The sequence below is a fragment of the Clostridium sp. AF50-3 genome (genome assembly GCF_003477445.1).
Lineage (GTDB): Bacteria > Bacillota > Clostridia > Lachnospirales > Lachnospiraceae > Otoolea > Otoolea fessa.
The window spans coordinates 1-90,202 of record NZ_QUDH01000015.1 but is presented as its reverse complement, the minus strand read 5'-3'; the positions used below and the strand labels follow the sequence as shown (position 1 = coordinate 90,202).

Genomic DNA, 90,202 nt, shown 5'->3' with positions numbered 1-90,202 from the left:
ATGTAAACTTTCCAATACATACCAACAATATATATTGTTCATCTTCAAATACAATTCAGCCAAGTTGTTTTTATAAAAAAATTCCATCCGTTCTCTAAAAGCCCAACATTTATGTAAACTTTCCAATACATACCAACAATATATATTGTTCATCTTCAAATACAATTCAGCCAAGTTGTTTTTATAAAAAAATTCCATCCGTTCTCTAAAAGCCCAACATGCATCTAAATTATCTTCTCTAAATTTTTTTCCTGTAATACTATCTTCTCGTCTTCTATCATAATTATATTTAGAAACATCTACATAAACCAACTTATTTGCATTATAAAAATATTTATATGTTGTATATTCGTCCTCATGTAATTTTCCCTTTGGATAACGTATATCTCCCAAAACGTCTCTTTTATATAATTTATTCCACGCTACAGGCTTAAACCATCTCCAATCAAGCATCGCCTCCAACGCTAGAATTCTATCTCCCTCTACCACTTTAGCTGAACAATTTGTTTCTTCTTCAATTCTGTCAGTGCAAATATTCCTATAACTACACTCTGCAATATCTGCATTATATTTTTTTAACACTCGATATAATAGAGCTATCATATCTAAGTCCAACCAATCATCACTATCAACAAATACAATATAATTACCAGATGCCATTTCGATTCCTACATTCCTTGCATCTGATAATCCTCCGTTATTTTTATGTATCACCTTTATTCTAGGATCTGTTTTAGCCATCTCATCGCACATAGCTCCACATAAATCTGGCGAACCATCATCTACCAATATGATCTCCAAATTTTGAAACGTTTGTTTTTGTACAGATTCAACACATCTTTCCAGATATTTTTCCACTTTATATACAGGAATAATTACACTGACCAGTTCTTCCATCACATTCACCCTATTTTTCCCCCACTACAACTTTTTCCAATTTTTCACAACATTTTAAAAAGAATAATTTTATAGCAAACAACAAATTATCCTTTATATTCATTTCCATCAAAATAACACCATATGATTTTAACAAGAGTTATCTAACCACGTATTATGTATATCCGATGACATATTCAAGCATATTTTAATATTATACATTTGAATTATTTTCTTAATCTCTTCTGCTCTGCTCTCATATTTATCCCAATTAGCCAATCTCGCATCTGGAATTAAAATAAATGATTCAACATTATATAATGAATTTTCATCAGTTAATAAAACGACTTTGTTACCATTCTTTTCTAAAAATTTCCTTTGATTCTCGACCATCTTTCGTTTGATTTTCGAATCAACTCCTCTGCAATAAATTCCTACTGCATCTTTTTTTTCCTCTCCAAACACTCCCACCTTTTCTCGTATAAAATCATTATTTTCAAAGTTAGTTCTAGCTATAGCAGATACAATCTTACTTGGCTCCCAGTATTTTAAAAGAATTCTATAGCCTTCACTCGAATCATCTGATTTTAATTTATTAATCCAACAATCTACGCAGTCCCACAATATTTTATTTGAAAAACTTTGAAATATTGTTTGGTATTCTTCCATCTTCTTTTCTCTTTTTAAAAAGGCTTGAACCTCCTGTACCACTATCGCACCTGTACAACGATTTTCAAACCGCTTCAAATCTAATATATCTCCACCTGTTATTCCAATTCCCAAATTATAATTATAATATTTTTCCTCTTGTATCCCTAAATAGGAATTTGCATAAAATGCCATGATGAAAAAAGCATATTGGTCCTCCGCTGCAATCATTTTTTGATCACTTAGCTGAGAAAATGACTTTTTACACAAAGCCGCATCCCACATTTTATCTGTTATATTAAAATCAAATTTTCCCTCAACATAACACTTTTCCAATATATCTTTTCCACATATATTATGAGGATATGGGGTTAGGAAATTTTCAACCCAATTAACCATTGTTTTTGATGTGTTTCTTGACGGAATAATATTTGTACCAAAATGGAGAATATCCACTTTTTCTTTTTTTATCTTTTTATATAATTCTTCACATGCATTCGATTTTAAACTATCATCACTATCGACAAACAATATATATTCTCCATTTGCAACCTCTACGCCATGTTTCCTAGCTTGCCCTGTTCCAAAATTGTGTTTATGATTAATGATTTTAATTCTTCGATCATTATTCGCCTTTTTTTCTACTACTGTTAATGACGCATCTGTAGATGCATCATTAACACAAATAATTTCTATATCTGTAAGTGTTTGTTTTAGCAAAGAATCCAAACATCTCTCTACATAATTTTCCGTATTATAGATTGGAACAACAATTGACACTTTTACCATATCATCTCTCCATGCTCAACTATAAATTTTTATTCATTTCTTTTTAGCGTATATTCATTCCTTCTCCACCATTGTTAAACACACACAACAAATACATTTTATAAAATATTTAAAACAGGACTTAGGCATTATTATTGCTATAGCTCCATCCGAAACATTTTACCGAAACCAACATCTCTTTTTATAACAAAATCTTACTGCTATTTCTCATTTGCGAAATCAACTATTAGAAACTTACTTTGTTTTTCTATAAATTGATTTAACCCACTCTCTCCTCCGACTCCCAATCGGCAGCACCTTATTGGCAATCTTCCGGATGCCCGCGTTCTGCTCCATCTTTGCAATTCTTGACAGTTCCGCTTCTCTCTCATCCATCAGGCATCGTTTCGTCTTTTGAAGAATCATCGGATAATACGGCGACAGCTTCGCATACTCCCAGAAATATTCCGCAAAATCACAGTCCACCACATCCCAAGGTTTCTGGTATCCAGCGAAATGGATCAGATACGGGCGTTTTCTCGCCTGTGTGTATGCTTCATAGAGCTGTCTCGGCGCCATCTTGAGAATATCCATACGGCTGCGTCCAATCTCCTGCCAGTCCATCAGCGTGTTCCACTGCTGTGGCAGGTAAGTTACTTTGTTTTTGCACACGATGTTCAGGATATCCTGATCGTGACAGCGATAGGAATGGGTCAGTGCCATCTGAATCATATCTTCTGAACTCATCGTCCTGCGGAGTCCGTCCAGATCAAGAATCAGGACACCTGCCTGGAAATAGTCATACGGGCTATCCAGACCCAATATCTCGGTCGCATAGGTCTGCCAGTTGTTCTGGTTCAGATTCAGCTGTCCTGCCACATCGATGTCTTTTGCTGCCCCGATCACAGCTCCGTTCAGGTCGAAATCATACAGTTCTGCTACGTCATGATCGGCTACCATATCACAGTCCAGGTAGAGAATCTTGTGATAATTCGGCATGATTTCCGGGATGATCAGGCGGTAATATGTCTCTACGGACAAGTGCTGATCGACAAATAATTTGCCCGCATCGAAGTATTCACATACTCGGATGAAACGAATCGATATATTCTGTTTGTCCCTGGCTGCCATGGAAATCAGATGCTGATTTTTCTCAGAAATGTCGTTGTACAGAATAATGATGTCATACTCTCTCTCCGGTGAGGCATTCACAATCACCGAGCGGATCATGATGTCAAGATACGGTGAAAATTTATCGTTGGCAGACAGCACGATCGGCACGCCTGCCGGATAAACCGGCTCCAGAACCGCTTTCGGCGCTGTCTCTTTGAACAGGGTTTTCGGCAATTCTCCCGCCCGGATTCCCGGCTGGGTTTTCAGCCACTCATAGTAGATGCCGCAAAGGCGTTCTGCCAGATATCCCATCACCCGGTATTCTTCCACGCTGTACCAGGTACTGTCGATCCGCTTTTCTGTCTCAAAAAGGATGTCAAAGAGCCATGCACAGTAGTCTTTATAGATCTCTTTTTTCATGATGAACATATTGCACTCATGGGCGTTTTCGGACTGCATATACGAATCTGCTGTCTGTGCAAACGCCGGATATTTTTCTTTCAAAATCTGCAGGGTAATGTCGAGATCTTTCCGGTGCTGGAAAGGAACCATGCCATATTCATGGTATACATCCATCGTTTTTCCTTCTGTCTTAATGCGCGGATACCGGCGTCCGCGGACGCTGATCACGTCATATTTTGTGATCAGATCGCGCATAATCTCCGGCTGAAGTTTCATTTCCTCGATCGCTTCTTCTGAGATGCGGTCATAGGCAATATTCCCCCATCCATCGTCTTTGTTCAGAGACGGATCAAATGCCAGATAGCGGCGGTAATGGAAAAATCCATAGTAATCCGCCTCTTCGTTTTTCCATGCCCAATACTGTGCCGTCAGCTCACAGTATGTCTTATTCCGTTCGGAAATATTGTCTCCCTCATCGTCATGCAGCATCCCCGGAAGTTTTGTTCCGGAGAGTGCGGTTCCCACCTGTATCGGATACAGATATGGATTTTCCGGCACATAGGCCGGTTTGTGGCAGACCACATAGATCCGGATATCCGGGATCTGTCCTGCTTGTTTTTCCATGTATATTACATTCCTTTCATCTACAGCATTTTGCGGGATTTTTATGCGTTTTCCGGCAGATTCAGGCTTTCCATATAGCATCGCAGACGCTCTCTGCCTCGCCCTGCATAACCACATTTCCCTTGTTCAGCCAGATTGCATGGTCGCAGAGCTGCCGCACGGTTGCCATCGTATGGGAGACAAAGAGAAGTGTCGTTCCATTTTCCAGCATATGATGCATGCGTTCCTGGCATTTTTCCTGGAATGCCGCATCTCCGACCGCCAGTACCTCATCGACGATCAGGATCTCCGGCTGCACGATCGTGGCGATAGCAAATCCCAGACGGGCTGCCATACCGGAGGAATAGTTTTTGATCGGCATATTCATGAAATCTTTGAGTTCTGCAAACTCGACGATCTCTTCGTAATGTGCATCCATGAATTCTTTGCTGTAACCGAGAACGGCGCCATTCAGATAGATGTTTTCCGTCGCAGTCAGTTCGCCGTCGAATCCGGCGCCCAGCTCGATCAAGGGTGCGATACTTCCCTTTACCTCTACCGTGCCCCGGTACGGCTTCAGGATGCCGCAGATCAGTTTTAACAGGGTTGATTTTCCGGAACCATTGGTTCCGATGAGGCCCCACGCTTCCCCGCGTTTTACTTCAAAATTGATATCTTTCAGAGCCATGAATTCCTGAAACATGAGCTCCCGTTTGATCAGTTTTACAAAATATTCTTTTAAGTTATCGATGCGCTCGGAAGCCATATTGAAACGGACCGCCGCATTGGTTACTTTTATGATTGTATCTTTGTCCGATGCCATTTCTGCCTCCTAGATATATAAGATAAATTTATCCTGCGTCTTTAAGAACGCGCCCACTCCGACCAGAAGTGCGATACCTGCTGCCACGAATCCGGCGATGATCAGATACAAATCTGGCATCCGGCATTCCAAAACGATCTGTCTGAACTGCGTGATATAGAAGTACATCGGATTCAGGGTCATAACCAGTTTCCGCAGTGCCTCCGGAAGCAGGGTGATCGGATAAAATAATGGGGTCAGGTACATCCATGCGGTCAGTACTGCATTGTAAATATGCTGGATATCACGGAAGAATACACATCCCTGTGCTAACAGCATTCCCAGTCCCAGGCAGAACAGATATTCCTGCAAAAGAATCACCGGAATGAACAGGAAGAATACATTCGGGACTACCCGGCACACGATAAATACGATAATAAGTGCCCCCAGAGCAAATATCATATTTACAAAGGAACTTGTGATTTTGGAGACGGTAAATACATATTTCGGTACATACGTTTTTTTTAGCAGGGACGCATTTCCAATGATGGAAAAGATCGCCTGTGTGGTTGATTCACTCATAAAGTTATAAAGAGTCTGTCCGATAATCAGGTATACCGGGAAATTGGTAATATCCGACCGGAACATATTGGAGAATACAATTACCATGATAACCATAACCATCAGCGGATTCAGAATACTCCAAAGATACCCCAGAAAGCTCCGGCGGTATTTCAGCTTGATATCTTTTGTCACCAGCTGCTGCATCAGGAAGCGGTATTTGTAAAATCCGCCCAGTCGTTTTAAGAACAAATTCATATCTTTTTCCTTTCTCTCTTTTTTCTTTTATCTCAGAAAAAGTCCTCGCAGCAGAACCCGTCTTAAACTTCCTGCCGGAAATAAACGGTTTAATCTGCGCATATCTATTTTAATTTTGATCTTTGTCGGTTTTAGCCTGAATTCCCGTATATTGGATGTGCTTTCCTCCTTTCCCGGTTCGGTATGATAGAATTTCAGATAGGGAAGTTCCGCACACTGCGCCCCCCTGTTTCTCTGATATAAGTAAAAGATGCCGAACAGGCGCTCCGCCAGATATCCAATCAGTCTCGGCTCCTGTTTCTGCCTGTCTGCTTCTTTTCTCTCTGCTTCAAAGGCGCTTAAAAGCGTAAAAAGCCATTCCATGTATTTCTGGAACAGCTCTTTTTTCATGATATACATATTCATATAATAGATTTCTTTGGAATGCATATATGCGTCCGCCGCATCTGCATATTCCGGATAAATCCGGTTTAAAAGTGCCAGCATCTGATTCAGATTGTTTCCATCATGATACTGACAGTATTGCCGGTAAACCGTTGTATTGATTCGTTCGCGATACACGGTCAGAAGATCGTATTGTTCGATCTGGCGGCACATCCAGTCTTCCTCGATCCAGTATGGCGTCAGATCTTCCCATACGGAATCTAATTCTATATATGGGATATGACGTTTTCCTATTATTTTCCCTTTCGCAGTCACCGGGCTTAGATTGTGAAAGGTCAGATAACGGCGATAATGGAAAAATCCGTAATAATCGCAATCCAAATGTTTCCACGCCCAGTACTGGGCTGTCAGTTCGCAATAATCTGGATTTTTTTCGGATATATTATCGCCCTCATTGTCATGGTATGTCATTCCTTCCAGCCGCCGGTCTGTCAGAGCCGTTCCCACCTGTATCGGATAAAAAAGGGGATTTTCCGGCACATACGTTGGCTTATGACAGGCAATCAAAATGCGTATATCTGCTTGTTTTTCCATGTTTTATTTTCCGTTTGTCGGCTCCTGTTCTTCTTTAACCCCTTCCGTACTCTCTTTCATCAGCATGATCTTCGGCGTCATGATAATCAGCTTCAGATCTTCCAGAACAGAATAGTTCCGTATGTACGTCAAATCCAGCTTCAGCTTGTCATAAGGGGTTGTGTTGTATTTTCCATATACCTGGGCATAACCGGTCAGTCCGGCTTTGACCTGCAGGCGGAAGGAAAATTCCGGTATTTCTTTTTCCAGCTCTGCTGCCAGCTCCGGGCGCTCCGGCCGCGGACCCACGATGGACATATCGCCTTTCAGAATATTGTAAATCTGCGGCAGCTCGTCCAGGCGGGTTGCACGAAGGAGGCGGCCAATCGGCAGGATTCTCGGATCGTCCTCGCTTGCCAGCCGTGCCTTTCCATCTGCTTCCGCGTTCTGCACCATGGTACGAAATTTATATATCTGGAATTTCTTTCCGTTTTTTGTAAGGCGCGTCTGCTGGTAAATCACCGGTCCGCCGTCTGTCACCTTGATGCTGATTCCTACAATCAAAAAAATCGGAATCGTAATAACGATTCGACGAGCGATCCGATGATATCGATGATCCGCTTCATGATGGCCTGTTCAATCTGCAGTCCCTGGTTATTTCTCGAAAGCAGCAGCGGTGAATCAAACAGATTCAGTTCCACCGAACTCCGAAGCAGAATATCTGAAATTTTTGGTACACTGTAGGTCCGGATATTCTGTCCGAAGCAGTATTTGATGATATAGTTGCGCTCGTGCGCCGGAATATCTCCGACAATCACGCTGTCATATTTGGCGATCTCCGCCTTTACCCGTTCCGGGTCTTCGTGATAGCTGATGATCTGGCTGATGATGTATTTATCTTCGCGGGCGTTCATCTTTTCGATCAGATGATAGTCGGAGTGATCGCCCGATATCAGCAGCAGTTCTCTCGGCGGAAACATCCCCCGGTACAGCCACAGAAATGTCATCGTCCATGCCAGAATGATGATGACTGCGCCGACCAGATTGACTGCCAGCGGCAGAGGTGCCGTGAATTTCTTATCCTGCACACTGATCTGAAAATACGTGATAATATTGGTAAATACCACCGCCAATATCTGTGAATATATCAGATTTCCTCGCTTCAGGAGGGCGATCTTGAATCCCCCGTACAGCTGCATAAAGAAAATAAGCAGGAGTCCATAGATGAATATCATCATCCAGTTACCCCTGCGGAAGAACGGCGCCCAGATAATCTTGTTGTACCAGTTGATCCAGATGACGCCATAGAGTCCTGTCAGAAGCGCAACCAATATCAGGGCAAATCCCAGCTTGATCAGGCGCTTGTATTGCTCAAATTGATTCATGCTTTTGTGTTTTGGTTCCTTTCTTTTACTTATCTTCCGGCAGACAGATTCCCAGTTCTATCCTGCGCTTTTCTCCCAGAAGCTCAACCTCGACCGTCACGATCCGCTTACGGATGCGCTTGCGTACAATCTTGTCCAGGAAGAAGGATAATGGTCCCTGGGCGGTTAGGATGTTGCCGTCTTCGTCAAGGGTGACAAAGGAGCGGCGGACAAGACATTCATCCAACTCCATCATCTGGCAGAGCAGTTTCTTCTCTTCCTCCCGGATCGCCCAGAATTCACAGTCTGTCCGCAGGAGTTTGGAAAGCTTCGGGACCCGCTTTAACGCCAGAAAGAATTCCTCCGGCGTGTCGGTGTCCGCGATAACATAGGATGGAAAGAGCGGTTTCTGGTATTCCAAAAGTTCCCCGGCATTGCGCCAGACGCATTCCTGCTCAATCACAAAACAGGCGCGGTACCCATTTCCTTTCAAAACGCGTTCGATGCATTCTGTCAGCTCCTGTTCCTTGCCTGTCTGTGTCTGGATCACATACCACATCCCTGTACTCTCCTTTGCATTTCTCTGCATTTTGGCGCACAATGGGTATGCTTCGCCATCCCGGAGCCGCCCGCAGGCTGCCCGGATACGATCGTTATCCATCCTATGTTCCATCTTTCGTCTGACCATGACATTGATCACAGGCAGCCTACTCCACGTGCTTTTGCTTCTTATTCTGCGTCTCTTAACGCGCTTTCATACATCCGCATCCGGCACGCCTGATTTTAGAGGATTTGTGCCTATGCGAAGTCTAGTTTATTATACTACGGTTTGTGGGGGGATTCAATAGAAGTTTGTGGGAAGGAATGTTTAGGAAATTCTTAAATTAATTTAATAAGATAAAAGCGGAGTTTTCACCCCGCTTTATCTACAGTCTTTGCACCAGGACTGGTTTCTAATTTGACCATTTCCCATTTTACGGAAACCAAATTCGCTGATTGGTTTTGGCTTATTACAATTCGGACAAATACGAACAGGCTCACTTCCATTGTATCCACTTGATTGAATTATTGGTCTATCAACATTAATATTATTTTTCTTATTAGCCGCCATTACAATACTCCTTTTTAACACATAAACTTCTTTTTATATCTTTATTTATATCATTTGCTCTGCATCCGATAAATAAACAGCAATTGCTTTTTCTACCGCTTTATTTAAAGAATCGCCATCTTCTAACGCTTTAAAAGCCAGTTTTTTATGTAATTCTGGCTTAATCCTGACATTAAAAGTGCCTTTATATTCCTTTTCAGGTTCCTTTCCAACTTCACTGCAAAATATAAGGTAATCGTCAACTGCACAATGAAATTCTTTTTCTACATCCGCAATATTACTTGTTTGAAAATCCACATAATCATTGATTCCTTCAATAACTCCATCAAATCTCCGCTTTTCCCATTTCCCTCCCCTTCCCCCCTATGCTACAATACCCTTATCACACCACCCAAAGGAGGCTCTCACCCATGATCCCACAAACATCCGTCAACTGGACCGCATTTAACTACAAATACTCCACCAATCCCCAACATGCCTTCGAGTCCCTCACCTACTACCTCTTCTGCCATGAGTTCCAGCAGCCCTACGGTATTTTCCGCTACTTCAACCAACCCCATATTGAGACAAATCCCATTCATGTGGGCGATCGCTATATTGGTTTCCAGTCGAAATACTATGCGGACAGTGTTACCATGTCTTCCAAAGAACAGGAACTGATCGGTGCTGTCAAGGGAGCCGTACAGAGATATCCAGGTATTACAACGCTTTATTTTTATATCAGCCGTGAGTTTTCTCCCAGTTCTAAAAAGGACGATATCATGCCCTCCTATCAGAAAAAAGTGGAAGCAGCCGCTGAAGAGCTTGGCATTGAGCTTGTCTGGCGGGTTCCCAGCAACCTGGAAGCGCAGCTGATGCAGGATAAGCAGCTTACCATTTGCCGCAATGTGTTTTTTCAGGTGGACTCTGCCGTACAGACCTGCTGTGAAAATCTTGTAAAACATAAAAGAGAGATATTTGATCACATTCACACCAGCGTAAGATATAGAGAAAACGATATTACTCTGGAACATATCCAACTAGACCTTAACTCGTTTCTAAATTCTGATGCGGTCATTTTGCTCATTGACGGAGCTGCCGGTTCCGGAAAATCGGCTCTGGTAAAACAACTTACGGATGGACTTACAAATGACTGCGCATTCCTCGCTTTTAAAAGTACCGATCTGGATGTGAATGATATCCTAAATTTTTTAACCCCTTACGGCGAATTAAATTTGGATGAAGTGATCGATGTATACAAAATGGCTGACACACGTGTGCTCTATATCGATGCAGCCGAAAAGTTTTTTATTTGTGAATATCAGGAAACGTTTGAGGATATCCTGAACCGCTTTATGGCGGCTGGATGGAAAATCATTCTGACACTCCGAACCGCGTACCGGGATTCTTTTCAAAACTCCCTATTACACGGCAGCAAGGTTCAGACCTATCATGTCGAACCGGTTGACTCTGATAAACTGTCCACTTTATCCCATACCTATGGTTTTCAGCTGCCACAGGACAAGCGGCTGCTGGATCTGCTCTGTGCGCCTTTCTATCTGGGCTTATATCTGGCTCTGGGAAACCTCGAGGATGAATCGATGCGTTCTTTGAACCGTGAGGCATTCGAGGAAAAGATCTGGAATGATATCATCCGTAACAACCGGAAGCGGAAGGACAATCTGCCAACCAGAAGGGAAACGGCTCTTATTTCTTTGACCACGAAAATGCTTCAAAATGAGATTTATTATTATGAGATTCTCGCAGAGGATGATTCCGAGGCACTTTCTGAACTGGAGAAAAGCGGCGTGCTGTTCCAAAGCGACGATGCCAGAAGATATTTGCACAGCCATGATGTATTTGAAGAGTTGGTTGTCGGTCATATTTTTACTGAACGCTACCGGCATGGTACCCTGAATGAGCAGTTTTTTGCCGATTTCCACCCTTCTCTCCGCATCCGAAAGCTATTTCGCGGATGGCTGGCTGATTTTGCCGCTGTTCCAACGCATCAGGAGCTTATTTTCCACCTTCTCGACTGCGAACAGGTAGATCAGATATGGAAAAATGAGATTCTATTAACGGTTATCAGCACGGAATCTTTAAAAGTAGTTTATCAAAAGCTGACACAAAAGATGGCTGCAAACAACTATGAGCTGTTACGAAAACTTGCCATTTTAATCAACACCTGCTGCCGCGCCGCAGAGAACTGGGAACAATACTGGAGTACTGGAAATCTGATTCCGTTTCGCCTTTCCAAGCCGTCCGGCTATGCCTGGCAGGCTTTGTTTGCTTTTTTGTTAGAGCAGAAAGAGACAATCCTCTGGGATGAACGTCTGATTTCCACCATCATTGAGGTACTGGATTCCTGGACCAAACACCTCGCTCATGCCAAATCAGAAAACACCCGTATGGCGGGAGAAATCGGAGTATTTTTGTTTCAAAAAATAGCCAATGACAAGGATCTGCGGTATACCTTTGAAAAAGGGCAGGTAGAAAAGCTGCAGGATGTATTGGTAAATTCTGCATGGATGATTCAGGAACCCTTAAAATCTCTTTTTCAAATGGTAATAGATGAAAAAACAGGCGATGAAAATCATCCTCCTCTTCCCCGTATGTATACGGACCTGGCAAAATGTGCTGTATCGGATATTTATCATTATGGAATGGTTCCAGCTGCAATGCCTGAAATCGCGCTTCATCTGATGGCAAAATTGTGGGTTCACTCCAATATGACTCTTCGTACCCATTACGCACATCCTGACATTGAAGAAGATTTCGGTTTAAATCCTCATCTGGACTTTTGGTACCAAACCGCAAGTGCTTATGCAACACCAATTATTCCGTTGCTGCAAGCCGAGCAAAACCTCGTAACCGATTGGTTAATTAATTTTTGCAATCAAGCTGGTAATTCCTACGCACATTCATCTTTAAATGAGGATTATGGGGAATGTACAAACATTACTATTTATGTAAACAATATACCTGTAGAACAAATTGCATCTGACCGACTCTGGAAGATGTACCGCGGAACTTCGGTTGGTCCAAATCTTCTGATTAGTCTCTTGATGGGGTTTGAAAAATGGCTTCTTATGGTTATCGAGCATTCAGAAACTCATATTGTTGTTAATTATTGCCGCTATATCCTGCAAAAGTCCCGCAATGTTATGTTGACTTCCGTGATCGTCAGCGCCGCAGAAGCTTATCCAGATAAACTATTTGAGATTGTCTGCGAGCTTCTTCGCACAAAAGAGCTGTTTCATCTGGATTCATATCGATTCACCGCCGAATCCTCAGCTTCCTTTTTGTTGTCCGGAAAAGATCTTCTTGAAAAAGAACGGCTGGAGAGTAACCGCCTTCCCTTCAGAAAAAAGCGGCTGGAAGAGGTTATTTTATCGTATCAAACAAACGCCAGCGGTCTATCAAAAGAAGCCTTCGAATTGCGGAAGCAAACGCTGTATCAGGCGATTGACCGAGCGGCTGCCGATATCGATACCTGGTCATCCAATGACAAATTTGCCTATTACCGGATGGATTTACGACATTATCAGGAAATTGTTGATGTTCAGGAAAATGAGCACGGGCAGACACTCTGTACGGTTCTCCCTGATTTTACAGAAGACATGAAAGCATTAAGCCAGAAGAGCGCTGCCGCCTATGAACCTCATCTGAAATATATGGATTTACAGTTATGGAGCGATTATAAATTCCACCATGATGTTAAATTCCGGGAATATAAAAAGTATGAGAATGTCCGCACCATTTGCTCAGAGCTGAACGAAATCTGGGCATATATGGACGCTGAAGTTCGCAATGAGGAACTCTCTTCCGACGATATATTTGTGATCGTGCACCGCTTTACTGCGATCGCATCTTACACCAGTGCTGTTTTACTTCGGGATTTTAAGGAAACATTGTCACATGAAGATCGGACATTATGCGAATGTATCATTTTCTCTATTGCTGATTTATTTGCACACGCTTCTCACTTTGAAATCGTTCAGGCTGGAAATGGAATCGATGCGATTGCCGTTGGACTGGTTCTTTTAAGCAATGAAGATAATATAAAAGCCATAAATGACGAAAATCCTCTGTGCCTGCTTCTTAAATTGGCACTGAATGACTGGAGTTACAACAGCCGTATCGTGAACGGAATCACGTCAACCATCTGGGCGCACAGCCAGAATGCTGCGTGGCATTTCCTATATCCGTTTTCACTCCTCGCCGATTCATATGAAGACGCGCTTTTGAAAAATGAGTCATTTTCCAGCGATGACTTTTTCAAACAGAATGAGGATGTAATTGCCTGTGCGCTTGCGAAAGACTCAGTTGATATAACCGACTTTGATTTTTCCAAGCTCCAGAATATGACGATTTTCACGCTTCTTTCCTTGGTCTCTCCCCAAGCAGCAGAGGCATTTAAATTCGCGGACGCAACGAAAGATCTTGTCATGGAACTTGTTTTTACAGATAACAGGGATTTACGCGCCGAACGCAGGGAGCTTTCTGGCTATACAATAAACTATGTTTCCTGGCTGGCAGATGTTCTGCTCCATTGTGAACAGACAAAGCAGACTAACCTGATCGATGCATTTTTCCAATATGCTGATTTGACTCGAAATGATAACTCAGGATATCTGCTCACCGAGCTCATCCGGATACAGGATATCAACGGGAAAACAGATGCTTTCTGGAATGTACGGGAATTACTGAAACCTTACCTTCTTGCATTAAGCAGCAAACCACAGGGTTCTTTTGATGACCGCCATCCTTATGGACTGGATAAAGTGATCATCAGCTATTTATTTGGCAATTCTCCCTGGAGATCCGGCGTTCACCGATGCGCCTTCCTTCCAGAAGGAAAAGCGGCTTTCTTTGACGATTTTATCGACAAATCGGGAAGTCCCAAAGCTCTCTTCTACGCGATTTCCCGGCTGCTCTATACCGTTGGGCAGGAACCTTACATTGAAAACGGAATCAACTGGATGTATAAACTGGTCTCGCGTGATCCTGACTGCCAGTTACCGCTTTATCAGCAAACCTTGTATTATATGGAAGAGTACGTCGGTCTTTTTGTATCACGCCATCGCATGGATTTCAGGAACGATGTGGAACTGGCTTTGAATACTCAGACGGTGCTGGAGTATATGGTAAATCGGGGATCGCAGATTGCTTTTTTCTTGCGGGAGTTGATTTAAAATAAAGGGTACAAAGGCAAAATTCTACATTTACTTAGAAATACATATCGGACTGATAGCGAACTCAGTTGACATTGCAGAACATAAGTTCTATAATTGGCTTGTTAGCATTTACAAATTACAGATTTATAAATATTACCTCGGAGGCCAATGCCATGAAAAAATAGGTTTAACCATATATGCTTTAAATGTTTTTCATACTGGAAAGTATCACATTGAAAAGAAACATGGACATTTAACTTTTATAGATATGCTTTCAGCTTTCTCTAAACTCTAGAACAGGGCAGTTTTCCCGCCCCCGTTTTGGTCTTCCATGAAACGAAGGATGCGGAAGTTGGTTTTAGAAAAGCGAAAATAGAAAGCCATGCGGCTTTATTACACAACCGCACGGCTTTTCTCTTCCATCACCTATTTTTATTTGCAAACCCGGTTCTCCAACTGCCCACTCTGCACATAATGTGTATAGTAAGCCTTCAAATCGTCTCCAAACACTGCCGCCAAATCCGGGTTATTTGCCTTATATACACTGACATCGAAATTCTCCGATGCCCTGCGTCCTTCTGCCATACCGCACGTATAAAAATGCTCAAATAACTTTTGCGAATCCAAGCCAACGACCGACTGCAAATCTGGATTATTCATATAATAATAATTTGCATCAAACACCGGCTGATACGTGTTCATCTGTTCCGCTACCTGATTCTGATTACCTGCGGAGTGTGCCTGTGTCTGAGTCTGCGTCTGACCGGACGTATTTCCATTCGAAACCGCCCCATTCTTATACGGGCAAACTCCATTTGGATGAAGATGTGCCTCATGGCCGCCACAATGATAATGATAACTTCCCAGACCGCTCTGATTCTTGTAGTCATGATGTCCGCCCTGTGCATCCGTCCGTCCCGGATGCGCCTCGGCTGTAATCATCGTCATGTTTGAGACAGTCGCGAACGATGCCGTCAGCATCATGCAGGATAAAAGCGCAGTTCCAAACTTTTTAAAACGTTTCATAATAACTCCCCCTTGTAACTGTAAAATGAAATGCTCTCCAATTTAATTGTAACATTTCCATACAGAAAACACAAGAAAATTGCCATAATACCGCACTAATTCTGCCTTATAAACCATGCGGTTGCCATTACACAGCTGACACATACTCTTCTTACTCACCTTCTTTCAAGGAAAACTCCTTAAGAAATGGAATTCCTCCATATACCCCCGCCAGATAATCCTTTTCAAATGATGCATCGGAACGCACCTTAAAGTCCGAAAGCGCACATAATTCCGAATGTCCCAGCTCGTCTTTCTGTACAAACCAAATCTGGTCCCTTCGGAAGAATTTTTATCCATTAATGTCGTATCATGTGTAGTATAAATCAGCTGAGCCATTGAATTGTTATCATAAAATAAATCAATAAAAAATTTTAACAACAATGGATGTAATTTTACATTTAGCTCATCCATCACCAGTACATAATCATTGATAATTGCCATATGTGCATGGATAAAAAGCATGATACTCTTGATTGTACCTTCTGACTCATCGTATAAATTCAAAGGATATAATTCCCCATCCGCCCCTTTATGAAATGTAAAAAACAGCGTTTCTTTTTCTTTATAAGTAATATCCTTTATTCCAATATCTATTGCGGTAAGAAACTCTAATAACTTTTCCTTTTTTCCATCAATTACCTTAGGTAAAAGAGCATCTAAAAACCTTGTATCTTCATAGTCATCCGACATAAAAACCAGTACATCTGTAATTCCTGAATAAACCGTTTTAAAAATATCTGTTTTTAACTTGAGCTTATTAAAGAAAGATAACAATAATGTCTCTGGTGGAATTTGATCTTTATAAGCTTCACATTTTTTTCTAACGTACACCCCTAAATTTACTTTTTGCATCGTCCTCTCAAAAATCGTCACTTTACGGTTTGTCTTTAAACTCTTTCTGTACAGCCATTCCATCACGATCTTCTCAGAATTGTACTCAACCCCATACTGATACTCCTCGTCCCGCAGAATCTGTACAATCTCAAATTCTGAATTACCTTTGTTCTCTTCAAAAGAAAATGGTTTACTGCATTTTTTGAGTACGGACTCAGCTCCGTCATCAACATTGTTCAAAGATTGGGAAACAATCCGCCGAAAAAGCTGTAGTGCCCACACGAAATTGGACTTTCCGCTGGCATTGGCGCCATAAATAGCTGCTACCCGCAGGAATTTTTCCTTGGTATCTATATCAATCAGGTTCGACGGTGCTCTTTATAAGCGCTGATTGCTGTCATATCAAAAATCGTTTCTTCTTTAAAGGAAAGAACGTTTTTCATTTTAAATTGCACCAACATGTTTTGTATCTCCTTTTTATATCAACATTTTTGTGATTTTTCCGTTATTTTATTGATTTTATGTTTCATAATTACTCTATCCGTCTCTCTCAATTACAAAAAAAAATCAAGATTCTATGCCGGAATAGAATCTTGATCATCAATTAGCCGCGATACTTTTCGCGAGGGATTCGCAGGCAGAACACCTTGAGGCCATATTGTGAAGCCCAGATGCGCACGCCCTTACGAGTAATATATGGAGTATATACTAAGACATATTCCTTATCCATAAGGCGGTCACCTCCTTTTTTGAAGGTTCCTCTTGAAATCCCCGACAAAGTATGATACATTTAAAAATGTAAATACGTATCCCGGCATACTCGTCGGCAGAATTTGTGCTGCAACACAGATTCAAGAGGCAGAACACCTATGGGTGGTCTGCTTTTATTTTTCCAACTCTTCTTTTAAGTTGGAAATAAAAGTGGGTAACATGTTTTCAATGTAAAGTGTGATGAAATCTAAATCTTTTTCGGTCACATTCTGGGGAATGATAACCTTTGCCACAGAACCAGAAAGTGTTGGTATTGTAAAACAATACGCCGACGGCTCCATCGACGTCAGAACTTCCTCTTTGGATTCAGCGGTACTATTTTCACTAACCTCTTTAGAATCTTTAGAAGAACTTTCATCCTCAAAGGAGTCAATATCATTCTCATCTGATTCCAAAAGAATAATGCCGTTTTTCAGTATTCCTACCTGCTCTGCATTTTCAATGAATTTCGCAGCGGCAATATCCTTAGCGCTTTTCGTTAGATTGTATTCTAAAAGAAGTATATTACTAAGCTTATCTTGACTAGGAAGGGCCTGGTTTTCATATCTTTCCACGATCTTACGATATAGCGGAGCCGATAAAAAGCTTTCTACGATAGCGCGTCTGGTATCTAATTCATTAACCGGATAGACAATCCGCTTGGCAAGTTCTGTCAGTTCAACCGCTCCATTTGAACCTCGAATCAATCCAAACTGCTTTGCAGTACTAATCTTTGCCCGAAAGGAATTTGTCTTCACGCTAAATCCAAGAACACTTGCAATAGTATTGATAGATACACGCTTTCCACCGATTTTTACAATTTCATTAATGAAATCCACAATTTCTTTAATAGAAAACATGGGATACAGTGAACTTCTTTCCTTTATATTTTTTTCAGCCGACTGTGCCATCTGAGAATCTCCCTCCTTAAATCCACGTCTAGTATAGCATCTACCATCCACTTCGTCAAGACTTAAACTTAATTTGATTCTCAATGTGCTCAAAATTTGATTCTTATTTACGTCCATTCTCGTAAAAACTATGTTTTTTACATTGTAAATTTAAAATTGAGTGCACATATCATTAAAAAGGACCATATCATTTTTCTTATATTTTGCGAAACAGCATCTGTTGTCATTTGCTGTTTCACAAATTTCATTTTTTCCTTCTGCACTCCTATTTTTAACCTGATTCTCCAGGCATTCCATACACTTAATATATATAATTTTCGTATAAAAATAGGCTATTGCAAACACCTGCATCCGCAATAGCCCATTCTTACCTTCTACTATATTCGTCACTCTCCAAAAACTTAAAAGAGCTTTCTACCGCATATACTCCTGCTTCACCTTATGATCCACCACATGCCGCTTCGCCAGCTCTTTCGTCACATCCTCTACACTGATGCCCGCGTCTGCCATCAGAACCATGGCATGGTAACACAGATCTGCCAGCTCGTAGATCGTTTCGTCCTTGTCTTTCTTCGCTGCCGCGATGATAACCTCGGTACACTCCTCGCCGACTTTCTTCAGAATCTTGTCCAGACCTTTATCAAACAGGTAAGTCGTATAACTTCCTTCCTTCGGATTCGTCTTACGTCCCATAATGAGGTCGTAAAGTCCCTCATAGGAAAACGGCGTGATCTCCTCGTTCTGGTAAACCGGCTCAAAGAAGCAGCTCTCTGCGCCCGTATGGCACGCCGGACCTTCCTTGACCACCTCGACAATCAAGGTGTCCTTATCGCAGTCCGCATAAATACTGGAAATATGCTGCACATTCCCGCTCGTCTCACCCTTTCTCCAGAGCTCCTGACGGCTGCGGCTGTAAAAACAGGTTTTCTTCTCCCGAGGCTGATCTCCAGACTCTCCCTATTCATCCAAGCCATCATCAGAACCTTCTTGCTATAATGATCCTGCACAATCGCCGGAATCAGACCTTTCTCATTAAACTTTAACTCATCAATCTTAAACGACGGCTCTACGCCTGCAATCTCGTTGATATTCTCACTCATATTTTTATCCTGCCTTACCACATAAAATTTTAATTACATCGTAACTGTTCAGTACCTTCACAGTCACGCGCAAAATCCCATTAAAAATTGCCTGCTGGCTCATGTTTTCGTACGATCAGCGCAGCGCCGACGCTCTCCTTCGCGATCCACAGGAGAACAGGCATCCAAAAACTGTAGAAAACATCGCATACGCCGGTGCGTAGTGAGGTCTTTTCGAACTTAGCACCGCTGCGTAGGCGCAAGAGCGAAAGCGTTTTTCGGAAGTTTCTGGATGCCTGTTTTCCGTCCCTCTCACGAAAAAGCACCGCCCTCTAACTTTTAGGGCATCTATGCGATTTAGATCAACCGCATCTCCACCCCATTCTCCGCCAGATACTGTTTCAATTCCTTAATATTCACTTCTTTCCGGTGGAAAATACTCGCCGCCAGTCCCGCGTCGATCTGCGGATACTGGAAGAGGTCTAAAAAATCTTCTTTCTTTCCCGCGCCTCCCGATGCAATAATCGGCACATCGACACGCTTCGCGATCTCCAAAAGCATCGGAATATCAAATCCCTGCTTCACACCGTCCGTATCGATACTGTTGACCACCAGCTCGCCTGCGCCGCGTCTGACGCCGGATTCTGCCCATTCCAGCGCATCAATGCCTGTATCGACACGCCCGCCCTGCTTAAATACGTGGTATTCGTCTCCAACACGTTTAACATCCATCGAAAGCACCACACACTGATCGCCGTAGCGGTGTGCCGCCTCGGTAATAAGCTCCGGATTTTTGATCGCGCCGCTGTTGACGCTGACCTTGTCCGCGCCGCATTTTAAAACGCGGTCGAAATCATCCAGCGTGCTGATGCCGCCGCCGACCGTCAGCGGGATGAAAACCCGTTTTGCCGCCTCAGTCAGGATGTCGGTAAAGATTTTTCTTCCTTCTACACTTGCCGTAATATCATAAAATACCAGCTCGTCCGCGCCGCTCTGGTTGTAAAATTCTGCCATCTCGACCGGATCCGCCACATCCTGGATTCCCTCGAAGTTGACGCCTTTCACGACACGCCCGTTCTTTACATCCAGACACGGAATAATACGTTTTGAAATCATGCCGTTCCCTCCTGATTTCTTTTTCTGATTATTCATTCGAACGCTTCGAATGATTTTTTTGCCGCTTTTTATACGGCGCTTCTCCTAAACGGAATATTTCAGTGCTTCCTTTAAATCAATCGCACCCAGATACAGCGCTTTTCCTAAAATCGCACCATACACCTCATTTTTCAAGATCTCAATCTCCTTGAGGCTGCTGATTCCACCGGACGCCACGATATCCAGCCCTTCAATCTGCGATAATTCTTTATAAAGCTCCAGGTTCGTTCCCTGCATCTTTCCATCGCGGGAAATATCGGTGTAAATGACCGTTTTCACTCCCGTATCGCGCAGGCGGCGGCAAAAGTCAACGCCTCTTACCTCGCTCGTCTCAAGCCACCCGTGAGTCGCCACAAAACCATCCTTCGCGTCCACACCGACTGCAATTTTATCGCCGTATTTGCGGACCATTTCTTCGACAAATGGATAATTTGTGACCGCCACCGTGCCGAGAATCACGCGTCCGGCTCCGAGCGACAGGTATTTGTCGATGGATGCCTCGTTGCGGATGCCGCCGCCGACTTCTACAAATAATCCCGTTGTCTTAATCAGCTTCTCTATCGTGTCAAAATTTGCCAGCGCCGCGTCTTTCGCGCCGTCCAGATCGACCACGTGCAGGTTTTTCGCGCCCTGCTCCTTGAATCCCAGCGCCACCTTCTCCGGCCGGTCGCTGAATACTGTCATCTGGTTATAATCGCCCTGCACCAGGCGCACCGCCTTGCCGTCCCGCAAATCAATCGCCGGAAATAGCTCCATGTCCGTTTCCTCTCCATAACTGTTTAAATCCAATCTACAAGCCTGAAAAAACAGTTACCTTTCTTGTTTTTCTATTAATTATATCTCCGAAAACGCCTTCAGAATCCGCAGTCCCACTTCCCCGCTCTTCTCCGGATGAAACTGGCAGCCCATGACATTTTCATTTGCCGCGGACGCCGTGACCGGAATGCCGTACTCCGAGGTTGCCAGCAGACTCTCATCACAATCTTTTCCATAGAAGCTGTGGACAAAGTAGACGTAATCGCCCTCTTTGCTGTATTTAAACAGCGGATGCTTCTTTCCTTTTTCCGTCAGATGCAGGCTGTTCCAACCCATGTGCGGCACTTTTAGGTTTGCCGGAATGTCTTCTTTTAAGTCTGCCATCACGCCCGGAATCAGTCCCAGACCCTGATGCTCGCCGTATTCATAGCTTTTATCAAAGAGAAGCTGCATTCCGAGGCAGATTCCCATGATCGGTTTGCCTGCTTTTGCTTCATCCAGCAGCGGCTCTGCCATTCCGGATCCGCGCAGTTTCGCAATCGCATCGCCATACGCGCCGACGCCTGGTAAAATGATGTGATCCGCTTTTCTTAAATCTTCCGGATCGCGGCTGACTTTATTTTCCAGTCCCAGGTAACTGAGGGAGGAACTGAGGGAAAACAGGTTTCCCACGCCGTAGTCAATAATTGTTATCATTTGCAGCCTCCTATATCAATTCATGTATGTTCCCGCAGTCAACGCAGGAACCTGCTGAATCATTATAAACCTATTAAATAGATTTGTTATACTTACTTTTATCTTAGATCATAATACCCCTTTTGTCGATGGAATCTCGTCCCGGTACTTCTCATCGATCGACACCGCCTCGCCGAGCGCGCGTCCCAGTCCCTTGAACATCGCCTCGATGATATGGTGGCTGTTTTCGCCGTGGAACATTTTAAAATGCAGCGTCATCCGGCTGTTGGAGGACAGTGCAATCATAAATTCCTTTACAAGCTCGGTATCAAAATCGCCCACTTTTTCGGTCGGAATCTCCACATCCATGACCAGATAGGAACGTCCGCTTAAATCGAGCGCCGTCATTACCAGTGTTTCATCCATCGGAAGCAGGAAACTGCCATAACGGCGGATGCCCTTTTTATCACCCAGCGCCTCTAAAATTGCCTGTCCCAGGGCGATTCCGATGTCCTCTGTCGTATGATGGTAATCGACCTGCGTATCTCCGTCACATTTCAATGTGAGGTCAAACCGTCCATGTCTGGCAAAGAGCTCCAGCATATGGTTTAAAAATCCGCAGCCCGTATCGACCTGATATTTTCCCGTTCCATCTAAATCAATCGACAGGCTGATTTTCGTCTCTGCCGTGTTTCGTTCTAATGAAATCTTGCGTTCTCTTGACATTTCTGCCAGCCTTCCTTTCTTATTCACAGCTGCCCCATCTACAAAAACCATGCTGCCAGCATTTTCATACGGTTCCCACAGTAAATGCGTGAACCTATTGAATTCCAGCCTATCTTACAACTGCACTTCTCGCCGCTTCCACCAGCTTCTTCGTCTCCTCAACAAACGTTTCCATCTCTTCCTCGGATCCGATGGAAATGCGGACGTAATCTTTGATCCGCTCGCTGTCCCAGCGTCTTACCAGGATTCCTGCCTCGCGCAGTCCGTCAAAATAGACTTTTCCCGGCATATCGCCGCTCTTGGCAAAAATGAAGTTGGTCTTCGAATCCAGCACAGTAAATCCAAGTGCCCGGAGCGCCTCGGTCGTTTTTTCACGCGTTTTGCAGATGCGCCCGGTACATTCTTTCGTGTAGTCCCAGTCGCGCATCGCCGCCGCGCCAGCCAGAATCGACAGGCGGTTGACGTTATACGGGTTAAAACTGTATTTGATCCGGTTCATATCCGCGATGAGTTCCGGGTTTGCGATGGCAAATCCGACGCGCGCGCCGGCTAAGCTGCGGGATTTGGAAAAGGTCTGGATAATCACCAGATTTTCGTATTTCGGAAGCAATGATACACACGATTCGCCGCCGAAATCCACATACGCCTCATCCACCATCACAACGCGGTCCGGGTTGGACGCCGCTACTTCCTCAATCGCAGAAAGCGGCAGGTTCATGCCTGTCGGAGCGTTTGGATTGGCGATGATCACATTATTTCCGCAATTTTTATACGGTTCGATATTTAAGGTAAAATCTTCCTCCAGCGGAACTACCTTGAACGGGATTCCATAGAGCCCGCAGAGTGCCGGATAAAAGCCATACGTCAGATCCGCGAACTGAAGCGGCGCGTTCTGGTCGCAGAATGCCCGGAATGCAAAACCTAAAATCTCGTCGGAACCATTGCCCGCGATGACCTGGTTTGTTCCCACGCCGTAGTGGTCGGCGATCGCTCGATGAGGACGCGCTCTTCCGGATCCGAATAAAGGCGTAAATTTGCAAGTTCCAGCGGCATAATTTTAGAAGAATTTACCTCATACCCCGCCAGAATCGCCTCCGCAACCTTCGGGCTCGGCGGATACGGGCATTCGTTTGTGTTCAGCTTGATAAATTTCCGCCCCTGCGGCTGCTCACCCGGTGTATACGGAAGAAGTGATTCGCTTGCTTTGCTCAAAAAACGGCTCATGTCTGCCTACGCCTCCTTTTTATCTTCTGCTGCGGTTTCTTTCTCCGCTTTCTCTTTTGCTTCTTTTTCTTTCTTTTCCTGTTCCTTTTTCTTCTGGTGTGCTTCCACCGCGCCCTTCAGCTTCTCCGCCATCTCGGTGATCTGCTTGTTTTTAAACTCAAAGCTGCTCTTGTTGGCGATGAAACGGGCGCTGATCGGCAGGAACTCTTCCAGCACTTTCAGGTGATTTTCACGGATCGTGCTGCCCGACTCTACAATATCCACGATGACGTCCGAAAGTCCCAGAATCGGCGCCAGCTCAATGCTTCCGTTTAATTTGATAATATCAATATCGCGTCCCAGCTTCGCGTAATGCTCTTTCGCAATATTCGTAAATTTCGTTGCCACGCGCACCGGTCGGTCTTTGTCCTCGACGTAATCCTCTTTTCCAGCCACGCACATCCGACATTTTCCAAGTCCCAGATCGAGAAGCTCGTATACATCCGGGTTGCTCTCCATCAGAATGTCTTTTCCGACGATTCCGACGTCTGCCGCATGGTGCTCAACGTAGATTGCCACATCACTCGGCTTTACGAGCAGGTAGCGGACACCCGTCTGTGGGTTCTCAAACACCAGTTTTCTATTTTCGTCGTAAATACTCTTGCAGTCATATCCGACCGACGCCAGAAGCTCATACACCTGATCGCCCAGTCTTCCCTTCGGCAGTGCTATGTTTAACATCTCGCGCCCTCCTTTCCATTCTCCTGAAAGGCAGTTTCCCGGTCCTCTTCCAGGGAAAGACGTCCGTCATACCGGTACAGATAGCAGTAACGCAGATCCTCCGGCACAGCTTTCTCCACCCGCACACGCAGTCCCTGACGGCGCAGGCTTTCAACCGCCTGGCACAGGCGCACTACATCGACATCCGGCTCATAGAGCACCAGCGCATCGACATCGTAGCGGATGCTCTTTTCCGGCAGGCGTTCCAGCTCTTTTAAATAGATGGCAAATCCGATCGCATCGGCTTTCTTTCCTAATTTTGCCATCATACCGTCGTACTGGCCGCCGGAAAGAACCTGGCGTGCCAGACCGTCTAAAAATCCCTGGAAAATAATACCGTTATAATATTCAATGTCATTGATCATCGAGAAGTCCAGCCGCACCTTGTCAAGCTGTCCGCCCAGTCCCATCACCTCCAGAACCTCATACAGGCGGGATAAAAGTGCAACCGCCTCCTTCATTTTCGGCGTATCCGCGATCGCACCTGCCTCTGCCAGCACCCGCCCAAACTCTCCGTACAGCCCGGAAACCTTCATCAATTTCTCTGTATCGCCCTCCGGCAGTGCCAGATCCGCGCACAGTTTTTCCAGCCCGCTGCGGTTTTTCGTCCGGATCAGCCCTAAAATGATATCTTTCTGATCGGCATTGACCGGAAGCTCTTCCATCAGTCCCACCACGAAATCCATGTTGGAAATCTTGAGCACATAGTCCGTCTCAAAATCCGCCAGACTCTTTAGCGCCAGCGCCAGCACCTCCGCGATCACGCAGTCATCCACGCCGCCCATGCACTCCAGTCCCATCTGGCTGATCTCTTTGTAAGTGTGGCTTTCCTTGCTCTCACGGTACACACTCTCCAGATAATAGACCTTCTCGCACGTATTTTTATCTGCCTTGGTGTTCTTCGCGATACTCAACGTCACGTCCGGCTTGAGAGCCATCAGGCGTCCGTCCAGATCCGTAAATGTCGGCACATTTTCCCCCAGCAGGAAACTTTTATTCGCTGCATACAAACTATATTCCTCAAACCGCCCCATCCGGTACTTGCGGTATCCATAGCTCTCATAAAGACCTCTCAGGCGAAGCGTCGCCGCCTCCGCCCTCCGAGGCTCTGAATCTCTAAATTCATGCTCTATCTCCTCTCAACTGCCGCCGCAACCGCCCCGCCTCAACAAAATCTGCCGGACAATCACCCGCTCGTCTATATCCTGCCGTTATAGCTCCCATCACTTTTGTTTATCTTGCTATCATGGTAGCGTACTAAAGTGTTTTCTATATACTATCATTCCTTCTTAAAAAAAGCAACTACTTTTTTAGAATACTCACACTTTAATTAAAAGAAAAACTCGGGGCGTGAGAAATGTGCGCCCCGAGTTTTTCCACCTCGACTCTATTCTTTTATAACCTTCTCCAAAATCGGCCCCAGAATCTCCGTCCAAGGCGTATACGCATCCTTTTCCTCCAGATGCGTCAGCGCCATCCAGTTCAGTCCTCCCGGTGTCATTTCTCTGGCAAGGTCTTCCAGATCCCCGTCCCACGTCGCTGCCTTGCGGGACAGCGCCCCAGTAAATTCGGTGATGTATGCCCGTGCGGATGGCTCATCCAGCCCGTTTCTCTCACACCACTGGATAATGACGGTCAGAAGCATATAGTAAGCGCTCATCAGGCCCGTCGTGCTCCTAAGGATCGCGATCTGCTTCGGCGTATCGACCGGAACCGGCTTGCCGACGTGACTCATCAGATCGACTACCTCCGGGATATCCGGGTAAATCACCACCGGTCCGAATCGGTTCGCTGCGAAGGTCAGAGGCACAACATCCGCCAGAATCTCTCTCGGTCCAAACATTTCCTCGATGCGCTTTAAGCTCAGCGTTGCAACCAGATTGATAAACTTCTTCTCCGGTCCGATATGAAGCGGTTTTAAGATATCTTCCGCCGCCTTCGGAAGGAGCGCCGCAAAGACCCAGTCCGACCGATCCACAACTTCCTGGTTATCCGCCGCGACCGACACGATCTCCGGGTATTTCTCATGCAGCATCTGCGCCCGTTCTTTATTTCTCGGCGATACAACGATCTGCAGATTCTCCATTCCGCTCTCGCAGAATCCAGTCACGACGGACGTCGTAATGATTCCCGTTCCAATAAATCCCAGTTTCATAAACTTCTATCCTCTCTTTCTCCTCTCCGTTTACCCGAAATTTTTCCAGACGATTCCGAGCGAACTTACCTGATAGTTACTCCCCGATTTTATTCATATACACAGTATACAACCAGAAACACATATTTTCCAGCATCCTACTCATATCTCGGCGCACTTTTCCGGTTCTTCATCGTAATTCCTCCCTCAACCTTCGCACCCCACTTTGATCAGGCGCCTTATTTTATCGTTCATATCCTCCTTGCCATTTTCTTTGAAATTGTCCACTTCCGCAAATAAAGCGATTGAAATAAGCCATCTCCTCATCTTTATTCAATCTTAATACGTCGTAAATCTCCCTTATCCGCTCTTAAAATCTCCAGCTGTATAATATGACCATCACAGAAATAAGGAGCTGTCTTTATGCCTGAAGAGATTATTCGACGAAAGCGCCGCCTTTCGTCTTTTCAAATTATCACATTAGGGTTTGCCGGGGTCATTCTACTCGGAGCGCTACTGCTGATGCTGCCGATCTCCACGACTGGAGAGAATATTACTCCATTCAATGAAACGCTGTTTACTGCGACCTCTGCCGTCTGCGTGACAGGGCTTGTAGTGCAGGATACAGGCAGCTACTGGTCAACCTTTGGGCAGGTGGTTATTCTGGCACTGATCCAAATTGGTGGTCTTGGTGTCGTAACCGCAGCAGCATTGTTTGCGCTTTTGTCCGGGCGAAAAATCTCTCTGATGCAGCGCAGCACCATGCAGGATGCAATTTCAGCACCAAAGGTCGGCGGAATCGTCCGTCTGACACGCTTCATCCTGCGAGGGACGTTTCTGATTGAGCTGCTGGGAGCGCTTGCCGTGCTGCCGGTATTCTGCCGGGACTATGGATGGCGCGGCATCTGGATGGCGGTATTTCATTCCATATCCGCTTTTTGCAATGCCGGGTTTGACATTCTTGGGACAGAAAGCAACCGCTATCCATCTCTTACCGGCTACGCGGACAGCCCGGTAATCAATATCACGATTATGCTGCTGATCGTGATCGGCGGTATTGGATTTCTGACGTGGGATGACATCTTTGAAAACAAGTGGCGGTTTCATCGCTACCGAATGCAGAGCAAGGTGATTCTGGTCACGACAGGTTTTTTAATTTTTCTGCCTGCTATGTTTTTCTTCTTTTCAGACTTTTCCACGCTTCCCGCCGGAAACCGGCTGCTGGCATCCTTTTTTCAGTCTGTTACGCCGAGGACAGCGGGCTTCAACACGGTAAATCTTTCCACGATGTCCGGTGCATCACAGGGCGTAATAATCCTTTTGATGCTCATCGGCGGTTCTCCAGGTTCTACAGCAGGCGGCATGAAAACAACGACACTGGCGGTTCTGCTTGCCAATGCCACTGCAACCTTCCGCCAGCGCGATAATGTCCAATTTTTCGGACGCAGAGTCGATTGCAGCGCCGTCAAGACCGCCGCGACCATTCTGACGATGTACTTGATGCTGTTCTTTGGCGGTGCTGTCTTTATCAGCGCATATGAGAATCTTCCGCTGTCTGCCTGCCTGTATGAAACGGCATCGGCGGTCGGGACGGTGGGATTGACACTTGGTATTACACCGCAGCTGCACATTCCATCGCAAATGGTGTTGATCACGCTCATGTATCTGGGCAGAGTCGGCGGTCTTACCCTCATTTATGCGACATTTTCCAGCAAAAAAGTGGGGAATGCAAAGCTGCCGCAGGAAAAAATCACGATTGGATAAGGAGTCTTTTCACATGAAAAACATTCTATTGATTGGCACAGGCCGCTTCGGACGGCATATTGCAGTACAGCTTTCTCAGCTGGGGCATCAGGTCATGGCGGTCGATACAAACGAGGAACGAATCAATGATGTGCTGCCATATGTCACCAACGCACAAATTGGCGACAGTACAAACGCGGAGTTTCTTCGCTCTCTTGGCATCGGAAATTTTGATGTCTGCATCGTGACCATCAGCGGGAACTTTCAGAACTCGCTGGAAACCACCTCGCTGCTGAAAGAGCTGGGGGCGAAGTGCGTGGTGTCGCGTGCCGAGCGTGATGTGCAGGCAAAGTTTCTGCTTCGCAACGGTGCCGACCAGGTAGTCTACCCGGAAAAACAGGTGGCAAAATGGGCAGCGATCCGATACACTGCCGACCATATTTTCGACTACATAGAGATCGACGAGCAGCACGCCATTTTTGAAGTAGAAGTTCCGGCCGGGTGGATCGGCAAAAGCGTTGGCGAACTGAATATTCGCAGAAAATATGGCATTAACATTCTCGGCATCAAACACTCTGGAAAAACCGACGTTTCCATTACGCCGGATACGATGCTGTCCGGGGAAATAACGATTTTAGCGTTGGGCGAATACAAAGCGCTGCAAAAGTGCTTCCGAATCTGAATGGACGGTGAGGGTATATGGAAGATAGCGTTTTGATCGCTGGGACGGCGCTAATGTTCCTGTTCGGCTGGTTTTTGATGAAACGGCTGGATCGCTTTCTGGACGAAAATCAGAAGCACATCAAAGAATCATCCGAACAACAGCAGGCTGAACCGTGCGTGCATCTGGTCGGAAATATTTCTCCTGACGAACTTGAGGAAACGTTTTCCCGATTTCGCAATAGTCATGCCCATGTAGAAATCGTGATCTATGATTCAGAGCAAATTTCTTTTCCGGACAACGAATCCGATTGGGCGCAGTAGAAACCTCCACATTTTGGTGCTATAATATTGTTTAAGAGGGGGTGAAAATGTGCAGAATAAAGGAAGCGAAATGCCAAAAGAGCATATTCTTGTGTGCCTGTCCTCGTCTCCATCCAATGAACGCATTGTACGAATGGCAGGGAAAATGGCACAGGCATTTTGCGCCAGTCTTACCGCACTTTACGTGCAGACCCCCGGAGACGCTGATATGAACGCGGAAGATACCGTCCGTTTGCAGGCGAATATGCGTCTGGGGCAGCAGCTTGGCGCAGAAATTGTCACAACGCATGGTGAAGATGTGGCGACACAGATCGCGGAATATGTGCGGCTCTCTGATGTGACCAAAATTGTGATTGGGCGAAGCGGCGTACAGCGGCGGCATTTCTGGAGCGAATCGACGCTGACAGAACAGCTCATTACGCTTGCACCAGAGGTAGATATTTATATTATTCCGGATGTGGAAGCCTATAAGAACTGCCGCAGAAATCAGCCGCTTACTATCCGCCCGGCGTTTCCGACCGCCCGGGAACTACTTCTGACCATCGGAATTCTGGCAGTTACGACGGTCATCGGATGGATCTTTCTGCGGCTCAGCTTTGCAAATGACAATATCATCATGGTTTACCTGCTGGGTGTGCTTCTGACTTCCACTTTTACCAGCGGATATACCTGCGGTGTGCTGTCCGCTTTTTTGAGTGTCCTCCTGTTCAATTATTTTCTGACGGAACCCCGGCTGTCTTTGGCAGCCTATGGCAGCAAATACCCGATAACCTTTGCCGTCATGTTCGCGGCTGCACTTTTGACAAGTACACTTGCGGCCAAGCTCAAAGCCCACGCACAGCTATCCGCACGGGACGCTTATCGCACGAAGCTCCTTTTTGATATGAACAGACAGCTCCAAAAAGCGGAAACGCCGGAGGAGGTCTATCGGATGACCGCGACGCAGATACAAAAGCTCATGCAGCGAGACGTTCTGATTTACCCGGCACAGGGCAACGCTCTGCTGGATGGGAACATTTATCCGGCTGACGGAAGTAGTCCATACAGCATCCCAGATACCGACCGGGAACAGAACGTGGTTCAATGGGTCTGGCAAAACCGCAAGCGCGCCGGAGCAACGACGCAAAACTTTCCAAAAGCAAAACGGCTGTATCTTGCCATCCGTACCGGGCAGCAGATTTACGGTGTTGTCGGGATTCCGATGGAAAAGCAAACGCAGCCTGACGCATTTACATCCAGCGTTCTGTTCTCCATCCTCGGCGAGTGCTCTCTGGCGCTGGATAACCTGCGAAATGCCAGAGAAAAGGAAGAAGCTGCCGTTCTTGCAAAGAACGAACAGCTTCGCGCCAATCTTTTGCGTTCGATTTCTCATGATCTCAGGACACCACTGACCTCGATTTCCGGCAACGCAGATACGCTGCTGCACAGCTATGACGTGTTGGATGAGCAGACACGGAAACAGATTTTTACGGACATTTATGACGATGCACAATGGCTGACGGGGCTGGTTGAGAACTTGCTTTCCATTACGAAAATTGTAGACGGCAGCGTAAAGCTGCACCTTTCTGATCAGGTCGTGGATGACATCATATCGGAAGCACTCAGGCATATTGACCGAAGAGCGGCAGAACATCACATCGCAGTAGATTGCGGAGACGTACTGTTGCTGGCACGGATGGACGCAGGACTCATCATGCAGGTGCTCATCAATCTGGTGAATAACGCAGTCAAATATACTCCAGTTGGCTCGAACATCCGGATCACGGCAATCCCGCGAGAAAATATGGCTGAAATATGTGTCAGCGATAACGGTCCCGGTATTCCGAATGAACTGAAGGAACGTGTTTTTGAAATGTTCTTTACTGGGGGCAATCCAATTGGCGACAGCCGCCGAAGTCTTGGACTTGGACTTACGCTCTGTCAAACTATTGTCCATGCACATCATGGTGAAATGACGTTGAAAGACAATTCGCCGCATGGCTGCATCTTTTCCTTTACAATACCACTTAGTGAGGTGAACTTAAATGAATAAGCCGCTCATCCTCGTTGTAGAAGATGATACCCCGGTGCGAAATTTAATAACGATGACACTAAAAACTCACGAATATAGGTATCTTTCGGCGCAAAACGGCGCAAGTGCCGTGATGGAAGCGCTGTCTCACAACCCGGACATTGTACTGCTTGATCTGGGGCTGCCGGATATGGACGGCGTAGAAGTCATCCAAAAAATCCGGTCGTGGTCGAATATGCCGATCATTGTGATCAGCGCCAGAACAGAGGATTCCGATAAAATCGGGGCACTGGATGCTGGGGCGGATGATTATCTAACCAAGCCTTTTTCCGTGGACGAACTGTTGGCACGACTGCGGGTGACGCAGCGGAGACTGTCGATGATGAAAACAGACTCCGTGCAGGATTCTCCGATTTTTACGAATGGTGCGCTGAAAATCGACTATGCGGCAGGCTGCGCATATCTTGACGGCACAGAGCTGCACCTGACACCCATCGAATACAAGCTGCTGTGCCTGCTCTCCAAAAATGTTGGTAAGGTTCTGACACACACCTATATCACGCAGCAGATTTGGGGCAGCAGTTGGGAAAACGATATCGCTTCTCTGCGGGTGTTCATGGCGACCCTGCGCAAAAAGCTGGAACGCGGAAAAGACGGGCAGCAATACATACAAACACACATCGGAATCGGCTATCGGATGCTCCGCATCGAGTAAGTAATTCCTGAACTGAACATTCATGACTGAATGGAGTAGATTTCTTGTGGTCATTCCATTCTGCCCCAAATAAGCTGACCATCGTTGAAATAGCGAGGACTTGAAAGTCCTCGCTATTAGCATACATCGTCTTATATATTATATCTGTTTTTCCATCTTCGTTTTTGCTGCTTTCCCTACTTTCTAGCACACTCCCCATCAAGCCCCAAAAGGATTTTTAATCCATGATCCAGCTGCGGCAGAATGTACTCCAGACACTCCCGCACTGCCTTCGGACTACCCGGCAGGTTGACGATCAGCGTGCGTTTACGGATCCCACTTGCCGCTCGGCTTAACATCGTCCGCTTTGTAAATTGTAAGCTGTATGCCCGCATCGCCTCCGGGATACCCGGAACCATCCGTTCCGCGACCGCCAGCGTCGCCTCCGGCATAACGTCGCGCGGAGAAAATCCCGTTCCGCCCGTTGTTAAGAGCAGATCGGCCTTTCCCTCATCGCAGATCTCCTTCATCGCCTCTTCCAACATCGCCTGGTCGTCCGGCAGCACCTTCTGCCAGACCACCTCATAACCAGCCTCTCTCACCATTTCTGCGATTACCGGACCACTCACGTCCTCCCGTTTTCCCGCGTACCCGGAGTCACTGGATGTAATAATTGCTGCTCTCATTGTTTTCCCACCTCTCTTTGATCTCTTTCCTACGCTTCTTCCAGAATCTCCAGATTATCTCCCTCTTTGATCACGCCGCCGTGCAGCACCTTCGTAAATACGCCCTCCCGCGGCATGATACAATCGCCCATCGCCTGGAAGATCGCGCATCCATGGTGGCATTCTTTTCCGATCTGTGTCAATTCCAGCACGACGTCGTTGCATTTAAATTTTGTCCCGATCGGGAGCGTCTTGAAATCGATTCCTTCCACGACCAGATTTTCACCGAACGCGCCGTCCTCGACTTTCGCACCACGCGCGCGGAATTCCTGAATCCGGTCATATGAAAGAAGGCTGACCTGACGGTGCCATTTGCCCGCATGGGCGTCACCCTCGATTCCATAGTCCTCGATAAGACAGACCTGATGGACATTTTTCTTCTGAACACCTTTGATTTCACTGGTACACGTTGCGATTACTTTTCCCATGATTGTTTCCCCTTTTCTTTATCCATAAATTTTCCGATTTCATATTTCATATACGATATTTCACTTGTAACATTCCGCCGGCTCACACTTTCACCGCAGAAACCATAATCCTCACAAACACCCTGCTTATCCGCCTATCTGGGACATTCCCCGGTGTTCCCGATCCGTAAATTCCGTCTTTTTCTCAAAATTATGTCCCTTCGGCTTTTCCGCAAGCGCCTGTCCGATCGCCCGGCGCAGGTCTTCATCGGTACCGCCGCCGCGCAGAATGGTCTTTAATTCTACCCCATTGTCATACTGGAGACAGGTCTTTAAGAATCCTTCTGAGGTCAGCCGGATCCGATTGCATTCGGAACAGAATTTATGGCTGACCGCGCTGATAAAACCGATCCGCCCCTGAAAGCCAGGGACTGCGAAATAATGGCACGGGCCATTTCCTGCCACGTCCCCGCACGGGGTAAAGGTTCCAAATGCCTCTTCCAGCGCATGCTTCAACGCATCTTCTTTCACAAAGGCAAACTGCGTTCCCATGCCGATCGGCATCATTTCGATGAAACGCACGTGCACGTTATGGTTTTTCGCCAGTTCCGCCACCTCTAAAAGCTTTTGCTCCTCGATCCCAAGCACCGGCACACAATTTATCTTGATCTGCATCCTGCCTTTCTGGATCGCCGTCCGAAGGCCGCGTCTGACCGCTTCGATCTCATCCCGGCGTGTGAGCTGCCGGTACACCGACGCATCCAGCGTATCCAGGCTGATCGTGACTGAATCAACCCCCGCGTCCGCCAGCGCATCGTACATTTCTTCTAATAAAACACCGTTCGTCGTGATCGTCAGGCTCTTGATTCCCGGAATCTGTTTTAACGCTGCTGCTAACTCCGGCAGTCTCCGGCGCACCAGCGGTTCGCCTCCGGTCAGCTTGATTTTCTGAATGCCGTTCTCTGCCAGAATCTGACAGACCCTCTCGATCTCACCAAACCGCAGGATCTCTTCATGTGAAATGCTGCAGACGCCTTCCTCCGGCATACAGTACACACAGCGCAGGTTGCATCGGTCGGTCACGGAGATCCTGACGTAGTCGATCGTTCTGCCGTATCCGTCTATCATCGCACAAATTCCCCGCTCTTTCCTCCCGATTTTGCATCGAGATGTATCTCTCCGATCTCCATCCGCTTGTCGATCGCCTTGCACATATCATAAATGGTCAGAAGCGCCACGCTGACACCGGTCAGCGCCTCCATCTCGACGCCGGTCTTTCCTTCCAGCTTCGCAGTACAAAGTGCCTTGATCGTCAGCTCTTTTTCATTCACCTCAAAATCCACGCTGCATTTCGTGATGAGAAGTGTGTGGCACATCGGGATCAGGTGTGCGGTCTGCTTCACCGCCATGATTCCCGCCACACGCGCCACCCCCAGCACATCGCCCTTGGCAACCGTTCCCTCCAGAACCGCTTCATGACAGCTTCATTGACGTGAATCTTGCCGGATGCCGTCGCCGTCCGGCTGGTAATCTTCTTTTCCGTTACATCTACCATGATCGCATTTCCCTTTTCATCAAAATGCGTTAATTTCTCTTCCATCTGTATCCTCCTTTTCCTCTTCTTCCGGCTCCAGAAAGATTTTCTCAAACGCTGCTTCTGCTGCCGCCTGCACTGCTGCTTCCATCCGGCGGAATTTTTCTAAAAACACCTTTCCCTCCGGCGTCAGCACAGAAAATCCGCCCTTGCTTCCGCCCGTCTGGCGCTCTAAAAACTGGATTCCCAGCTGCGCCTCCGCGATCTTGAGCATTTTCCAGCCCTTGCTGTAAGAAATATCCCGGATCTGACAGGCACCGAGCATTGAACCACTCTCAGCAACTGCCTCCAGAAAATCCGCCGTCAGCGCGCTGAAGCATTCTTCCTCGCGGCTCAGCGAAATCGACGCCCGAAATGCCAGCTCCCCGCGCTTCTGCCTGTCTTTTTCGTAGGCAAGCAGCGATTCGTAGTCCATTTTCGTGTTGGTGTCCAGTAAAACACCCGGATCTTCAACCTCGATCTCCCGGACACCTTCGCCCCACGCATCCATTGCGCCGCGGAGTCCTTTTCCACCCCGGTACGTTAAGATATGTCCAAACACTTCCTTCGACAGCATGACCGGGTGTCCTTTTTTTCCCTGACAGACCGGTACTGCCATGCTTCCGGGCGCCTGCGCCATCTTCTCGATTGTGTCCGCCGTGATCATCGGCACGTCGGCAGGGAACAACAGCACCCGATCGGCTTTTTTCTGGATATGGCGCAGTCCCATGCAGATTGAGCCGTACATCTGCGATGTCTCATACCGCTTGTTTCGGATACAGACCGCCCCACGGTGTGAAATATGACGTTCCAGCACATCTGCCTGATACCCGGTCACGACGACGATCGGCGAGATCCCCGCCTGCCGGATCGTGTCGATCTCCCTCTGTATCATCGTGGTCTGCCCCATCCGGAGCATCGGCTTTAATTCTTCCATGTGCGCCGACCGCCCTGCCGCCAGGATGATCGCGCCTGTTTTCCCGTCTGCCATACATATCCCCTTTTCTATCATTCTAACCTTCTTTTAAAAGCATGATATCTCCCGGTGCAATTCCCAGCCGGACGCGGTCTCCGCGCTGATACTGGTTTAGTGAATCACTCTGCTTATAGTCTACCTTCCACCAGATCACCTCGCGTTCCAGTGCATTTTCTTTGTCACCCGCTGCCCCTGCATTTTCCACTGGACGCAGCAAAACATCCCACTCAAATGGCTGGCAGAGTGTGTCCCCCCACTCGCACGTAAATTCATTCGCACTGCCGCGCGCCGGATAAAACTGATGCGCCCGGATGCCGATATAGGCATGCTCCGCGGCAACTGCTTCTTCGGTCTGAAACGTGAGTCCCCAGTCTAGCGCCTCCACCTCATATTCGCCGATCCGCCGGATCCGGCTGAAGTTTTTACAGCCTGTCAGGCGTGCCGCAGTGACATTTTCCGGTTTCTGAAAAATCGCCCGCGTCTCTCCCTTCATCGCCACCTGTCCGCGGTTTAAGATGATGCTCTTCTCGCAGAACCGATAGACCTCGTCCCGGCTGTGGCTAACCATCAGCACATCGCCCGTGTACCCGCGGAGTACCTCGCGCACCTGGAACTGCAGTTGTTCCTTCAGATAATAATCAAGCGCCGAAAATGGTTCATCCAGCATGATCACATCCGGCTCATAGACGAGAATGCGCGCCAGCGCCACACGCTGCTGCTGTCCGCCGGAAAGCTGGGACGGATACCTTTTTTCAAGCCCTTCTAATTTAAAGAGACGGATCATGCGGGCAACTGCCTCCTGTTTTTCCTCCTTGCTGCCCGAAAGCCCCGCTGCAATGTTGGTTTCTACGGTCATATTCGGAAACAATGCATAATTTTGGAATAAATAACCGACTTTCCGCTTCTGCGGCGGCAGGTTGATGCGCTTTTCCGAATCAAAGAGCACCCTGCCGTTTAACACGATCCGCCCTTCGTCCGGCGTCTCAATTCCGGCGATACACTTGAGCGTCATGCTCTTGCCGCTTCCGGAGGCGCCGAGAATGCCCATGACGCCGCCATCGGTGTTAAGCGATACGTCCAGCGAAAAGCCGGAAAATCTCTTTTTGATTGCCGCCTGCAGGCTCATCGCGCGCCTCCCTTCTGTGCATCCGCTTCCCTGTCCGCAAACAGTTCCACCGAAACCTTTGCATCCTGACCGCCCGCTTCCACACTGTTATCTTTCTTTTTATGATTGCTGCTTCCGCGCATATCCCGCCGCGACAGCACATTCATCAGCACGACGACCAGGAAGGAAATCACCACGATGATCCACACATACTGGTATGCCATCGACATTTTTCCAGCCGCCACCTGTGAATAGATGGCAAGCGGCAGTGTCTGCGTCTTTCCGGCGATATTGCCCGCCAGCATCGCGGTCGCACCGAACTCGCCCATTCCTCTCGCAAAGGCAAGGATCGCGCCGCTGAGGACGCCCGGCATCGCCGACGGCAGAATCACCCTCCAGAAAATGCGGCTCTCAGAAAATCCCAGCGTCCGAGCCGCATAGATAAACGTCACATCGACCTGTTCAAACGCGCCGCGCGCTGCCCGGTACATAAGCGGAAATGAGATCGCCACCGCCGCGATCACCGTTGCCGCCCATGAAAATACAATCTTGACGCCAAACAATTCCAGAAACAGCTGTCCGAGCGGTCGTTTTACACCGAAAATCATCAGCAGGAAGAAGCCTGCTACCGTCGGCGGCAGGACCATCGGAAGCGTCAGGATGCCGTCCAGCACCATTTTCACTTTCTCAGAGCGTGCCGATACCACCAGCCGCGCCATCCAGACTCCCAGAAAAAACGTAATAATGATCGACAGCGTTGCTGTTTTCATCGATATCCATATCGGAGACCAGTCCATCTTTCTTCCCCTCCTTTCCTATGAATCAAGTCGAACGTCCGTGAGACCCAACTCCCACTGAGACAAATTTGCTATTATTCGCCACCTAAAGAGGTGGGAGTCTTCTCGACTGAGATAAAAACTGCCGCAGAACACCTGGTTTTCAGCGGACCCTGCATTCTGCGGCGGATTTTATTCCATACGTTGTTCACTGTCTGTCCTTCGCCATCCTGTTTTCTGTTCACACAGTCGGCTGCATATCCCAGACAGCCATCGCTCCCGGCTTATTTATTTGCTGTGAAGCCATATTCCGCAAAGAAGGAGAGCGCATCATCGGTTCCCAGATAATCTACAAACTTCTGTGCTGCATCTTTCTTTGTGCTTGCGCTTACAACACCAACCGGATAGATAACCTTCGATACGCTTCCTTCCGGTGCATATCCGATAACCTTTACCTGGTCAAACTGATCGCTGGTGGTTGCATCGGTCAGGTATACGATACCTGCATCTGCGCTTCCGGCTGCTACCCAGCTTAAAACCTCGGTTACGTTGGTACCAAAGCTTGTCTTAGCCTCTACATCATCCCACATACCCAGGTTCTCAAAGGCTTCCTTGGCGTACTGTCCAACCGGAACACTCTCCGGATCGCCGAGTGCAATCTTCTCTGCCTTTGTGATATCCTCAAAACCGGTAATTCCCAGTGTGGAATCCTTTGGAACGATCAGGGCGATCTTATTTTCCAGAAGTTCTACGACAGAATCTGCATCAACCAGTCCCTCGTCCTCCAGCGCGTTCATCTGCTTCATCGCTGCGGAGAAGAATACGTCTGCATCCGCGCCCTCTTCGATCTGGGTCTGCAGCTTTCCTGAACTGTCAAAGGTAAAACTCAGCTTGATGTCCGGATTCTCTTTCTCAAATGCCGGCTGAATCTTGTCTTCCATAACGTACTGAAGGCTGGCTGCTGCCGCTACCAGAATCTCCTGCTGATCGCCGGTTGCCTCTGCTTCTGCTTCGGTCTCTTCTGTCTCAGCTGCCTCTGCCTCCGTTTCCGGTGCTGCTGTCTCAGCCGGTTTGCTGGATGAACATGCGGTCAGGGATGCTGCCGCCATCGCTGCTGCCATTACAAGTGCCCACGTTTTTCTCATATCTTGGTTCCTCCCTCATTTCACGCACATGTTTCCGGCATCCTCCTCGTTTCGATTCCTTACGCCATAGCAATGTGGTTTTTACCCTTCCGTTATTTTTGAAAAATTATAATGATATTTGCTAATCAAATAGTAGCACGTGGCACTTTTTTTGTCAATCTTTACAATGATTCTTATTGAATGCACATGGTCATTATGTGCACCAAAAAATAACGTGGCTTTTTTCTGCATTTTCCCTTTATTCTTATGAATTTTCCAGTTGTTCTTTCCAAACCCTTCCGTCTATTTTCGTGAAATTATTATGATGATTTTTCATATATTTTATTTTTATCTTTTTATTTTTCATTTATTTGAAATTTTGTATCCAAATACACCGGTGCTTCGGTTTCCTTACCGGTCACACGGTTCCCGATCCGTGGCAAAGTCTTCCACCAGCACATCCATAATGCCGCCGCAGACCATTCCTTCATCTTCCGCCGCCTCGCCGGTCAGATCTACATGAACTACTTTGTACCTGCCGCTTCCGATCAGAGAACGTGCCTCGCCCAGCACGGCCGCCTCGCTGCAGCCGCCGCCGATGCTGCCGAGAATCCGTCCGTCCCGGTAGACAATCATCTTCGCGCCTGCCCCGCGCGGGGAGGAACCCTTTGATTCAATCACCGTGACCACTGCTTTCGGCTCATCCGGCTCCTCTGCCAGGCGTTTCAGCACATCAAAATCCAGATCGGAACGGTTTTTCACACGTTTGTCTTCCCGATCCATGCGCTTTACCTGTATGATCTCCGCCAGAATCGAGATCGCGATCTCCTCCGGTGTCACACCGCCGATCTTTAAACCGATCGGGCTCTTTAAACGGCTCATCCGCTCTGGATCGTAACCTTCTTCCAGAAGCTCCTGTTTCACGATACCGACGCGGCGTCTCGAACCAATCATGCCGAGATACGCCGGTTCTTTTCCTTTTCCAATCATCCGCAGGCAGTCCGCATCGTGGCGGTGTCCGCGCGTAACGATACAGATATAGTCGCTCTCCTGAATCTTGAGTTCTTTGATCGCATGCCCAAAGTCATCACAAATCACCTTCTCTGCCATCGGGAATCGTCCCGGATTCGCGAAGGAAAGGCGGTCGTCCACCACAGTTACCAGGAATCCGACGCGCGCGCCAAATTCTGCCACTGGAAGAGCCACATGGCCGCCTCCGAGAATAATCAGGCGCTCTTTCGGGAAAAATGGTTCCGCCACATTCCAACTGCTTCCGGCGCGCCCACAGACCGGCTGCCCCTGTGTCAGGGCTTCTTTTCCAATCTCCGACGCCTCTGCGCCTTCTTTCAGTTCACAGCGCATATCTGTGAGATTTCCCTCTTCTCCCACAAAGCTTCTCTCGAGCGCCAGACACGGCGTCCCTTCCAGTTTTTTCAGAATCTCCCCATACAGATTCATATCACGCACTTCCTCTCTTTTATACTGCATGAGCCATCCATTTCTCATTTCGCAGTTGTGCCATCGCGGTTGCTTCCTCATCGCCTCTCTCTGGCTCGATTATTTACCAAAACCGCAGTTCGGGAAAATACAGGTTGGACAATTTAAGCACAGACCACCTGCGCCCATTTTCGCCAGATCCGCTTTTGTCACTGGCACATCTGCCATCACACGCGGCAGCACCAGATCAAAGATGGTCCTCTTCGCATACATCACGCAGCCCGGAAGTCCCATGATCGGCTTTCCGTCCTTCGTATATGCCAACAAGAACATCGCTCCCGGAAGTACCGGCGCGCCGTAGGAGACAACCTCCGCTCCGGTCTGCTTGATCGCGCTCGGTGTCGTATCATCCGGATCGACGCTCATGCCGCCGGTACAGACAACAAAATCGGCGCCTGATCCAGCCATTCCTGGATTGCCTCCGTGATTTTATCCGGATTGTCCCCTATAATCTTCTGTCCCAGAACTTCCACACCAAATTCCTGAAGCTTTTCCCGGATGACCGGGCCAAATTTATCCTCAATCCGTCCATAGAACACTTCATTTCCGGTCGTCACAATGCCTGCTTTCTTATTTTTATACGGAAGCAGCTTTAACAGCGGCTCTGAACCCGCTACCTTCTTCGCCTCTTTCATTTTTTCTTTTTCAATTACCAGCGGGATCACACGGGTTCCGGCTAACTTATCACCTTTTTTTACCGGGAAATTCGTCCGGCGGGTCGCGATCATCATCTCCGGCAGGCTGTTGACCTTTAAGAGGCGTTCTTCATCGACCTGAAACAGACCGTCCGACTCCGCAATCAGCTCAATCTTGCCTTCCTTCGGATCGGTTGCACGCATATACTCATTCTGGCAGATGCCGCGCAGAATGTCCGCCGCCTCATCCTCATGATATTTTGTATCGTCCTTTTCCCAGACATAAATATGATCTTTTCCAATCGAAAGCAGTACCGGGATGTCCTCCTCACGCACGATATGTCCCTTGCGGAATACGGCGTCCTTCGTCACGTCCGGAATAATCTGCGTCATGTCATGGCAGAGTACCTGTCCGACTGCCTCGGTTGTTTTCATTAATTTCATATGATTTTCCTCTTTTCCTTTTTACAGTAATGCCTCCGCACGCTTTGCCAGCTGATACCGCCGTTCCACACCCGCCAGCGCCTCCGGATTATCCTTAAATTTCTCCCGTTTTGCCGCAAACCGTTCTTCGATCGTTACACGCCGTTCTCCCTGTACCTGCTTGTCCGCCAGGTACACGATCAGGCTTTCGTTCAGATATCCCAGCTTTTCTTCCGGCAGATCCATATGATCCGCAACAATATCCGCGATCCCGGTATGTCCCAGAAGCCGCAGCCATCCCGCCCCTGTCTCTGGATGTTCGGGGTATGCTTTGGCGATGTCATGAAGAAGCGCCGCCGCGTAGATTTTGTGTTTATCGATTGGAGGACTTTTGTATGTCATCTCCACACACGTTTCCGACCTATGCTTTAGAACTCTATCTGCCAATTCCACGGCCAGCTCCGCAACCGCCCGGCTATGGCGCACCGTCGCCTCCGGCGTGTGAAACCATGCAAGCAGACGTTCACACTCCTCTCTGTCCGGGATAGGACGTTTTCTCTCCCAATCACGCAATTTCTGAAACTCTTCCTGTGTATCCGCATCAAACGCACAGCCCGGATCCGGCACATCCAGGGGAATCCGGCGGATTTCCGGCTGTTCACAGGCGCCTTTAAGCCCCATCGTTCCGTCATGCTGCAGCAGTTTTTCGATCACATCTGCACGGATCAGAAGCGGATGCCCCGGTGTTTTCTCATATTCCGGGAGATAGACATCCCCATCGCCCTCCGCGAACCGGTATTTTTCATATTCCAGCGTAAATGGCGTAAACAGTGGCACATCCACCGGGAAAAAGAAAATGCCATCCAGCGTCTCTTTTCCTGCCGTTTTCCGCTTTTCCTTATAATAGGAAAGCCCCAGACAGACGGAATCAAACATTTTCGTCTCCGCATACGCCGGATTGTGGATGAAATGGATTCCCGTTCCCACAGCCGCCGCGCGTATATCTTCCGCCCGGCGTCCGGTAATGATCGTGATTTCATGTACACCGCACGCCCTCAGCGTCTGTATCTCACGTTCCAGGACCGTCTGAGTGCCAAGCTTCATGAGCGGTTTGAAATCCCCCATCCGCGAGGATCGCCCCGCCGCCGAGATCAGAGCATCAAATACAAAATCCTTTTTTTCATACACCTGTCCGTAGCCAAAGGGAATCTGCAGAATTTCTGCCTTTTTCCGCTTCTCCCAGCCGCAGATCAATGTCCGGAACCAGCCCGCGTGCCCGATCACCAGAATATCCCCCCGGCTCTTCATCCGGAGTTCATTCCAGGTTGTCTTTGCGCGCCTTGCACAGTCCGCAAAGCTCTCTCCCTGCGGCGGCCGGAAATCGTACATATCTGCCCCTCGTGCCACATACTCCGCCGGAAACTGTTCCCGGATTTCATCGAAGGAATGACCATCCCATTCCCCCATGTCAATCTCCGCCAGACCATCTACGACCTCAATCGGAATACTTCTGTCAATCACTTCCTGCAGGATCGCGGCTGACTCCCGGCAGCGCTTTAACGGGCTGGTATAAATTTTTTCAATTCTGCGTCCCGCAAATGTCTCCCCCAGCGCCTGGATCTGTGTCCGGCCTTCTTCTGAAAGCAGCAAATCTGTCCGTCCGATGCAGTATTTCTGTTCATCTGGAAATTCCGGCTTTCCATGCCGGATCAAATAAATCGTCCGCATTCTGTCCTTTCCTAGTGCTCATGCTCCTCTTCTTCCCCACACTCGCAGCTGAAATCATGGCTGTGTCCAAATGGCCCCGGTCCGCCGATGTAGTCGCGGATCAGCTCCAGTTTATAACGGTTCATATAGCTATACGCCTTCTGAACCGTATGCCCGCTTCCCAGATAACGGGTCACGCCCGCCTTTACCAGTATCTCAAACGGTTCTTTCTCGATCGGTCCGCAGATGACTGCCTCACAGTCATGTTCTACCACCTTCTTTGCAAATACCAGGTTGTCCGGATCCTGTTTTCCATAGACATGGAAAATCTGGTTCTTGTCCGCGTCAATAATCATCAAAAACGGACTCTCCTTAAAAGTCGCCGGTACCAGTCCGTCGATCTCCTCTGTCTCTGATGCAATTGCTATGTTCATTTTTTCTCCTTGTTCTTGTCAAATTTTGCTGATTTTTTTCAAAATTTCTCAATTATTTTTAATTTTATGATACTGCAATCAAAACTCATCGTCAAGTTTTTCATGATATTGAATTTTGCCGTTCAATTTTTGCCTGCTTTTATTTTTCCTCGATGATTAGCCGCCTCTTTCCCGAACCGATATAGGGGGAAATTTCTTTTTCTATCACAGAAACGGTCAGGCAGTTCCCAAAGTATTCCGTTAATGCTGCTTTGACATTTTTCACTCTGCTTCCTACCGCATCTGCATAACCCGCTTTCTTCATAACAGCCACCGTCAGATGCTTCTGCGCCGCATTGTAAGATGCCTGAAAATCTTCCACCTCATCCAGGGCAAATAAAAGCTCATCTAATATGTGCATGGAAAGCACCTTGCCGCCGGACAGCCGGACACTGTCATCCAGCCGTCCCTCAACCTTATCAAGTCTTGGCTTTAAACATCCGCAGGCACACGGTTCTGCAATCATCCGCCCCAGATCGCCGGTCCGGTAGCGCACAAGCGGCATTCCCCGCCGCCGAAGCGTTGTCAGAACCAGCTCGCCGTATTGCCCTTCCGGCACCGGCTGTCCCGTATCCGGATCCAGAATTTCAATCAAAAGATCCCGATCCCGCAGATGGTAACCCCCGCGCGCCCCGCACTGCACACCGCCGCCGTAACCAGTTTCCGTCATACCCCAGTGCGTAAAGACCCGGCAGTTCCATGTTTTTTCCAAAAAACGCTGCACGCTGACCGGCACATAATCAGCACTTAAAAGTACTGTTTTCGGGCCAAGTCCCGGCGCATGGGCTGCCAGCGCATACATCTGGCTTGGAACACCGATCAGGCAGTCTGCCCCCTCGCCGTCCCGCGCTGCCGCTTCCATATCGTGAATCAGTCCGTGAACCTTTGTCTCCACCTGAATGCGCCCCAATCCTTCTTTTAAAAGTCCTCCAATCGAAAAAAATCCCGGGCCTTCCATATAAACCGTGACCCGATCGCCCGGCTTTATCATGTACTGCATCCCCGTTTCAAAGAAATCCGCCGTCTGCATCAGATCGTCTTCGGTAAAAAACAGGCGCTTCGGCGCCCCTGTACTGCCGGAGGTTTTCAGCGTGATGATCCGCGCGATCTCCTTAGCTGGAACACATAAAAATGTTTCCGGCTCCGCTTTCAGTTCCTCCGGGGTTGTGAGGGGCAGTGTCCGGAAATCCTCCCATGAAAACGAATCCGGCGCAAGCCGTACATCGGAACCTGCCATTTCCCCAAGCTGTCCCCAGACGGATGTAAATTTCTTCTGATAAAATGGGCTTTTCTCCTTTACATACGAAAGTGTCCGCCATAACCCGGACGGCTGCGCCGCTGCAATAAAATAACCGCAGCCCGCTTCTTTTAAAATCTTCCGTTCCGCCCCCAGCGCCGCGCAGACGGATTCCAGATTTCCATCAAAGATCTGCTGCCCAATCCACTCCGCCAGTGTCCCAGACACATCCTGCATATTTGCAAGTGCAAAACCCGCACCCGCTATCCGGTCACGGATTGTTTTAGCGGACTCCAGCCGTCCCAGCATCCCGTCTAAGAAAAGCTCTTTTTTCCGGGCATACATATCGCTCATCAAAAGCCATCCCTCCGGCTTTAACACCCGGTACGCCTCCTGGAGCGCCGCCGCCGGTTCCGCAGCTTTGGAACAACTGCATTCCATCAGAATGATATCTGCCGTCTGATCTGGATATGGCAGTTTCTCCGCACATCCAGTCTCTATCCAGCCAGGTTCATGCACATCCGGATTCTTATCCAATCCGGAAATCTGCCAGCCCGGGAAATGCTCAGAAAGCCATCGCATCGTGCCGCCGGTTCCGCAGCCGATGTCGATGACGCGAAACGGCACTGCAGGATCTGTAGACTCCGTCTCTGCCGCTCCCGCCTCCGGTATCTCAATTCCCGCAAACTGGAACATCTGCCTCGTCAGCGCAAATCCGCCCGGCCGGCAGAGACTGCTCTCATTTGTATCCATTTTTTGCACCTCTCCTTTCTGCGCTTCTATTATCTGCCTCTTTCCATCGGAGACAAGTAGTATGCACAGAACGGAATCTTCTTCCCATCTTTATACACATGCAGGCTGCACTGGCGCAGGCGCTCGATATCGAGATTTCCGGCATCCTGAAACACCATGGATGTGATCGTGAAGCCGTGGCTTTTTGCACGCTTTAAGAAGTCCTCCATATTTGTTATGTCAACCGACTTCTCTCCACAGCAGCAGGATTCTGGTTCGGGCTGAGTTCCGCCACAACCGCAGTTTCCTGGTTCTGGTTGAGTTTCGCCACAGCAGCAGCTTTCTGGTTCGGGCTGAGTTCCGCCACAGCAGCAGCTTTCTGGTTCTGGCTGGGTTCCGCCACAGCAGCAGCTTTCTTTTTCCGGCTGACTTTCTCCACAACAGCACGTCTCTTCCAGATCGCGCCGTTCCCAGCGCCGTCCGACAAATTCACGGTTCTTCTCCGCCGGATCCGGACCGCAGCAGCAGCCTTCGCCCTCCGGTTCTGTCTCGGTTTTTCCACTATAATTTGTCAGCGGCATCAATTTATCCCCAGGCATCACGATGAAATCCCCGTGGAACCCACACATCGGGTGATCGCAGCAGGATGGCGCGATCTGTTCCTCTTTGATAAGCCCGCCGCTCTGGCTGACAACCGCCTCCAGAAGCTCATCCAGCGTATAGCGGTCATCATCCGCCGGAAGCTCCGGGATACGTCCAAAATAGCTGACCGGCTGGAAATGCACGCCGCGCACATACGGCGACCGCTGAATGGCAAACCGGATGATGTCCCCGATCTGCTCCGTATTGACGCCCGGAACAATGACCGGAACAAGCGTCACGCCGATTCCATACCGGCCGCACTGCTCGATCGCCCGTTTTTTCACTTCCAGCATCGGGCGGCGCCGCAGTTTTTCATATACGGCATCGTCCACGCCGTCAAACTGCATAAATACAAACGAAAGTCCCGCATCCGCCAGACGCTTTACAAATGCTTCGTCCTCCGCCAGGCGCAGACCGTTGCTGTTTAACTGCACATATTTACAGCCCGCCTGCTTCGCATACGCCACGATCTCCGGCAGGTCGTCCCGCACTGTCGGTTCCCCGCCGGAAAGCTGCAAAAGTGTCTTTCCCGGATCCGTCAGGTCGTCGATCCAGCGTTTTACCATGTCTAAGGACGGATCCTTGGTCCCGTCCGGCTCCGCAAAACAGAAGGTACAGTTCATATTGCACCGCGCTGTGATCTCCAGCAAGGTACAGCAGGTGGCGCGTCTGTGCTCCGCACACAAACCGCAGCCCGCCGGGCAATTTAGATTTTCATTTTCTCCCACCGCCGGACGTTCCCCGCGCCAGTCGGCAAACTTGCGCTTATTTCTCCAGATTATACTGGAAAATGTCCCGTGATCCGGGCAGGTTTTTACCAGATATATCTGCCCGTCCCGCTCTTCCCGCTTTGCCGGAATGCGTTTTAAACAGACCGGACAGACACTGTATGTATGGCGCATTTCTTCTGGCAGGAGGGCTCTGTCCTGTAAGTTCATTACCATCGTCCTTCATCCCCTTATCTCAATTCATTGCAATTCTCCCATGATGAAGCCAGCCGCAGATGGGCTGTGTTCTCATGTTCACACATGGCAAATCCCCGCAGCCAGCCTGTCTCACCTATCCTTTTCAGATCCAAAAGCATCTCTCATGAATCATACTTATATCTACTTATCTTCCAGCTCTCTCTCCACATCCGCCATACGCCCTTTTACCAGCGCTTCCGGCAGATATACCTCGCCGCACTTCGGGCAGCACAGGATCTCGGTGTGGAAATTGTGCCCCAGATAGTCAAAAAATGTGGATTTCGGCACCATCTCCACCTGACACCGGCGGCAGATGACTTTTTTCTCCAACGCCTCTTTGATCCGCTGATCTCTTCCGCCTCCATCGATCGTCGGCATACTCATCACTCTCCTTCCAGATTCATGCGGTGGCTGTAGCCATTCCAGAGCTTATAACCGCCGTCCGGCAGCACCTCGTACTCTGCCCAGTAGGTCATATGCTGGATCTTCAGATGCCCGATCCGATGTCCCGTCTCCGGGTCGATAATACCGCGGTCTTCCCGCTCACAGTGTTCAATGACCTGCTCCATATCTTCGATCAAAATCTGACCCGCTGACAATTTGCGTTCCAGCTCCTTCTCAACTTCTAATTTCATATGTGTTTCCTCTTCGATCGTCTCATTCCAGTACGTCTTAAGCAGTTCCCGTTTCGCCGCCAGGCGGTTGTGCCAGCGCTCCGTCACCGTCGCCGCCGGGCGCCCCGCGCCATTTAACCCAAACAACAGATCGAGGATATGAACCGCCTCCTTGCCCTGTCCGGCAAAGGACTCCCGGCAGTTGACGCAGTAGGTCACATACGGCAGTTCCTCCTCTTTTGCACGGGAAGTTGTCATATAGCTTGTGTGGCTCGGAGAAGCAATCCCGATATGCCCGCCGTATCCGCAGCAGCGCGCCTTTTTCCCGTCATACGGCAGATTTTCCCACGTAATCCCCGCCGCATCCGCCAGATGGCGTACACTCTCCTGCAATTCCGGGTAATAGCGGCTGGCGCAGGGATCAAACAAGGCATACGGCTGCGCTTGCTGGGTACTTCCTGCTTCCATTTCACCCTTTTCAGCATTGTCCGGTTCCAAAGCAGCATCTTTCTCCACGCCCCACTCTTCCATCACTTCCGCCAGAAAGACAACCGGAAGCTCCGGCAGGTATTCTTCAAACATCTTCCGGCAGTTCGGGCATGCTAAAACCACTGTCGGTTCGCCAAGCTCTCTCCACTGCCGCCGCATTTCCTCCAGATGTGCCGCGTGGATGTCCACTTCGCCTGCCCACTCGGCAGGCGCACCGCAGCAGGTCATCCAGATCGCCGCATCTGGCTTTTTGGAACGCAGCCACTCATACGTCCGCGTCACATAGCGCGGATCCGAACCGGCGAGCTGGCATCCCGGAAAGAATGCATAGGAACTCTGTTTAACATTCTCCGGTTTCCGCGTAAGCCCCGCTTTTCCGGAGGCATACGCCATGTCGCGCAGCCAGAAATCGTGGAATGGCCACGGCATCGCGCCTTTTTTTTGCATTGCCCGCATACTGTCAAGCAGAAACTGGCTGAAATCGATATGCTGCGGACAGACTTCCTTGCAAAGCCCGCAGTGGTCGCAGGTGCTGATCAGTCTGGTCGCCCACGTACCATCGCGCGATAACGTACCGGGATGGATTGTTATGTAAACCTCTTCATACAAACGGCGCGGTGTTTTCTCATGCAGGCGCATCAGATCACAGGCACGCATACAGGCATCACACGAACACTTCTGGCAGCGCGTGATCTCCTGCATCGCCTCTTCCTCCGTATACGATTCCCCGTTTGCCGGAACCACCCGATCGGCACGCTCGATCCCATTCGTTTGAAGCTTTAAAAGTGTCCCTTCCTTTCGAAATGGCTCATTCATACCGCCCGTTTTCAGATACCGTTCGATCGCAAGCGAAACCGCCAGCCCATCTGCCAGCGCCTTCATGCTGTCGCCGCCTGTCAGGGAACCTCCAATGAAAACGCCCGGTGTCCGGGTTGCAAATGCGCCGTCCGGGTCCATTTCCAGACCAAAGTCCGCGCCATCTGCCCCAGTTGCCACATACACGGCATCATAGTCCGCCCGGAGTGCCTCCAGATCCGTTACCGTTTCACTGAGATGGCGTGAAAATTCCTCAAACTGAAACTGTGCCTCGATCTCCGCATCAAATTCCGCCGGATCCATCTGGTTTCTCGCCTGACCGCCCAGAACCATTTCCCGCTCATAAATCGTTACCTCGTACTTTTTATTGCAGAGACGCAGTGCACAGCCAAGCCCCGAAAGACCGCCTCCGACGATCGCGATCTTTTTTCCTTTCGACGGCAGGTTATACGCATTCGGTGCCTTCCGCTTCGCGTACTCGACAGTCGCCCGCTCTAAAAGCCCCATCGCGATCCCCCCGTCCAGCTTCGCACGCAGACATGCCTTCTCGCACGGATGGCTGCACAGCTTCGACACAATATCCGGAAATCCCACCGTATTCTGATAGGTCCGGTACGCCGCGTTGAAACGTCCCTTTTTCCACTTTTCTTCCAGCCCCTTGATATCCAGCCGGAACGGACAGGCTGCCTGGCAGAACGGCGGCTCGTTCTGATGGCATTTCTCCGCCAGCGTCTTCTCAAAATCTTCCAAATAGCTCACAGGGCGGACCTCCCTTCTTTTCTCCTGCATTTATCGTTACTGTTCACGCATACGTGCCCAGTAACGGAATTTGCCGTGGCTTCGCATTTAAATACGGCAAATTCCTGCTGCCACCACGTTTTCTACGGCACTTTCGGTTCCAAAAGTGCCTACCTGTGAACAGTAACTCAATTGTTACTGTTCACGGGCAGGCAGAAAAAGAGCGGCACACATTTCTGCATACCGCCCAAACCAGCGACTGTCCACACACAAGCAGTCACTCTGAATTGATTCATTTTATTTTTTAGTAGAACAATCTGTTTACCGCACTGAAGATACCGCGGATAGATGCTCTCGTAATGTTGGAGCTGATGCCGACACCGTAGGTTGCCCGGCCGCTCTTTACATCCATCAGATGGATGTAGGACGCTGCCTGTGCGCCGGAACCGGAACGAAGTGCATGCTCGTTGTAGTCCAGAACACGGATCTCGATGCCAAGTGCCTCCTCGATCGCTCTCTGTACCGCATCGATCGGTCCGTTACCTACGCCCTCAACGGTGCGCTCGGTGTCATGAGCGGTAAAGGTAAGAGTTGCAACGGTTGCGAATGCGCCGCCCTCGTACTCCTTGTCTGTGATCTGGCATTTTTTGAAGTGCATCGGCTCTTTTCTGTCCAGGTAGTTTGCACGGAACTCGTCCATGATCTGCTCCGGAGCTACCTCGCCCTGCTTCTCTGCAATCTTCTGGATAATGTCAGCAAACTCTTTGTGCATTCCCTTCGGAAGACGGAATCCGTAGAAGGAATCCATAACGAAGGCTACGCCACCCTTGCCGGACTGGCTGTTGATGCGGACAACCGGCTCGTACTCGCGTCCGATATCGCTCGGATCGATCGGCAGGTACGGAACTTCCCAGATGCCATCGGTTCTCTTCTGAAGCGCCTGCATACCCTTGCTGATCGCATCCTGATGGGAACCGGAAAATGCGGTAAATACCAGCTTGCCTGCATACGGATGTCTCGGATCAACGGTCATCTTTGTGCAGCGCTCGCAAACCTCGGTGATCTCCTTTACATTTTCCAGATTCAACTCCGGGTTGATACCCTGCGAGAACATATTGTAAGCGATATTTAATATGTCGATATTACCAGTACGCTCGCCGTTTCCAAGCAGTGTACCCTCGACACGGTCTGCACCTGCCAAGAGAGCCAGCTCGGTCGCTGCAATGCCGGTACCACGGTCATTGTGCGGATGGATACTTAAAATAATGCTGTCACGGTTCTTAAAATGCTTGTTCATCCACTCGATCTGGTCTGCGTATACGTTCGGAGTCGTCATCTCAACCGTTGCCGGAAGGTTGATGATGATCTTATTGTCCGGGGTTGCGCCCCACTCTTCCTGTACAGCGGTGCAGATATCCAGTGCAAAATCAAGCTCAGTTCCGGTAAAGCTCTCCGGAGAGTACTCAAGGATTACTTTTCCGTCGTAATCTTTCATATATTTCTTTACCATGCGGGTACCATCGATCGCGATCTGCTTTACTTCTTCGCGGTCTGCATGGAATACAACCTCACGCTGTAAGGTAGACGTCGAATTGTAAATATGTACGATCGCCTTCGGAATACCCTGGATAGCATCGAAGGTTCTCTTGATCAGGTGCTCGCGGCACTGGGTCAGAACCTGTACAACTACGTCGCCCGGGATAAGCTTGCGTTCTACTAACTGGCGCAGGAAATCGTACTCGATCTGGGAAGCTGCCGGGAAGCCAATCTCGATCTCTTTAAATCCAAGTTTTACCAGGAGGTTGAACATCTCGATCTTCTCCTCTACGACCATCGGCTCAACCAGTGCCTGGTTGCCGTCGCGCAGGTCAACACTGCACCAGATCGGCGCTTTCTCAATCTCTTTGTTCGGCCACTCACGCTCCGGGTAATCTACCACCGGAACTCTCTTATATTTCTTGTAATTTAACATGTCTTTCTCCTCCATCACTCTATAATGTACTCTCGGAGTCTTTTCTGCACCTGCTTTTGTGGCTGATTTTCCGCCAGCCGCACCCGAATTTCAGAGGCGGACGCACCGCGTACGCCTCAGAAATTTGGGCACAACTGACAAAAAAATCATCTCACAAAATCAAGCGCAGAAAGATTCCGAGAGCACATTACCCCTGGTCGCTTTCCAGGTACCTCATCATCAAAAATCGCAGTTCCTATCATCCTAAGCTTTGGAGTCGATAGATCACGCCGTACCTTTTAACAATGAATAAAATTACTGATTCTGGTCTAACCCCATCATAATCATCCCTTTTCTATCATAAAAGAAATTATTTCGATTATAGATTATACCATCGGAAATAAAGGATATCAAGAGAAAAACGGGGCAATTACAGGTATTCTGGCATTACTGTTCACGTATGCGTGAACAGTAACTTCTGGCATCTCTTACATAAAATTATCTATTTTTTCTGTCCTCTGGTTTTTTCATCTTCTGTCTCCAGGACCGTATCAGATGCGCCGCCAGCCGGTTTCCAAAATACCCCGCCGCGCACCCCACAATCATGCCGCCCAAAACATCGGTCGGGTAATGCACATATAAATACATTCTTGAAAACGCCATCAGGATCGCCAGAGGCAACGTGATTTTCCACCATTTTTTCGCCCCGGCAAAGTACAGAGCCGCGACCGCAGCAAACGAAGCTGCCGTATGTCCCGACGGGAAGGAATAGTCCGCCGGGCGGGCAATGATCAGCTGAACTGTCTGATTCACATCGCACGGACGGATCCGGCAAACCATAGGCTTTAGTAAGATATTACAGATGATCGCATCCAGACAGAGCGCTACCGCCAGCGCAGCTCCCCATCTTCTCGTCCGCGGAATCATAAGCAGCAGGCATGTAAACAGAATCCAAATCATTCCTGCATTTCCAAGCCGCGAAATAAACACCATCCAGACATCGCCCACCGGCGTCCGCATCTGCTGAATCCAATCCAGTATTTGTAACTCCATTTTCATTTTGCTCCCTCTGTTTTTTACACAACTTTATGCGCGAGCCATCTCCGGCCCATAAAGCGGAATGTGAATACGATGCCCCGGATCGTCCAGTCTGTAAACATGCCGATCCACACTGCGATCGGTCCGAATCCGTGGACGCGGCAGAGATAAATGCACAGCGTCACCCGGAACGCCCACATACTGATGCAGGAGAGAATCATCGAAAACCTCACATCCCCGGCAGCCCGCATTCCATATGCCGGAATAAATGCGAGCGTCCAGACGATCGGCTTTACCACCGTGATCCATCCGACCATGTAGAGACACATCTTCGCACTCTCCGGCTCCATGCCGCCCAGAATCGTGACCGGTTTCGTCGCCAGAAATACGAGCGCACAGCTTGCGATGATGACGACCTCCGCCACTGCCGTCAATTTTTTGATATAATAGATCGCCTCATCCTTGCGCCCCGCGCCGAGACACTGTCCGACCACCGTCATCATGCCGATTCCGATACCGATCGCCGCGATGCCGTTTAAGTTTTCCAGAATATTCGTCATCGCCTGGGCTGCGATCGCGATCGTCCCGAGGGTCGAGACGGTTGACTGAATCGCAAGCTTTCCAAACTGGAACATCGCATTTTCGATACCGTTTGGGATTCCCAATGAGAGAATCCGCATAATCCGGCGTCCGTCCGGACGGATATGCAGATAGTCACGCACCGCAATTTCCTGACTGGGATTGTGCAAAAAGGCGAACACCACCACTGCCGAGATAACGCGGGAACCGAGCGTGGCAATCGCCGCACCGGCAACTCCAAGATGGAAGCCCCAGATAAGCACCGCATTTCCGGCGATATTTAACCCGTTAGAGACGACCGCGATCGTCATCGGAAGCCTTGTATTTCCCTGCGCCCGGTAGATCGAGGAACCAGCATCATAGAGGGCGATAAATGGGAACGAAAGCGCCGTGTAGAAGAAATAGATCTGCGCTGCCTCCATGACATCCGCCTCGACGCTGCCGAAAATCAGCCGCAGCAGCGGTCCGCGTGTCAGAAGGCAGACTGCCATGACCGCCGACGAGATGCACGCCACCACAAAAGATAACTGTCTCGCGGATTCCTCCGCATTTTTCTTATCTTTCTGCCCGATGTACTGGGAGCAGACGATCGTGCCGCCTGCCGCCAGCGCATAGAATGCCTGTATCACTAAAATATTGATGGAGTCAACCAACGAAACCGCCGAGATCGCCGCCGATCCCACGTTGCTGACCATAATGCTGTCCGCGGTACCCATCAGGGAGTTTAAAATCTGCTCTACGATCAGCGGAACCAGAAGAATCCGCAGATCGCGATTGCTGAAAAGATGATTTGTCTGCTCTTGTCTGCCCATATGCTGTCCTGTAACTTTCTATATTTTATTCTCTGTCCAAATGGTCTGTTTTTCTAACGGTCTGGCATCACATGCACGGACGCCGCCGCATCTGAGACGAAATTACCCCCTTAGCATGATAACGGATAAATATAATAATTCCCATTTCCCTATCCTTCGTTCACCAGCGTCAGAATCCAGTACAGCCATGCTCGCACTGAACTTGACCTTCGCACGATCAGATTCTCCCCGCAGACCTGGTATTCCCGCATTTTCTTTGCGACATACTCCTTGTCCGGAACATCTCCGATCTGAAGGGCAGCTTCAAATAAATCGTGGAAAATCGGGTGTTCCAGAATCAGGCGGACGTATTCGAGCTGGCGCGCCCTATACGGCAGTTTCAAAAGCCGTCTTCCTATCGCCGTGATATGCACTTTCACGCCGTCCTCATCCGTCTGCTTCTCCGCCAGCCCCAGATAGCGGCACGCGTTGAAATAATAGTCCGACTGTCGCTCCTTAAATCCAAAAAGCTGCGCGATCTCCCCGCCCGTCATTGGATTCTCGTTCAGCCGTTCCACCAGTGAAATAACCTTGTAAAAGCTGTCCGCCTGGATAAAGGTAACCGGCGGTTCCGGTTTGACCTTCGTCCGTGTCCAGACATCGTATAAATCATCCAGCGTGATCTCAATTTCCTCTAAGCTGTAATTTCGCTCCTGTACCAGCCGCAGCGAATTGTAATAGCGCAGATCCGTAAATTCATATTCCAGCAAACGGAAAATATTATTCGAATACACCATAAACACCGGACGGATCCGCTTGTGTATCTTCCCCGCCCAGAGTCTCGCCGGATAATAAAGCTGCCGGATCAGAAAATTGCTGTGGACGACGTTTTTTCCCTCGATCAGCGTAAATACATTCTCATTTTCAAATCCACCGTCGATCTCGACCTGCGAATTCTGTACCTGGATAAGCGGCTTTTTCTCAATCGGCTCTGATTTTTGATAGTCGCTGACATAAAACTCAAAATTTCCAGACCCCATCCGCCCCGAAACCGTCTGCACCATGCGATCCTCGCCCAGAAAATCATCCAGAATCCCCGTGATGCTCATAACGTTGATCGCGCTGGCTTCCGAGCGGATGTCATGAAGATCGATCGACTCAAAGTAATCGGGTATCTTCGCGCTCGTCACCCGTTTGATATCGGACGGAATCTCCGGAAAATCCTGATACAAGTCAAACTCGCCCAGCACATAGCCGCCGCGCGACACCGGAAGAATCGAAATCTTCTTTCCAAACACCCGCGGCAGGGATTCCCGCGTGTCAAATTTCGTCATCAGACGCGGTTCCTTGACTTCGCGGATCTGGTCAGCGGTAATGTAAAACCGCCCATGTTTCTCAATTTCCCGCTCAATCCGGTATTTATCAAATAAAATTCTCCATTTATCATCAATCAAGCTCATAATTGCGTACCAGAACTTCCTGAATCTCTCCGCGCTTCTCCGGTTTCACGTTGATCGCGCGCTTGGCATCCACGTGGTCGATGATGTAATCTTTATATAAATCCTCGATAAATTCGCAGGACGAATTGGAAAGCAGGAACTTGATGCCCTTTGCATTCAACATGTCACACTGCTCTTTTAATGCGATCTGCTCTTCCTCCCCGAAGCCGCCCGCGGTGTAGCCCGTGAACGACGCCGATGAGCTGATCGGCATATAAGGCGGGTCAAAATAGACGAACGCGCCCTTCCGGATGCCCTTTAACGCCTCGCGGTAATCGCCGCATTTGATCGTGATGTTTGCTTTATTTAAATACGCATTCAGCGCATGGATAGTCGCCTCGTTCGTGATATTCGGATTCTTATATCTGCCCCACGGAGAATTGAACTCGCCGGAGCTGTTGACGCGGAACAGGCCGTTGTAGCAGGTCTTGTTCAGGTAAATGATCCGCGCTGCCCGCTCGACGTTGGTCCGCGTCTGATACGTCTCCTTGTCGCGATCCCACGCCCGCACCGTATAATAATACTCCTCGCAATTCTGTTCCTTATGGGCGCTCAGCGCCGCAATCAACGCTTCCGGCTCTTCCTTGATCATCCGGTATACATTGATCAGCTCTTCGTTGGAGTCATTGATCACCGCCTTGTTCGGCTGTCTCCCAAAGAGCACCGCACCGCCCCCGATAAACGGCTCATAATAGGTCGAACATTCCGGGATCAGCGGATTGATGCTGTCCAGCAGCTGCCGTTTGCCGCCTACCCATTTGAGGATGGGCATGACGAACGGATTTTTTCTTGACATCGGATAGGGTACCTCCTTCTGTTTGTCTTCCGGATACATTGCAATACAAAAACGGGAAATCAGATGTCCGCTTGTGCTCTGATTACCCGTTTATTATAATCGTACAACTGTTCTAGTTCATTATACTTGACTTTGGGGTGGATGTCCAGCATTAGAACCGGAAATTCCTTATGTATTCTCAAGCTATATCATTGTTTCGGTTTCGTATACTCCACTCCTAAGCCTAAGTAACATTTTTCATGACCTTTATTACAATTATACGCAATTTGATATCCTTTATTCTCAACAAAAGAAACTCCACATATTCCAGCCTTCATCTCAGCCTTATGCCCATCTAAAAAAGTCACCGAATTCCAATCATAATCTTTATCTATACCCGAAATTTTAACTTTCGGATTCTGTTGCTGGGTAGACATATAATCTGCCTGTATTTCCGCATAATATGCCCTGAGATTCGCCCAGTCTGCCGCCACCTCTGCCTTGTGCATCTGTGCCGTAAAAATCGGGATTGAAATTGATACCAGTATTCCAATAATAACAACCACTATCAAGAGTTCAACCAGTGTAAAACCTTTCTGTCTCTTCATCACAAATTTCTCCTTCTGTCAGTTTATGTTATTATATTCGTTTTTTCCTCCTAAAGCAATTACATGATGTTGGGGTCAAAAATTCTCCCGCAAGCAAGCTTGCGTCGAACTTCTGACCTTTTGCCCCTGGTATCATTACATATTTTTAACAAAATCGATATTCATAAATCAAACAAGACAAACGTATGTATTTCGTTTCAGTACATCCAAATTTATCGAGACGGCTCCACTTTCTCAGCCGGCCAGGATTTTCTCAGTGCCGCATAGGAAACCAGAAAGTTGGCAAGCCATCCTGCCGGCACGGCAAGCCAAACAAAATTAATGCCAAAACGCGGTGCACCGATCAACGCCACGGACAGGCGGATCGCAAGATTTACCATGTTGGCAACGAGGAATGGCCGCATGATTCCGAGTCCGCGAAGGACTCCATCGGTCGCCATTTTAATTCCCATAAAAATAAAGAAGTAACCAAGCCATCTCATATAATCCCCAGACACCTGATAAGCCAGGGCGGTTCCGTCTTTTCCAAGGAACAGTGATGAAATCTGCGTGTGCAGCGTTTCAATGACAAGGAAAGCAAGCGCCGCAAAACACACATCCAGCACCAATGCTGCGTGGTAGCCTTTTTTGATGCGCTGGGTTTTGTTTGCGCCAAGATTCTGGGAAACAAATGGGGAAACCGCATTGCCGATGGACACAAAAATCAGGGAAAAAACATTCTCCACACGCATCGTTGCCGCGTATCCGGCGAGTGCCTGTGTGCCAAAAGGATTTACCACCGCCTGTACGATCATCATACCGATGGATACGGTAGACTGCTGAAGAACCGACGGAACAGCAATCCGAAGCATCGAGCGCAGCTCCTGTCCCTCAAACCAGGCAAAGATACTCTTATACCGCCGCATCCGGTAAAAGAAAATCAAAAGTGAAAACACAGCCGAAATGCCCTGTGCGATCAAAGTTGCAAGCGCCGCACCGAACACGCCAAGTCCCAGACCGGCTACCATCCAAAGATCCATTACAATATTCAGGATTGATGAAAAGATCAGCAGTCCCAACGGAATTTTTGATTCACCAATGGAAGTGAACATAGTAGAGAGAATATTGTACATGAACAAAAACGGAAAGCCCACAAAATAGACCCGCAGGTACAGCACTGCTTCCTCCAGAATATCGGCGGGAGTCTGTAATCCGCTCATCATCCCATGGGAAAAACAAAAGCCAAAGACACCAAGATGATGCTCAGAAGTAAAAAGCTGATCAGTGATGTAGACACAATGGTTTTCATTTTTCCATACTCTTTGGCACCGAAATAGCGGCTCACAAGCACACCTGCACCAGCACCGGCCCCCAGTGCCACACAAATGAAAACATTCGTCAGCGCTGCACAGGCGCCAACCGCCGCCAGTGCGGAGGAACCCACAAACTGACCGACGATAATGGAGTCCGCCATATTGTATACCTGCTGAAAAAAACTGCCGAGAATCATCGGCATTGCAAAAACCGTCAACGCTTTCAGCGGCGCATCGGTAATCAAATACTCATCTTTTGACATGATCCTATTCCTCCACAACTTCCTGCTCTTTACCCGAAAGCACAAGCTTAGCAAGTACGATCCGTAACTCGTGTACAAAAATTCCGGCAAAACCAAAACAGGGTCCAGAAATAATTGGCATAACATTGTTAATTCGTTTCATAATTTCACTCATTCACTTTCTGCGCCACAGTTGCAGCTATGGTTATCCGGTGCCTCCATTGCCTTTTACTGTGTTCAGCAGCTGCTGGGAATGTATGTGTACCCAGCATAATATTTATATAAACCGCCAGTTTTTCTGTCTATTTATATTATAATCGATCTTCCATTTAAGATACAATCATTATACACAAAAAAGCTCCGCCTATATTTTAGTATAGACGAAGCTTCCTAATTCTAACTCCTAATCCTCCATATTTTCTCTTCTCAATAGCTCAAACAATGTCAGCAGTCCCTCACACAAAACAGGATCCAGAACCGGAATTCCTACTGTCTTTTCGATGGAGGGAGCAATACGGATACTGGACATTCCTGTACAGCTAAGGGCAATCACATCGGCCCCCATCTCTTTCTGCGCAGCCGCTGCTTTCATGGTGGCTTCATATCCTCTGTCTGTCATCAAATCCAGGACATTTTCTACCCCATCTCCCTTTGCATTGTCTACAATCCGATCACCGAATATCCGCTGATATCCTGACGGTACATCTTCGGTAATCCCCAACACAGCCGGATGACTGCCAAAAAACAGACTCAACGCTGCAGTACTGGATCCCGCTCCTATAACCGGAATCGGTACAGCCTGTCTTGCCTCCGGAACTCCCGGGTCACCGGCACAGCTGATAATAATAGCCTGACAGCCTTCCTTCCACAGTTCCACTGCAAGATTCACCACCTTAGGTACACCTACAGCGAATGTTTCATCGTCATGAATTCCCTCCGGTTGTTCCGGAATACATCGTGACACCACCTGGAACATAGGGAAATACGATTCTATCAGCTTTCCATGCAGCTGCAGCAATTCCTCATCCTCTGTGGTCAGCACCCGAATCAGACCAACTTTATATGTTTTCATATTATACGTTCCTTCTCTCTTGGTTTCCTAAAAATACTTTCATGAGCAAAATACTCAGGCAGCAATTGGAATATCTCCGTGACATACTCCCTCCACTTAGCTAACGCTTGAAGTGGGGGGCTTCTCGTTCGATTGCCCTATTGGGCAAAGCATAGGCGAGCTATCCCCGTGTGTCCCACGGTTCTGTTATTATGAGCGGAACTGTTTCGTATCTACGCAGTCCCAAACAAAATCTATGTTCTTTGGGGAAAATCAGGAGATTTTTCTTTCTGCATCAAGTTCAACTCCCAATATTCTCAAGCCTTCTCTGCAAATATTGATAGCTGCATTCTCATCACGATTCATCTGATTTCCGCAAGTGCAGCTATACATACGGTCTTCCAGTTTCAGCTCTTTTTTGAGTTTTCCGCAGCAGCTGCAGATTTTTGAACTGGGATACCACTTATCGATACGAACCAGTTTCTTACCGGCACGTTCTAATTTGTAGGAAAGAAAATCAGTAAACATTCCCCATCCATTATCATGAACACTCTTTCCAAACCTTGAATCCTGGCTCATTTCTTTCATATTCAAAGATTCTATGCACACAAGATCGTAAAAATTGGTTATCTTTCTGGATTCCTTGTGCAGATAATCTTTCCGCTGACGTGCGATATGAGCATGGAGTCTGGCTATTTTCTTTTTCTGTTTCATGTAGCGGTTGCTTCCCTTTTCGCAATGACTCAGCCTGCGCTGCTCCCTTGCAAGTTTTTCCTGGGATTTTCGGAAAAAATGAGGATAATCTGCATGAGTTCCAGTGGAATCTACATACAATTCACTCATGGAGAAATCAAGCCCGATTGCGATTTTTACTGGCCTGATTTTATGTTCCGGTTTTTCTGCCGCATACAGTAATGATACATAATATTTGTCATCTGCTTCCTGGCTGACGGTGGCGCCCTTCAAAGTATAACTATCATCGATACTCCGATGCTGTTTTATGCGGATCCAACCTGCTTTCGGAAGTTTCAGTTTACCATTCTGCAAAGTAATATTTCCATTTACGCAGTTTGTCGTATAACTTCTTACCGGATTCTTTTTTGACTTGAACTTCGGAAAACCAACCGAAGAATCCCGAAAGAAGTTCTTATAGGCTGTCTGCAGATGCAGCTGTGCATTACACAATGCCAGACTGTCTACCTCCTTCAGCCACGGAAACTCTGCCTTATACTTTGCAGGCGTAACCTTTAATACTTTTCCGGTTTTCTCATAATATTCTATCTTCTCTGCCAGCATCCGGTTATACACGAAACGCACACAACCAAATGTCCTTGCAAATAGTTCTTTTTGAGATTTATTCGGGTAAATCCGAAAACGGTACACGATGTTCACTCTTATTTTCTCCCTGTGTTTCTATGTACTGGCGGATAACCTCAATGGGTGCACCACCAGCACTTAACAGGCAAAAACTCTGGCTCCAGAACATTTCTTTCCAAAGCTTCTGCCGAATCTCCGGATACTCTTTTTTAATCAATCGGCTGCTTGCGCTTTTATACGCATTGATAAATTTGCTGAGTTCCGATTTCGGATGGGCCCGGAACATAATATGAACATGATCCCGATCATGATTCCATTCCTCTAATGTAACATGATACTTCGGAGCGATATATTCAAAAATCTCCCGGGCACGCTCAGAAACAGGATTCGTCAGTATCTTTTTTCGATATTTTATAACCAGAATCAAATGATAATAGAGTAGAAACACTGAATGTGCATTACTGTCCAATTCTCTCATAAAATCAGCCTTTCTTTTTACTTTCGACTGATTATATTATAACACGGGAACACTTGTTTGTCTATGCTTTTCAGAACATTTGTTCTTCTATATCTGTTTTCATTCATGTGCACAGATATGCGCAGTTTTAATATGCCAGATATTGCATGATTTTCCCAAAAGGCAATTCATCTCACCACCTAGAGAGGATGGGAGAATTCTTGCAAAGTGTTGTTAAATCTGGAAAACTCCATTCTCCATAATTCCAAACGATATCCCTTGGTCGAGAGCACAGCCTGACCGGAAAGGTCATACATATTAGAAATCATACCGCACCACCTGGCAGTTTTTTACGCCAAAGGATGCAAATTCTTCATTGGTCATATCCGTAAAATACGACTGAATCATCCTTGAAATTCCATTGTGTGCCACCAGAATGTATGTCTTATGGTCAGACTCCTGTTTTATCTCATCCAGCAGATTATAGATACGCTGCGCAAGCTGCAGCATGGATTCTCCCCCTTCATATCGGCAGGCAAATGACTCTTTCGCCTTCTTAAACTCTTTCCCGTCTCTCGGCGTAGACTCCCATTTTCCAAAATTCTGCTCTATGAGTCTTGGTTCTTCCCTGCAGGGAATCCCGCTCATTTCAGAAATAATTTTTGCTGTATCTGCCGCACGGCTAAGGGGTGAATAGAGAATCTCATCTGCCTTGATTCCGCTTTCTACAATATTTTTCCCGGTTTCAGCCGCCTGCTGCCGTCCATGCTCCGTCAACGGACTGTCTGTTGCTCCGCAAATCTTATTTTCCACATTCCACACAGTCTGTCCATGTCTCACAAAATAAAAATGTCCCATGATGTCATCCCTTCTCATTAGCTTCGCAAGCTTTTTTATACCCAGGAAATTCCCTGCTGCCTATCATCGTCATACATCATTTCCGTCATTGATAATCCTGGGAAAGCAGCTGTCATAATTGTATTATAACTATACTCAGGTTAAGATACAACTCTATCCTTTACTGGGCACGTATGCGCAAACAGTTCCAGTGCTGTTCTCAAAATCCGTTTCTTTGTGACTTCCGCCATAATTATTTTCTTCATTAAAGTAACCATTCGATAACTACGCTATGATTACCGAATGGTTACTTATCAAGAACTAATGAATAATTCAAGTCGAACGTCTTCCATTTGACTTGCCTCCCTCGAAAACCCTTCGTTTTTCCTCGAACGGCAGCCCTAGATCAATGCCGGCTGCTTCCGACGCCCCCAACTTATCAGCAGATACTTTCAGAACCATACCATTTATTATTGTCGTTGCGCCTCAGCACAGCTTTCCAGTCATTCCAGGGATATTCCGGCTCTGCGCCGTAATGGTCATCCATCTCATCGTAAATAATATGCTCGATAATTGCCGTGGTCTTTGTTGAATAGACCACAACTTAAAGGGTGCTTGCTTTCTTCATGAACTCTAGATAAAGGCTGAACAGCACAGCGCAGACGGGAACGCTGAACAGCATCCCTAAGATGCCGAATGCTTCGCCGCCAATCGTAACAGCCATCAGCACAAGCAGTCCAGGAAGTCCGACGGACTTGCCGACCACCTTGGGATAAATCAGATTGCCCTCCACCTGCTGCAAAACGATCAGAAAGAGAATGAACCACAGAGCCTTGCCAGGTTCTGCCAGCAGAATCAAAAACGCACCAAAGCCGCCGCCAATCCATGCGCCAAAAATCGGCATCAGCGCAGTGACGGCCACAAACGCGGAGACAGCACCGGCATACGGAATCCCAAGAATCAGCATTCCAAAGAAGCACAGAACACCGATGATAACCGCTTCGGTAAGCTGCCCGCTGACAAAATTTGTGAAGGTCTGATTGGTCAGCGCGGCAATACTAAGAAGCCGCTGCGCCGTCTTTTGCGGAAGGACTGTCACAATGAGTTTTTTCAAATGTGCCGCGACGACCTCCTTCTTTGCAAGCAGATAAAGTGCAAAAACAATCCCCAAGAGAACGTCTACAAAAACCGACAGGACAGAGGTTGCCGCGCCCCATGTCACGGTGAGAATCCCGCTTTTCTCGTCACTGATCAAGGCGGTGACCTTCTCAATCAACAGGTCAGAGTCTATGACATATTCGGGCAGGACAATGTTATATTTTGCAGCAAACTGGACAACGCCAGCCCACCACCGCCCGATTTCCTCCACATAGACCGGAATGTTTTGGATAAACTCATCGCCGGATTCCCGCAAGCTGGGGAGCATCATAAACACCACAGCAAATAGAATTCCAAGGATAAGCACGGTGCTTGCTGTCAGGCACACGGGGCGAGTCAGCTTTGCAGGAGCTTTGCGGCACGCCTTGTTCCAGCAGCATTCCATTGGTCGAAGAACTACGTTGATCAAAAAAGCAATCGCGCCGCCGATCAGAAACGGAGTGAACAGTGCAAGCACCTTGCCGAGAAAACACAAAACAGCGTCAAGGTTTACCAGCGCCCATGCGAATACAATAAGCAGCAAAAAAGCACGGATGATATAGCGAATGATCGTCTCGTCCGGCCATTTGCCTCCCTGCGGTGCGGGTGTTTCATTTTTGTTAGAGGTTGGATTTTGCAATTTTTTCTCCATGTTTTTCCTTTCTGTCAGTATCGGAATCCCTTTTTTTAAATCCGAAAGCACTTTTGCAGGGCTTTATACTCACTCCTTGTGAATCGCGCGATAGCTTTATTGTGTATTACAACGGTGTCAGGACCCAAATCCAGAGGCGAATAAACGGAGCACTGAACAACGCAAAGCGTTCAGGGGTATCCTTCGCAACACCCTTTGGGGTGATCGCACCAATATCTCCGTAAAGTTCGACAAACAGAAGCGTGACGATGCTTCGCATCCTTGCGGAGCGTTTATGTTGCGACTCAAAAGCGACACAAAAATAGCGGAGTAAAATCAATTTTGTAAACCTGCCAGCGCCAGGAATTTTTTATCTGACTGGATACTCTGTGTCAGAAACTGACCGTCCCGAAACAGTGCATAAGTCGTGACCGGTGCAGGTACATTCTGTGCTGATTCTTTGTCAGTGATGTGGATGGCATTGAACGGGATACCATGTTCCTTTGCCGCCTCCTGCACCTTTGGTACCCAATAATAGGTATATGGGCATTGATCGGTGTAATAAAGAACAAAACCTGCTTCTTCAATCACCGGATGTTTCGCACATTCCTTGAAATACGGCGGTTGTGCCCCCGATTCAATGGAAAGATACATAAGATTGATCCCGCAGTCGGATATGTCTGCCACACGGAAACCCTTATAAGTAAGGAATTTCGGGTCAGCGAGGAATTCCCGCTTTCGGCCCTCCGCGCACAAAATGCAAATACCTTTCTTTCCCTGCACCCTGGCATCACAGATACACGCCTCCAGCAGATCATTTGAGTATCCGTGTCCCTTCATGGAGCCGGATACCCATAGACAGTTAATGTAAAGATAACCATCTGCCGCAATCGGCACCCAGGCGTTTTCAGCCGGAATGTATTCAATAAAGCATTTACCGCGTTCCTCACTGCGATAGAAAACAAGTCCATCATCAAAGCGCTGCCGCAGCCATTCCTTTTTTACAACACTCTGCTTACCGGACATGGCGCAGCAGATATGTTCCTTGTCAATATTGTCTTTGGTGATCCGAATATAGTTCATCCGTTATTCCTCCTGCTTAAAACAGCTGTCCCGGCAGCTTCTGATCTGTAACCAGCCTCAACCTTGGCAATAAAGCGATCAATGTGTGTCGCCAATAAGGAAGAAACCGATTCTTTTTCCTCCGCACCGTCGTAGACACTGTATAGAAGATACATTGGCCCATAGAATTCCAACGCCAGCTGCATAGCCTCCTCATCAGAATCTGCCAATTTGCGGAAGATGGCCGCCATATACTCCAGAGGACCGCCCGCCAGATAGTCGTGGTGAAGCTGTGCAAGCTTGGAATCACGGTATTGCTCCAGCGTCAGCATTTTACGGAAATTGGAGGAAAACGGCTCCTTTGTCCAATGGTCAAACTGGGCAAGGCTGTATGTGCGAATTTTTTGAATTGGTGTATGCAGATATGCTTCCGCAAAGCCGTCTGGTTCCGTTTCCGGCATTTCATACGCCTCAGCGCGCTCATAGTCCATCTTGTTCATTCGCTCCACGATCTTATCTAAGATTTCCTGTTTGCTGGCATAGTGCTTATATAAAGCAGCTTTCGTAATTCCCAACTGCCCTGCAATATCATTCATAGATGTCCCCAGATAGCCGTTCTGCGCAAACAGTTCCAGTGCTGTTCTCAAAATCCGTTCCTTTGTACCCTCTGCCATAATTATCTCCTTTATCAAAGTAACCATTCGGTAACTACATTATAGTTACCGAATGGTTACTTGTCAAGAACGAATGAAAAAATTATGCCCTTTCGTTAAAATGTGCAAACTCCGGCGCAAATTCGCCAAGCGCATTTCTTCCTGCTGTCTGTACCATTTTTTCCATATTCTGTATACTTCCATAACACTGCTGTTTATAAAGAATTTACCCACTCACTGACTTTCTGTTTTGTTCCGCGGTTTAACAGACTGCCTTCTGTGATAACAGCCTCTGGTGCGGATGGCTGCAATTCTTTTACAGTATTACCGAATCCACTTCCACCGGATGTTGCAAAAAGGACGATCTTTTTACCGCTGAAATCATAGGCTTCCAAAAATGTATTGATAATTGTTGGAGCTACATACCACCAGATAGGGAATCCCAGAAGGATTTCATCATAAGAGCTCATATCTATCTCTTTCTTCATGATCTCCGGTCTGTATTTCTTATCACTCATTTCCACACTGCTCCGGGATTTTTTATCCATCCAGTCAAGATCAGCCTTTGTATATGGAACTTTTGGCTCAATCTCAAATAAATCAGCTTTTGCTTCCTCTGCAATCATCTCTGCTACTTTTTTTGTTGTTCCGCTTGCACTGAAAAATGCTACTAATTTTTTACTCATAATAAAAAGCCCCTTTCTTTGCAAATTTCTTGTATAAAAATAGATGTATAAGATTTGAATTTCTCTTATACATCTATTTTATACCCATTATTTTATTATGTCTAATGCTTATATTGAATTCTATTCTATCTACAAGTCCTTTTTTCATCATCTCATAAACCGTATCTGCTGTTGCGGTATGAAGTGCAATCTGAATCAGTGGGTATTTTTCTTTATACGTTTTACATATCCTTACCAAGGTCTCTACTGCCGCAAATTCACCGCATAGCTCAAATTTTATGCTGTAATGCCATTACGATTTCTTACAATACAAATTCCGTCATTTCGGTCATATTCATCCAGCAGTTCCGGATAATGCGTAGTGAAAATAAGCGTTTTAGAACATAGTAAATAGCCTTTCCACTCCTGCGCCAGCGAACCAAACCTTTCATGCGTAAAACACGGATATGGTGAGAAACAGCGGACTCTGACCTATTCAGTTTGTCTGCAACTTCACTGACACATGCTTCTGAGGGACCAATTTAAAATAAAGCCTTCATGCGGGAAGGGTCCCCCCTTTTGTTTTTGTTTATTTCTGAACTTTAAAGATTTTTCACAAACAGTGCCCGGATAGCGTTGAGGACGGCTATAATCATCACGCCCACATCCGCAAACACGGCCAGCCACATATTGGCGAAGCCCAGAGCGACCAGCACGAGGCAGACCAGTTTTACGCCGATGGCCACCACGATGTTCTGATAGACGATGCCAAGGCACTTGCGTGAGATTTTGATTGCTTTGGAAATTTGCATTGGATCGTCATCCATCAGTACTACATCCGCAGCTTCAATGGCAGCGTCAGAACCCATAGCGCCATAGCAATGCCGATGTCTGCCCGGCGAAGCACCGGGGCATCGTTGATGCCATCTCCCACAAAAGCCAGTTTTTCTTTCTCCGGCTTGTTCTGAATCAACTGCTCCACTTTCTCCACCTTGTCGGCAGGAAGCAGTTCACTGTAAACCTCATCCAGCCCCAGTGCGGAGGCTACACTATCAGCCACCTTCTTGGCGTCACCAGTAAGCATCACAGTCTTGCGAACCCCAGCCGACTTTAATGTCTGAATGGCTTCCTTGGAGTGAGGCTTCACGATATCGGAAATAACAATGTGCCCGGCATATTTCCCGTCAATCGCCATGTGAATAATGGTGCCTACGCTGTGGCACGGAATAGCCTGGACCCCCAGACGATTCATGAGCTTGTCGTTTCCAGCCGCGACCTGATGATCATCCACTGTGGCGATGACACCGTTGCCGCTGAGCTCCTGAATATTGGTTACACGGCTGCGGTCAATTTCCATGCCATAGGCTTTCTGTAAGCTCTTGCTGATGGGATGACTGGAAGCGCTCTCTGCCAGGGCCGCGTACTCCACCAGCTTGCATTCGTCCATCTCGTTGTGGTGGATGGCGTTGACCTCGAACACGCCCTGGGTCAGAGTACCGGTCTTGTCAAAGACCACGATCTTAGCCTGTGACAGGGTCTCCAGATAGTTGGACCCCTTCACCAGAACGCCCGCCTTACTGGCTCCGCCAATTCCTGCAAAGAAGGACAAAGGAATGGAAATGACCAAAGCGCAGGGGCAACTGGCAACGAGGAAGGTCAGCGCACGATAGATCCAGGTCTCCCAGCCTGCATCCAGCCCCATGGCAAACATCCGTACCAGCGGCGGCAATACAGCCAGCGCCAGCGCGGCATAGCACACCGCAGGAGTGTAGATCTTGGCAAAGCGGGAAATGAAGTCCTCCGACTTGGACTTCCGGGAGGAGGCGTTCTCCACCAGATCCAGAATCTTGGAGACAGTGGACTCGCCAAATTCCTTGGTTGTCTGAATATGGAGCAAACCTGTCATGTTGATACAACCGGAGATGATCTCATCGCCAGTCTTGACCTCACGGGGCAAACTTTCACCAGTGAGAGCGGCAGTGTTCAAAGTGGATTCTCCCTGCACTACGGTACCGTCAATAGGAACTTTCTCACCGGGCTGTACCACAATAATGGTGCCGATACCCACTTCGTCCGGGTCTACCTGTTCCAGTTTTCCCTCCCGTTCGATATTGGCATAATCAGGACGGATGTCCATCAGATCACTGATGTTCCGGCGGCTCTTGCCCACAGCGTAGGACTGGAACCATTCGCCCACCTGGTAGAACAGCATCACCGCAATGGCCTCCAGATAGTCGCCGTTTTCATATACAGCCAGTGCCAGAGCCCCCAGCGTAGCCACCGCCATCAGAAAGTGCTCATCGAACACCTGACCGTTACGGATACCTTTTCCGGCTTTTTTCAGAATGTCGTAGCCAATAACCAGATAATCCACCAGGAACACAGCCAGACGTACCCAGCGGCCTGCCGAGCCAAACACTTCAAATGCGCCTGCGCCCAGGACCTGCAAAATTAACAGTAGAACCGTAGCAGTCAGAATCCGCCACAACATCACTTTTTGTTTTTTGGTCATACCGGCGGAGGGCCGCATGCCGATGATCTGAAGGATCACGGCCAGCAGAGCCACCACGATCAGCAGACCGTTGATGATATACTCCTGCATTTCGTTTTACCCCTTTCACAATTGCTTATTCGTTTATTTATCTAAGAGAAAAAATGCCCTGCAAGCTGCCGCTCGACAGGGCATTTCGTTTCGCTGGCTTACAGAAATATCTCGCAGTCGGGTTCCACCTTCTTGCAGGCTTTGCGAACCTCCTGCATAACAGCCTTGGGATCCTGATCTTCCTCGAACTCCACGTTCATCTTGAGGGTCATAAAGTTCACCGTAGCACTCTGTACGCCGCTGGTCTTGCGGGCGGCATCTTCCATCAGGTTGGCGCAGTTAGCGCAATCCACATCGATTTTGTAAGTCTTTTTCATTTTGAAAATCTCCTCTCTTAATTTGTTCCTGTTGTCAGAACAATTAAATCATCGTTTAATTGTATCTTCATCATACGCAGGAAAACCGTCCTCGTCAACGCTTTGAACCCATATCCTGCTATTCGGGAAAAGGGTTCTTCTGTTTGGGCAAAATGCAGCTTTTATCGGCACATTCCAGTACCCGGTAAAAAGCCGGGAGGCATTGACAATTTGAGTCAACTTCCCGGCGTTTTATTTTCTGCATTTTCTACTGCTGCAAAGGATTCAGAAAGCAAATTGATTCATGAGAGTTGATAGCTCCCACCGCCTGCAAATAGGCATAGATGATTATGGTCCCCACAAACTTCATGCCTCGCACGCCTCCCGGAGAGCAGGCAGCAGCTCATCCAGCCGCCCGTCCAGTCCGAAGGACTTCTCTTTGATATTGTCCGCAATGTAGATCTCCCCCAGATTGATGGTCACATAAGTGGCGTTTGGCTCGCCGGCCACCAGGCGCATCATCGGAGCTTGATCAGCTGATTGCGCCAGCCAATGCCCAGCTCCAGAACCACCAGTTTCTTTCCGTGGTAGGTTTTCAGAAAGTTTTGGAACCGGGCCTGGGCAGCGGTATCCGGAATCATTCTCTGACCCGCGCCCATGTGGATATCCATGGGACCTCCGCACTTGGGACAACGCGGCACCAACTCTGTAGGCACATGGCCGCCCTGTTCAGCAGCCGATAATTTTTCGGCCACCTCTAAACTTGAATAGAGGGTGTCGTGGCAGGGGCGGGCACACTGCATCGTAAACCAGTTGCCCTCAATCTCATAGATTTTCGTCGGATCGAAACCACACCGTTCAAAGTGACCTTCTCCGTTTGATGTGACGACAAAGTAATCTTTCTCTCCCACAATGGCCCTCAAATCGTTCATCACCGGCGTAGGCCGGTACTGCCCGCAGTAATGATGGATGAGACGGGCCCAGAAAGCCCACCTTTCCTCCTCGCTGGGCCATCCGGCCATCATGCCCTGCAAAATACAATGTAAGCCGTATTTTTGTTTGAAATCTCCAAACAATTCATCAAAGGCTGCATTATCTGCAAACAAATGCAGTCCTTCGGTGATGGACAGGCCGTTACTGGCCCCGATCAGGATAGCGTCCGCTTCTCTGAATTTTTCGGCAATGGGTTTCCAATCAATCATATTCGTTCGCTCCTTTCTATTTTATGGTTGCTGCGATGGATCGCACCTGCCGGAGGGCAGCTAGAGTTTTCGTGCATCCCGTAGCACTTGAGCAATGTCGGCCACAATGGTCATGCCCTTGTCCTCCAACTGTTTGGGCAGGAAGTCATACTTGTTGTTGACAGCAATATACCGGGCATGGGGAAAGCTGAGGGTCAGGTTCCAGAAAGGCTCCTGAATAAACATGGGAGTCATTCGGCCAACGCCCAGTTCCAGAAACAGAATTTTGCTGTCTTTGTGTTCCAGCACATAGCGAGAAATTTTTTCGTACTGTTCTTCGTATTTCTTTCCTTGCAGAAAATTCCCATATCCTCGCACCCAGGGGAATGCCTCACCGCCGCAGTGGGGGCACCGGGGAATGAGATCCGTAGGAATCTTCGTGCCATCCCCCATAGCGGCTACCATATCAGCCACCGGCTTTACCGCATCCCAAGTGTCATCGGTACAACAGGCGGCACACTGGAGGAAGCGGTGATCCCCCTGGACCTCCGCCACCTTCTCCTCCGGGTAGAGTTTGACAAACTGGGTATCCTGGTTAGTGGTGAGGATGAAGAAGTCCTTGCCTTTCAGCAAAGCGTCCAGATCCAGATAGGGATGACGCACAGGTGCGGTCTGGGTGGTGTGAAGGAAGGTGGCGAGATACCCCCAATACTCTTCCCTTGTCTTCCAGGGGTGCATCATCCCTGCAAAAGCACCTTTGAAGTGGTATTTCTCGGCAAAAGGTCGGAAGTATTTGCGATAGGAGTCGTTGTCCTCGTAGTAAAAATCTCCGCCACCGGCAGCGGACAGGCCGGAGGCCCCGCCCACTACCACACAGTCAGCTTCCTTTACCTCCTGTACCAACCGATTAATCTGTTCGCTATACGGCAGCGGCTTTTTGTCAGTCAGCTGATAAGGCGTACTGCCGGAAGCATAGATATGATAGTGTCTGGAATAATTCATCTGGGTCTGCATGACCAGATCATCATAGAAGTTCATTGTCACCATTCCTTTCAAGTGGGTGTTATTTTTATTCTTACTTCAAATTATTTTAGCATCCCCTTGCGTCACTGTCAATATGCTGTTATAATAAAAATAACATCAAAACAAAAAAGGAGATCAGGCCATGAAATATCCAACCCGCCTTAGCGATGCTGTTCATATTCTAGCTTTTATCGCTCTGTACCCAGACTGCGATCTGACCAGTAACAAGCTGGCAGAGAGCATTCAGACAAATCCTGCCTATGTGCGCCAGCTCATGTCCGCCCTGCGGAAAGGTGGACTGCTGATCAGCGTGAAGGGACATCCCCGACCTGCTCTGGCTCGTGAGCCGGAGAAAATCACTCTACTGGATGTCTATCGAGCAGTAGAGGGCAACAAGCCCCTGCTCCATCAGGACATCCACACCAACCCCGCTTGTGGCGTGGGCGTGAACATTCAACTGGTGCTGCGGGATTTTTACTTGGACATTCAAAAAAAAGCGGAACAAAGAATGCAAGAAATTACACTGAAAGATGTACTGGAACAATATCACATGAAGTTAGAAGGGACGCTCTTGCAGCGTTTATGACGGATTGATTTTCAGAAACTCTTCCATTTGGGAGAAAAATTCTTCTGAACGGGAAATACAGAACCTCCTTGCGGAGCTATACTGAGAACCGGAGAGACCTATACCCCGTATTTTGTGAATGATTAAAGAGGATCGCTACTACGAGGACATTTCCATCCAGCTGTTGGAAAATCTGGTTACATAATAATAGACAATGGACCGGCCAAATCTGAATGGCAGGCCCTAAATTAAGGAGGAAACTAATATGAAACTTGGCATTATTCGTTGTATGCAGACAGAGGATTACTGCCCCGGAAGCCGGGATTTTCGGACAATCCGAGAGAGAAAAGGCGCTTTTATGGGAGAGGATGATATTCAGTTAGTGGGCTTCATCAACTGCGGCGGCTGCCCCGGAAAAAAAGCGGTGCTGCGGGCCCGTTCTCTGGTAGAACAGGGCGCTGACACCATTGCTTTTGCTTCTTGCATCAGCAAAGGGACTCCCATTGGTTACCCCTGTCCTTTTGCTAAGCGTATGCGAGAGCTGGTGCAGAAAGAGGTAGGCGATGGTGTCCGTATCTTGGATTACACCCATGACGCTGGCCCTGAACCAGAAACATCTCAAAAGTAAAGTTTCTTTTCTCTCCGGTCTATGATAAGATAGACTTCAAGGAGGAGTGCTAAATGATTCAGAACCACTTACCCCACGACCACGGACAAACTATCGAGCATGAACTGGAATATATGCCCAGCGTAGAAAACTTTCAAACCGTAGCTGATATTTTCAAGCAGCTGGGAGATGGCAGCCGTATTCGCATTTTTTGGTTGCTTTGCCACTGTGAGGAATGTGTTATCAATCTTTCAGCCATGGTAAATATGAGCAGTCCTGCAGTTTCTCACCATCTCAAGCAGTTGAAATCAGCGGGTCTGATCGTTAACCGCCGGGACGGAAAAGAGGTCTATTATAAAGCAGCTGATACCGAGCAGGCCCGAAATTTCCACCACATGATTGAGTGGCTTGTAAAAATCGCCTGTCCGTCGCAAGTAGAAAAACAAAAAGGAACGCCATGAAAAAAGATGAATCCAAAGTTATCGCTCAAAAACTTCAAAAGATCCCAAACGGCACCCTCGCCTTGAAGCATTGCCGGGCTGGTGGAACGGGTACTACACTCTTTGGAGAACAGTTTCGAGCGGTTACCGCTGGAAAAGGGTGTATGGAGGCATATGAAACTTTTCCTGGAATAGAGGTATCCTTCAATGTTTTTCTTGCTTCAGAGGTCAGGTTTCGGCATGATGCTTCGGATTCTGTTTTAGAAATTTACTATTGTCGCAGTGGTCGCGTGGGTTGGAATATGCACGGCGGTACTGCCGTCTATTTAGGTACAGGTGATGTGACAGCACACAGTATGGCCTGCTGCGCGGATTCCGCCATGATGTTTCCCCTAGGATATTCAGAGGGAATTTCCATTTCCGTGGATCTGAAACAGCTCTCTTCCATTTGCCCGGAAGCTTTAAAGAATGCCGGTGTGGAAGCAGACCAGTTACAGAATCGATTTTGCTCCGGAAAGCCATCCGCAATCCCGTCTTGTTCCGATTTAGAGCATATTTTTGCCCCACTCTTTTCTGCTCCTGTGTCCGTTCGAATTTCCCTCTTGAAATTGAAGGTGCTGGAAATTTTGATTTATTTGAGCAACATGAAATCGGAGCATAAAGAATTGACTCAATACTTTTCCCAGCAAACCGAATTGATAAAAGAAATTCATCAACAGTTGACAGAGCACTTGGAGCAACGATTTACGATTGCAGAACTTTCCAAACAGTATTTGATAAATACCTCCACTCTAAAGGAGATATTCAAGGCAGTCTACGGTCAGCCTATCGCCACCTATATGAAGGAATTTCGAGTGCGTCAGGCTATGAAATTATTACGAGAAACAAATGACACTATCGCGGATATTGCTTCCCAGGTAGGCTACCAAACCCAGGGAAAGTTTTCAAGCGCTTTTCAGTCTATCGTCAAAATGTCACCCAGAGAATACAGAAAAATCCAGGGTATAGCTCCATTGGATTCCTTTAGCAAAACACTGTAATGAAAAATCCCGAATTGTCATTCCCAGTATAACATGCCTTCTCCCCGCAGAAAAGCATGGCGAAAAACAAAAATGTCCCCGGAGAGCTTGTGCGTATGTTTTTTCAGCGTTTCCGATCTGAATTTCTCAGAACAGAATATCCTCCGGCTTGAACTTATCTTTTTCGGTAATGGGGCGGATCACCTTGCAGGGCACCCCTGCTGCGATGACACCGGCGGGAATGTCATGGGTGACGACGCTTCCCGCCCCGATAACCGAGCCTGCCCCGATGGTAACGCCGCCGCAGACGGTGGAATTTGCACCGATCCAGACGTTTTCCTCCAGCGTAATAGGTGCTGAGGTTCCAATGCCGTGGCTGCGCTGCTCCGGGTCGATGGCATGACCGGAGCAGGCAAGGCATACGCCGGGGGCAATAAAGGCACCTGCTCCGATGTTTACCGGAGAGGTATCCAGAATGACACAGTTATAGTTGATGACCGCCAAGCCGTGGGTATGGATGTTGAAGCCATAGTCACAGTGGAAATCCGGTTGAATGCCGGTCATGGGAGAGCAGGTGCCCAGCAGGGTCTGCAGGATGCTGCGCCGCTTTTCCTGTTCGTTGGGAGCGGTGCGGTTGTACTCCCAGCACAGTTGCTTTGCACGGTTCTGTTCCTCCGTGGGGGTGTTTTCATAGCCGCTTACGTAGGCGGCAGGGCGTTTCATAATATCCAGAGCGTTCATCGTGTTTGTCCTTTCCATACAATGTTTCCTCAAGGATTATACCACATTCTCTGTCGGTGTGTAATAGGCTGCTTTCCCCTCCCTCATTTGTTTCTCCGCTTGATCTTCTCCATCACTTTGCCCTTAGCCAGCTCATCCACCAGCATGGGATATATTTTTGCAAATGGCATGGCATATACTTTTTCAGTTTCCATTTTCGTTCCTCCCTCAGGTGCGTCTATGTGCAGCGTATACCACGCTTCCGGATAATAAAGAATATGTGCCGCCGCCCGCAGCGCCAAACATCAGCCGGGGAATTTCCAGTCTGACAAACCGTAATGTACATTACTCAAAATTTTACAGATTGATAACCTTCGGTTCTTCTGTGAATGAATAAATAGTTGCGATGCCACTTTCAAAAACGAATACCGTCATCAAATTGTCATCAACCGTATACATAGACTGGAGAGCATTTTTATTTGCTTCCATCATGGCTACACGAGCTTCACGGCGAGTATCTTCTTTTACTGCACCTTTCACACGAATCCAAGTACCTTTGTTCATTCCACACATTTCAACTTTTCCATTTACTTTCATCTGATTGTAAACATCTTTTTTATTATTCGTTACAATATAAAGTTTTCCTTCAAATTCACATACAGCACCAAATGGGCGTACATGTGGCTGGTCTCCTTCTACCGTGGCAAGATAAAAAGTTCCGCATTCCTGCAAATATTTTACTACGTCATTCATTTCAAAATCCTCCTGAAAACAAATTGTATTTTTATTTTTTATGCGTATAATTATATATCATAGGAGCAAACAAACAAGTACGATATTTTACGATACTGGTATCAGAAAGGAACGTATATATGGAAAAGAAAAATCTATTTGGGCTTTGCCCATATGTGACTTCGCAAAAAGTTTTAACAGGTAAATGGTCTATGTATATTATGTATTTGTTAACAGATGGTCCCATCCGGTTTAATGAATTACAAAGAAAAATGCCAGAAGAAATGACACATACAACGCTATCAAGACAGCTGAAAAAGTTGGAAGAAGAAGGCTTGATTGAACGCATAGAATATCAGCAGATTCCACCAAAAGTAGAATACAAATTAAGTGATATTGGAGAAAAATTCAGGAAAGTACTGAAGGAGTTGGAAATATGGGGAAACGAGTATATTCAATATTTAAACGATAAAGAATGATGAAATATTCTCCTACGAATATGGGTAGCATATAAGCTATTCAGTTTTCAAGGAACATCCGTTTTCGCGTTGGCCTCGTAGGCGCGCTTTGGTTGTCCTTGCAGGACTACCTACGGTTCGTTTTGACTTTTTTAGTGTCCTATGCAGTCGGATTGGGGCAAAAAAATACCCCGTTGGTTTCCCAACGAGGCATCGAAGACGATTCTATTCTGTTTTCTGTAAACTGGTACCCGTTTATCTCCTGGTGACCATTTGAGTCACGGCCAATGTATTAAAAAAGCAAAGCTCATCTCAGCAAATCAGGCAAGCTGTATTCTCCTTTGGGGATATTTGCTGTTCTGCGATACTCTTTTATGGCTTTCACCAAGAGCTGTGGGTTACTGAAATACTGCTTCACAAAATCATACGACTTCACATCATGCATCCGAAGATTTGTTTTACAAAATTCGCTTGTTTTTTTCCAGAACGCTTAAACTGATCATATGCTTTACTCAATCGAAATTCCTCTCTGCGAGAATCCAAAATCCGTATCACAGAAATCTGCTCATCGAATCCCTTCCGTAAGTATCGCTCCTCAAATCGTTTAGCACTTCTGCAACGGATAACACATTCTTCCAACATTTCTTCTCTTTTGAAAATCAGAAGATCATTATCAACCAGTATGTCGATAATAGCTTCTTCGGCAGATCCTTCACATATACACGCCTTATATTTTGCTAATTCCATTCTGCTGCCTCCTTAATTGATTGAAGCAGCCAGGCTTTTCTTCAAGCGCATATACGCTTCATATGCTGGCGTTGTTCCCTCAAGGAAACCGCTCTGGTAGGCATCACTCTTTTTAATATCATTACGTTTCAATATATGGCTCAAATTTTCTGCTGTAATGCCATTACGGTTTCTTACAATACAAATTCCGTCATTTCGGTCATATTCATCCAGCAGTTCCGGATAATGCGTAGTGAAAATAAGCGTTCCGCCATTCTTGTTCAGTCGGCTGTCCATAAAGAAGCGTAACCGCCATGTTGAATTCCAAAAGAAAAGATGCCATAAAAACAAGCAATCCAACAATCAAACTGTACTTTTTTTTGTTTAGGAGCACTACTTCTCTTTTCCATTGTACGCAAGGAAAACGTTATCAGTACAATGTAAAAACGTTCTATAACTTTTTGGGCAAAATTTATTCAATTTTTTTACTTCCGTGATATAATGCTTAATTATAAAAACATTAGTCAGAGACCCAACTCCCACTGAGACAAATTTGCTATTACTCACCACCTGAAGAGGTGGGAGTCTTCTCGACTGAGATAAAACGAGGTGAATCAGGTGAAAAAAAAGACACTTGTGCCTCTTCTCGTTTTTTTAATGGGCATATGCCTTGTTAATTTAGTCGTATACAACACAGATACTCATGAAAAAGAGCAGAGCCGCACAACAGCACAATTAAATGCAACAACCTATGGAGAACGTATAGAGAATGAGATTATAAATGGAATAGAGATTACAGATGTTCTGAAACAGCTTTTGATCAGCGGAACTGGAGAAATCAATCAATTTGACACAATTGCAAAAAATATTATGTCGGATTCTGTTGAAAGCGTACAGCTTGCTCCGGCTGGTATTGTAACGGATATTTATCCGGCCGATGGAAATGAGGCAGGTAAGATTGATCTGATTCATGATAAAGAACGTGGTGAAATTTCCATATATGCAAGAGATCATCATACAATCGTTACACAGGGACCTTTTGAATTGAAACAGGGTGGATATGGAATTGCTGTCCGCAATCCTATTTATCTGAAAGATGAAAACGGGCAGGAATATTTTTGGGGATTTACCATTGTTATCCTTCGTGTTCCGGATATTTTTTCAGATGCGACAAGTGCACTTTCGAAATTTGGATATGAATATAGTCTTTCAAAAACGGATAATCCATGGAGTGATAATTATAAAGTTGTTTATCAGTCAGATCGTCAATTAACGAATCCGGTTTCCTATGACTTTACGATAGGAACGGAGAACTGGAAGTTTGAAGTAATGCCTGAAAATGGCTGGGGAAACAATACATTAATAGCAGTAATCAGTGTTTTCTTTATTGCGATTACCATGCTTTTGGTAACTCTTACCCGGATGTGGCTGGTATCAAAAGAAAATAAAAACAAATTTCAAATACTGGCACACACAGATTCTCTTACAGGTATTTACAATCGCTATGGATTCGATGAACTGGCAGAAAAGATGATTAATAAAAATCCGAAAGCGAAATTTGTGGCTGTACTCCTTGATATTGATGATTTTAAATTTATTAATGATATCTATGGACATGTTTACGGAGACAAAGCATTAAGGAGTCTGGCAGACAGTATGAAAGCTTTTTTCCCGTCTGATGCGTTACTAGGAAGAAATGGTGGAGATGAGTTCTGTATTCTTTTAAAAAATTATTCCTACGAGGATGTAAAAGAGAAGCTACAGCAATTCACTATGGCTCCAAAGACATTTTCATATAAGGGAAAAGAATATCCATTTTATATTTCTCTTGGATATTCGGAATATCCGACATTTGCGTCTAACCGTTCACAGCTTATGCGCTGTGCAGATGCAGCCCTTTACGAAATAAAACTTCATGGAAAAAATGGCTGCATGGCTTATAGGGAAGGACTTGAATTAAGGGTTCGTAAACAACTGGGATTTGCATTTAGGGATATCTCCGAGCACCTTCCAGGAGCATTTATCATATACAGAGCAGACAAAGAAGATGATGAACTCTTTTATGCAAATCAGGAGTTTCTTCATATGGCCGGATATAAAGATATGGATGAACTATTCAGACTTACAAAGAAAAGTTTCAGCAACCTGATACGGGAAGATGAGAAGAAGAAGATAGAAGCAAGCATTTGGAAACAGATTGATAATGGCAATGGAAATGACTATATCCACTTTCATTTACGAAGAGCGGATGGATCGTATCTGTCTGTGCTTGACCATGGGAGAATTGTTGAGAGCCAGCAATATGGCAAAGTATTTTATGTATTGTTCATGGACTGGGAGGATATGAAAAGTCATTACAGTGAAAAATTTTCCGGATAATCGAAGGAAATATTGTAAAAAATATCGTTGTAAATAGAAAAATCCTGCTCATATTCATATATTGAACAGGATTTTTTTTAAATCGCATGTGGAGCTTCTATTTTATTTGCCAAGCTATGATCTGTTTTCGCCAGTGAATTAAGCAATGCCCGCATCTTTGGATCCAGATTCTTTTTCCCATAAAATGCTTCTTCAAAACCCATGATAACTTAGAGGATGACACCCATCAAGGTATCCACCAAGTTAGCCACCAAGATTCTACGCCGTCAGCAGTTATACTGCGCCTAATAAAATTGTGTTAATAGGGTTATTTAAATACAGCAGATCAGCATGAGCAAAAAGTGGGATTCCAAGCCCGCGCTGGACGAGCATGGTTGCCGTGGAGCGTGAGGACTTTGACCGACTTTCCACTCTGGCAAAGAAGTACGTTACAGCAGAGAAAAAGGAATCCAAACTGCAAAAGGCGGTGGATGCGGCAAACAAGCTAATTGCAAAGCTCAAGGCTGAGATTGACAGTTTGAAACAGGAAATTTCTGATTATAAGTCTGTCCACAGCAAGCTCCGTGCGGCGGAATTGGAGCGTGAAAATACGGAGAGGGACGCCGCAGGGCGGCAAGCGAAGCAGCGAAAAACGAATAAAAGTGTTTTAGGGCTTCGTTGATTGTTGCGTTGGCAACCCCACCGCAATGGTAGTGCCCTTCTCCGAACTTTTCTCCACCCAAACGGAGCCGCCGTGGAGGTCGGCGATCTCCCATACCAGTGAGAGCCCCAGTCCTGCGCCACCGTATTCCCGGCTGCGAGACTTGTCCACCCGGAAGAAGGGCTGGAAAATACTGCGCTGATACACCTCCGGGATGCCGCAGCCGGTGTCGGAGACGCGGAGCAGGAGCTTTTCCAACTCCTGAGTGACAGAAACCCGTACCGAGCCGCCCGGCCGGTTGTACTTGACAGCATTCTCCGTCAGGTTGAAGATCAGCCGGTAAATCAGTGCATCGCTGCCGGTCATAATGCCGTCGCCCTCCGCCGTCAGCGTGACGCCGAGCTTATCTGAGAGCGGCGCAAGATCTGTGAAGATCTCCTCGATCATGGGAGCGAGCTGGATCCGCTCGTTCCGCGCCACCTGCTGCAGATTGCTCATCTCCAGCAGTGTCCTGGTCATCTGTATCAGCCGTTCCGTCTGCTCACGCAAAAGCGTGAGGAACTCCGCCGTCTCCGGTCGCACATCAGGATGCTCCGCGGAAAACAGCTCCAACTGCGCCTGCATTAGTGCCAGTGGCGTGCGCAGCTCGTGGGCGGCGTTGCCGGTGAACTGCCGCTGAGCGGAAAAGGCGTTGTTCAGCCGCTCCAGCATCTGGTTGAACGAGCGGCTCAGCTGCCGGAACTCCGAAATAGCGTCTTCATCGATCCTCATATCGGCAAGATTGTTCAGCTGCACCTGCTCCACCTGCGAGGTAAAGCTGCGCAGGGGCTTGAGAGCGCGTCCGCTGACGAAATAGGCGAGGATGCCGCTGAGCAGCGTTATCGCCGCCGTGATGTACCAGTTGGTGGTGCGGAAGCGCCCCTGCACCCCATCGACAATGATCGTCAGATCCTCGTCAGGGGCTATGAGCTGTGGGTCAAAGCTCGCCGCTCCGCCATCATTCAGGATCACCGTGCCGCCGCCTTGTAAGTTGTCCGCAATGGTGTCCATATAATACACACCGGAGGAGCACAGCAGCAGATTCATGGCCACGCAGGTGACACCGATGAGCAGGACGGACATCAACGTGATGCGCCACTGCAGGGAAAGCCGCTTCATTCCTCCTCACCTCCCATCAGATAGCCCTCGCCGATGCGGTTGCGGATGGGGTCATAGCCCAGCACGGTGCGGAGCTTTTTGCGCAGGGCGGAGATGTGGACGCGAATGGAATTGCTGAAGCTGTCCACGCTATTGTCCCAAACGTGATCCATCAGCTCCTCCTGACTTACTGGCCTTCCTTGATGCACCATCAGGTATTCCAGGATTCCTGTTTCCTTCCGGGTGAGCGTCAGCGTCTGCCCGTTGACGGTGGCGGTACGGGAACGGGTGTCAAAGGTCAGGTCTCCGCAGCTTAGCAGCACATCCTGCTGGGTAAACTGCCGCAATGTCAGGCTGCGGATGCGGGCCTCCAGCTCCGCCAAGTGGAAGGGCTTCGCCAGATAGTCGTTCGCCCCAGCATCTAGCCCCTGCACCTTGTCCTCCACTTCGCTGCGAGCGGAGAGGATCAGCACCCGCGTCTCCCGGTCGGTCTGCCGCAGGGTGCGCAGCACCGTCATGCCGTCCTTTTTCGGCAGATTCAGATCAAGAAGCACCAAATCGTATCGTTCCACGCCCAGAAGCGCCAGCGCTTTTTCCCCGTCATAGCAGTAGTCCACGCTGTAGGCCAGCCGCCGCAGGCTGCGGACGATGGTCTCGCACAGGGCGCGTTCATCTTCAATTACTAAAAGGTGCATGAGAGCCCTCCTTTTTATTTCTTCGTTTTTGTGTTGCTTTCATTATAGCAAAAACAGATAAGGTTTGTGTTAAGTTTTCGTTCTTAACAGAGACTTTAACTCTCCCGCGCTATGATAGGGACAGAAAATCGGAAAGGGTGATGAAAAATGAGCTGCGAGAAAAAGGCAGCGGCGCAGATCGTGCTGCTGATGGCCGGAGCCGCCATGCTGTGCTTCGGTGTCTGGCGGGGCGAGGCGGCGACAGTGCTGAGCAAAGCAATCAAATTATGTCTGGAGTGTGTGGGCATTGGGTAAAAAGTTTTCAGGCGTTTCACAGACCATGTCCCGCTTCCGGGGCTGGATTCAGGCGGGGGCGACGTTGCTGACCAACCTGCATCTGCCGAACTTTCTCAAGGGCGGACTGTATCAGGGGGCGGGGAAGACCGTCTGCGTGCCGGGGCTGAACTGCTACTCCTGTCCGTCGGCGTCCGGGGCCTGCCCCATTGGGGCGTTTCAGGCGGTGGTGGGGTCTTCCAAGTTCAGCTTCTCCTACTATATCATAGGCTTCCTCATTCTGCTGGGCGTGCTGCTGGGGCGCTTTATCTGCGGCTTTCTATGCCCCTTCGGCTGGTTTCAGGAGCTGCTGCACAAAATCCCCACTAAGAAGCTTTCCACAAAGAGGCTGAAACTGCTGACATACCTGAAATACGCTGTCCTGCTGGTGATGGTTTTCCTGCTACCGGCATTCCTTGTGAACGATGTTGGCATGGGAGACCCGTTCTTCTGCAAATACCTCTGCCCCCAAGGCGTGCTGGAGGGAGCCATCCCGCTGTCCCTTGCCAATTCCGGCATCCGGGCGGCGCTGGGCAAGCTGTTTACATGGAAATTCAGCATCCTGCTGTCGGTGATTGCGCTGAGCGTACTGTTCTACCGACCGTTCTGCAAGTGGCTCTGCCCGCTGGGCGCGTTCTACGCGCTGTTCAACCGGGTGTCCCTCTTCCAGATGAAGGTGGATAAGAATAAGTGCGTTTCCTGCGGGAAATGCGCCAGAGCCTGCAAGATGGATGTGGATGTGACGAAAACGCCCAACCATACCGAGTGCATCCGCTGCGGAATGTGCATCCGCGCCTGTCCGACGAAAGCCGTGTGCTTCCGCTACGGCTTCGGAGACGGTAAAGATAAGGCAAAAGCAGCGGAAACACTACAGACAAACAACACTAACAGGGAGGAATAAAACGAATGAAGATGAATAGGACGAATACTGCCGGCAGAATTCTGGCTCTGCTGCTTACTGCACTGATGGTGCTCTCTCTGGCAGCCTGCGCCACAAAGGGCGGAGACAAAATGGACGGAATGAGTAGCGAACCGAAGAATGCCGAGGAAGCGGTTGCCATGCACAAGGAGCTGATGGCGCAGGAAAATGCCATTCTCTCGGAGAACACAGCGCTTTGGGAAAAAGTTTTCATAGCGGCCGACAAGGGCATGACCATGCAGGAGAACGGCAAAAACTATGGTGAGTTCTTGTTGGACACCATCGAAGGTTCCAAAGATCAGTTTACGGAGGATGAGCTGAAGCTGCTCAAGGAGGCGGCAGAGAAAATCCGCGAGATTGAAAACAAGCTGACCATGATAGAGAAAAAGTACCCCGAGGCGGCACAGCAATCTACGGATGGCGCTATGAGCGTGCCCGCGGGCAGCGACATGACCACGCCGCCTGATGACGGCAGTATGCAGAAATTCCCCGTCTTTGAGGGCAAGGACCTGGATGGCAACACGGTGAAGAGCGACGAGCTGTTCTCCGCCAACGCCGTCACCGTGGTGAATTTCTGGTTCACCACCTGCAATCCCTGCGTAGGCGAGCTTTCCGAGCTGGATGCGCTGAACAAGGAACTGGCGGAGAAGGGCGGCTCCCTCATCGGCGTCAACACCTTCACGCTGGACGGCGACGAAACGGCAATTTCCGAGGCGAAGGATGTGCTTGCCAAGAAGGGCGCCACCTATCAGAATGTGTATTTTGACTCCGACGGTGAGGCGGGAAAGTTTACCACCAACATCTTTGCCTATCCCACCACCTATGTGGTCGACCGCAGCGGCAATATCGTGGGTAAACCCATCGTAGGCGCCATCACGGAAAAGAAGCAGGCGGAGACGCTGCAAAAGCTCATCGACCAAGCTCTTGCCGCCGATATGGGCTGACAAACGAATTTATCTTCTCCGAAAGGAGGGATACACCATGTATTGGAGAGTATTGCCGCTTCTGCTCACCGCGGTACTGCTGCTGAGCGGCTTTCACAAAGCCCATTGAAGAGACTGCCGTGGTGGAACTGGAGGATCTGAGCCACGGCAGGCGCCGTACAGAGGTCAGAAGCCGTGCCGGAGATTCTCACCTTGGTCATGTGTTCACCGGCGAGCCGGAGTCCCCCAATGGCGTGCGCTACTGCATCAACAGTGCGGTCCTGCGCTTTGTGCCTTACGCAAAGATGAAAGCAGAGGGTTACAGATATCTTCTGTATCTGTTCGAGGAATGAGTTCGCAAAATACTGTTATGTTTCTTAATATTTTTGCTATCAACGTGTTCTCCTGCGGCCTTACGATCTGTCAAATCCATCCATGCTTTTGCCTTAAATGGAATCAAATATGCCGCATCCAAGACAGTCACTCCGTGCTTAAACTCTACATCCTCATAGGTAACCTTGACTCCAAGAACTTTATCGAGATATTCCATGTCATCACCTGCATTCTTAACTCTTTTTCTGTATTATAACTTTTTTTGAGTTAAGATACAATATTTGAGTTAAGAGCAGTCAAAGATCAACATTATAAAAAATCATTTTCAAAGAAAAAAGCCCGGTGCAGCATGAGCATTACACCCACACTGCACCGGACATTCCATCATCGACTGCTTTGTCTATTTTCTTCTTCCTGCCGCACTTCCTGCTCATGCAGCTGCTCTTTTTCTGCTCGTCCTCTTTCAGGTTTTCCTGCATAATCTTCTGCGCCACAAGCCAATCCTACATTTCCGATTTGGTCTTGCGGTACTCTGCATGTGTTCGTCCGTCAACAGCAAAATTGGACTTCATGGATTAAACAAATGTGTGTCTCCCTCTTTTTTATCGCAACATCATTCTATCCCTGTTGTATTTGAAAATGTATATGTACTCTTCTGATATATCCCCTTGTTTCTAAAATAATTTTCAAATGCATTTCAAAATTTTATTCTAAAATTTCTATAATTGCATGTTCAACTTGATGTTCTTTTATTTTGTCAATGATTATATGCATATTTTCTATTTCTAATTCTATTTTTGTATCCCCATCCTTTGGTACCATACCAAATTTTTGAAATACAAATCCAGTAAATGTGTCACAATCTTCTGCTGTAAATGTAACACCTATAGCGTCTTCAATATCACTTAATCGTATATTTCCTTTCACTTCCCACTTGTTATCGCTTATTCTTATAATAACAGTTTCTTCTTCCGACGATATTGGTTCAATATCGTTTAAATCGCCAACAATTTCTTCTAATAAATCAAAAAGAGTTACTATTCCAACCACTCCACCATACTCATCTAATACAATCGCCATAGATTGCTTCGATTGTTTCATATTTTTAAAAAGCACATCTGCTTTTGTAGTTTCCATAACAAAGTATGGTGCAGAAATTGCAGAATCTATAACCATATCCTTACTTTTTTCTTTTAATCTAAAATAGTCTTTTGCATTTAAAATGCCAATAACATGATCTATCGAATCTCCACAGACGGGATAAAGGGTATGTCGTGTATTGTGGATTGTTTCATCCCACTCCTTCACATCATCAGACATCCATAATATTGTCACATCTGTTCGATGTGTAGCAATCGTACCAGCCATAATATCATTAAATTCAAAAACATTTTGAATAAACTCTTTTTCTTGATGATCTATTGTTCCTTTTTCACTTCCCGCATCAACAAGCATACGTATTTCTTCTTCACCTACTTGATCTTCCGCTTCATTTGGATCAATACCACAAATCTTCAAGACAATATTGGTCGATATTGAAAGAAATGAAACGATTGGCTTAAATAAGATAGAGATTCCCGTAACCAATCCTGAAATTCCCATTGCCAGTTCTTCAGATTTTTTCATTGCGATTCTCTTTGGAACTAATTCGCCAAAAACCAACGTGAAATATGATAAAATCAATGTAATCAATATAACAGCTATGGTATCTAAAGTAGAACATGGAATATTCACACCCATCCCAACAACCCAATCAACTAAAGGTTCTGAGAAATTATCTGCTGCAAAAGCACTTCCTAAAAATCCCGACAATGTGATTGCAACCTGAATTGTCGCAAGAAATCGTGCCGGCTCTTGCGTTAATCGTACTAATCTCTTTGCCCGACCATTACCTTGTTCTGCCATTCGTTCTAGCTTTGTTTCATTCATTGATAAAACAGCGATCTCTGCACTCGCAAAAATCGCGTTTAATATAATTAAAATAATCTGCACTACTAAAAGAATAAAAATTGATGTACTCATAAATAAAACCTTTCTACAATAAAATTATCTAAATATCACACTTACTTAAAAGCAACAAAAGACATGGTCTATGTTCCGAATACATAGTCCATGCCTTGCGATATATAAATAAAAATTCTATTGAATTGGTTCGCTTCAGAATCATTATCACTTTCGTCCATGTTAAATATTCCTCCTCTCAAATAGTATTGTAGTACAGTATAACAAAAAGACCTAACATAATCAATTCGAAAAAAGTAAAAGTTGTGTTAAATTTATGTAAAACATAAAATCCGATTATTTTTAATTTCTTTGGGAAATTCAATTTTCTCTATCATCACTTAACATCATTTTAAAGTAAAAAGCAAGCCATTTTCAGACTTGCTTTCCACCATATCATCTTCCTTATTGATAAATCATTTCTTTATTCACAATCTCCCTTGCACATGCTTGTATATCACTCATTCTCGTCTAAAACCTCTTTCTTTGTGCGTCTATGCTTTCCCTGCTCATCATAAAACATATTTCGGGTAGCAACCTTTACTTCGGGTTGTTCCAACATTTTCCGTTCACTAAATACCAGATGAATATGATAATTCGTCTTTACAACAGGTTATTGACACCTGCGGAAAGAATTTTCCCACATTGAAGAAAATCAAAATCCTGTTCAACCAGTTATATGAATTTGCATTGAAGAATGACATCTGCAACAAAGATTATTCTACTTTTGTTGAAATCACCCAGTACAAAGACCGCAATCCAAACAAGCATACACGTACAAAATTCACGAAAGAAGAAGTCGCAAAAGTCTGGACAATGAAAGAGGATAAATACTATCAGATTATCCTCATGCTGCTCTATAATGGCACACGTATCTCTGAATTTCTTGATTTGAAGAAAGAAAATGTGCATTTGGAAGAACAATATTTTGATGTAATTGACAGTAAAACAGAAAACGGAATCCGAAAAGTTCCGATTGCTGACAAGCTCCTTCCCTACTATAAAGACTGGTATAATTCTTGTCATGATTGCGAATATCTTCTTCATACAGAGGATGGCAAAAGATTTCTTTATCTCAATTACTATGACAGCTATTGGACTCCTCTTGTGGAACAGATTGGAATTGACCGTACACCACATTGTACTCGACATACCTGCATTTCCATGTTATCGGAAGCTGGTGTTCAGGATACAACAATCAAGAAAATTGTGGGGCACTCCGGTGCTATGACTTTGACAGAAAAAGTTTATACTCACTTAGATATGCAGGTTCTTGTAGACGCAATCAACAAAACCTTAGAAAATGAGGACAGCGTAACTGCCGATACAAAATCTGCATAGCAAAAAGGACACTCTCCAGTGCCTATCACCGAAAAGTGTCCTATATTTTTTAGATATTTTTGTTGCAAACGTGTTGCAAATGCGTTGCGAACTGAGTAAATTCCACCGCTTTTCACCACATCTGACAGCTCCACAAACCCTTGTAAAACAAGAATTTGAACGTAAATTCGAGTTCTGTCGATTATCGCTTGCTGAACTGCGGAGCGCGACGAGCTGCTTTAAGACCGTATTCACCTGACCTTGATCCCAAAAGTCCAGTATTCATGCGTTTTTTCGGGCTTCCCTCTCTCAGTAAACCCATAGGTAAACCCACGAAATCGCGAGATTTTTGGTGCCGTTTAACGCAGCCCGAATGCAGCATTCACAACGCTGCTTAATTTCTCAGGTTTATTATACTTGACTTTCGCATAGATGTCCATAGTCGTTTTGCTGTTCTCATGGCCTGCCAAATACTGCACCGTCTTTGGAGCAACACCTTTGTAAATCAGATTGGTGATGTAGGTGTGCCGCAGCATGTGCGGAGTCACCTTGAAGTCCATCGTATACACCAGCTTGGGATTGTTCGGCTGATGCTCACCAAGCCTTGGCTTTATTCTATGCTTGATGGACTGCCCATTTACATAGGTGTAATAACAGCGTTCTGCGGTGGAACGGACTGTTATGTACTTCCAGACCCTCACAAACTGTGCTTCCGTCAAAACAGTTCCCTTTGAATTGGAGATCACATATTCCAATTCTGATTTTTCCCTTGCTTCCTTGAGACAGGCTACCAGGCATTTGGGAATCGGAACATCTCGCTTCGCTGCCGGAGTCTTCAAAAGTGTGTTGACCACCGGCTCACCGCCTTCCACATGCCATGCACGCCTTACAGAAATGTACGGCATTTTTTCATCCAGGAATACGCAGTCCCATTTCAATCCAAGAATCTCTTCTCTACGCAATCCCGCGTACAAGCCGATCATTACGAAAACATACGGTGGTAGCTCACGAATGCTATCCAGCAAAATGGCAGTCTGTTCATCCGTCAAAGCTTCGCGCCGTTTCGCAGGCTTTCCTCCTCTTGCGCAAATCGTTTTGGATGGATTCTCTTTGATCACCTTGCTCTCTTCTGCCGAATTAAAAATGTTCTTAATCAGCATATTAAGCTGACCATACATTCCGGAAGAACCTTTTGATAGCGGAACCATCAGCAGCCGCAGGTCATCTGTGGTCACCTCATCCATATACATCTGTCCAATTGGACCCACGATGTACCGATTCACCATCCGCTCGTATCCCTCCAACGTATTGGTTCTTACCGTTCCAGACCGCATCAGCAGCCATTTTTTGCAGTACTCTTCCACGGTCGGATTCTCTCTGTGGAAAACCACTTCTGCAATTTTCTTCTGGGCATCTTCCACCCGGTCATACAATTCTTCGCGTGTCAGCCCATAGATTGCCACTCTCTTTCCGTCTGCATCTGTAATTCGGGTACGATAATACTGTACCCCTTTCATCATCACTGTTCCGTATTCCGGAAGTTCAGCAGGACGCTTTTTTCCTTTAGCCATGTGTCTCCTCCTCGTCTATCTTCATATATTGCGTGTTGTCACTTTTATTATCATGGCGTACACCACTTCCTTCAAGGATGTCGAATGTATGTAAAAAGGGCAGGGATTTTTGACCATCCCTGCCCTAAGTTTTTTCTGATTTACTCTTAATCCCACGATGCAAAAGCATCTTCCAGCACTCCCGCGAGCTGCTCTGGGCGATTGTATTTCACCTTGGCGTAAATATCCATGGTGATCTTGCTGCTTTCATGACCGGCAAGATACTGAACTGTCTTCGGATCAACCGAAGCATGAATCAGATTCGTAATATAGGTGTGCCGCAGCTGATGCGGAGTCACCTCAAAGTCCAGACTGTAAACCACATTTCCATTGTGTGCCGCCTTTTGCCCCAGAACCGGCTTCACCGTATGCTTTACCCTCTTGCCATCTTCATAGCGATAATAGCAGCGTTCCTTGGTGGTACGGGTTACGATATACTGCCATAATCTCTTGAATTGCGTATAGGACAACGGGTCTCCATCCCGGTTTGCAACCACATAATCCGATGTCGATGTATTCTTCGCCTCTTTCAGACATTCCAGAAGATTGTCCGGCAGAGGGACATTCCGATGCGCTGCCTTTGTTTTCAGCTCTGTCAGAATCACCGGACGATTATGCTCCGTATGCCAGGCTCTCCGAACGGTAAGGTACGGAGCCTCGCAATCAAGATACACCGAATCCCATTGAAGTCCGAGGATTTCTTCTCTCCGCAATCCTGCGTACAGCCCCAGCATTACAAACACATACGGCGGCAAGCCGTAAATGGCATCCAGCAGCTTATCCACCTGCTCATCCGTAAGCGGGAGGCGTTCCTTCTGGGGAATTCCTCCCACATTCTTCTTCAGATAGATGGTCGGATTCTCATCAATGATCTTGCTCTCCATTGCTGCCGTAAAAATACACTTATATATAACGCTCACCGATTTGTACACGGATGCCGACTTTTTTGATGCCGCCAGCAGTGCCAGGCGAATGTCATCTGCTGTTACATCTCCCATATGCATATCGCCCAATGGCTTAATGATGTAGTTCTTCACTTTCGATGTATAGTCAATCAGCGTTGTCATCCTGATCTGTGCCGACTACATCAGCAACCATTTCTCGCAATACTCCTCCACTGTAGGTGTACTGCGGCGATACGTCTTGTTCTCAATCTGCTGGATCGCTTCCTGTTCCTTCTGGTACAGTTCCTCTCTCGTTCTT

General features: G+C 47.4%; 85 protein-coding genes and 9 pseudogenes. 18 read left to right on the top strand and 76 right to left on the bottom strand.

All coding sequences use genetic code 11. The features are described from left to right. From DW085_RS14930 to DW085_RS14885, 11 genes are all read right to left on the bottom strand, one after another. A partial coding sequence (locus DW085_RS14930; protein ID WP_118493393.1) for a glycosyltransferase occupies positions 1–897 on the bottom strand: 897 nt, incomplete at its 3' end. A 129-nt stretch (positions 898–1,026) separates the two neighbouring features. Further along, the gene (locus DW085_RS14925; protein WP_118493385.1) at positions 1,027–2,313 is read right to left on the bottom strand and encodes a glycosyltransferase family 2 protein; all 1,287 of its coding nucleotides are present in this window, start codon (positions 2,311–2,313) and stop codon (positions 1,027–1,029) included. 234 nt (positions 2,314–2,547) lie between these two features. Beyond that, on the bottom strand, positions 2,548–4,431 hold the full coding sequence (locus tag DW085_RS14920; protein WP_182430895.1) for a DUF4422 domain-containing protein: 1,884 nt from the start codon (positions 4,429–4,431) through the stop codon (positions 2,548–2,550). A gap of 61 nt (positions 4,432–4,492) precedes the next feature. Then, positions 4,493–5,233, bottom strand: a complete 741-nt coding sequence (locus DW085_RS14915; protein WP_118493381.1) for an ABC transporter ATP-binding protein — start codon at positions 5,231–5,233, stop codon at positions 4,493–4,495. 9 nt (positions 5,234–5,242) lie between these two features. Next, positions 5,243–6,031 carry an ABC transporter permease gene (locus DW085_RS14910; protein ID WP_118493379.1) on the bottom strand — a complete coding sequence of 263 codons (789 nt, stop codon included), beginning with the start codon at positions 6,029–6,031 and terminating at the stop codon, positions 5,243–5,245. A 27-nt stretch (positions 6,032–6,058) separates the two neighbouring features. Continuing rightward, complete coding sequence (locus tag DW085_RS14905; protein WP_118493377.1) at positions 6,059–7,009, bottom strand: DUF4422 domain-containing protein; 951 nt, start codon at positions 7,007–7,009, stop codon at positions 6,059–6,061. 3 nt (positions 7,010–7,012) lie between these two features. Continuing rightward, positions 7,013–7,552: a sugar transferase gene (locus tag DW085_RS20665; RefSeq protein WP_347475113.1), complete on the bottom strand. Its 540-nt coding sequence runs from the start codon at positions 7,550–7,552 to the stop codon at positions 7,013–7,015. After that, positions 7,549–8,373 carry a hypothetical protein gene (locus DW085_RS20660; RefSeq protein ID WP_347475112.1) on the bottom strand — a complete coding sequence of 275 codons (825 nt, stop codon included), beginning with the start codon at positions 8,371–8,373 and terminating at the stop codon, positions 7,549–7,551. The genes DW085_RS20665 and DW085_RS20660 overlap by 4 nt, the downstream gene beginning before the upstream one ends. 25 nt (positions 8,374–8,398) lie before the next feature. Continuing rightward, positions 8,399–9,013, bottom strand: coding sequence for a transcription termination/antitermination NusG family protein (locus DW085_RS14895; RefSeq protein WP_181986243.1), 615 nt, complete (start codon positions 9,011–9,013; stop codon positions 8,399–8,401). A 261-nt stretch (positions 9,014–9,274) separates the two neighbouring features. Then, a complete protein-coding gene (locus DW085_RS14890; RefSeq protein WP_117796560.1) occupies positions 9,275–9,463 on the bottom strand; it encodes a hypothetical protein in 189 nt (62 codons plus the stop codon). Between the two features lie 45 nt (positions 9,464–9,508). Further along, the gene (locus DW085_RS14885; RefSeq protein WP_243034050.1) at positions 9,509–9,760 is read right to left on the bottom strand and encodes a type II toxin-antitoxin system HicB family antitoxin; all 252 of its coding nucleotides are present in this window, start codon (positions 9,758–9,760) and stop codon (positions 9,509–9,511) included. A 113-nt stretch (positions 9,761–9,873) separates the two neighbouring features. On the opposite strand from DW085_RS14885, the gene DW085_RS19215 reads away from it, so the two are divergent. Further along, a complete protein-coding gene (locus DW085_RS19215; RefSeq protein ID WP_182430894.1) occupies positions 9,874–14,637 on the top strand; it encodes a hypothetical protein in 4,764 nt (1,587 codons plus the stop codon). 414 nt (positions 14,638–15,051) lie between these two features. Here the strand turns inward: DW085_RS19215 and DW085_RS14875 are convergent, their stop codons facing one another. The 14 genes and pseudogenes from DW085_RS14875 to DW085_RS14815 all read right to left on the bottom strand — a co-directional run bounded on the left by DW085_RS14875 (position 15,052) and on the right by DW085_RS14815 (position 26,711). After that, positions 15,052–15,645, bottom strand: a complete 594-nt coding sequence (locus DW085_RS14875; protein ID WP_118493374.1) for a YHYH domain-containing protein — start codon at positions 15,643–15,645, stop codon at positions 15,052–15,054. A 165-nt stretch (positions 15,646–15,810) separates the two neighbouring features. Then, positions 15,811–16,839, bottom strand: a complete 1,029-nt coding sequence (locus tag DW085_RS14870; protein WP_347475114.1) for an ATP-binding protein — start codon at positions 16,837–16,839, stop codon at positions 15,811–15,813. Between the two features lie 286 nt (positions 16,840–17,125). Further along, positions 17,126–17,251: a hypothetical protein gene (locus tag DW085_RS20230; RefSeq protein WP_270224331.1), complete on the bottom strand. Its 126-nt coding sequence runs from the start codon at positions 17,249–17,251 to the stop codon at positions 17,126–17,128. Between the two features lie 154 nt (positions 17,252–17,405). Beyond that, positions 17,406–18,182, bottom strand: a complete 777-nt coding sequence (locus DW085_RS14865) for a hypothetical protein (protein ID WP_117796563.1) — start codon at positions 18,180–18,182, stop codon at positions 17,406–17,408. Between the two features lie 414 nt (positions 18,183–18,596). Then, a pseudogene (hisIE, locus tag DW085_RS14855) lies at positions 18,597–19,282 on the bottom strand (bifunctional phosphoribosyl-AMP cyclohydrolase/phosphoribosyl-ATP diphosphatase HisIE). Positions 19,283–19,618: 336 nt separating this feature from the next. Next, positions 19,619–20,377 carry an imidazole glycerol phosphate synthase subunit HisF gene (gene hisF, locus DW085_RS14850; protein ID WP_117796566.1) on the bottom strand — a complete coding sequence of 253 codons (759 nt, stop codon included), beginning with the start codon at positions 20,375–20,377 and terminating at the stop codon, positions 19,619–19,621. Between the two features lie 84 nt (positions 20,378–20,461). Then, positions 20,462–21,172 carry a 1-(5-phosphoribosyl)-5-[(5-phosphoribosylamino)methylideneamino]imidazole-4-carboxamide isomerase gene (gene hisA, locus DW085_RS14845; protein WP_118471643.1) on the bottom strand — a complete coding sequence of 237 codons (711 nt, stop codon included), beginning with the start codon at positions 21,170–21,172 and terminating at the stop codon, positions 20,462–20,464. Positions 21,173–21,250: 78 nt separating this feature from the next. After that, positions 21,251–21,868 (bottom strand): imidazole glycerol phosphate synthase subunit HisH, encoded by a 618-nt coding sequence (gene hisH / locus DW085_RS14840; RefSeq protein WP_022360499.1) that lies wholly within the window; start codon positions 21,866–21,868, stop codon positions 21,251–21,253. Positions 21,869–21,976: 108 nt separating this feature from the next. Beyond that, entirely contained in the window at positions 21,977–22,573 is a 597-nt protein-coding gene (gene hisB / locus DW085_RS14835) for an imidazoleglycerol-phosphate dehydratase HisB (protein WP_118493391.1), read from the bottom strand. 109 nt (positions 22,574–22,682) lie between these two features. Next, on the bottom strand, positions 22,683–23,543 hold the full coding sequence (locus tag DW085_RS14830) for a histidinol-phosphate transaminase (protein ID WP_347475111.1): 861 nt from the start codon (positions 23,541–23,543) through the stop codon (positions 22,683–22,685). Then, on the bottom strand, positions 23,495–23,797 hold the full coding sequence (locus tag DW085_RS20655; RefSeq protein ID WP_243024476.1) for a hypothetical protein: 303 nt from the start codon (positions 23,795–23,797) through the stop codon (positions 23,495–23,497). The genes DW085_RS14830 and DW085_RS20655 overlap by 49 nt, the downstream gene beginning before the upstream one ends. Before the next feature lie 6 nt (positions 23,798–23,803). Beyond that, on the bottom strand, positions 23,804–24,517 hold the full coding sequence (hisG, locus tag DW085_RS14825) for an ATP phosphoribosyltransferase (protein WP_022360496.1): 714 nt from the start codon (positions 24,515–24,517) through the stop codon (positions 23,804–23,806). After that, entirely contained in the window at positions 24,511–25,689 is a 1,179-nt protein-coding gene (locus DW085_RS14820; protein ID WP_284525752.1) for an ATP phosphoribosyltransferase regulatory subunit, read from the bottom strand. The genes hisG and DW085_RS14820 overlap by 7 nt, the downstream gene beginning before the upstream one ends. A gap of 254 nt (positions 25,690–25,943) precedes the next feature. Next, positions 25,944–26,711, bottom strand: a complete 768-nt coding sequence (locus DW085_RS14815) for an NAD(P)-binding domain-containing protein (protein ID WP_107000889.1) — start codon at positions 26,709–26,711, stop codon at positions 25,944–25,946. Positions 26,712–27,113: 402 nt separating this feature from the next. Between DW085_RS14815 and DW085_RS14810 the strand changes: the two genes are divergently transcribed. Genes DW085_RS14810 through DW085_RS14790 form a run of 5 tightly spaced genes read left to right on the top strand, consistent with a single transcriptional unit; the run spans position 27,114 to position 32,143 of the window. After that, the gene (locus tag DW085_RS14810) at positions 27,114–28,454 is read left to right on the top strand and encodes a potassium transporter TrkG (protein ID WP_118482493.1); all 1,341 of its coding nucleotides are present in this window, start codon (positions 27,114–27,116) and stop codon (positions 28,452–28,454) included. A gap of 13 nt (positions 28,455–28,467) precedes the next feature. After that, a complete protein-coding gene (locus DW085_RS14805) occupies positions 28,468–29,115 on the top strand; it encodes a TrkA family potassium uptake protein (protein WP_118482492.1) in 648 nt (215 codons plus the stop codon). A 17-nt stretch (positions 29,116–29,132) separates the two neighbouring features. Next, positions 29,133–29,417, top strand: a complete 285-nt coding sequence (locus tag DW085_RS14800; RefSeq protein ID WP_147353584.1) for a hypothetical protein — start codon at positions 29,133–29,135, stop codon at positions 29,415–29,417. Between the two features lie 49 nt (positions 29,418–29,466). After that, entirely contained in the window at positions 29,467–31,449 is a 1,983-nt protein-coding gene (locus DW085_RS14795) for a DUF4118 domain-containing protein (protein ID WP_243015363.1), read from the top strand. Then, positions 31,442–32,143: a response regulator transcription factor gene (locus DW085_RS14790; RefSeq protein ID WP_022360489.1), complete on the top strand. Its 702-nt coding sequence runs from the start codon at positions 31,442–31,444 to the stop codon at positions 32,141–32,143. Before DW085_RS14795 ends, DW085_RS14790 begins: the two co-directional genes overlap by 8 nt. 176 nt (positions 32,144–32,319) lie before the next feature. On the opposite strand, the gene DW085_RS14785 is transcribed toward DW085_RS14790, so the two are convergent. The 40 genes and pseudogenes from DW085_RS14785 to DW085_RS14585 form a co-directional block, all read right to left on the bottom strand. Next, complete coding sequence (locus tag DW085_RS14785) at positions 32,320–32,808, bottom strand: MogA/MoaB family molybdenum cofactor biosynthesis protein (RefSeq protein WP_117796574.1); 489 nt, start codon at positions 32,806–32,808, stop codon at positions 32,320–32,322. Positions 32,809–32,837: 29 nt separating this feature from the next. Then, complete coding sequence (locus tag DW085_RS14780) at positions 32,838–33,275, bottom strand: MOSC domain-containing protein (protein ID WP_022360487.1); 438 nt, start codon at positions 33,273–33,275, stop codon at positions 32,838–32,840. 126 nt (positions 33,276–33,401) lie between these two features. Next, positions 33,402–34,382 carry a GTP 3',8-cyclase MoaA gene (gene moaA, locus DW085_RS14775; RefSeq protein WP_118493371.1) on the bottom strand — a complete coding sequence of 327 codons (981 nt, stop codon included), beginning with the start codon at positions 34,380–34,382 and terminating at the stop codon, positions 33,402–33,404. After that, positions 34,379–34,854, bottom strand: a pseudogene (gene moaC, locus DW085_RS14770) (cyclic pyranopterin monophosphate synthase MoaC). Before moaC ends, moaA begins: the two are co-directional and overlap by 4 nt. After that, entirely contained in the window at positions 34,829–35,818 is a 990-nt protein-coding gene (locus DW085_RS14765; RefSeq protein WP_182429784.1) for an NTP transferase domain-containing protein, read from the bottom strand. Before DW085_RS14765 ends, moaC begins: the two are co-directional and overlap by 26 nt. 22 nt (positions 35,819–35,840) lie before the next feature. Beyond that, the gene (locus DW085_RS14760; RefSeq protein WP_118468943.1) at positions 35,841–36,929 is read right to left on the bottom strand and encodes a sulfate/molybdate ABC transporter ATP-binding protein; all 1,089 of its coding nucleotides are present in this window, start codon (positions 36,927–36,929) and stop codon (positions 35,841–35,843) included. Further along, positions 36,926–37,705: a molybdate ABC transporter permease subunit gene (modB, locus tag DW085_RS14755; protein ID WP_118493368.1), complete on the bottom strand. Its 780-nt coding sequence runs from the start codon at positions 37,703–37,705 to the stop codon at positions 36,926–36,928. The genes DW085_RS14760 and modB overlap by 4 nt, the downstream gene beginning before the upstream one ends. Positions 37,706–37,968: 263 nt before the next feature. Then, complete coding sequence (gene modA / locus DW085_RS14750) at positions 37,969–38,829, bottom strand: molybdate ABC transporter substrate-binding protein (protein ID WP_118468947.1); 861 nt, start codon at positions 38,827–38,829, stop codon at positions 37,969–37,971. Positions 38,830–39,219: 390 nt separating this feature from the next. Next, positions 39,220–40,296, bottom strand: coding sequence for an XdhC/CoxI family protein (locus DW085_RS14745; protein WP_182426660.1), 1,077 nt, complete (start codon positions 40,294–40,296; stop codon positions 39,220–39,222). Between the two features lie 69 nt (positions 40,297–40,365). Beyond that, positions 40,366–41,384: pseudogene (locus DW085_RS14740) on the bottom strand (molybdopterin-binding protein). A gap of 21 nt (positions 41,385–41,405) precedes the next feature. Beyond that, complete coding sequence (locus tag DW085_RS14735) at positions 41,406–43,091, bottom strand: DVU_1551 family NTP transferase (RefSeq protein WP_118493366.1); 1,686 nt, start codon at positions 43,089–43,091, stop codon at positions 41,406–41,408. An 11-nt stretch (positions 43,092–43,102) separates the two neighbouring features. Next, positions 43,103–43,504, bottom strand: coding sequence for a NifB/NifX family molybdenum-iron cluster-binding protein (locus tag DW085_RS14730; protein WP_022360477.1), 402 nt, complete (start codon positions 43,502–43,504; stop codon positions 43,103–43,105). Between the two features lie 139 nt (positions 43,505–43,643). Beyond that, on the bottom strand, positions 43,644–45,533 hold the full coding sequence (locus DW085_RS14725; RefSeq protein WP_118493364.1) for a DVU_1553 family AMP-dependent CoA ligase: 1,890 nt from the start codon (positions 45,531–45,533) through the stop codon (positions 43,644–43,646). Between the two features lie 29 nt (positions 45,534–45,562). Continuing rightward, positions 45,563–47,098 carry a radical SAM (seleno)protein TrsS gene (trsS, locus tag DW085_RS14720; RefSeq protein WP_118493363.1) on the bottom strand — a complete coding sequence of 512 codons (1,536 nt, stop codon included), beginning with the start codon at positions 47,096–47,098 and terminating at the stop codon, positions 45,563–45,565. A gap of 162 nt (positions 47,099–47,260) precedes the next feature. Next, the gene (locus tag DW085_RS14715; protein ID WP_022360474.1) at positions 47,261–47,497 is read right to left on the bottom strand and encodes a DVU_1557 family redox protein; all 237 of its coding nucleotides are present in this window, start codon (positions 47,495–47,497) and stop codon (positions 47,261–47,263) included. A gap of 5 nt (positions 47,498–47,502) precedes the next feature. Continuing rightward, on the bottom strand, positions 47,503–49,797 hold the full coding sequence (locus DW085_RS14710; protein ID WP_182430893.1) for a pyridine nucleotide-disulfide oxidoreductase/dicluster-binding protein: 2,295 nt from the start codon (positions 49,795–49,797) through the stop codon (positions 47,503–47,505). Positions 49,798–50,080: 283 nt separating this feature from the next. Continuing rightward, positions 50,081–51,748 (bottom strand): 2-isopropylmalate synthase, encoded by a 1,668-nt coding sequence (gene leuA / locus DW085_RS14705; protein ID WP_118493389.1) that lies wholly within the window; start codon positions 51,746–51,748, stop codon positions 50,081–50,083. A gap of 477 nt (positions 51,749–52,225) precedes the next feature. Continuing rightward, positions 52,226–52,780: a phosphatase PAP2 family protein gene (locus tag DW085_RS14700; protein WP_333491420.1), complete on the bottom strand. Its 555-nt coding sequence runs from the start codon at positions 52,778–52,780 to the stop codon at positions 52,226–52,228. Between the two features lie 23 nt (positions 52,781–52,803). Beyond that, entirely contained in the window at positions 52,804–54,156 is a 1,353-nt protein-coding gene (locus tag DW085_RS14695) for an MATE family efflux transporter (protein WP_118493359.1), read from the bottom strand. 149 nt (positions 54,157–54,305) lie between these two features. Further along, positions 54,306–55,595 (bottom strand): hypothetical protein, encoded by a 1,290-nt coding sequence (locus DW085_RS14690; RefSeq protein WP_118493357.1) that lies wholly within the window; start codon positions 55,593–55,595, stop codon positions 54,306–54,308. Then, positions 55,582–56,430 (bottom strand): DNA adenine methylase, encoded by an 849-nt coding sequence (locus tag DW085_RS14685; RefSeq protein ID WP_118493355.1) that lies wholly within the window; start codon positions 56,428–56,430, stop codon positions 55,582–55,584. Before DW085_RS14685 ends, DW085_RS14690 begins: the two co-directional genes overlap by 14 nt. 188 nt (positions 56,431–56,618) lie before the next feature. Then, positions 56,619–57,017: a prepilin-type N-terminal cleavage/methylation domain-containing protein gene (locus DW085_RS14680; protein ID WP_118493353.1), complete on the bottom strand. Its 399-nt coding sequence runs from the start codon at positions 57,015–57,017 to the stop codon at positions 56,619–56,621. 212 nt (positions 57,018–57,229) lie between these two features. Continuing rightward, positions 57,230–58,572: pseudogene (locus DW085_RS14675) on the bottom strand (MATE family efflux transporter). Positions 58,573–58,576: 4 nt separating this feature from the next. Then, entirely contained in the window at positions 58,577–58,726 is a 150-nt protein-coding gene (locus tag DW085_RS19210; protein WP_182430892.1) for a hypothetical protein, read from the bottom strand. Between the two features lie 228 nt (positions 58,727–58,954). Next, complete coding sequence (locus tag DW085_RS14670) at positions 58,955–59,623, bottom strand: aspartate/glutamate racemase family protein (protein WP_118493351.1); 669 nt, start codon at positions 59,621–59,623, stop codon at positions 58,955–58,957. A gap of 252 nt (positions 59,624–59,875) precedes the next feature. Further along, on the bottom strand, positions 59,876–60,994 hold the full coding sequence (locus DW085_RS14665; protein ID WP_118493349.1) for an RNA-guided endonuclease TnpB family protein: 1,119 nt from the start codon (positions 60,992–60,994) through the stop codon (positions 59,876–59,878). Continuing rightward, positions 60,957–61,397, bottom strand: a complete 441-nt coding sequence (gene tnpA, locus DW085_RS14660; protein ID WP_118493347.1) for an IS200/IS605 family transposase — start codon at positions 61,395–61,397, stop codon at positions 60,957–60,959. The genes DW085_RS14665 and tnpA overlap by 38 nt, the downstream gene beginning before the upstream one ends. A 297-nt stretch (positions 61,398–61,694) precedes the next feature. Then, the gene (locus DW085_RS14655) at positions 61,695–62,234 is read right to left on the bottom strand and encodes a histidine phosphatase family protein (RefSeq protein WP_117796838.1); all 540 of its coding nucleotides are present in this window, start codon (positions 62,232–62,234) and stop codon (positions 61,695–61,697) included. Between the two features lie 418 nt (positions 62,235–62,652). Further along, on the bottom strand, positions 62,653–62,814 hold the full coding sequence (locus DW085_RS14650) for a hypothetical protein (protein WP_243034048.1): 162 nt from the start codon (positions 62,812–62,814) through the stop codon (positions 62,653–62,655). A gap of 3 nt (positions 62,815–62,817) precedes the next feature. Continuing rightward, positions 62,818–64,002: an AI-2E family transporter gene (locus DW085_RS14645; RefSeq protein WP_147353961.1), complete on the bottom strand. Its 1,185-nt coding sequence runs from the start codon at positions 64,000–64,002 to the stop codon at positions 62,818–62,820. Between the two features lie 315 nt (positions 64,003–64,317). Continuing rightward, positions 64,318–65,064, bottom strand: coding sequence for a YoaP domain-containing protein (locus DW085_RS14635; RefSeq protein ID WP_118471486.1), 747 nt, complete (start codon positions 65,062–65,064; stop codon positions 64,318–64,320). Continuing rightward, a complete protein-coding gene (locus DW085_RS14630; protein WP_107000730.1) occupies positions 65,061–65,717 on the bottom strand; it encodes a TetR/AcrR family transcriptional regulator in 657 nt (218 codons plus the stop codon). Before DW085_RS14630 ends, DW085_RS14635 begins: the two co-directional genes overlap by 4 nt. A 194-nt stretch (positions 65,718–65,911) precedes the next feature. Continuing rightward, on the bottom strand, positions 65,912–66,382 hold the full coding sequence (locus DW085_RS14620; protein WP_107000731.1) for a flavodoxin: 471 nt from the start codon (positions 66,380–66,382) through the stop codon (positions 65,912–65,914). A gap of 127 nt (positions 66,383–66,509) precedes the next feature. After that, positions 66,510–66,647, bottom strand: a pseudogene (locus DW085_RS19955) (LysR family transcriptional regulator); the annotation flags it as partial. Positions 66,648–66,963: 316 nt separating this feature from the next. Further along, positions 66,964–68,873: pseudogene (locus DW085_RS14605) on the bottom strand (heavy metal translocating P-type ATPase). Positions 68,874–69,061: 188 nt separating this feature from the next. Then, positions 69,062–69,280 (bottom strand): cation transporter, encoded by a 219-nt coding sequence (locus tag DW085_RS14600; RefSeq protein ID WP_107000734.1) that lies wholly within the window; start codon positions 69,278–69,280, stop codon positions 69,062–69,064. Between the two features lie 247 nt (positions 69,281–69,527). Further along, positions 69,528–69,635, bottom strand: a pseudogene (locus DW085_RS14595) (DNA-3-methyladenine glycosylase I); the annotation flags it as partial. Beyond that, on the bottom strand, positions 69,626–69,781 hold the full coding sequence (locus tag DW085_RS19950) for a hypothetical protein (RefSeq protein ID WP_243034047.1): 156 nt from the start codon (positions 69,779–69,781) through the stop codon (positions 69,626–69,628). The pseudogene DW085_RS14595 and the gene DW085_RS19950, both read right to left, overlap by 10 nt. Then, positions 69,778–70,461 carry an NAD-dependent protein deacetylase, SIR2 family gene (locus DW085_RS14590; RefSeq protein ID WP_243034046.1) on the bottom strand — a complete coding sequence of 228 codons (684 nt, stop codon included), beginning with the start codon at positions 70,459–70,461 and terminating at the stop codon, positions 69,778–69,780. Before DW085_RS14590 ends, DW085_RS19950 begins: the two co-directional genes overlap by 4 nt. Before the next feature lie 60 nt (positions 70,462–70,521). Beyond that, complete coding sequence (locus DW085_RS14585; protein WP_182430891.1) at positions 70,522–71,478, bottom strand: NAD-dependent protein deacetylase; 957 nt, start codon at positions 71,476–71,478, stop codon at positions 70,522–70,524. A gap of 127 nt (positions 71,479–71,605) precedes the next feature. Between DW085_RS14585 and DW085_RS14580 the strand changes: the two genes are divergently transcribed. The 4 genes from DW085_RS14580 (at position 71,606) to DW085_RS14565 (ending at position 74,115) form a co-directional block, all read left to right on the top strand. Beyond that, a complete protein-coding gene (locus tag DW085_RS14580) occupies positions 71,606–72,049 on the top strand; it encodes an Rrf2 family transcriptional regulator (RefSeq protein ID WP_117796831.1) in 444 nt (147 codons plus the stop codon). A gap of 244 nt (positions 72,050–72,293) precedes the next feature. Next, on the top strand, positions 72,294–72,656 hold the full coding sequence (locus DW085_RS14575) for a CGGC domain-containing protein (RefSeq protein ID WP_107000739.1): 363 nt from the start codon (positions 72,294–72,296) through the stop codon (positions 72,654–72,656). Positions 72,657–72,709: 53 nt separating this feature from the next. Further along, complete coding sequence (locus DW085_RS14570; RefSeq protein ID WP_107000740.1) at positions 72,710–73,096, top strand: metalloregulator ArsR/SmtB family transcription factor; 387 nt, start codon at positions 72,710–72,712, stop codon at positions 73,094–73,096. Next, complete coding sequence (locus DW085_RS14565; protein WP_118493339.1) at positions 73,093–74,115, top strand: AraC family transcriptional regulator; 1,023 nt, start codon at positions 73,093–73,095, stop codon at positions 74,113–74,115. Before DW085_RS14570 ends, DW085_RS14565 begins: the two co-directional genes overlap by 4 nt. Before the next feature lie 126 nt (positions 74,116–74,241). On the opposite strand, the gene DW085_RS14560 is transcribed toward DW085_RS14565, so the two are convergent. The 3 genes from DW085_RS14560 to DW085_RS14550 form a co-directional block, all read right to left on the bottom strand. After that, positions 74,242–74,868, bottom strand: a complete 627-nt coding sequence (locus tag DW085_RS14560) for a sugar O-acetyltransferase (RefSeq protein WP_333549845.1) — start codon at positions 74,866–74,868, stop codon at positions 74,242–74,244. Between the two features lie 50 nt (positions 74,869–74,918). Next, on the bottom strand, positions 74,919–75,029 hold the full coding sequence (locus DW085_RS19945; RefSeq protein WP_147341939.1) for a DUF2200 domain-containing protein: 111 nt from the start codon (positions 75,027–75,029) through the stop codon (positions 74,919–74,921). A 142-nt stretch (positions 75,030–75,171) separates the two neighbouring features. Continuing rightward, the gene (locus DW085_RS14550) at positions 75,172–75,567 is read right to left on the bottom strand and encodes a pyridoxamine 5'-phosphate oxidase family protein (protein ID WP_107000742.1); all 396 of its coding nucleotides are present in this window, start codon (positions 75,565–75,567) and stop codon (positions 75,172–75,174) included. A gap of 119 nt (positions 75,568–75,686) precedes the next feature. Between DW085_RS14550 and DW085_RS14545 the strand changes: the two genes are divergently transcribed. Continuing rightward, on the top strand, positions 75,687–76,025 hold the full coding sequence (locus DW085_RS14545; RefSeq protein WP_107000743.1) for a helix-turn-helix domain-containing protein: 339 nt from the start codon (positions 75,687–75,689) through the stop codon (positions 76,023–76,025). A 411-nt stretch (positions 76,026–76,436) separates the two neighbouring features. Here the strand turns inward: DW085_RS14545 and DW085_RS14540 are convergent, their stop codons facing one another. Together DW085_RS14540 and DW085_RS14535 are read right to left on the bottom strand one after the other, a co-directional pair. Next, complete coding sequence (locus tag DW085_RS14540; RefSeq protein WP_333489793.1) at positions 76,437–76,751, bottom strand: hypothetical protein; 315 nt, start codon at positions 76,749–76,751, stop codon at positions 76,437–76,439. A 12-nt stretch (positions 76,752–76,763) separates the two neighbouring features. Further along, a complete protein-coding gene (locus tag DW085_RS14535; protein WP_333489792.1) occupies positions 76,764–77,027 on the bottom strand; it encodes a hypothetical protein in 264 nt (87 codons plus the stop codon). A 321-nt stretch (positions 77,028–77,348) separates the two neighbouring features. On the opposite strand from DW085_RS14535, the gene DW085_RS14530 reads away from it, so the two are divergent. After that, positions 77,349–79,109 (top strand): diguanylate cyclase, encoded by a 1,761-nt coding sequence (locus tag DW085_RS14530; RefSeq protein WP_118493387.1) that lies wholly within the window; start codon positions 77,349–77,351, stop codon positions 79,107–79,109. Positions 79,110–79,479: 370 nt separating this feature from the next. Next, entirely contained in the window at positions 79,480–79,770 is a 291-nt protein-coding gene (locus tag DW085_RS14525; RefSeq protein ID WP_182426667.1) for a hypothetical protein, read from the top strand. Here DW085_RS14525 and DW085_RS14520 read toward each other — a convergent pair. Further along, entirely contained in the window at positions 79,756–80,907 is a 1,152-nt protein-coding gene (locus DW085_RS14520; RefSeq protein WP_118469108.1) for a HAMP domain-containing sensor histidine kinase, read from the bottom strand. The genes DW085_RS14525 and DW085_RS14520 overlap by 15 nt on opposite strands. After that, positions 80,904–81,581 carry a response regulator transcription factor gene (locus DW085_RS14515; protein WP_118469106.1) on the bottom strand — a complete coding sequence of 226 codons (678 nt, stop codon included), beginning with the start codon at positions 81,579–81,581 and terminating at the stop codon, positions 80,904–80,906. The genes DW085_RS14520 and DW085_RS14515 overlap by 4 nt, the downstream gene beginning before the upstream one ends. A 147-nt stretch (positions 81,582–81,728) precedes the next feature. Between DW085_RS14515 and DW085_RS19205 the strand changes: the two genes are divergently transcribed. The 4 genes and pseudogenes from DW085_RS19205 to DW085_RS14500 form a co-directional block, all read left to right on the top strand. Then, on the top strand, positions 81,729–81,875 hold the full coding sequence (locus DW085_RS19205) for a CD1871A family CXXC motif-containing protein (RefSeq protein WP_181357199.1): 147 nt from the start codon (positions 81,729–81,731) through the stop codon (positions 81,873–81,875). A gap of 25 nt (positions 81,876–81,900) precedes the next feature. Further along, positions 81,901–82,794, top strand: a complete 894-nt coding sequence (locus DW085_RS14510; protein WP_182430897.1) for a 4Fe-4S binding protein — start codon at positions 81,901–81,903, stop codon at positions 82,792–82,794. A gap of 11 nt (positions 82,795–82,805) precedes the next feature. After that, positions 82,806–83,756, top strand: a complete 951-nt coding sequence (locus tag DW085_RS14505) for a TlpA disulfide reductase family protein (protein WP_182430896.1) — start codon at positions 82,806–82,808, stop codon at positions 83,754–83,756. Positions 83,757–83,845: 89 nt separating this feature from the next. Continuing rightward, positions 83,846–84,088 (top strand): annotated as a pseudogene (locus DW085_RS14500) (peptide-methionine (R)-S-oxide reductase); the annotation flags it as partial. Between the two features lie 336 nt (positions 84,089–84,424). Here the strand turns inward: DW085_RS14500 and DW085_RS14490 are convergent. Together DW085_RS14490 and DW085_RS14485 are read right to left on the bottom strand one after the other, a co-directional pair. Next, entirely contained in the window at positions 84,425–84,562 is a 138-nt protein-coding gene (locus DW085_RS14490; RefSeq protein WP_233430213.1) for a hypothetical protein, read from the bottom strand. Between the two features lie 211 nt (positions 84,563–84,773). Beyond that, positions 84,774–86,090 carry a hemolysin family protein gene (locus DW085_RS14485; RefSeq protein ID WP_118493334.1) on the bottom strand — a complete coding sequence of 439 codons (1,317 nt, stop codon included), beginning with the start codon at positions 86,088–86,090 and terminating at the stop codon, positions 84,774–84,776. A 624-nt stretch (positions 86,091–86,714) separates the two neighbouring features. On the opposite strand from DW085_RS14485, the gene DW085_RS14475 reads away from it, so the two are divergent. Further along, entirely contained in the window at positions 86,715–87,410 is a 696-nt protein-coding gene (locus DW085_RS14475) for a site-specific integrase (RefSeq protein ID WP_243034045.1), read from the top strand. 338 nt (positions 87,411–87,748) lie between these two features. Here the strand turns inward: DW085_RS14475 and DW085_RS14470 are convergent, their stop codons facing one another. Together DW085_RS14470 and DW085_RS14460 are read right to left on the bottom strand one after the other, a co-directional pair. Further along, the gene (locus DW085_RS14470; RefSeq protein ID WP_118493333.1) at positions 87,749–88,960 is read right to left on the bottom strand and encodes a site-specific integrase; all 1,212 of its coding nucleotides are present in this window, start codon (positions 88,958–88,960) and stop codon (positions 87,749–87,751) included. 146 nt (positions 88,961–89,106) lie between these two features. Continuing rightward, positions 89,107–90,202 (bottom strand): annotated as a pseudogene (locus DW085_RS14460) (site-specific integrase); the annotation flags it as partial.

Excerpts from the sequence above, each read along its gene's own strand:
- DW085_RS19205 (WP_181357199.1), top strand. The coding sequence starts at position 81,729 with ATGAGCTGCGAGAAAAAGGCAGCGGCGCAGATCGTGCTGCTGATGGCC.
- DW085_RS14635 (WP_118471486.1), bottom strand. The coding sequence starts at position 65,064 with ATGAACTATATTCGGATCACCAAAGACAATATTGACAAGGAACATATC.
- DW085_RS14735 (WP_118493366.1), bottom strand. The coding sequence starts at position 43,091 with ATGCGGACGATTTATTTGATCCGGCATGGAAAGCCGGAATTTCCAGAT.
- DW085_RS14790 (WP_022360489.1), top strand. The coding sequence starts at position 31,442 with ATGAATAAGCCGCTCATCCTCGTTGTAGAAGATGATACCCCGGTGCGA.
- DW085_RS14600 (WP_107000734.1), bottom strand. The coding sequence starts at position 69,280 with ATGAAAAAGACTTACAAAATCGATGTGGATTGCGCTAACTGCGCCAAC.
- DW085_RS14585 (WP_182430891.1), bottom strand. The coding sequence starts at position 71,478 with ATGAACTTCTATGATGATCTGGTCATGCAGACCCAGATGAATTATTCC.
- DW085_RS14875 (WP_118493374.1), bottom strand. The coding sequence starts at position 15,645 with ATGAAACGTTTTAAAAAGTTTGGAACTGCGCTTTTATCCTGCATGATG.
- DW085_RS14520 (WP_118469108.1), bottom strand. The coding sequence starts at position 80,907 with ATGAAGCGGCTTTCCCTGCAGTGGCGCATCACGTTGATGTCCGTCCTG.
- DW085_RS20660 (WP_347475112.1), bottom strand. The coding sequence starts at position 8,373 with ATGAATCAATTTGAGCAATACAAGCGCCTGATCAAGCTGGGATTTGCC.
- DW085_RS14525 (WP_182426667.1), top strand. The coding sequence starts at position 79,480 with ATGGTTGCCGTGGAGCGTGAGGACTTTGACCGACTTTCCACTCTGGCA.
- hisB (WP_118493391.1), bottom strand. The coding sequence starts at position 22,573 with ATGTCAAGAGAACGCAAGATTTCATTAGAACGAAACACGGCAGAGACG.
- hisA (WP_118471643.1), bottom strand. The coding sequence starts at position 21,172 with ATGGAGCTATTTCCGGCGATTGATTTGCGGGACGGCAAGGCGGTGCGC.
- DW085_RS14700 (WP_333491420.1), bottom strand. The coding sequence starts at position 52,780 with ATGGAGTTACAAATACTGGATTGGATTCAGCAGATGCGGACGCCGGTG.
- modB (WP_118493368.1), bottom strand. The coding sequence starts at position 37,705 with ATGGACTGGTCTCCGATATGGATATCGATGAAAACAGCAACGCTGTCG.
- DW085_RS14550 (WP_107000742.1), bottom strand. The coding sequence starts at position 75,567 with ATGAATGACGTAGTAAAATATTTGCAGGAATGCGGAACTTTTTATCTT.
- trsS (WP_118493363.1), bottom strand. The coding sequence starts at position 47,098 with ATGGTAATGAACTTACAGGACAGAGCCCTCCTGCCAGAAGAAATGCGC.
- DW085_RS14515 (WP_118469106.1), bottom strand. The coding sequence starts at position 81,581 with ATGCACCTTTTAGTAATTGAAGATGAACGCGCCCTGTGCGAGACCATC.
- DW085_RS14765 (WP_182429784.1), bottom strand. The coding sequence starts at position 35,818 with ATGGCAGACGGGAAAACAGGCGCGATCATCCTGGCGGCAGGGCGGTCG.
- DW085_RS14730 (WP_022360477.1), bottom strand. The coding sequence starts at position 43,504 with ATGAACATAGCAATTGCATCAGAGACAGAGGAGATCGACGGACTGGTA.
- DW085_RS14655 (WP_117796838.1), bottom strand. The coding sequence starts at position 62,234 with ATGGGACATTTTTATTTTGTGAGACATGGACAGACTGTGTGGAATGTG.
- DW085_RS14865 (WP_117796563.1), bottom strand. The coding sequence starts at position 18,182 with ATGGCACAGTCGGCTGAAAAAAATATAAAGGAAAGAAGTTCACTGTAT.
- DW085_RS20655 (WP_243024476.1), bottom strand. The coding sequence starts at position 23,797 with ATGAGCCGTTTTTTGAGCAAAGCAAGCGAATCACTTCTTCCGTATACA.
- DW085_RS14895 (WP_181986243.1), bottom strand. The coding sequence starts at position 9,013 with ATGGATAACGATCGTATCCGGGCAGCCTGCGGGCGGCTCCGGGATGGC.
- hisG (WP_022360496.1), bottom strand. The coding sequence starts at position 24,517 with ATGTTAAACATAGCACTGCCGAAGGGAAGACTGGGCGATCAGGTGTAT.
- DW085_RS20230 (WP_270224331.1), bottom strand. The coding sequence starts at position 17,251 with ATGGATAAGGAATATGTCTTAGTATATACTCCATATATTACTCGTAAG.
- DW085_RS14890 (WP_117796560.1), bottom strand. The coding sequence starts at position 9,463 with ATGGCGGCTAATAAGAAAAATAATATTAATGTTGATAGACCAATAATT.
- DW085_RS14910 (WP_118493379.1), bottom strand. The coding sequence starts at position 6,031 with ATGAATTTGTTCTTAAAACGACTGGGCGGATTTTACAAATACCGCTTC.
- DW085_RS19950 (WP_243034047.1), bottom strand. The coding sequence starts at position 69,781 with ATGATGCGCCTGGTGGCCGGCGAGCCAAACGCCACTTATGTGACCATC.
- DW085_RS14905 (WP_118493377.1), bottom strand. The coding sequence starts at position 7,009 with ATGGAAAAACAAGCAGATATACGCATTTTGATTGCCTGTCATAAGCCA.
- DW085_RS14715 (WP_022360474.1), bottom strand. The coding sequence starts at position 47,497 with ATGCCGACGATCGATGGAGGCGGAAGAGATCAGCGGATCAAAGAGGCG.
- DW085_RS14760 (WP_118468943.1), bottom strand. The coding sequence starts at position 36,929 with ATGAGCCTGCAGGCGGCAATCAAAAAGAGATTTTCCGGCTTTTCGCTG.
- DW085_RS14785 (WP_117796574.1), bottom strand. The coding sequence starts at position 32,808 with ATGAGAGCAGCAATTATTACATCCAGTGACTCCGGGTACGCGGGAAAA.
- DW085_RS14580 (WP_117796831.1), top strand. The coding sequence starts at position 71,606 with ATGAAATATCCAACCCGCCTTAGCGATGCTGTTCATATTCTAGCTTTT.
- DW085_RS14780 (WP_022360487.1), bottom strand. The coding sequence starts at position 33,275 with ATGGGAAAAGTAATCGCAACGTGTACCAGTGAAATCAAAGGTGTTCAG.
- DW085_RS14535 (WP_333489792.1), bottom strand. The coding sequence starts at position 77,027 with ATGGACAGCCGACTGAACAAGAATGGCGGAACGCTTATTTTCACTACG.
- DW085_RS14915 (WP_118493381.1), bottom strand. The coding sequence starts at position 5,233 with ATGGCATCGGACAAAGATACAATCATAAAAGTAACCAATGCGGCGGTC.
- hisF (WP_117796566.1), bottom strand. The coding sequence starts at position 20,377 with ATGATTTCAAAACGTATTATTCCGTGTCTGGATGTAAAGAACGGGCGT.
- DW085_RS14670 (WP_118493351.1), bottom strand. The coding sequence starts at position 59,623 with ATGAAAACATATAAAGTTGGTCTGATTCGGGTGCTGACCACAGAGGAT.
- DW085_RS14630 (WP_107000730.1), bottom strand. The coding sequence starts at position 65,717 with ATGGCAGAGGGTACAAAGGAACGGATTTTGAGAACAGCACTGGAACTG.
- DW085_RS14690 (WP_118493357.1), bottom strand. The coding sequence starts at position 55,595 with ATGAGCTTGATTGATGATAAATGGAGAATTTTATTTGATAAATACCGG.
- DW085_RS14925 (WP_118493385.1), bottom strand. The coding sequence starts at position 2,313 with ATGGTAAAAGTGTCAATTGTTGTTCCAATCTATAATACGGAAAATTAT.
- DW085_RS14685 (WP_118493355.1), bottom strand. The coding sequence starts at position 56,430 with ATGTCAAGAAAAAATCCGTTCGTCATGCCCATCCTCAAATGGGTAGGC.
- tnpA (WP_118493347.1), bottom strand. The coding sequence starts at position 61,397 with ATGAGAGAATTGGACAGTAATGCACATTCAGTGTTTCTACTCTATTAT.
- DW085_RS14510 (WP_182430897.1), top strand. The coding sequence starts at position 81,901 with ATGTCCCGCTTCCGGGGCTGGATTCAGGCGGGGGCGACGTTGCTGACC.
- DW085_RS14485 (WP_118493334.1), bottom strand. The coding sequence starts at position 86,090 with ATGAGTACATCAATTTTTATTCTTTTAGTAGTGCAGATTATTTTAATT.
- modA (WP_118468947.1), bottom strand. The coding sequence starts at position 38,829 with ATGAGAAAAACGTGGGCACTTGTAATGGCAGCAGCGATGGCGGCAGCA.
- DW085_RS14815 (WP_107000889.1), bottom strand. The coding sequence starts at position 26,711 with ATGAAACTGGGATTTATTGGAACGGGAATCATTACGACGTCCGTCGTG.
- DW085_RS14620 (WP_107000731.1), bottom strand. The coding sequence starts at position 66,382 with ATGAGTAAAAAATTAGTAGCATTTTTCAGTGCAAGCGGAACAACAAAA.
- DW085_RS14590 (WP_243034046.1), bottom strand. The coding sequence starts at position 70,461 with ATGATTGATTGGAAACCCATTGCCGAAAAATTCAGAGAAGCGGACGCT.
- DW085_RS14805 (WP_118482492.1), top strand. The coding sequence starts at position 28,468 with ATGAAAAACATTCTATTGATTGGCACAGGCCGCTTCGGACGGCATATT.
- DW085_RS14505 (WP_182430896.1), top strand. The coding sequence starts at position 82,806 with ATGAATAGGACGAATACTGCCGGCAGAATTCTGGCTCTGCTGCTTACT.
- DW085_RS14565 (WP_118493339.1), top strand. The coding sequence starts at position 73,093 with ATGAAAAAAGATGAATCCAAAGTTATCGCTCAAAAACTTCAAAAGATC.
- DW085_RS14545 (WP_107000743.1), top strand. The coding sequence starts at position 75,687 with ATGGAAAAGAAAAATCTATTTGGGCTTTGCCCATATGTGACTTCGCAA.
- DW085_RS14470 (WP_118493333.1), bottom strand. The coding sequence starts at position 88,960 with ATGGCTAAAGGAAAAAAGCGTCCTGCTGAACTTCCGGAATACGGAACA.
- DW085_RS14645 (WP_147353961.1), bottom strand. The coding sequence starts at position 64,002 with ATGGAGAAAAAATTGCAAAATCCAACCTCTAACAAAAATGAAACACCC.
- DW085_RS19945 (WP_147341939.1), bottom strand. The coding sequence starts at position 75,029 with ATGGAAACTGAAAAAGTATATGCCATGCCATTTGCAAAAATATATCCC.
- DW085_RS14810 (WP_118482493.1), top strand. The coding sequence starts at position 27,114 with ATGCCTGAAGAGATTATTCGACGAAAGCGCCGCCTTTCGTCTTTTCAA.
- DW085_RS14575 (WP_107000739.1), top strand. The coding sequence starts at position 72,294 with ATGAAACTTGGCATTATTCGTTGTATGCAGACAGAGGATTACTGCCCC.
- DW085_RS14920 (WP_182430895.1), bottom strand. The coding sequence starts at position 4,431 with ATGGAAAAACAAGCAGGACAGATCCCGGATATCCGGATCTATGTGGTC.
- DW085_RS14540 (WP_333489793.1), bottom strand. The coding sequence starts at position 76,751 with ATGGAATTAGCAAAATATAAGGCGTGTATATGTGAAGGATCTGCCGAA.
- DW085_RS14570 (WP_107000740.1), top strand. The coding sequence starts at position 72,710 with ATGATTCAGAACCACTTACCCCACGACCACGGACAAACTATCGAGCAT.
- hisH (WP_022360499.1), bottom strand. The coding sequence starts at position 21,868 with ATGATAACAATTATTGACTACGGCGTGGGAAACCTGTTTTCCCTCAGT.
- moaA (WP_118493371.1), bottom strand. The coding sequence starts at position 34,382 with ATGATAGACGGATACGGCAGAACGATCGACTACGTCAGGATCTCCGTG.
- DW085_RS14800 (WP_147353584.1), top strand. The coding sequence starts at position 29,133 with ATGGAAGATAGCGTTTTGATCGCTGGGACGGCGCTAATGTTCCTGTTC.
- DW085_RS14725 (WP_118493364.1), bottom strand. The coding sequence starts at position 45,533 with ATGGATACAAATGAGAGCAGTCTCTGCCGGCCGGGCGGATTTGCGCTG.
- DW085_RS19215 (WP_182430894.1), top strand. The coding sequence starts at position 9,874 with ATGATCCCACAAACATCCGTCAACTGGACCGCATTTAACTACAAATAC.
- DW085_RS14680 (WP_118493353.1), bottom strand. The coding sequence starts at position 57,017 with ATGAAGAGACAGAAAGGTTTTACACTGGTTGAACTCTTGATAGTGGTT.
- leuA (WP_118493389.1), bottom strand. The coding sequence starts at position 51,748 with ATGTTAAATTACAAGAAATATAAGAGAGTTCCGGTGGTAGATTACCCG.
- DW085_RS14745 (WP_182426660.1), bottom strand. The coding sequence starts at position 40,296 with ATGCAGTATAAAAGAGAGGAAGTGCGTGATATGAATCTGTATGGGGAG.
- DW085_RS14695 (WP_118493359.1), bottom strand. The coding sequence starts at position 54,156 with ATGGGCAGACAAGAGCAGACAAATCATCTTTTCAGCAATCGCGATCTG.
- DW085_RS19210 (WP_182430892.1), bottom strand. The coding sequence starts at position 58,726 with ATGAGTGAAATTATGAAACGAATTAACAATGTTATGCCAATTATTTCT.